This is a genomic window from Pseudomonas sp. C11 (assembly GCF_034683865.1).
In the GTDB taxonomy this organism is placed as follows: Bacteria; Pseudomonadota; Gammaproteobacteria; order Pseudomonadales; family Pseudomonadaceae; genus Aquipseudomonas.
The window spans coordinates 1-114,278 of sequence record NZ_JAWIIP010000014.1 but is presented as its reverse complement, the minus strand read 5'-3'; the positions used below and the strand labels follow the sequence as shown (position 1 = coordinate 114,278).

Below are 114,278 nucleotides of genomic sequence, written 5' to 3'. Positions count from 1 at the left end.
GAACACCGAACCGGCAATGGCACTGATGGCCTGCGTCGCCGCCACCCAGCCGAAGTCGGTCAGCCAGGGCAACAACAAGCAACTGCCGGTCACCACCAGCGCTGCGACAACCACCACCGCGCGCTTCGCCGTCGTCCTGTCGATCAGCGCGCCGGCCGGCGTTTGCGTCAGCAAGGCGCTGATACCGGTCAGGCTCATCACCAGGCCAATGCTGGCCGGCTCCCACTGGTGCACGGCCAGCAGGTAGATCGCCAGGTAAGGGCCCAGGCCATCGCGTACATCGGCGAGGAAAAAGTTGAGCCAGTCCAGAGAGAGGGCGTTACGCCGGTCGTAATGGCTGTTATCCAATTGAAGACGCTCGCAGGGCAGGAGTTTGGATGAAGCGATGATTCATAGAGTCGAATCGCCCGCTTCGGTGCCCTGCTCTCCGCGAATTTTGCGTGCTCTTCAGCAAGCGAGACGAACGGCACCGAATTTGCTCAGCAGCGGATATCCGACACGACCTGCCTAGGAGGCAACATGAAAGTCGAAACTGGAGTCACGAACCTCTTCAGTAGCCAACGTACGCAAACTCACGCCAACAAAAGTGACGGCCAATCGAACGCGTTCGCCAATATCCTCGCGGAAAAAATGCAGGCCGCCCCCGGCAAGTCAGCTTCCGCCACAACCGGCGACAACGACGTGAGCAAGCAGTACGACTTCACCCATATGTCACGCAACGAGTTGCTCGAAAAGGTGAATGGCCTGATCCAAAGCGGTGACCTCACGCTCGACGACACTACCTCGCTGCTGGGTTTCATGGGCTCATCGCCCTTGCTCAAGGTCAACTATGACGGGCTGCCGCTGGAAAACGGCGATGTGCCGATGAACGTCTTCGAGCAGATCAAGGCGAGCATGGAAGGCGCACGCTCACGCAACGAAACCGGTAGCGTCGAAGGCTTGCAACGTGCGCTCGACGCTCTGATGAAGTTCCAGAAGAGCAACATCGCAGTACAGGCCTGATCGACCACGCGGTGAGCACAACGGCATGGATTCGCCGCCCGACGGCAGCGATTGGCCAGTAGATGGGGAAGTTTTGCCGCCACAGTCAGCCACGGCTGACAGTCGCACTGACGAAAAAAGGGCCGCAACGCCAGGCGTTGCGGCCCTTTTTCATCCTACAGAGCGACTCAGTACTGCAATTGTCCCGGTACCCAGTTGGTGCCGGCCAGCGGTACGCGGGCCATGGCGGCGGCTTCCACGGTCAGGGCCACCAGATCCTCGGGGTCGAGGTTGTGCAGGTGCGACTTGCCGCAGGCGCGGGCCATGGTCTGCGCTTCCAGCACCAGCACGCGCAGGTAGTTGGCCAGGCGGCGACCGGCGGCGACCGGGTCGAGGCGCTTGGACAGCTCCGGATCCTGGGTGGTGATACCGGCCGGGTCTTTGCCGTTCTGCCAGTCGTCGTAGTAGCCGGCGGCCGAACCGATGGCTTTCAGTTCCTCGTCCAGACGTGGATGGTTGTCGCCGAGGGCGATCAACGCAGCGGTGCCGATTGCCACGGCGTCGGCCCCCAGGGCCATGGCCTTGGCCACGTCGGCGCCGGTGCGGATGCCGCCGGAGACGATCAGTTGCACCTTGCGGTGCATGTCCATCTCCTGCAGAGCCTGCACGGCCTGCGGGATGGCCGAGAGAATCGGGATGCCGACGTGTTCGATGAACACTTCCTGGGTCGCCGCAGTGCCGCCCTGCATACCGTCGAGCACGATCACGTCAGCGCCGGCCTTCACCGCCAGCTTGACGTCGTAGTACGGGCGGCTGGCGCCGATCTTCACGTAGATGGGTTTTTCCCAGTCGGTGATCTCACGGATCTCGGCGATCTTGATCGCCAGGTCGTCCGGGCCGGTCCAGTCCGGGTGACGGCAGGCGCTGCGCTGGTCGACGCCAATCGGCAGGGTGCGCATGCCCGCGACGCGCTCGGTGACCTTCATGCCCAGCAGCATGCCGCCGCCGCCCGGCTTGGCGCCCTGACCGAGGACGATCTCGATGGCATCGGCCTTGCGCAGATCGTCCGGGTTCATGCCGTAGCGCGACGGCAGGTACTGGTAAACCAGGTTCTGCGACTGGCCACGCTCTTCCGGGGTCATGCCACCGTCGCCGGTGGTAGTGCTGGTGCCGGCGATGGTGGCGCCACGGCCGAGGGCTTCCTTGGCCTGGGCCGACAGCGCACCGAAGCTCATGCCGGCAATGGTCACCGGGATCTTCAGGTGGATCGGCTGCTTGGCGAAGCGGTTGCCCAGCACCACGTCGGTGCCGCACTTCTCGCGGTAGCCTTCCAGCGGATAGCGCGACATGGAGGCGCCGAGCAGCAGCAGGTCGTCGAAGTGCGGCAGCTTGCGCTTGGTGCCGCCGCCGCGGATGTCATAGATGCCGGTCTCGGCGGCACGCTGGATTTCCTGGATGGACAGGCGGTCGAAGGTGGCGGACTCGCGCAGCACCGGGGTGATTTTTTCGCTCATTGCAAATTCCTCTTCGGGCAGGGGTGCGCGATCAGTACGCCGAGGCGTTGTCGACCTTGAAGTTGTACAGCTGACGGGCCGAGCCGTAGCGCTTGAAGCTGGCCGGGTCTTCGTCGAAGCCGGCGCGGTTGAGCAGTTCGGCCAGTTCTTCCAGGTGCTCGGGGCGCATGTCCTTCTCGATGCAGTCCGAGCCCAGCGACTTGACCGTGCCCTTGACGTAGATGCGCGTCTCGTAGAGCGAATCGCCCAGCGCGTCACCGGCATCGCCGCACACCACCAAGCGCCCGGCCTGGCCCATGAAGCAGCTCATGTGGCCGATGCTGCCGCCGACGACGATGTCGACACCCTTCATCGAGATGCCGCAACGCGCGCCGGCGTCGCCTTCGATCACCAGCAGGCCGCCATGGGCAGTGGCGCCGGCCGCCTGCGAGGCGCTGCCCTTGATGCGCACCATGCCGCTCATCATGTTCTCGGCCACGCCGACACCGACGTTGCCGTGGATGGTGACGCTGGCCTTCTGGTTCATGCCGGCGCAGTAATAGCCGGCGTGGCCGTCGATCTCCACGCTCAGTGCTTCGTTCAGTCCCACGGCGAGGTTGTGCTTGCCGCCCGGGTTGCTCACCACCCACTCGCGCTCGGTGAGGGTCTTGGCCTGCTCGTGCAGGGCCTGGTTCAGGTCGCGCACGGTGGCGCTGGAAAGGTCGATGGTTTTCATGATGTGGTCTCCAACTCGCGAAATCAGGCGCTGCGTTCCCAGATATACATGGTGGCCGGTTCCGGCTCCCACACCTTGGCCTTGTCGATGCCCGGCAGGGTCGACAGGGCCTGGTATTCGGAGGCCATGGCCACGTAGTCGTCGGTCTCGGCGAGGATCGCCGGCTTGCAGGCGATGGGGTCGCGGATCACCGCGAAACCGTCGCGGGTGCCGATGGCGAAGGTGAAGAAGCCATCGAGGTCTTCCAGCGAATGGTCGAGCGCTTCCTTCAGCGAATCGCCCTGGCGCAGGCGCCAGGTCAGGTAGCCGGCGGCGACCTCGGTGTCGTTCTCAGTCTCGAACTCGATGCCGTGGCGGCGCAGCTCCTGGCGCAGACGGAAGTGGTTGGACAGCGAGCCGTTATGCACCAGGCACAGATCCTGGCCGGTGGAAAACGGGTGGCTGCCCTCCATGGTCACCGCGCTCTCGGTGGCCATGCGGGTGTGGCCGATGATGTGGCTGCCCTTCATCTTGGCCAGCGAGAAGCGCTCGGAGATTTCCTTCGGCAGGCCCATGCCCTTGAGGATCTCGATGCTCTGGCCGACGCTCATCACGCGCACGGCCGGCGCCAGCTCGGCGAGCACGGCACGTACCGCCGCCTCGTCGGCATTGGTCTTGAGCACGGCGGCGCTGGCGTTCTGAAACCAGTCCAGCGAGCAGCCCAGGCGGCCTTCCAGCTCGCCCATCAGGGCCTTGAAGTCATAGCCGGCTACCGTGCTCTGCAGGGTCAGCTTGATCCAGCCGTCCTTCACCTCATCGCCGTAGATGGCGAAGCCGGCGCTGTCCGGGCCACGGTCGGTCATGGCCAGCAGCATGGGTTCGAAGAGCGCACCGAGCTGGTTTTCCAGCGCCGGGTTCTTCAGGTACAGACCTACGATTCCACACATAGAAAAGTCCTCATCACCTCCCTTTGGGGAGGCTCGTTCAGGGGCGTTGGCGTGTGCCCGCGCGGGCGGGCGTTCGGCTAGAAGAATTCGGTGTAGCGCTCGATTTCCCAGTCGGAGACATGGCGGCTGTACTCGACCCACTCCATGCGCTTGAGCTTGAGGAATTCGTCGACGATCTCGGCGCCGAGCACCTCGCGGAACAGCGGGTCGGCCTGCAGCGCATCACAGGCTTCCTTGAGCGATTGCGGCAGGGTGTCGATGCCGCGTGCGGCGATCTCCTCCAGGCTGAGCTTGTAGAGGTTCTCGTTGCAGGCCTTGCCCGGATCGAGCTGGCGATCGATGCCGTCGAGGCCGGCGGCGATGATCGCGGCAGTGACCAGATAGGGGTTGCAGCCAGCGTCCGGCAGGCGGAACTCGATGCGCCCGTAGGGGATGCGCAGCATCGCCGAGCGGTTGTTGTCGCCATAGGCAATGAAGGCCGGTGCCCAGGTCGCACCGGACAGCGAGCGGCCGACGACCAGGCGCTTGTAAGAGTTCACCGTTGGCGCGGCGAAGGCGCACAGCGCCGGGCCATGCGCCAGCAAGCCGCCAAGGAAGTGATAGGCCAGCTTGGACAGGCCCATGCCGCTCGGGTCGCTGGCGTCATGAAACAGGTTCTTGCTGGTGCCGTTGCCGATCGACAGGTGGAAGTGCATGCCGTTGCCGGCGCGGCGCGGATCCGGCTTGGGCATGAACGAGCAGATCATGCCCAGGTCGTTGGCGATCTCGCCGGCGGCCATGCGGAAGAAGGTGAAGCGATCCGCCGACTCCATGGCATCGCTGTAGGTGTAGTTGATCTCGAACTGGCCGCAGGCGTCCTCGTGGTCGATCTGATAGATGTCGAAGCCGACCGGCTGCAGCGCCTCGGTGAGCTTTTCCAGGAACACGCGCGAACGCGACAGGCCCTTGTAGTCGTAGCAGGGCTTCTCCAGCTTGTCGCTGGCATCGACCGGCACCAGCTTGCCCTCGGCGTCGCGGCGGAACAGGCTGAATTCCGGCTCCAGGCCGGTGTTCAGTGTCCAGCCCCGATCCGTCAGGCGCTGCACCTGCTGTTGCAATACATAGCGGGTGTCGTAGGGATGCGGCTGGCCGTTGACATGGCCGACGCACACCACGCGCCCATAACCTGGCTGCCAGGGCACCGGCATCAACGTGGACAGGTCGCCACGCGCCATGAAGTCAGGGCCGTGCGGCTCCATGCCCATGCCCCAGATGGCGAACCCGGCGAAACCGGCGCCCTCCTCGGCTACGGCCTTGAGCCCCGAGACCGGCACCGACTTGGTCTTGGCCGCGCCGTGGATGTCGACGAACTGGGCCAGCACGTACTTGATGCCGTGCTGGTCGATGATTTTCTGGGTTTCGCTGGGCAACATGGTTGGGGCCTCCGGTGGCGTCGCCATTATTCCGCTAGGGAATTTTAATTTCCCCAAAAGAAATGCAAGCAGCTTGCCAACTGAGTAACCCAGCCCCCCTCAAGGCGCAAACCCGCGTCTTTCTTCTATCTGAGGAGGAAAAATGCTTTCATACGAGGAAATTCCCACGGTGAAAATGCACCGAAGCAAGGCATCCCGCACATTCCTGGTGCGAATTTTTTATTCATAGGAAGACAAAAGCGCGCATGACGACCTCGACGGAAACTCCTCCCCGCCTCAAGCTCGAGCAGTACCTGGGCATGCAGATTCGCCGCCAGCGCCAGGCCCAGGAATTGAAGATCGCCGACGTGGCTCGCATTGCCGGGATTAGCCAAGGCATGCTGAGCAAGATCGAGAACGCCCAGGTTTCCACCAGCCTCGACACCCTCAGCCGTCTGTGCGACGTGCTCGGCATGCCCATGTCCAAGCTGTTCAGCCAGTACGATCAGCAAGGTGGCAGCGCCCTGCTGGTGAAAGCCGGCGAAGGCCTCGAAGTGGTGCGCCGTGGCACCGACAAGGGTCATACCTATCGTCTGCTCAACCACACCCGTGGGCCGAAGAAGAGCTTCGAGGCTTATATGGTCAGCATGGACGACGCCAGCGAGGAGTTCCCCACCTTCGCCCACCCCGGCACCGAGTTCCTCCATCTGCTCGAAGGTGAACTGGTGTACCGCCACGGCAACCAGCTCTACCCGATGCAGGCCGGCGACAGCCTGACCTTCGACGGCGAAGTGCCGCACGGGCCAGAGAAGCTGGTGAAAGTGCCGATCCGCCTGCTGTCGATCATGAACTACGGGGCGGATTGAGCCGGCCATGCAGTCGCCCCAAGCTTTAAGGCATGGGCTGTCTGTCCGCGATCACACTGGAAACGCTTGACTTAGAGCGCGCTCGAACCTCTAGGCTGCCCTCATGGAAACGCATCTGAGCATCGACGAAGTCGCCAAACGCACGGGCTTGACGGCCCACACCCTGCGCTATTACGAGCGCATCGGGCTAATCGCGCCAATCGGCCGGGCAGCCGGAGGGCAACGCCGTTATGCGGCATCGGACATGGCCTGGATCGAATTCCTGCTGCGCTTGCGAACCACGCGCATGCCTATCGGCAAGATGCAGACGTTCGCAAAGCTACGCGGCGCTGGGGACTCGACGGTCAAGGATCGTCGCCAGATGCTGGAAGGACATTTAACGCAAGTCCTTGCAGAAATCGAGGCGATGCAACAGGCCGCGAACGCACTGCAAAGCAAGATCGAGCACTACCGCTCGCTCGAGCAGCCCTCGGCGCCGGACTCAATCGACGAGGAAGGACATGCTGATGAACGCCAACGATGATCGCTACACCCGTGGACTCGCCAAACTACAGGAAATAGACGGCCACGCCGGTGAGGCCGTGCTGGATAGCCTGGCCGATATCGCCCCGGACTTCGCCCGCTACCTGATCGAATTCCCCTTCGGTGACATCTATTCCCGTCCCGGCCTGGATTTGAAAAGCCGGGAAATCGCCGTGGTCGCGGCGCTGACCGCGCTCGGCAATGCCGCCCCGCAACTCAAGGTGCATATCCAGGGAGCGCTCAATGTCGGCGTGAGCCGCAGCGAAGTCGTCGAGACCATCATGCAGATGGCGGTCTATGCCGGCTTCCCTGCAGCCCTCAATGGCCTGGCGGCGGCCAGGGAGGTCTTCGCGCTGGCAGAACCAGCGCGCTGATCGGCGCCATGCAGGGCCTCCGATCAACGCCAGCCTGAGATACCCCAGTTCTAGGCCCGCTCGGTTTCCCGCAGTTGCTGGCTCAGGCCGTCGCAACTGCTCGACCACTCCAGCAGCCACTGTGGCAAGGGTGGCGACCGCTCATCCAGGCCCAGTTCACGGGCGAATTCGGCGGGCGCCACATTGCCCTTCGGCCCACGGAACAGCCCGCGCATGACCACCACGGCGATGACCCGCTGATCCTTGACGAAGCGATGCTCGACGAAGCTCCACTTGTCGTCCCAGCCGAGCATGCGTGTGTGGATCTCGAAGCGCTCGAACAGCTTCAGTTCACGGCGGAACTTGCCACACACATCACCGACGACGGGCAGCGCACGGTGGCGCAGGGCCACGCGAAAGGCGCCGCTGCGCAGCACGTAATCCATACGCCCGACATCGGCCAGGGTGAAATAACGACCATTGGTGACGTGCCGGTTGAAGTCCAGATCCAGCGGCCAGACCCGCAGGCGCACCACGGTGGTGGCGAGCCCTGGCACCGGCCGCCGCCAGGGACGGCGCAGCAACATCAGCAAGAGGCGAAACCATAGGTTCATGCGGCGAACACCTGTTTGAATGACGAGGGCCGCACTCTAAGCAGCGAGCTTGCGCTAAGGTAGGTGCAGAAATGACCAATACCACGCTGATTACGCAACGGAGTGTCCATGCACGTCACCTTGCTGCTGGCCGAACACAGCTCACTGGCCAGCGCCGCCCTGGCCCTGGAGGTGCTGGATGCGGCCAATCGCTTCGCCCAGCCAGCCGCAGCCCCCTTCACCATCAGCGTGGCATCGCTGGACGGACAGCCGGTGGCCAACGCACTGGGTAGAGCGATGCCGGTGGACATGGCGCTGGACGCTGTGGCGAAAACCGATCTGGTGCTGATCCCCGGTTTTCTCTTCAGCCTGCGCGAGGCGCTGCCAGGGTTCGAGCGCCACGCCGGCTGGCTACGCCGTCAGCATGCCCAGGGAGCGGTCGTCACCTCGATGTGCACGGCCACCTTCATGCTGGCCGAGGCGGGCCTGCTCGACGGTGTCGAAGCCACCACCCATTGGGCCTTCGCTGACCTGCTGCGACGCCGCTACCCTGAAGCCCGCGTGGACGAGCGACGCATCCTCTGCGAGGACGGTCGGGTGATCACCAGTGCCGGGGCGAGTGCGGCGATGGACTTGCTGCTGCACCTGATTCGCCGCTTCGCCTCGCGCGAGCTGGCGCAGCAATGCAGCCGCTACCTGCTGATCGATAACGTGCGCAGCGAGCAGTCCGTCTACATCAGCTGGTCGCTGCCACGCGGCCATGGCGACGAAGCGATTCTGCGCGTGCAGGACTGGATGGAGGCGCACTTCACCGAGCCGTGCGGTATCGACGAGTTGGCCACGCGCTTCGGCTTCGGCGAGCGCAACTTCAAGCGCCGCTTCAAGGACGCCACCGGTCACGCGCCGTTGGCCTATCTGCAGGCCTTGCGCCTGGAGAAGGCCAAGGAATTGCTGGAAACCACCCGCCTGAGCATCGAGACGATCACCAGCCGGGTGGGCTACGAGGACAGCAACTCGTTCCGCCGCCTGTTCTGCCAGCGCGTCAGTATCTCACCGACAGCCTTTCGCAAGCGCTTCCAGCGAATACCAGACAGCTCTGAACATGGGGGAGAAGCGACGCGGTGAAGATCCCCCCACAGGCAACCGATCGCCCAGCACGCAACTGTGGGCACCGCGCGTGCTGATCATCATCGTGAGCCCAGATGGCGCTCTATATCAGTTGCCCCGCCGCCACCAATGGCCTGGCCATCACACGTTCAGGCTCCGAACGGCAGGAGAGGCCTGGCTCAGCCACTGCTGCAGCTCCTGCGCCGAAAGCGGTCTGGAAAACAGGTAGCCTTGCCCCACCGGATAACCCTGCTCGCGCAGTAGCTGGTGCTGCGCCTCGTTTTCCACGCCTTCGGCCACCACCGTCAGATGCAGGCTCTTGCCAATACCCAGAATGGCGTTACTCAAGGCACGAGTCGCTTCGTCATGCTCCAGGTCGCAGACGAAGCTGCGATCGAGCTTCAATTCCGATATGGGCAGTCGTCGCAGATAACTGAGGCTGGAGTAGCCGGTACCAAAATCGTCCATCGACAGGCGGATGCCCTGCCGATGCACCTCATCGAGGACTTTCATGGTGCTGGGGTTGTTGTCCACCAGCATGCTTTCGGTCAGTTCCAGAGTCAGATCCTCTGGCTGCAAGGCATTGGCCCGTAGGGTCGTAGCCAACAGGTTCGGCAAGTCGAGGTTGTGGAAACTGGTGGGCGACAGGTTTACCGACATGGCAGGTATACGCAGGCCTGCAGCGCGCCACTCGGCCAATTGCCGGCAAGCCTCCTGCACGGCCCAATGCCCCAGTTCAACGATCAGGCCGCAATCCTCGGCCAAGGCGATGAAGCGCACGGGCGGAATTTCACCCAACTCCGGGTGCGTCCAGCGCGCCAGCGCTTCGACACCATAGAGTTCGCCACTGGCCATATCGATCTGCGGTTGGTAATGCAGGCGCAATCCACCCTGCTTGATCGCCTGGCGCAAGGCGCTTTCCATCTGCAGGCGCTCCTGGGCCAGCCGGTTGATTTCGCTGCTGTAGAAATGAAAATGCCCTCGCCCGCTGCTTTTGGCCTGGTACATGGCCATGTCCGCGCGGCTCATCAGCGTCTCCATGTCTCGGCCGTCATTGGGATACATGGCGATACCGATGCTGCCGGAAATCTGCAGGCTGGTTCCGATCAGGCTGAACGGCTCCGCCAGCAATTGCAGCAGACGCTCGGCCACCGCGGTCGCGTCGTTGGCATCGCAACCCGGCAAGACCACGACGAACTCATCACCTGACTGCCGCCCGGCGATGTCCGATTCGCGCAGGACGCCCTGGATACGGGCAGCGACCTGACGCAGCAGATCGTCGCCGGCCGAATGCCCGAGCGAGTCATTGACGTGCTTGAAGCGGTCGAGGTCGATGAACAACACCGCCAGGTTCCCACCTTCGCGGGTGACGGTGGCAATGGCCTGATCCGCACGGGCCTGCAGCAGGCTGCGGTTGGGCAGGCCGGTGAGGGCATCGTAGAACGCCAACTGGCGTATGCGCCGACGGGTCTGTTCGCGCTCCAGCGCCAGTCCGCACAGATGCTGGCACGCCTCGACCAGGCGCCGGTAGAACTGCATCGAGCAATCCTGCGGTGTGCGCCGGAAGTAGAAGGCGAAGGTGCCAACGACCCTATCCTGCGCATTGAGCACTGGCGCCGACCAGCATCCGCGTAGGCCCAGTGGCAGAACCAGATCACGGTAATCGGCCCAGAGGGGATCGCTGGCGATGTCATCGACCCAAACGGGCTCCTTGCGCCAGGCGGCTGTCCCGCATGAGCCGACGGCCGGCCCGATCGCCACGCCATCAAGTTTCTGCTGGTACTCCAGCGCCAGGCTTGGCGCCGCCAGAGGGTGCAGCAGGCCATTCTCGTCCACCTCGAGAATCGAGGCGACCACCTCGGGCGCGATGCGCTCGACCTCTTCGCAGATCAGCTCCAGCACCTCGGTCAGCGGCCGCTCACGGGCCATGGCCTCCATGACGCTGTGCTGCAACACCTCGTGCATCTTGGCCTGGGTGATATTGGTGAGGATGGTCACCGTCATTTGCCACTGCCCGATATCGTCCATGATCGGGTTGCTGATGATATTGACCCAATAACGCTGCCCGTCCCTGCCCTCGACAATCTCCTCACGCTCCACCGGCAGGCCGGCTGCCAGCGTATCGCGATACTGCTGCGCATAAGCGGCGTCCTTTTCAGGAGCCAGCAGGCCAATGGGGCGACGCCCGAGCACTTCATCGGGCGCCCAGCCGAACATTCGACAGAACCCGGCATTGACATAGACGATGTACGGATTGGCATCGCTGATCATCACCGCCGAATCGCTGGCATCGGCCACCAGGGACAAGCGCCTGAGATGCTGTTGCTGCTCCTGCTCGTGCAGCAACCGCGTGGTGATATCGATGGCGATTTGCATGATCTGCCGCACCTGGCCGGCGTCATCCATGATCGGCATGTAGGTGGTCTGCAGCCAGCAACTGCGCCCTCCCTCGCGCAGACGCTCGACCTGCCCGCTGTAGGCCTCGCCCGCACACAAGGGCCGCCAGAAACGCTCGTGCGCCGCAGGCGCGGCGTCATCGGCACGGCAGAAGAATGCGTGGTGCTGCCCCGTCACTTGCTCCGCGCGATAACCGAACAGGGCCAGATAGTTGTCGTTGGCACGCATTAGCTGGCCGTCGAGGGCAAATTCGGCGATGGCCATGACCCGTTCCAATGCCGCCCATTGCGCATCAAGCAGTGTTTTCAAAATGAACGAACTCCACGGGTATACAAACGGTACGGTGACATAAACCCAGGGCCATGCAGAGCAACTGGTCACTCGCAACGCTGCAGGCTCTGCGGCCTGTCCACGCCTGTGCAGCGAGTCGGATCGGCGCCCGTCTTCTTGGCGCAATACTCATCGATTAAGCCTAGATCATCGCGTCAGGGTCGCGTGGTGGCGAAGTGCCGCGGCAACCTAACAGGCTGCACGTTAAGGTTCGCTTAAATCCCGCGCTGCCTCTTTCATCACTTGCGCCAATGCCTGGCGCCGGGCATCGGTCATGCGTGGTCGCGCCAGCGCGCAACTGAGGGCCCCCAGCGGCTGACCATCGCCATCGAGAATCGGCACTGCCAGGCCGGTGTAGCCCGGCAGGCGCTTGTCCACCAGGCCGCTGGCGTACCCCAGGCGCTTGACGCTGGGCAGGCTGGCGGCGATGTGCTGCACCTCCAGGCCGTAGTCCAGGCGCAGTGTGGCGGCGTTATGCGCGAGGATCTCGTTGCGCTGGCCGCGCCCGAGCCAGGCCAGCAGCACCTGCGAAGCCTGGCCAACCCCCATGGGGATGCGCCCACCTACGGCGCCGCTGTAACTCTGCACCGGCAGTTGCCCAGCCAGCATGTCCAGGCACAACACCTGATGACCGTCCGCCACCAATAAGAAGAAGGTATCGCCAAAGCGTTGCGCCAGACGCAGCAGCACCGGCCGCGCCCGTTCACGCAGGGCGCTGGCATTACCGGCCTGGGCACCAAGAGCGAAGAGTTCATAACCCAGCACGTAGCGCCCGCGCTGCGGAGCGCCACGCACGAAGCCCTGGCGACGCAGGTACTGCAGCAGGCGATAGGCGGTGGCCTGCGAACAGCCAAGCGCAGCACGCAGTTCATCCAGGCTGGCGCCCTGCTGACCGGTCGCGGCGATGAGGCGCAACAGCAGAAATGCCCGCTCCAGACTCTGGGTGCCATTCATGGCTTTTCTCACATGCTGATAAAGGAAGGCTGGCCAGTGCGATGCAAATTGCACGCCCCATCGCCCTGGGCATGCTCGTGGCTCCTTCCTTCGGTGCGCGTGGTGCACCCTATTCTGGAGCGCATGTATGTATCCGCAGATCGAGCAGGTAGCCAGTGACAAGCTGCCCGAGAACACCGAGGTCGCCATCATCGGCGGCGGCATCATCGGCGTTAGCACGGCTTATTGGCTGGCCCGCCGAGGTATTGCAGTGACGCTGCTGGAAAAGGGCCTGGTCGGTGCCGAGCAATCCTCGCGCAACTGGGGCTGGTGCCGCAGCATGGGCCGCGACCTGGCCGAAATCCCCCTGGCCATGGCCAGCCTGCACCTGTGGGATACCTGGCAAACGCACCTCGGTGAGGATCTGGGTTTTCGCCGCAGCGGCGTGCTCTACGCCTGCGAAAACCCACGCCAGCTGCAACAGCAGGCCGATTGGTTGCAGGCCGCCAGCGTCCATGGCGTGCACGCGCGACTGCTGGAAGGCAAAGAGCTGCTGCGGGTGATGCCCGAGGGCGCCGCCGCAGGCTGGAGCGGCGCGCTGCATACACCCAGCGATGGCCGCGCCGAGCCGCACCGCGCCAGTGCCGTGATCGCCCGCGCGGCACAACGCCTGGGCGCGCGCATCGTCACCGGCTGTGCGGTGCGCGGCCTGGATATCGCGGCGGGCAAGGTCACCGGCCTGTACAGCGAACGTGGCCGGCTGCGCTGCAGCAACGTGGTGCTGGCCGGCGGCGCCTGGTCGACGCTGTTCTGCGGCAACCTTGGCCTGCGCCTGCCGCAACTCAAGGTGGTGGCCTCGGTGCTGCGCACCGCACCGATGGCCGGTGGCCCGGAGCTGGCCGTGGGCGCCAGCCGCTACGCCTTTCGCAAGCGCGCCGACGGCGGCTATACGATTGCCCAGCGCAACGGCAACCTGGCGCCGATCACGCCGGACAGCTTCCGCTACCTGAGCGATTTTCTACCCGCGCTGAGCCAGCAGTTTCGCGAAGTGCGCCTGCACTTGGACGGTCGCTTTCTCGAAGAACTACGCCAGCCCAGGCGCTGGGCCATGGACAGTGAAAGCCCCTTCGAGCGTTGCCGCGTACTCGACCCGCAGCCCTCTACAGCCATTTTGAACGAAGCGCGCACAGCCCTGGCCGCCGCCTTTCCCTTCTTCCGTCAGATGCGTGTGGAGCAAAGCTGGGCCGGGGTGATGGACGTCACCCCGGACGCCATTCCGGTGATCGGCCCGGTCGAGCAACTGCCGGGGCTGTTTCTCTCCACCGGTTATTCCGGCCATGGCTTCGGCATCGCGCCCGGCGCCGGCCACCTGCTGGCTGACCTGATCGACGGCAGCACGCCGCTGGTCGATCCCAGCCCCTTTGCCTACGACAGGCTCTGAGCGGCAAGAGCAGCCGCCACGGTTTCGCTCAAAGGCGTGGTCGGGCGACCGATGAGCTGACTTAGCGTCTGGCCCGACTCGAACAACGAGCCCTTGGCTGCCTTGGCGTCACTTTCGGCCAGCAATGCGGCGAAGCCTTCGGGCAAACCGACACCGATCAGTGCAGCCTTGTAGTCAGCTTCGGACAGATCCTGATAGCGCACCGGCTTAGCGGATTGGCGAGCGATCTCAGCGGCGAAATCGGCCAGGGTATAGGCCTGGTCACCGGCCAGCTCGTAGACCTTGCCGGCATGCCGAGCCACATCATCGGCCATCACCACGGCAGCGGCCTCGGCGTAATCGCGGCGCGCGGCCAGCGATAGCGCCCCATCTGCCGCAGCGCCGAGCACAACACCATGCTCCCGCGCCGCCGCCACGCCCATGGCGTAGTTCTCGCTGTACCAGCCATTGCGCAACAGGGTGAATGGCAGGCCCGAGGCGCGGATCAGGGCTTCGGTTTCGCGATGCTCCAGTGCCAGCGCCATCGGACTGGTATCGGCGTGCAGCAAACTGGTGTAGCCGATCAAATTGACGCCAGCAGCCACGGCGGCCTCGATCACATTACGATGCTGAGCCGTGCGCTGCCCCACCTCACTGGAGGAGATCAGCAGCAGCTTGTCGACACCCACCAGCGCGCTGGCCAGTGCCAGGGGATCGGTGTAGTCCGCCACTCGCAGCTCGACGCCCTGCTCAGCCAAATCACACGCCTTGGCGGCATCCCGCACCAGACCGACGAGTTTGGCCGTCGGCGCCCGGCGCTGCAGGGCAGCGATCACCAAACGCCCCAGTTGCCCGGCAGCACCGGTGATCAGAATGGTTTCGGAGATTGTCATCGCACTCACCTCATGGACTAGAATTGAGACCTGGATCGATTGTGAGACCATCAGAGTAAATGCGGAAGGAGGCAGTTTTTCGTGACCAGGTTACCCGGCGATAACCCCAGCCAGGCGCGCCTTGAGCTGGCCGAACGTTTCCAGGCCTGGAGCGCCATGACCTTCGGCGATGGCCTTTGCCCGGTGCGTGACGTGCTCGACCACCTGGGCGACAAGTGGACGACGCTGATCCTCATCGCCCTTGCCCAGCACTCGATGCGCTTCAGCGATGTTCGCCGTGCGGTGCCGGACATCTCCAAGCGCATGCTGACGCAGACTCTGCGGGAGCTGGAACGCGATGGCCTGATCGACCGCACCGTCCACCCGACCAAGCCGCCCAGCGTCGAATACAGCCTGACCGCACTGGGAGAATCTCTGCTGGTGCCGCTGGCCAACCTGGTCAACTGGGCCGAACGCAGCCATGCCAGCATCAGCGCAGCCCGCGAACACTACGATTCGGCACAGCCGCAAAGCGCCTGATCAGGCCCGGCGTATCGCCCGATCCACCAGCACCTGCAAACGCCCGCGCGAGCAGCGCTCGACGCGCGCCTCGACGCCGTAGACCTCGGCCAGCAACGCCGGGGTCAGCACCTCTGCCGGTGCGCCGCTGGCATGCAGGCGCCCGCCATGCAGCACCACGATAAAGTCGGCGCAGGCAGCGGCCAGGTTGATGTCATGCAGCACCGCCACAGCCAACAGTTGGTGTTCACGCACCAGATCGCGCACGCAGTCCATCACCCGCAGTTGGTAATGCAGATCGAGCGCGCTGGTCGGCTCATCCAGCAGCAGCACTTGCGGTCGCCGTGCGATCAGTTGCGCCAGCGAGACCAGTTGCCGCTGCCCGCCGGACAGGCCGTCGAGCGAATGCTCGGCCAGATCCTCGATGCCGATGCGCGCCAGGGCATCGAACGCACGCGCCAGTACCTCGCCCTCCTCGCTCACCCGCAACGCCGCCAACACGCTTTCCAGCACGCCGAGGGCAATGCCCGGCGGCAACTGCTGCGGCATGTAGGCCAGGGTGCGGGCACGCTCGCCACTGCCGATACGCGTCAGATCCTGGCCATCGAGGGTGAGGCTGCCGTGCATGCGTTCCAGCCCGGCCAGCGCCCGCAGCAGGGTGGACTTGCCCGCCCCGTTGGGGCCGACCAGCGCCACCAGGCCGCCCGGTTGCAGCTCGGGCAGCGACAACTCGTGAAGAACCTGGCGGCGCCCATAGGCCACCGAGATGTTTTCCGCCCTGAGGGTCATAGGCGCCTCCCCCGGCGGAACACCAGCGCAACGAACACCGGCACGCCGACCAGCGCGGTGACGATGCCCACCGGCACGATCACCCCCGGCAGGATCAGCTTGCTGGCGATGGACGACAGCGACAGCAGCAAGGCGCCGACCAGTGCGCTGGCCGGCAGCAGGAAACGTTGATCCTCACCGACCAGCAGGCGCGCCATGTGCGGGCCGACCAGGCCGACGAAGCCGATGGTGCCGACGAAGGCCACCGCCGTGGCCGCCAGCAGGCTGATGCGCAGCAGCGAGGCATAGCGCAGGCGGCGCACATCGACGCCGAAGCTGCGTGCGCGATCCTCGCCCATGCGCAACAGGGTCATGCCCGGTGCGGCGCGCAAGGAGAACGGCAGCAGCACGGCGAGCACTGCAGCGAGAATGCCGAGCTTCTCCCAGTTGGCCCGCGCCAGACTGCCCAGCGTCCAGAACACCAGTTGCTGCAACACATCTTCGGTGGCCAGCAGTTGCAGCAGCGACACCAGCGCGTTGCAGCTGAACACCAGGGCGATGCCGAACAGCACCAGGCTCTCTACCCCAGCGCCGCGCAAACGCGACATAGCCTGCAAGAGCAGCACCGACAGGCAGGCGAAGACGAACGCCGCCACCGTCACCTGGCCGCTCGGCGCCAGCCAGTCGATGGCCAGCGGATAGGCGATGGCCAGCGAGGCGCCGAGCGCTGCGGCCGAGGACACACCGAGGGTGAAGGGGCTGGCCAGCGGGTTGTCGAGGATCGCCTGCATCTCGGCGCCGGCCAGTGACAGCGCCGCACCGACCAGCACCGCCATCAGCGCATAGGGTAGGCGCACGTTCCAGATGATCACCCGCTCGGTGGGGCTGAGCGCCCCCGGATCGAAAACGCCGGCCAGCAACTGGCCCAGGCCCATACCCGAGGCGCCGCTGGCCAGGTCGGCCAGCACACTGAGCAACAGCAGGCCGGCGAGCAACGCCACCAGCAAGGTACGGCGCCACAGCAGGCGCCGATAGCTCAGCGCAGCCGCCTCCAGCGCGGGCGCGCCGGCACTTTGCAGATAGGCACTCACGGCGTGGCATCGATCCAGTAGTGGCCATCCAGACCAACGGCAAGGAAGCGGTTGATCTCGGCCTGAGTCGCTTGCGGGTCGAGGTCGGCGAAACGCTCGGGATGAATCCAGCGCGCCATGCTCTCGATGGCGAGGATGTTGAACGGCGAGTTGTAGAAGTCATGCCACAGGCCATGGGCCTGGCCATCGCGGATCGGCCGCAGCGGCGCGAACTCGGGGCGCGCGGTGATCTTCGTCAGGCTGTCGCGGGCGGTCTTCTCGTCCACGCCGGCGCCGAGCAGCACGCCGGGATTGCGGTTGCCGGTGGCGATATACACGTCCGGGTCGGCGCTCAGCACGTACTCGACGCTGACGTCACCGATGGCGCCCGGCACCACGCCGGCGGCGATATTGCGCCCACCTACGGCTTCGACCACCCCACCCAGGCCGCTCTTGCCGGTGGTATGCCCCGGCGCCTGCCAGACGCCTGCCAGCAGTTCGAGAAAGACCTTGGGCCGCTGCGCATCCGGCAGGTCGGCCACGGCATCGGTGATGCGCGCCAGGTGGCGGTCATAGAAGCTCAGGTACTCCTGCGCCTCACGCTCACGCCCCAACACTTTGCCCAGCGCCTCCAGGCTGACGCGGGTGTTCTCGATCGGGTGCACGCGAAAATCGATGAACAGCACCGGCACGCCGGCCGCCGCCAGCAGGTCGGCGACCGGGCTGTGCTGGGTCGGGCCTTCGCCGGCAATGCTGAACAACGCCAGATCCGGCTTGAGGGCGAGAATCTGCTCGGCACTGACACTCTGCTCCGAGGCCTGGCCGATCAGCGGAATCTTGGCGATATCCGGGTATTTCTGCGCGTAGACCTCATAGGTGTGCGGGTCGAGCAGGCGCATGTCGTTCTGCCAACCGACCACACGCTGGAACGGCGCTTCACGGTCGAGCAGCGCCAGGGCGAAGAACAAGCGCCCTTCGCCCAACACCACGCGCTTGGGTTCGGCCGGCACCTCGACCTTACGGCCGAGCACGTCGGTGACTTCCACGGCATGAGCGGAACCTGCCAGGGACAACCAGGCACACAACAGCAACGGCAATGTCGCCAGACGACGCAAGAGCACAGGAGAGACTTGGGGCATCGAGATTCCTTAAATACAATCAGTCGCATTTGTATCCGCAGCATTCTAGCGATCCGCCCTCCCTGGCCCGCCGCCCAAGATGTATCGCCAGTGCGAAATCGGCGCTCGCAACACAATCCATTACATTTGCCCCTGGGCGTCGGTGTATGTTCCGCGCTCAGCCTTTGCAGGTACTGCCCATGTCCCGACCGGATCACATCCTCATCGTCGATGACGACCCTGAGATTCGTCAGTTGCTTTCCACCTACCTCAGCGATGCCGGCTACCAGACCAGCGTGGCCAGCCAGGGCGTGGAAATGCGCAAGCGCCTGGAGGAGCAGCTGATCGACCTGGTGGTGCTCGACCTGATGCTGCCCGGCGAAGACGGCCTGACCTTGTGCCGCGAGCTGCGCGTGCGCAGCAATATCCCGGTAATCATGCTCACCGCGCGCGGCACTCTGGTCGACCGCATCGTCGGCCTGGAGATGGGCGCCGACGACTACCTGGCCAAGCCCTTCGACCCGCGCGAGCTGCTGGCACGAATCAAGGTGGTGCTGCGCCGCACACAGAGCTTCCCGGATCGCGCGCGCCTCGACGAAGCCACCACCCTGCGTTTCGCCGGCTGGCGCCTGGACACTGCCACGCGGCAGTTGCGCTCGCCCGCCGGGCTGGTGATCAGCTTGGGTAATTCCGACTACCGCGTGCTGCGTCTGCTGCTGCAACACCCCAACCGCCCGCTGAGCCGCGACTTTCTGCTCGGCCACGCTTTCGACAAGGAACGCGCGCCGTTCGACCGCAGCATCGACGTATGCATCAGCCGTCTGCGTCAGCATCTGGAAGAGAACCCACGCTCACCGAAGCTGATCCGCACCGTGCGCAATGAAGGCTATGCGCTGACCGTCGAAGAGGTGCAACAGGCGTGAAGCGGCTCTGGCCCGATTCGTTGTTCGGCCGCCTGGTGCTGATCCTGGTGGCCGGCCTGTTCGCCGCGCAGATTCTCACCAGCAGCATCTGGTACGAGATGCGCCACGGCCAGGTACTGGAAATCCCCACGCGCCTGCTGGCCACGCGCCTGGCTGACCTGATCCTGCTCGACCGCCGTGATCCGGCCCAGGCGGTGACACTGATCGAGGCGCTGCAAGGGCCAGACTTGCGCCTGCTGGACGCAGCACCGCCCGCCAGGCAGTTGGACGAAGCCGACCACAATCGCGAGGCGCTGCTACGCAAGGTGATCGCCGAACGCACCGGCAGCACGCCAACCCTGCGCCTGCTGACGCTCGATGTACTCGACCCGGAAGGCCATCCCGCCAGCCTGCCGGTGCTGTTCGGCACGGCGCCGGCCAGTGGCCGTTTTCAGGTCGAACTGCAACTACCCAGCGGCCCCGTGCTGTATCTGGAAGCCATCGAGGAACAGGGCTGGACGAGCGCCTCGACAGTGTCGTTGCTGCTCGACTACCTGACCCGCATCTACCTGCTGCGCATCGTGGTGGTGGTGGTGATTGCCCTGCTCGCCGTGCGCCTGGTGTTGCGCCCACTGCAGCGCATGACCGGCGCGGCCGAAGCCCTTGGCCAGGATATTCACCGCCCGCCGCTGCCAGTCGACGGGCCGCGAGAAGTACGCCAGGCCGCGCAGGCATTCAATGCCATGCAGCGCCGGCTGATCGACAGCATCGCCGAGCGCACGCGCTTCTTCGCCGCCGTCTCGCATGATTTGCGCACGCCGATCACCCGCCTGCGCCTGCGTGCCGAGCTGCTCGCCGACGAAGCCACCCGCCAGCGCTTTCGCGACGACCTGCAACGGATGGAGGAGATGGTTTCGGCCAGCCTGGACTTCCTGCGCAGCGGCGAGCTGGATGACGCCCGCGAGCCGGTGGATATCGATGCATTGCTACAGGGCCTGCAGGCGGACTTTCACGACCTGGGGGCACAGGTCGAAATCCACGGCAACGCTCGGCCGCTGGTGGCGCATGCCAGCGGCCTGCACCGCTGCCTGCAGAACCTGCTGGAGAATGCCGTACGGCATGCCGGCGGGTTGATCGAAATCCAGCTCGAAGACAGTGCCGAACAGCTACGGATCGGCATTGCCGACCGTGGGCCGGGTATCGATGAGGCACTGCTGGAGCGCGTCATGGAGCCCTTCTACCGCCAGGACGAAGCGCGCAGCGAGAGTGCCGGTGGTTACGGCCTGGGTCTGAGCATCGCCCGGCAGATCGCCAGCGCCCACGGCGGCAGCCTCACCCTGCAAGCGCGCGCAGGCGGCGGGCTGCTGGCGATGCTCGACCTGCCCCGCCAGCGTTAAGACCTGCGGGTGCGCAAGGCGCACCCGCTACATCCTCTCGGATGGCGACCAACGCCATCCCCCTGGCAGCTCTTTTTTCCATCCCTTAGCGACCTTTGTCATAGGCGCGACTGCCGCTCGTCTTTATTTTCCTTTCAAGATAAAAAAATTCCTTACAGGCATGGACAGCGCATAGTCATTCACTTATAAAAATCACCATCACGAAAAATAGATTCGTCACAGTAATTTTTATTCACAGACGAACATCGCTTTTATCCCTGAAGATTTTCCTGCCGCCGACCCCAGCAGAGGATTCGCCATGCAGCACGCCAAGCACCCATACGTGATCAAGATCAGTTGCCCGGCCACATCCGGCATCGTCGCCGCCGTAACGTCCTTCCTCGCCGACCATGGTTGCTACATCAGCGAAATGGCGCAGTTCGACGACGAGGTCAGTGGTTCCTTTTTCATGCGCGCGGTATTCCGCTTCAACGAAGGTTTCCCCGGCAGCCTCCAGCAGATCGAGGACGGCTTCGCCGAGGTCGCCGAGCGCTTCACGATGAGCTGGGAGCTGCACGACACCACCGAGCCGATGCGCGTGCTGCTGATGGTCAGCAAGTACGACCATTGCCTGGCCGACCTGCTCTATCGCCACCAGAAAGGCGAGCTGCAGATGAAGATCACCGCCATCGTCTCCAACCACCTCGACCTGCGGCCGATGGCCGAGCGCGAGGGCATCCGCTTCATCTACCTGCCGGTGACCAAGGACACCAAGGCCCAGCAGGAAGCCGAGCTGCTGAAGATCGTCGACGAGACCAAGACCGATCTGGTGGTGCTGGCGCGCTACATGCAGATCCTCTCCGACGATCTGTGCAAGCAGCTCTCCGGCCGCGCCATCAACATCCACCACTCGTTCCTGCCCGGCTTCAAGGGCGCCAAGCCCTATCACCAGGCCTATGAGCGCGGCGTGAAGCTGATCGGCGCCACCGCGCACTACGTCACCTCGGATCTCGACGAAGGCCCGATCATCGAGCAGGAAGTGCAGCGCGTGGATCACAACTACACCCCAGACGCCCTGGTGGCGGTGGGTCGCGACACCGAAACAGTGGCCCTGTCCAAGGCGGTCAAGTACCACCTCGAACACCGCGTATTCCTCAACCACGACAAGACGGTGATCTTCCGATGAGCGCGCAACGGATCGATGGCAAGGCCACCGCAGCGCGCGTGCTCTCCGAGGTCGCCGCCGACGTGGCGGTGCTCAAGGCCCAGGGTATCGAACCGGCGCTGGCCGTGGTACTGGTCGGCAATGACCCGGCCAGCCACGTTTACGTGCGCAACAAGGTGCTGCGCGCGGGCGAAGTGGGCATCCGCTCGCTGGAATACCGCCTGAGTGCCGACACCAGCGCCGAAGCGGTGCTGGAAGTGGTGGCCGCGCTCAATGCCGACGCATCGGTCAACGGCATTCTGGTGCAACTGCCGCTGCCGGCACATATCGATGAAACCCGCGTGCTGCAGGCCATCGACCCGGCCAAGGATGTCGACGGTTTCCACTGCGAGAACGTCGGCGGCCTCAGCCAGGGCCGCCCGGTGCTCACGCCCTGCACTCCGGCCGGCTGCATGCGCCTGCTGCGCGACACCCTCGGCGACCTGTCCGGCAAGCATGCCGTGGTGGTCGGCCGCTCGAACATCGTCGGCAAGCCGATGGCGGCGCTGCTGCTGGCCGCCAACTGCAGCGTCACCATGCTGCATTCGCGCAGCGTCAAGCCGGAGAAGCTGTGCGGCCAAGCCGACATCGTCGTCGCTGCCGTCGGCCGCCCACGAATGATCGGCGCCGACTGGATCAAACCCGGCGCAGTGGTGATCGACGTCGGCATCAACCGCATCGACGAGGACGGCCGTTCGCGCCTGGTCGGCGATGTCGACTTCGACGCCGTGCTGCCGGTGGCCTCAGCCATCACCCCGGTGCCCGGTGGCGTCGGCCCCATGACCATCGCCCTGCTGATGCAGAACACTGTCACCGCCGCCCGCCAGCAACATGGCCTGACGGCCCAGGAGTAACCGCAATGCCCCTTGCCCTGCTCAAGTACGGCCTGTCCTCGGAATACCCCGTGGAGGTCGACCTGCCTGCGCCGAAGGAACTCAAACCGGCGTACGACGTGGTCATCATCGGTGGTGGCGGCCATGGCCTGGCCACCGCCTATTACCTGGCCAAGTACCACGGCGTGACCAACGTCGCGGTGCTGGAGAAGTCCTACCTCGGCGGTGGCAACACCGCGCGCAACACGGCGGTGATCCGCTCCAACTACCTCACCAGCGAAGGCGTGCGCTTTTATGCCGAGTCGGTGCGGATGTTCAAGGAGCTGTCCAACGAGTTCGACTTCAACATCATGTATTCCGAGCGTGGCCAGCTCACCCTGGCGCATACCGACGCCACCGTGCGCGCCTTCCGCCAGCGCGCCGAGGTGAACAAGCACTTCGGTGGCCGCACCGAGATGATCGACCGCCAGCAGATCCGTGAACTGGTGCCCTGCCTCAACCTCGACCCCGGCCATATTCCGGTGCTCGCCGGGCTCTGGCACATCGACGGCGCAACCGCGCGCCACGACGCCGTGGCCTGGGGCTACGCCAAACAGGCGGCCAAGCGTGGCGTGGAAATCCACCAGCTCACCGAGGTGCAGGATTTCATCGTCGAGAACGGTCGCGTCACCACCGTGCGCACCAACCGCGGTGACGTGCGCTGCGGCTGCGTGGTGCAAGCGGTGGCCGGCGCCAGCTCGTTGCTGATGAACAAGCTGAACATCAAGGCGCCGATCCACACCTACCCGCTGCAGGCCATGGTCACCCAGCCGTTCAAGCCCTTCCTCGACCCGCTGGTGAGTTCCTCGGCACTGCACTGCTACGTGCAGCAGACCAGCCGTGGCGAGATCGTCTTCGGCGGCGGCTCCGACCCTTACCCGCTGTACAACACGCGCTCCACCCTCGACCTCAAGGAAAGCCTGCTGGCCCACGCCATCGAGATGTTCCCCTTCATGGCCGGCGCCAAGCTGATGCGCCAGTGGGCCGGCAGCACCGACATGACCCCGGACTACAGCCCGATCATGGGTCAATCGCCGCTGGACAACTACTACCTCGACGCCGGCTGGGGCACCTGGGGCTTCAAGGCCACGCCGATCTGCGGCTGGACCATGGCCGAGCTGGTCGCCACCGGCAAGACCCCGGCGCTGATCAAACCCTTCGCCCTCGAGCGCTTCTCGACCTTCCGCCAGGTCAACGAGATGGGCGCCACGGCTGCCAGTCACTGAGGTTCGTACCATGAAGATCATGCCCTGCCCGCTCAACGGGCCTCGCAACATCAACGAATTCACCTACGGTGGCGAACTCAAGCGCATGCCCGATCCGAACAACTGCTCGGACGCCGAATGGGCCGACTACGTGTTCAACAGCGAAAACATCGCCGGCGTCGTCACCGAGTGGTGGATGCACAACGCCTCCAGCTACTGGTTCCTGGCCGAACGCCACACCGTCAGCGACGAGATCCTGCGCACCTTCGACCCGAAGGAACTGTTCGACCGCCGCGTCGATTTCGCCGCGCCTGCCAAACCCCAGGAGGTGAGCGCATGAGCGCCGCTGCCCGCCTACCGGCCCCGCTGGGCCTGCTGATCGACCGCAACCGCCCCGTCAGTTTCGACTTCGAGGGCACCACCTACCAGGGCCTGGCCGGCGACAGCATCGCCAGCGCCCTGCTGGCCAACCAGCGCTGGCTGCTGTCGCGCTCGTTCAAGTACCACCGCCCGCGCGGCCCGCTGTCGATGGCCGGGCAGGACGCCAACACCCTGGTGCAACTGCCGGACGAGCCCAACGTGCTGGCCGATATGCAGCCGCTGACCGCCGGCCTCGACGTCTCCGCGCAGAACTACAACGGCAGCCTGGACAAGGATCGCGACGCCCTGCTCGGGCACTTCTCCAAGTTCATGCCGGTGGGCTTCTACTACCGCTCCTTCTATAAGCCCAAGGGCATGTGGAAGGTCTGGGAACCGCTAATCCGCAAGAAAGCCGGCCTCGGCGTGCTCAACCTCAAGCTGCAGCCGCAGTACCACGACAAGGCCTTCCTGTTCACCGACCTCGCAGTGATCGGCGCCGGCCCAGCCGGCCTGTGCGCGGCGCTGACCGCTGCCAACGCCGGGGCCAAGGTGCTGCTGATCGAACAGCAGAATTATCTGGGCGGCGCGCTGGCCTGGGCACGTTTCGACATCGTAGGCAAACGTGCCGCCGAGCTGCGCACCGAGCTGTTGGCCGCCGTCGAAGGCCACGCCAATATCCGCATCCTCAAGGAAGCCACCTGCAACGCCTGGTTCACCGATCACTACCTGCCGGTGATCCAGGGCAATCGCATGTACAAGGTGCGCGCCCGCCAGTGCATCAATGCCGCTGGCGCCTTCGACCAGCCGGTGGTGTTTCGCAACAACGACCTGCCCGGCGTGCTGCTGACCAGCGCCGCACAGCGCCTGATCAAGCTCTACGCGGTCAAGCCGGGCCAGCGCGCCGTGGTACTGACCGGCAACGACGACGGCTACCTGGCCGCCCTCGACCTGCTCGATGCCGGTGTCGAGGTCGCAGCCCTGGTGGACATGCGCGAGCGCGCCGATGAAGGCAGCCTGGCCACCGCCCTGCAAACCCGTGGCGTCACCTGCCATGCCGGCAGCACGGTGTACGAAGCGCTGGGCGACAAGCACCTGCACGCGGTGGACGTGCGCCGCATCAGCGGCCAGGGCAAGGTCGCCGACAGCAGCCTGCGCATCGACTGCGACCTGCTGTGCATGTCCGCCGGCTATATGCCGGTCTACCAGTTGCTGTGCCAGGCCGGCGGCAAGTTGGCCTACGACGACGCCAGCGCCTGCTTCAGCCTGTCCGGCCTGCCGAGCGGGTTGCAGGTGGTCGGTTCGGTCAATGGCCGCAACGCCCTCGACGCGCTGCTTATCGATGCCGCCAACGGCGCCCTGCGCGCACTCGCCGGCCTTGGCCTGGAAGCCAGTCAGCCACTGCGCGAGCTGCCAAGCGAGCCGCGGGTCAACTTCCCCTGGCCAATCTTTCCCCATCCGAAAGGCAAGGATTTCGTCGACTTCGACGAAGACCTGCAGGTGCGTGACATCGTCAACGCCACCCGCATCGGCTACCGCGACGTACAACTGGTCAAGCGCTTCTCCACCGTCGGCATGGGCCCGTCGCAGGGCCGACACTCGGCATTGCCCACCGCGCGCCTGGTGGCCCAGGCGACGGGGCGCAGCGTCAGCGAAACCGGGGTGACCACCGCGCGCCCGCCATTCAGCCCGGAAACCCTGGCGCAGGTCGCTGGCCGTGGCTTCGATCCGTATCGGCAAACCGCCATGCACGCACGCCACTTGGAGCTGGGGGCGAAGATGATGCCCGCCGGCATCTGGCAGCGCCCGGCCTACTACGGCAAGCCGGAAGAACGCGAAGCCTGCATGCAGGCCGAAGCGCGCCAGGTGCGCGAGAAGGTCGGCCTGATCGACGTCTCCACCCTGGGCGGCCTCGACGTGCGCGGCCCGGACGCCGCCGAGCTGCTCAACCGCCTCTACACCTTCGCCTTCGCCAAGCAGCCGGTGGGCCGTTCACGCTATGCGCTGATGACCAACGAGCACGGCGTGGTGATCGACGACGGTGTATGCGCGCGCTTCGCCGACGAGCACTTCTACGTCAGCGCCACCACCAGCGGTGTGGATCGCGTCTACCAGCAGATGCTCAAGTGGAACGCACAGTGGCGCCTGAACGTCGACATCACCAACGTCACCGCAGCGCTGGCTGCCGTCAATCTGGCCGGGCCGGACTCGCGCAAGGTGCTGGCCAAACTGTGCGGCGATGTCGACCTGTCCGCTGAGGGCTTCCCCTACCTGGCGGTGCGCCTGGGCACGGTTGCGGGTATTCCGGCCCGCCTGCTGCGGGTCGGTTTCGTCGGTGAACTGGGCTACGAAATCCACGTCCCGGCGCGCTACGGCGAAGCCCTGTGGGACGCGCTGATGGAAGCCGGTCGGGAGTTCGACATTCGCCCCTTCGGTGTCGAGACGCAGCGCCTGCTGCGCCTGGAAAAGGGCCACGTGATCATCAGCCAGGACACCGACGGCATGACCAGCCCGGCCGAGATCGACATGAGCTGGGCCATCGCCCGCAGCAAGCCGTTCTTCGTCGGCAAGCGCTCGGTGGAAATCCTCGAAGCGCAGCCGCCGATCCGCAAGCTGGTCGGCTTCACCTTGCCCAAGGGTAGCAGCCAGCCGCTGGAAGGCCATCTGGTGCTCAAGGGGCCGGACATCAGCGGCAACGTCACCTCCTGCGAATACTCGCAGACCCTAGGCCAGATCATCGGCCTGGCCTACTGCGCGCCCGACCAGGCCACGCCGGGCCAGCGCCTGCCGATCCGCGTCGAAGGCGGCGAGATGGTGCAGGCCACCGTGGTGAAGCTGCCCTTCTATGACCCTGAAAGCCAACGCCAGGAGCTGTGAGATGACCCTCCACGCCAATCAATTCGCAGCGCGCAACCCGCTCTACCGCCTGCAGACCGGTGCCACCCTCGCGCACTTCGGCGAGAGCTGCATCGTCACCGACTACGGCCAGGGCGACGAAAGCGCCCTACTGGGCCACTGTGCCCTGCTCGACCTGACCAACCTCGCGCGCTACGGCCTGCGCGGCCCGGCGGCGGCTGACTACCTGGGCGCCCTGGGCTACCAGTTGCCGCAGGCGCCCAACCAGGCGCTGAGCCAGGCCGATGGCAGCCACGTACTGCGCCTGTCGCAAACCGAGTACCTGCTGCTCGGCAGCCTGCACGATGCCGGCAGCAAAGCGCAGCGCGAGGAAAGCCAGTGGCAGGCCAGCGCCGGCCAGTACCTGCTGCCACGCCAGGACAGCCACGCCTGGCTGGTGCTGACCGGCACCTGCCAGGCCGAGGTGATGGCCAAGCTCTGCGGAGTCGACCTCAGCGCGCAGGCCTTCGCCGTCGGCCAGGTGGCGCAGACCTCGGCGGCGCGGATCAACGTCATCGTCGCCAACCTGCCGCTGGGCGACGTGCCGTGCCTGCACATCCTTTGCGACCGCGCCTCAGTGCATTACTTCTGGGGCGCGCTACTCGATGCCATGCAGGAATTCGGCGGACAACCGGTAGGGATCGACGCCCTGCCCTGAGCCCCTAGATCCCCCTCTCCCATTCATGGGAGAGGGGTTGGGGGAGAGGGCAACACAGCCACGAGGGCAGCACCATGGGCATCCAAGAAGACGAACTGGACTACCGCGTCCCCGCACTGCAACGCGGCCTGAGCATCCTGCAGATGTTCAACGCCAGCGAGCGCAGCCTGAGCAGCAACGCCATCGCCGAGCGCCTCGGCGTCAGCGTCTCGGCCATCTACCGCATCCTGGTCACGCTCACCGACATGGGCTACCTGCGTAAGCTCGGCAAGAACAGCTACGAACTCGGCCCGCAGGTGCTCTGCGACGGCTTCGCCTACCTGGCCAGCCGCGACCTGGTGGACATCGCCATGCCGCACCTCAATGCCCTGCGCGACCGCACCTCGCTGTCGTGCCACCTGTCCATCCGCGAGCAGACCGACAGCCTCTACATCGCCCGCGCCTTCGCCGCCCAGCGGCTGTCGGTGAACATCCCCATCGGCACGCGCATTCCCTGCCACTGCACGGCCATGGGGCGCATGCTGCTCAGCGGCCTGACGCCCATGGCGCTGGACACGCTCTACCAGCACGTACGCCTGGACGACTACCCGCCGCCCGCACCGAAGACCCTGCCCGAGCTGCAACAACTGCTCGAACGCGACCGCGAACGCGGCTGGGTGATGCACCGTTCCGACTACTCCACCGCCATCGCCTGCGCCGTGCGTGACCACCGTGGCGACGTGGTGGCGGCGATCAACCTGTCCGGCCCGGAAGCGGTGATGGATAGCCCCGTGGCACGCGAACGTTACCGGGAAAGCCTGCAACAGTGCGCGGACGCCATTTCCGCTGAACTGGGTGCCAAGCTCGGCCGCTGAGGCTTCAGTATTCGGCGCGGCGCTTGTGCGCGATCGTGGCTGCAAACATCGCGGCAGTGGGCAGTAGCGGTACCGTCACGCCGCTTCGCCAGAAACGCCTCATCGACCTGGTAATCCGGAGCACTCGATGGATCGCCGCCAACTCCTCTGCCGCTACACACCCTCGGGCAGTGGCAACTTGACCGTCAGTCACAAAAAATTGACGCCATATTGCCAGCGAATCTGAGGCTGTTAGTCTGCCTCGGACGCCGCGCTGCAGCCCCCTTTGAACGGTATGCCTCAGCGGTTCCCCTCCATCTCAGCCCTGGCATCAATGTCCGGTCGGCGAAAATCGCCGCCACTGCACGCCACGCCTTGCGACACGACGCACCTTCACAACGACACCCCGAACACAGCGACATGGCCCATCCGGCCGAGTCAGCTATGGTGTTTCAAGAGTTGTCCGACAATCAAAAAGCACAAGGAATCGTCATGAACATCGTCAATCGCATGCTTCTGGATCTGAGTGTCCGCAAAAAACTACTCGGCGGCTTCGGCTTGATCCTCCTGATAACCCTGGCGACTGCCTGGATCGGCAACAGCAGTCTGAACAGCACCCTCGACCGTATCGATAACCTGTTGGGGGTCAGTGAAATCGACACCCAATTGATGCGCGCACGTCAGCAGGAGAAGAACTACCTGCTGCGTGACGATGACAAGGCCATGCAGCAGGCACTGACGCTATCCCAGCAGATTCAGGATCAAGCCGCCGAGAAGGTGACGCTACTGGATCGCCCGGAAAACAAGGCGCTGATGCGTCAGATCCAGGAAGATGCGACAGGCTATCGCAACGAACTGGAGCAATTGCAGGCCGCAGGCAAGGCCAGTAACGACGCACAGAAAGCCATGGAGGACTCCGCCCGCGCAGCGCTCAAACGCTTCACTGATCTGCAAAGTGAACTGAGCAAGCTGGCGCTCGAGCAGATCCGCATGAACGGCGATCAGGCCAGCATCGATACACTGGGGCGAGCCAACCAGGCCAGCGAGTTGGCCATGGAGTTGCTCGAAGCGCGACGGCGCGAAAAGGACTTTCTGCTGCGGCATGACGACCAGTACGCACAGTTGCTCGACGCTCACTTCAACTCGCTCGACAGCAAAGGTCGTGAACTGCTCGGCACCCTGCAAGACAGCAACGCACGCTCGGCAATGGAAGATGCCTTGCAGCAGTTGGCCAACTACCGCAACAACTTTGGTCAGCTCAAGACCAGCATCGGTGAGCTGAATCAGAGCGAAAAGGACATGACCGACCGCGCTCGTGAGGTCGCGTCTGCTTCGAGCGAGTCGCTGAAACTGCAACGCGAGCTGCTGGCCAGCGACTCCAGCCAGGCCAAGCAAACTCTTTTGATCGCTGCTGTAATCGCATTCGTGCTGGGCGTGCTCTGCTCGCTATTCATCACCCAGGCCATCGTCGGCCCGCTGCAGCGCGTGGTCGGCATTGCCCGCAAGGTCGCCGATGGCGATCTGACCGAGGACATCGCCAGCGACCGACGCGACGAACTGGGCCAATTGATGCAAGCCATGCAGGCCATGACCTTGAGCCTGCGCGACCTGATCAGCAGGCTCGGCTCCGGCATCACCCAGCTGGCCACCGCCGCCGAGGAACTGTCGGCCGTGACCGCGCAGACCAGTGCCGGCGTCACCGAGCAGCGCATGGAAACCGAGCAAGTGGCGACTGCCATGAACCAGATGGCCGCCACCGTGCTGGATGTCGCGCGCAATGCCGAAAATGCGGCAGGCTCGGCTACCGAGGCGGAAGATCAGACCCGTGAAGGCGGCAAGATCGTGCAGTTGGCCATCACCCAGATCGAGCAACTGGCCCGCACGGTAGAGACCTCGGCCGAAGCCATCGGTCGGCTCAAGGGCGACAGTGCCAACATCGGCACCGTATTGGACGTGATCAAGAGCATCGCCGAGCAGACCAACCTGCTGGCGCTCAACGCCGCCATCGAAGCGGCGCGTGCAGGCGAGGCCGGGCGCGGCTTCGCCGTGGTCGCCGATGAGGTGCGCGCACTGGCCAGGCGCACCCAGGAGTCCACGCAGCAGATCGAGCAACTGGTCGCCACCTTGCAGAACGGTGCCGAAAGCGCCGTTGGCGTGATGGCGCAGAGCCGCAGCATGGCCGGTGACACCGTCGAGGCCGCGCGCCACGCCGGCACCGCGCTGACGCGGATCGACGAGGCGGTTTCACGCATCCAGCAGATGAACCAGCAGATCGCCACGGCATCGGAAGAGCAAAGCTCGGTCGCCGAGGAGATCAACCGCAGCATCTCCAATATCCGCGATATCGCCGAGCAATCGGCCGCCGCCAGCGAGGAAACCTCGGCAGCCAGCGTCGACCTGGCGCGCCTGGGCAGCGACCTGCAACTGCAGGTCAGCCGCTTCAAGGTCAGCTGAACGACCACCTGACCGCGCCGCCATGCTGCGCGGTCAGGCCTCGCCCGCAACAATCCGGCATCATCGCGACGCCTGAATCCCTACGGATAAGTGAACGCTTGGCCACGAGCCAGGCAAGCGCGACCTTTTGCCTCAACAGCTAACGCTAATTGATCTTATTTAAATTATCTTAGCCTGCTAATCTTGGCGCCCCGCCCGCCCCGGATAGCTCTACCGATGTCGCCGTATCAGCGCTGCATGCTCCCTTTTCTGGCCCTGTTCCTGGCCGCTTGCGATCAACAACCGCATTTCAGCGCAGCCGAACCGGGCGAAGCGCTGTCGGCTGGCGCCGCCACGGTACGCAAGTTCGACCACAACGCCTTCTCCCAGCCTTCGGCCAACCTGGCGCCGAGCCGCCGCCTGGACTTCTCGGTGGGCAACAGTTTCTTCCGCAACCCCTGGGTGCCGGCCCCCGCCTCCACCACCGCGCGCGATGGCCTGGGCCCGCTGTTCAACACCAATGCCTGCCAGAACTGCCACATCAAGGACGGTCGTGGCCATCCGCCGGAAGCCGATGCCGCCAGCGCCGCCTCGATGCTGGTGCGCCTGTCCATTCCCGCCGGGGCCGATGACGCCGAGCGTCTGATCCATCAGGGCGTGATACCCGAACCCACCTACGGCGCCCAGCTGCAGGACATGGCCAACCCCGGCATCGCCCCGGAAGGCAAGGTGCGCCTGCGTTACAGCAGCGTGCTGGTGCGCTTTGCCGATGGCACCGAGGTGCAACTGCGCAAGCCGCAACTGGACATCAGCCAGCTCGGCTACGGCCCGATGCACCCGGACGTACGCGTCTCGGCACGCGTAGCACCGCCGATGATCGGTCTGGGCCTGCTCGAAGCCATCCCCGAGGCCGACATCCTGGCCCAAGCCGACCCCGACGATGCCAACGGCGATGGTATTTCCGGACGCGCCAACCAGGTCTGGGATCGTGCCGAGCAGCGCACCGTGCTCGGCCGTTTCGGCTGGAAAGCCGGTCAGCCCAGCCTCAACCAGCAGAACGCCGAAGCCTTCGCCAACGACATGGGCCTGACCACCACGCTGATCGCCCATGACAACTGCACCGACGCGCAAAGCGATTGCCTGGCCGCCGTCAATGGCGGCGTGCCCGAGGTGAGCGACAACATCCTCGCCAGCGTACTGTTCTACAGCCGCAACCTGGGCGTGCCGGCGCGCCGCGATGTCGACTCGCCCGAGGTACTCAAGGGCAAGGGCCTGTTCCACCAGGCCGGCTGCCAGCAGTGCCATACACCGCGCTTCACCACCGCCGCCGATGCCGCCGAGCCGGAGCTGGCCAACCAGGTGATCCGCCCTTACACCGACCTGCTCCTGCATGACATGGGCGAAGGCCTGGCCGATGGCCGCGACGAGTTTCTCGCCACGGGCCGCGAATGGCGCACGCCACCGCTGTGGGGCATCGGCCTGACCCAGACGGTCAATGGCCATACCCAATTGCTGCATGACGGTCGCGCCCGCAATCTGCTGGAAGCCATACTCTGGCACGGCGGCGAGGCCGAAGCGGCCAAGCAGCAGGTGCTGAAATTCGATGCTGATGAACGAGCAGCCCTGCTCGCCTTCCTCAATTCCCTATAAGGAGTCCGAGATGTTGCACAAGAGCCTGATCGCCTCCCTGCTTGGCCTGGCCCTGGTCGGCTGCGGCCAGCAGGATCCGGCCGCCAAGGTCACCGGCGCCCTCACCGACGGCGTGCTGCTGCCGGCCTACAGCAGTTGGCAGGAAGCCGATCGCCAGTTGGCCGAGCGCGCAGCAGCCTTCTGTGCCGGTAGCGCCGATCTGCCCGCCGCACGCCAGGCCTTCCTCGGCGCCATGAGCGCCTGGTCGGCGCTGCAACCGCTGATGCTCGGCCCCCTGGCAGAAGGCAACCGCGCCTGGCAGGTACAGTTCTGGCCGGACAAGAAGAACCTGGTGCAGCGCCAGGTCGAAGCACTGCTCAAGAGCAAACCGCAACTGACCCAGGCCGATCTGGCCAGCGCCAGCGTCGTGGTACAGGGCCTGACCGCCTCCGAATACGTGCTGTTCGATGCCGACATCGACCTGACCCAGGCCGAACAGAAAGCCCGCTACTGCCCCTTGCTGCAAGCCATCGGTCAGCATCAGCAGGCCCTGGCCGCCGACATCGTCGGCCAATGGCAAGCCGACAAGAGTGGCATGGCCGCGCAGCTCAAGAGCTTCCCCAACGAGCGCTACGCCGACTCCAAGGAAGCGGTGGCGGAATTGCTGCGCGTACAGGTCAGCGGCATCGACGGCCTGAAGAAGAAACTCGGTGCGCCGCTCGGCCGCCAGAGCAAGGGCATCCCGCAGCCGTACCAGGCCGAAGCCTGGCGCAGCAACGCCAGCCTGGCGAACCTAGGCTCTGCCCTGGCCAGCGCCGAACTGCTCTGGCACGGCAGTAACAAGGATGGCCTGCAGGCCCTGCTCGGCAGCGACCAGGCCGACCTGGCCAAGCGTATCGACGCCGCCTACCTCGACACCCGCCAGCGTCTGGCCGCCCTCGACCTGCCGCTGACCGAACTGCTGGCCAGCGAAGCCGGCCGCAGTCAGTTGAACGAACTGTACGACAGCCTCAACCGCCTGCACCGCCTGCAGGAAGGTGACCTGGCCAAGGCCCTCGGCGTACAGATCGGCTTCAACGCTCACGACGGGGACTAAGCCATGCAACGTAGAACCTTCCTCGGCCTCAGCGCCTTGCTCGGCATTGGCGCCACCGCAGGTGCCTTCGGCGGCTGGACGCTGTTCGGCCCCGGTGGGCAACCGCTGCTGTTGTCCGCCCGTGATGGCGGCGACGGCCGCCACTACGCCGTGGGCTACCGCCTCGACGGCGAGCGCGCCTTCGCCACCCCAGTGACCGAGCGCTGCCATGACGTGGTGCCGCACCCGAGCCAGCCGATGGCACTGTTCGTCGGTCGCCGCCCGAGCACCGAAAGCTACCTGATCGACACCCGCGACGGCCGCCTGCTGCACACCCTGGTGTCGCCACAGGGCCGCCATTTCAACGGCCATGCGGTGTTCCACAAGGAGGGTGAATGGCTGTACGCCACCGAAAACGACACCACCGAACCCGGTCGTGGCGTGCTCGGCACCTATCGCCTCAATGGCGAGCATTTGGAGCGTACTGGCGAGCACAGCACCCATGGCGTCGGCCCGCATCAATTGCTGTGGATGCCCGATGGCGAAACCCTGGTGGTGGCCAACGGCGGCATTCGCACCGAGGCGGAAAGCCGCGTCGAGATGAACCTCAATGCCATGGAAGCCAGCCTGGTGCTGATGCAGCGCGACGGCAGCCTGATCAGCCAGGAACGCCTGGCCGACCAGCAGAACAGCATCCGCCACCTCGCCGTGGCCCGCGACGGCACCGTGGTCAGCGGCCAGCAATACATGGGCGATATGCACGACAAGGTGCCGCTGCTGGCGATCAAACGCCCCGGCCAACCCTTCCAGCCCTTCGCCCTCGGCGAAGCGCAACGCGTGGCCATGAACCAGTACACCGCCAGCGTCGCCATCCACGACGACCTGCGCCTGCTGGCAATGACCGCCCCGCGCGGCAACCGTTTCTTCATCTGGGATCTGGACAGCGCCGCAGTACGCCTCGACGTGCCCCTGGCCGACTGCGCCGGTGTTGGCGCCGTCCACGACGGCTTCGTCGTCACCTCCGGCCAGGGCCGCTGCCGCCTCTACGACTGCCGCAGCGAACGCATCACTGCCAGCGCCCTGGAACTGCCGGCCGGCCTGTGGGACAACCATCTGCGTTTGGCCTGAGGCCCAAAGCCGGGAGCTCCCGGCTTTTCGTAGGAGCAGATTTATCCGCGAACGGGCTGGCACCGATGATCGCGGCTGAAGCCGCTCCTACCGGCTGTGTACACCGTGTGGTGTCAGACGAGTGCAGCGAAACCCGACATGCGTCCTGGGTATCACTGCGCTCAACCCAGGCTACTTGCTACTCGCCGCGGATACGCTGCCCAGGTGCCGATCGACCTCGCTGGCGATACGCCCCAGCGTCAGCCAAACGGTGCGCTCTCGCTCGAAAGGCATGGGGGACAGCACAGGGATGCTCACCGGCTCCAACCCCGCCAGGATGCTCCTGTGCTCATCCTTGGGCAGGATCGCAACATGTGCGAAGGGCCGGGAGAGACCTTGCGACAGCACCAGGGTCTTGTCGTCGCCGCTGATCTGTCCGGGTATATCGGCTGGCGACTTGCTGCGCCAAGGCATGATGGAAAAGACCGGATCGATGCTCTGTTCCAGCTCGGCGAAGCCCACGAGCACCAGCCATGCCGTGCCCTGGCTGGGTAGTTCAAGCGCGAAGACGGAGCCAATCGGCGCGCTGGTACGGATCTTCTTCGGCTTTGGCGGCACCACCTCGATCGCCCTTGCCGGCGGCTGTGGCGCTGTCAACCGCGTCTCCAGCGTTGCCAACATCCGGCGCCTTGCCGCGACATCCCCAGGCGCATCGCGCTCCCAGACGAACAGATCGCCACCGGCGTGCAGAAGCGAAAGGGCACTGTCCTTCAAAGCTGCGTCGAGGCGACCGTACTGCCAGGCCGTGTCGGCCAAGGCAAAACGGACGAGGCAAGCGATGGCCTTATCACCAAGAAGCCCACCGTAGCGCTCCAGAACTTTCTGGCAGGCGTCCTCATGAGATAACCCGCACTTGAGATGGCGAACGTAGTCATCCCGTACGTCGCACGTCGTGTCATCGCTGTACAGCCCGGTGCCCCATGCGCTCATCTCAACTCCTGATGCGTTGCAATCTGTTGTGGCCAGTACAGGGTCAGTTCATTTCGGCGTCAGGCTCAGGCGCTACGGGTTCGATCACCCACTCGCCACCGACATGAGTGCGCGTCGCTTGCCAACCGGGTTCGAGCCCAGCGAGTTCAGCCATCGACGGATCCACGTCGAGAATATGCCCCAGCCCGACGATGCACAGGTCGTCCAGCGCCTCGCTCTGGTTGTCGAGGAACTGCCAGCCATGATCATCCTCATCATGGGTGACCTGGAGTATGGGTTTGCGCTTTTCGATAACGCTTTTGGAGACGATGGTCGCGCAATTAGGCGGTTGGTCAAATGGCCACATAGAAACCTGAGCGGGTATGAGATGGTTAGGCTTCATTCAAGATTTCGACACCCGTCGTCGCCCCCCTAGCGCGCGGCCAGAGCCTCGAATGCTCGCGAAAGAGACATCATGCTTTGCGCAATGAGCTGACAACCGTGACGTTACCAGTGCAAGGCATGGGGTCGAACGAAGTGGTCAAAGGCCGTCATCTCGGCAGCCAATGCAGTAGCGTGATCCCCACTACGGCCAACAGTTCGGCAAATAGGGGCATCTCGGTTCACCTGGCAGCGGTTGCGTGTGACAACGGCAATGGGCCGATGCTAGATGCTCCTCATGACACCCGCCATCTCGACTAACGCCATGCAAACGATTCGTCACAGGACGGCAGCAATATGACGAGGGTCAGGCATGCTGAGGGCCAGCGGCAACCCGTCTGCAACATTTATGTCATCAAACTGTTATCCAATGCGGCAAGCGGCCATTAGTCCGGCTAAGACCTATACTTCCATGACCGGCACAAGTGCGTGCAGCAGTCGGCTCGGTGAAATGGATATCCACAACACGGACACCGTCCTTTCCTCCATTTCCATGGGTGCTTGCCATGTTGCAGAAATCGTTGCGCGCGCAAATCCTTTCCCTGCTCGGCGGCAGCCTTGCCCTGATCCTGATCACGGCCCTGGCCTGCTTCAGTTTTCTCTCCAGTGGACTCCAGTCCTACCGTGGCCTGCTCGACGGCCCGGTGCAGGCAACGCGGCTGATCGACGCGGCCAATCTCGAATTCAAGATCCAGGTTCAGGAGTGGAAGAACGTGCTGCTGCGTGGCAAGGACGACGCCAACCTGCAGCGTTACTGGAGCCAGTTCGAAGCGCAGGAGCAAAAGGTACAGGCCATCCTTGGCGAGCTGGCGCAGGCCGGCGGCGATGCGACGCTCAACGCTCAGGTCGAGCGCCTGCGCAGCGAACACCGTGACCTTGGCCAACGCTATCGCCAGGGACGTGACGCCTTCATCAAGGCCGGTGCCGATGCCCAGGCCGGTGATGAAGCGGTCAAGGGTATCGACCGCGCTGCCAGCGAGCAGATGACGGCGCTGGTCGAACAGCTTCGCCAGCAAAGCCTGGATCAGGCCCAGCAGATCAACGCCAGCGCACAGCGAACCGTCATTACCGGCTCGCTGTTGATGCTTGCCGCCGCGCTGGTGATCGGCGTCTTCAGCCTGTGGCTGGTCAACCGCCACCTGATCATTCCCATCCGCCACCTGATCGGCCACGTCGACCAACTCAGCCACGGCCAGTTCGGCCAGCGCGTGGACAGCAGCAGGCAAGACGAACTGGGCTTGCTCGCACGCGCGGCCAATACCCTGCGTGACTTCCTCGCCAGCACCACGGAGCGCCTGCATCGCAGCACGCATGACCTCGACGGCGCCAGCGGTGAACTCAACGCCATCGCTTCACGCATGACCGAAGGCGTCAGCGAGCAGTTCGAGCGCACCGATCAGGTTGCCACCGCCATGCACGAGATGTCCGCGACCGCCCAGGAGGTTGCACGGCACGCCGCCGATGCGGCCCATGCCGCCACCGACGCCGATGACTCGGCGCGTCAGGGCAGCGCGGTGATGCAATCGACCATCGCCACCATCACCGACATCCGTGGCGAAATCGCCAACACGGCCGAAGTGATCCGCCGCCTGGAAAGCGACAGCGGACGTATCGGCAAGGTGCTGGAGGTGATCCGTGGCATCGCCGAACAGACCAATCTGCTGGCGCTCAACGCCGCCATCGAGGCCGCGCGTGCCGGCGATCAGGGACGGGGCTTCGCCGTGGTCGCGGATGAGGTGCGCCACCTGGCGCAACGCACCGCCCAGTCGACGGCCGAAATCAACCAGATCATCGACACCGTGCAGACCGGCGCGCTGAATGCCGTGCGCGCCATCGAGAGCGGCCAGCAACGCAGCGAACAAGGCGTGACTCAGGTGACCGAAGCTGGCGCCATGCTGCAGCGTATTACCGCGGCAGTGGAAGCGATTCGCGACATGAATCAGCAGATCGCCACCGCCGCCGAGGAGCAGACGTCGGTGGCCGAGGACATCTCGCGCAACCTGACCGAGCTGACGGCCATCGCCAGCGCCAACCAGGAGAACGTCGAACGTACCCAGGCCGCCAGTCTGAACCTGCGCGGGCTCTCCGGCGAACTAGGTGAAGTCACCCGCCGTCTCGGTTCGTGAAACACGCGACCGGCACGCCAACGTGCCGGTTTCATGGGGAAAATACCTTGTAAATGAGGAGTTTTGACTTCATCTGCGAGTAGCACTATCGTGCCCGATCCTGCCTATTCCAGGCTCGACCCCGCTCTGCCAAGGAACCGGAATATGTTGCTCCGCCGCATGCTGATCATGCTGGGTGCCGTCGTGCTCGTGGTACTCGCCCTCGCCGCCTACAAAGGCTTCTCCATCTATAAGCAGATTCAAATGTTCTCGGCGCCACAGCCGGCCATCAATATCTCGGCGGCCACTGCGGTCGAGCAGCCCTGGCAGGGGCGCCTGCCGGCCATCGGTACGCTCAAGGCCTATCAGGGCGTGGATCTGTCCGCCGAGGTCGAGGGCATCGTGCGTGAGGTGCTGTTCGAATCCGGGCAGAAGGTCGAGCGTGGCCAGCCGCTGATCCAGCTCGACAGCGAAGTGGAGCGTGCCAGCCTGGCCACCGCCGAGGCCGAGCGCAGCCTGGCGCAGATCGAGTACGAGCGCGGGCGCAGCCTGGTCAGCCGTTCGAACATTTCCAAGAGCGAGTTCGACCGCCTGGCCTCGACCCTGCAGAAGGCCACCGCCAGCGTCGCCCAGCTCAAGGCGCAACTGGACAAGAAGCGCATCAACGCGCCCTTCTCCGGCACCATCGGCATTCGCCAGGTCGACCCGGGCACCTACCTGTCGCCCGGCGCAGCCATCGCCACCCTGCAGGATCTATCGCGGCTGAACGTGGACTTTTTCCTGCCCGAGCAGCAAGCGCCGCAACTGACCGTCGGCCAACGCGTGCAGATCAGCGTCGCCGCCTACCCTGGCGAGGCCTTCGAAGGGCGTATCAGCGCGATCAACCCCAAGGTGGAAAACGAGACCCGCAACCTGCAGGTACGCGCCACCCTGGCCAACCCCGATGAGAAGCTGCTGCCGGGCATGTTCGCCAACCTGCAGGTCTTGCTACCGGGCGACAACGCGCTGATCACCGTGCCGGAAACCGCCATCACCTACACCCTGTACGGCAATTCGGTGTACCTGATCACCGAGAAAAAGGACGACAAGGGCGAGCTGGTCAAGGATGGCGACGGCAAAGCGCAACTGGTGGTGGAACGGCATTTCGTCACCACTGGCGAACGCCGTGACGGCCGCGTGGTGATCCTCAAGGGCCTGCAAGCCGGCCAGCAAGTGGTCACTTCCGGCCAGTTGAAGCTGGACAACGGCTCCCACGTGGCCATCGTCGACGATCCCGTGCAGCCCGACAGCACCTCGCCGAGCACCAACTGACCAGTCCCCCGGCCGCCGCCAGAGCGGCGGCCGGGGGTGGCAACAGCCAAGGAAATCATCATGGCTTTCACCGATCCGTTCATCCGTCGCCCCGTGCTGGCCACCGTGGTCAGCCTGCTGATCGTCCTGCTCGGCATCCAGGCGTTCGGCAAGCTGGTCATCCGCCAGTACCCGCAGATGGAAAACGCCCTGATCACGGTCACCACCGCCTATCCGGGCGCCAACGCCGAGACCATCCAGGGTTACATCACCCAGCCGCTGCAGCAGAGCCTGGCCAGCGCCGAAGGCATCGACTACATGACTTCGTCGAGCCAACAAAATCTGTCCACCATCTCCATCTATGCGCGCATCGGCGCCAACAGCGACCGCTTGTTCACCGAGCTGCTGGCCAAGGCCAACGAGGTGAAGAACCAGTTGCCGCAGGACGCCGAAGACCCAGTGCTGAGCAAGGAAGCGGCCGACGCTTCGGCGCTGATGTACGTCAGCTTCTACAGCGACGAGCTGTCCAACCCGCAGATCACCGACTACCTGTCGCGCGTCATCCAGCCCAAGCTGGCCACCCTGCCCGGTATGGCCGAGGCGCAGATCCTCGGTAACCAGGTGTTCGCCATGCGCCTGTGGCTGGATCCGGTGAAGATGGCCGCCTACGGCGTAACCGCCAGCGACCTCAACGACGCGGTGCGCAAGTACAACTTCCTCTCCGCCGCCGGCGAGGTGAAGGGCGAGTACGTGGTCACCAGCATCAACGCCAGCACCGACCTGAAATCCGCCGATGCCTTCGCCGCCATCCCGGTGAAGACCATGGGTGACAGCCGCGTGCTGGTGCGCGACATCGCCCGCGTGGAAATGGGCGCGGCCAACTACGACTCGATCAGTTCCTTCGATGGCGTGCCCTCGGTGTACATCGCCATCAAGGGTACGCCCAGCGCCAACCCGCTGGACGTGATCAAGAACGTGCGCGCGGCCCTGCCGGAACTGGAGGCGCAACTGCCGCCGAACCTCAAGGTGGCCATCGCCTACGACGCCACCGAGTTCATCCAGGCGTCCATCGACGAAGTGGTGAAAACCCTCGGCGAAGCGGTGCTGATCGTCATCGTCGTGGTCTTCCTGTTCCTCGGCGCGTTCCGCTCGGTGTTGATCCCCGTGGTCACCATTCCGCTGTCGATGGTCGGCGTGCTGTTCTTCATGCAGTTGATGGGCTATTCGATCAACCTGCTGACTCTACTGGCGATGGTGCTGGCCATCGGCCTGGTGGTGGACGACGCCATCGTCGTGGTGGAAAACATCCACCGCCATATCGAAGAGGGCAAGACGCCGTTCGACGCGGCCATCGAAGGCGCGCGCGAGATCGCCGTGCCGGTGATCTCGATGACCATCACCCTGGCCGCCGTGTACGCCCCCATCGGCTTCCTCGAAGGCCTTACCGGCGCGCTGTTCAAGGAGTTCGCCCTGACCCTGGCCGGCGCGGTGATCATTTCCGGCATCGTCGCGCTGACCCTGTCACCGATGATGTGCGCCAAGCTGCTGCGCCATGAGGAAAACCCCTCGGGCCTGGCCCATCGCCTGGATCAGATCTTCGACACGCTCAAGCGGCGCTACCAGAAGGCGCTGCACAGCACCCTCGACACCCGTCCGGTGGTGGTGGTGTTCGGCCTGATCGTGATGGCATTGCTCCCGGCCCTGCTGTCGTTCTCCAAGAACGAGCTGGCACCGGATGAAGACCAGGGCATCGTGTTCATGATGACCCAGTCGCCACAGCCGACCAACCTGGACTACATCAACGCCTATACCGACCAGTTCGTGGAGATCTTCAAGAGCTTTCCCGAGTACTACTCGTCGTTCCAGATCAACGGTTTCAACGGTGTGCAGTCGGGCATCGGCGGCTTCCTGCTGACGCCGTGGAACGAGCGCGAGCGTACGCAGATGGCGATCCTTCCCGAGGTGCAGGCCAAGCTCAACCAGATTCCGGGCCTGCAGGTCTTCGGCTTCAACCTGCCGTCGCTGCCGGGCACTGGCGAGGGTCTGCCCTTCCAGTTCGTGATCAACACGCCGAACGACTACGAGTCGCTGCTGCAGGTGGCCCAGCGGGTCAAGGCGCGCGCGCAGGAGTCGGGCAAGTTCGCCTTCCTCGACATCGACCTGGCCTTCGACAAGCCGGAGGTCGTGGTGGACATCGACCGCGAGAAAGCCGCGCAGATGGGCGTATCGATGCAGGATCTGGGCACCACGCTGGCCAGCCTGCTCGGTGAGGGCGAAATCAACCGTTTCACCATCGACGGGCGCAGCTACAAGGTGATCGCCCAGGTGGAGCGCGCCTACCGCGACAACCCGGGCTGGCTCGACAGCTACTACGTGCGCAGCGAGAACGGTCAGATGGTGCCGCTGGGTACGCTGATCCGCGTCAGCGACCGCGCACGCCCGACCAAGCTCAATCAGTTCCAGCAGCTCAACTCGGTGATCATCCAGGGCGTGCCCATCGTCAGCATGGGCGAGGCGGTGGACACCATCACCCAGATCACCCGCGAGGAAGCGCCGCGCGGCTACAGCTACGACTACGCCGGCGCCTCGCGCCAGTACGTGCAGGAAGGTAGTGCGCTGTTCCTCACCTTCGGTCTGGCACTGGCGATCATCTTTCTGGTGCTGGCGGCACAGTTCGAGAGCTTCCGTGATCCGCTGGTGATCCTGGTCACCGTGCCGCTGTCGATCTGCGGCGCGCTGATACCGATCTTCCTCGGCTTCTCGAGCATGAACATCTACACCCAGGTGGGCCTGGTGACGCTGATCGGCCTGATCAGCAAGCACGGCATCCTCATCGTCGAGTTCGCCAACCAGTTGCGTCGCGAGAAGGGGCTGAGCGTGCGCGAAGCCATCGAGGAAGCCGCTTCCATCCGCTTGCGCCCGGTGCTGATGACCACTGCTGCGATGGTATTCGGCATGGTGCCGTTGATCCTCGCCACGGGTGCCGGTGCGGTGAGCCGTTTCGACATCGGCCTGGTGATCGCCACCGGCATGAGCGTCGGCACCGCCTTCACCCTGTTCGTCCTGCCCTGCGTGTACAGCTTGCTGGCCAAGCCGGATGCCGAAGCGCAACAACAGGCGCAGGTCACCCCCGCGCACTGACCGATCCTGTGGGAGGCGCTTCAGCGGCGGCTGTCGCGGCTGAAGCCCCTCACACAGTCCGCCTTATCGCCCGCCTCGATTCACGGAAACGACAGAAGGTCGCAATTAACTCTTGCTATTTATGTAATAGGAATTATTCTCAGTTACGTAATGACGGCCAAGGAGAACTGCCATGACCTACCTGATCGATGCCTGGCTGGATCGGCCACATCCCTACCTGCGCATCCTCAACCGTCAGACCGGCGAAGTCTGCGCCGTGCTGGAAGAAGACGCTCTGGACGAGCTGCGCGACCAGGGCGACCTGGATCTGCACGAACTCAGCTCAAGCGAACCCAGCGTGCTCAAGGAGCTGGTGCGCAGCCTGTTCCTGTTCTGCTATGCCCGGGCCTTGCGCCCGTCCTGAAACGCAACGGCCCCCTGCCATGGCAGAGGGCCGCTCGATCGTAGGGTGGACGACGCTTCACCCGTCCACCGTCGCCGTGGTGGACAAAAACAGCGTTGTCCACCCTACGACTCACCTACGGATTTTGCTTACAGGATGTCCAGCAGCTCGACATCGAACACCAGCACACTGTGCGGCGGGATGCTGCCGACGCCCTGGGCGCCGTAGGCCAGCTCGCTCGGCACGTGCAGGCGCCACTTGCTGCCGGTACCCATCAGCTGCAGAGCCTCGACCCAGCCCGGAATCACGCCGCCAACCGGGAATTCTGCCGGCTGACCGCGCTCGTAGGAGCTGTCGAATACAGTGCCGTCGATCAGGGTGCCGTGGTAGTGGGTACGCACTTGGTCGTCAGCCGATGGCTTGGCGCCCTCGCCTGCTACCAGCACTTCGTACTGCAGGCCGGAGGCCAACACGGTGACGCCTTCGCGCTTGGCATTCTCGGCCAGGTAGGCACGACCTTCGCCGGCAGCAGCTTCCGCCTTGGCAGCGGCCTCGGCCTGCATGATCTCGCGGATGACCTTGAAGCTGGCGCCCAGCTCAGCCTCGGAAACGCGGCTGGCCTGGCCGGTGAAGGCATCGGTCAGACCGGCGAGGATGGCGGTCAGATCGACACCCGGCGGCGGGTTGTCGCGCAGTTGACCACCGAGTTGGCGGCCAATGCCGTAGCTGACGCGGCCCTCGTCGGAGGACAGATCGGGGCTGAAGGTGAATTCGGACATGAAAAGGCTCCGCTAGGGGCTGCAAAAAGGCCGGCCAGACTAGCACAGAAGCCGGGCGCGAGGTCACGGCAAGGTGCCAAGCCTGTCGCGGCTAAAGCCCCTCCCACAGCCGCAGGAGATGCACGCTCCGTGGCAGGCGCTTCAGCGGCGACAGTCTGGATCTATAGGGCGTTACGCCCTCGCCGACAACGCTCGGAGCAGTAGCGCACCTCCTCCCAACAGCGCGCCCACTTCTTGCGCCAAGTGAAGGGCAGGCCACAGACCAGGCAGGTCTTCACCGGCAACTGGCTCTTCTTCACAGTCTCTCCCCGGCATCGAGCCGTGCCAGCAAACGCTCGCCCCAATCCCACAACGCCTGCTGCTTGGCCTCGCTCATGCGCGCCAGGTTGCGGTAGACCATGCCGATACGCGGGTTGCGCTCCAGGCGCTCGCGGTGGCGCATCAGAAAATGCCAATACAGTGAGTTGAACGGACAGGCCGACTCGCCGGTGCTTTCACTCACCTTGTAACTGCAACCCTGGCAATGGTTGGACATGCGCTTGATGTACTGACCGCTGGCGCAGTAGGGCTTGGAGCCCAGGTAACCGCCATCGGCGTGCATCACCATGCCCAGGGTATTGGGCAGCTCCACCCAGTCGAAGGCATCCATGTACACGGCCAAGTACCAGTCGCAGATGGCCTTGGGCGCAATACCGGCAAGCAGGGCGAAGTTGCCGGTGACCATCAGCCGCTGGATATGGTGCGCGTAGGCGTGCTCCAGAGTCTGGCCGATGGCCTGGCGCATGCAGTTCATGCGCGTCTGCCCCGTCCAGTAGAACGACGGCAGCACCCGCGAATTGCCGAAGGTATTGCCCTCGGCGTACTCCGGCATGCGCAGCCAGTAGATGCCGCGTACGTACTCGCGCCAGCCGATCAACTGGCGGATGAAGCCCTCGGCCGCATTCAGCGGCACCTCGCCCTTGCGATAGGCCGCCTCCACGTCGCTGCACAGCCGGCGCATGTCGAGCAGGCCGATGTTCAGCGCGGCGCTGATGCGTGAATGAAAAAGAAACGGCTCGTCATCGGCCATGGCGTCCTGGTAATCACCGAAATCGGCCAGGCCGTGAGCGAGGAAATGCTGCCAGAGGCGCTCGGCCTGTGCAGCGGTCACCGGGTAATCGAAGCCGTCCAGACGGCCGTAATGATCGGCGAAACGCTGCGCGACCAACGCCAGCACCTCGGCAGTGATGGCGTCCGGCTCGGTGCGCAGCGCTGCAGGCGGCCGTACGCCCTTGGGCAAGGCCTTGCGGTTGTCGGCATCGAAGTTCCAGGCCCCACCTTCGGGGCTGCCATCCGGGTTCAGCAGCAGGCCGCTGGCGCGGCGCATCTCGCGGTAGAAGAACTCCATGCGCAATTGCTTGCGCCCCTGCGCCCAGGCAGCGAAGGCTTCGCGCGAGCAGAGAAAGCGCGTGTCCGGGTGCCACTGGATCGCCACGCCGCAATGGCGCAGCGCCTGCTCCAGGCGCCAGTCGCCACACTCGGTCAGGTGCACCTCGGCCGGGTTCAACTGCTGCGTCCAGCGCTGCAGCTCACCCGGCAGCGAGCCGCTGTTGGCAGGATCGTCCAGCTTCACGTAGTGCACCTGCAGACCCTGCTCACGCAGAGCCTCGGCGAAATGGCGCATGGCGCTGAAAATCAGGGCGATCTTCTTCGGATGATGCGGCACATGGCTGGCCTCCTCCATCACCTCGGCCAGCAGCAGGTGATCGCGCGCGGGGTCGACATCAGCCAGGGCGCCGAGGCCCAGGCTGAGTTGGTCACCGAGAATCAGAATCAGACGGCGTACGTTCACAGCAGAGCGACCTCCATGTGCGGATGACGGCGCAGGTGGCCGAGCAGGATGTGGTAAGTGTCGCGGTCGAAACCGCCCCGGCCTTCGGCCAGCAAGGCATTGGCCTGATCGAGGCATTCCACGCTGCCCAGGTAGCGCCACTGGTCGAGCACATGCCACTGCACGAGATCGTGCCGCGCGTCGCGCTCGACCAGGGCAACCGGCCCACGCCAGGGCCAGGCCTGGGTCTGCAGCCGTTCGGCACCTTGGAGCAAACGCGCATCGTGCGCCTGACGCGACTCCATGCCACAACAGGCGCCAGCGCAGCGACCCAGCTGGTAGGCGAAGCAGGCACCGTCGCCCTCCTCAAGCCCCAGCACCCGCAGGCACAGACGGCGCTCACGTGCCTGCTCCAGCAACCATTGCCGTGCGTGATGACGCGAGCGGAACAACCCCACATGCCGGGTACCAGGCAGCAACGCGCGATGCGGCAGCAGCTCATTGCGCCATTCACCGCCCGCCTCGCTCAGCGCCCAGGTCAGCAGTTCGCGCTGCTTGCGCAGGCGCCGGTTGTACAACGGCTGCAGGCGTTTGATTTCCGCCGACTCGAGCAACAGCGCGCCCAACTCGCCAGCGGTGGGTTGCACCTGCACATCGCGGATCTGCTGCACCATATGCAGGCTGCGCCGGTCACGGTGGTCGTTCTGGAAGTGCGACGTCACCCGCTGGCGCAGGTTGCGGCTCTTGCCCACGTACAGGTGGGCGCCGCTGTCACCGAGGAAGTAATAGACGCCGGGCCTCTCAGGCAGGCCGGCGAAACGCTCGCTGGGTAGCAAGGGTGGCCGAGCGGCGCTACGCAGCTGACTGCTCAGCGCACTGGCCGGCACCCGTGCGAGCAGATGCTGGGCCAGGAGCAGGGTCGCCTCGGCATCGGGTACGGCGCGATGACGGAAGAAGCGGACGATGCCGAAATGCTCACAGAGCGCATCGAAGCCTTGGTCGGCGATATCGGGCAATGCCGTTCTGGCCAGACGCAGGGTACAGAGCTGTACCGGACGCAGTGCCTTCCAGTCGGCCAAGGCACGGCGCAGGAAAGCCAGTGAGAAACGCAGGTTGTGCCCGACCAGCACGCGTCCTTTCAGCGCGGCGGCAATCGCCTCACCTGCAGCGTCGATGCCTGGCAGACCGCGCAACTCCAGAGGATGCAGCCCGGTCAGCGCCAGCAACTTGCTCGGCAAGGCCACGGGGGGCTCGAACAGCCAGTGCAGGCGCGCCTCGACGCCACCCTGCGCGTCGACCTGGATGATCGCCAGTTCCCAGACGGCATCACGCAGCGGATGCGCCCCCGTGGTTTTCACCTCGACAACGGCCAGGGTACGACCTTGCAGCGCCCCGCCCGGAATGAACGCTGCCGTCACCAGCCGGAACGAAAGGCGATGGGCACGCGCAGGCTGTTGTCAGCCGAGGGCATGCCACACATTTCATCATGCACCGAGCTGTGCACCAGGAAGAACGGCAGCGTCGGCATTTCCTGCAGCACGTCGCGGGCGTGTTCGACCGAGCGTAGGTGCAAGGTACTGCCCTGCTCGTCGCGCACCGGGTGGGCACGGCCTTCCATCCGCGCCTCGAGCAGGTAGATGCCACCCTCCAGGGAAATCAGGTTGAGTTCGTCGATGCGCCCAGCCAGGGCGTGCACGGAAAGATCGTACAGATTCATGGGTTCTCCTCGTCTCGCGCAAAATTATACAAAAACCTCTACAAAGACAATTTTTGTACAAGATAGAGAAAGCACAAGGCCCAAATGAAAACCGCCCGTCCGTTTTCCAACGGCCGGGCGGTTCGGCAACACGGTGAGCGGATCAGTGATCGTGCTTGGTCAGCTTGTCCAGGTAACCCATGGCAAAAGCCGATCCAACGAAGGTCAGGTGGATGATGACGTACCACTGGAGGTACTTGAGGTCATAGTTCTTGGCATCCATGAACACTTTCAGCAGGTGGATGGAGGAAATCGCCACGATGGACGCCGCCACCTTCATTTTCAGCGAGCTGGAATCCATCTTGCCCAGCCAACTGAGCTTCTCAGTGTCATCATGGATATCCAGGCGCGAAACGAAGTTCTCGTAGCCCGAGAGCATCACCATCACCAACAAGCCGCCAACTAAGGCCATGTCGATCAACGACAGCAGCTTGAGGATTACATCCGCTTCAGCAAGGGAAAATATCTGCGGCAGGATGTGGTAAAGCTCCTGAAAGAATTTCAGAGAAAGCGCCAGAACCGCCAGCGACAGGCCGAAGTAGATGGGTGCCAGCAACCAGCGCGAGGCATACATCGCATTTTCGATAAAGCGTTCCATGAAGGTCTCACTGAGGGATCGGAAATGGCGGCGAGTATACCCAGCCACACCGGCCGCACAAAGCGCTGCACGGATTGTGGATAACCCCAGTGAAAACAGCCCGTATGCGCCAGACCAGGCGCGCCCTCAGCTTTGCCCGTCGGTATCGGGGCGGAAGCGGTACTGGCCCGGATGGCGCCGCTGCGAGTCGTTCAGGCGGCGCAGCTCGGCCTGCAGGTGCAGGCTCCAGATCGGCGGCTCGGTGCATTCGGCATAGCCCTGCAACGCCAGGCTCTGGACGATGGCAGCCAGCACTTCTTCAGCGACGAGAGGCCCGAAGAACGGGCCTTGTGCCTTGATGGCCGAGGGCTGCGCGCCGGCCATGCCGGCTGCACAGATCAATGTCCAAAGCCCGCGATCACCTGCCAATGGCCTGATCACGCATTCGATACGGGTGACAAGCCCCAGACAGTGTCGGGTAAGGCAGAGGCTGCGCGACATGGCGGCGACCCTCGCGAAATTCAGCATCCAGCCTACACCCCGAGCGGCTGAGCTGGGAAGCCAAAGTTATCCACGAAAGCTGTGGATAACTCTGTTGATGACAGGTGAGCAAGCTGTCCGGTGCGCCTACCGCAGTGCCTGCACGGCGGTCGCGCAAGAACTGATCAGCTCGCCTCGCCGTCAGTCTTCTTGCGACGTGGCGCACGAGCCGCCTTGCTCGCCTCGGCGGGGGGCGTTTCCTTTGGCTCAGCCGGCTTGCTCTCCTCTTCCAGGCCGATCGCGGCGATATCGCGCAGGCGCTCGACCACCCGAGCGTTGACGCTGCCCTTGGGGAAGCGCCCCTTCTCGTCCGGATGCCCAGCCGGCTCGCCGACCAGCAGGCTCAGCGCCTCGTCAACATGACGCACGGCATAGACGTTGAACTGGCCGGCACGCACTGCCTGCAGGACACGCTCGTCGAGCATCAGGTTGGCGACATTGGAGTGCGGGATGATCACCCCCTGCTCGCCGCTCAGGCCACGCGCCTCGCACAGGCGGAAGAAGCCTTCGATCTTCTCGTTGACCCCGCCGACCGCCTGCACCTCGCCGAACTGGTTGATCGAGCCGGTGATGGCGAAGCACTGCTTGAGCGGCGTGCGCGACAGTGCCGAGATCAGCGTGCACACCTCACCCAGCGAGGCGCTGTCGCCATCGACATAACCGTAGGACTGCTCCAGTGCGATGCTCGCGGAAATCTCCAGGGGGAATTCCTGGGCGTAGCGGCTGCCGAGGAAGCCGGTGAGGATCATCACGCCCTTGGAGTGGATCGACTGGCCGAGGCTGACCTCGCGCTCGATGTCGACGATGCCGCTGCCGCCTGGGTAGACAGTGGCGGAAATCCGCGCCGGCACGCCAAAGGCCGAATCGCCCACTTCCAGCACGGTCAGCCCGTTGCACTTGCCGACGGCAGCGCCACTGGTGTCGATGAGGATGATGCCAGCCAGCATGTCGTCGATGATGCGCGCCGAGACACGCCCGGTGCGGGTCGCCTTGGCCTTGAGCGCACGCTCGATATGACCGACATCAGTGAGGGTCTCACCCGCCAGCTGACGGATGAAGTCCGCTTCGCTGACCAGTTGGAACAGGTCGCCGATACGTGCCGACAAGCGCCCCTGATGTTCGGCAAGGCGTGCGCTGTAGGTAGCCAGGCGCGCCACGGCGGCACCGGTGAGCGGCGCCATGCCCTCTTCCGAGGTGCGCGTCTTCATCAACTGAGCGAATTGCTCCAGGCTCTCGTCAGCGAGCGGGATGTCCTCGTCGAAGTCGACCAGCACACGGAACATTTCCTGGAAGTCCGGATCGGCATCCTGCAGCGCGTAGTAGAGCTGACGCGAGCCGATGATGATGACCTTCAGTTGAAGCGGGATGACCTGCGGGTTGAGGGTCACCGTGGCGATGCGGCCGAGATCGCCCAATGGCGACTCCATCTTCAACTGGCGCGAATGCAGGGCGCGTTTGAGCGCTTCCCAGACGAAGGGTTCGCTGAGCAGTTTTTCCGCTTCGACCACCAGATAACCGCCATTGGCACGGTGCAGCGCACCCGGGCGCAGTTGGCGATAGCTGGTGTACAGCGCGCCCTGGTCGGAGTTGTACTCGATGCGGCCGAACAGGTTGTCATAGGTCGGGTGCGACTCGAACACCACCGGCGCGCCGCCGTTGGCATGGTGACCGACCACCAGGCTCGGGCAGTAGATTTCCTCAAGCAGCTTACGCAGTTGCGGATCGGCCTTGTCGACGTCCACCAGTTGCTCGACTGCTGTTTTCAGCAGGTTGACCTGCATGGCTTGCAGGTAGGCGCAGACTCCGGCGTTCTCCGCGTATTTTTCCGACAGCGGCGCCAGCAGCGGCTGCAGAGCGACGGTGATGGTTTCCTCGTTGAGCTGACGCAGCTGGTTGCTCGATTCGCGCTTCCACAGCGGCAGGCTGGCCAGTTCCTCGTTGAGGCGCTCTTCCAGCGCGGCGATATCGGCATGGAAGCGTTCGCGCTCGGCCTCCGGCAACTGGGCGAACTCGGCTTCATCCAGCGCCTTGCCGTCGGCCATCGGAGTGAAGGCGATGTTGGTACTGTCGCGGTACAGGGCAATGCCCTTCTCCAGCGACAGACGCTCGATCACATCCAGCGCCTGGTCATAGCGCTTGTTGAAGGTGCGGTCGATGGCGCTCTTCTTCTGCTGGTAGGTCGGCGTCTCGAACACCGCCGGGAAGGTGGCCAGCAGGTTGTCGATCAACTGGCTGACATCGGCGATGAAGGCCGTTGCCGTGCCGGCCGGCAGCTCCAGCGCGCGCGGCTCGCGCGGCTCGTCGAAGTGATTGACGTAGACACGGTCGGCCGGCGTCTCCATGCGCTTGGCTTCGGCCTTGAGGTAACGCTGCACGAAGGAGAAACGCCCGGTGCCGGGCTCGCCCATGACGAATACGTTGTAACCGGGGCGCGGCATGGCCACGCCGAACTGCAGCGCCTCGACGGCGCGCGACTGGCCCAGCACGCCGCGGAAGGGTTCGAGTTCATCGGTGCTGGTGAAGTTGAACTGCTCGGGAGCGAAGGGGCGGGTCAGTGACTCGGGGGCAAGGCGCAAAGCATCGAGGCTACGCTTGGACATTGGCAATCCTTATAGCGAGCGGAAAATTCCGCAAAAACATGGGGTGATTCTGGGCCTGTGGCGCAATGGCGATCAAGGTTTGATTCACGGCAATGCACAAAAACGGGGCTGGGATAATCTGCCAGACGATCCGCCATCGAGCCTGCACCCACGACAGGCAGCCCCAGCGCCAGGAGACTTGCCTATGAGTGCCTTTCAGGAAATCGCCGCCCTGCTCAGCCTGTCGGCCGTGCTGGGCATGCTCGCCGTGAGGTTGCGCCAGCCTCTGATCATCGCCTACATCCTGGTGGGCATTCTCGCCGGGCCGGCGGTAATGAATCTGGCCGGTGATCACAGCTCGATCAGCCTGCTGGCGGAAATCGGCATCACCGTGCTGCTGTTCGTCGTCGGCCTCAAGCTGGACATGCACCTGGTGCGCACCCTGGGCGCCGTTGCCCTGGCCACTGGCCTCGGCCAGTTGAGCTTCACCATCCTCGCCGGGCTGGCGTTGTGCCGCCTGCTGGGCCTGGACTGGATGAGCGCCGGCTATGTAGCCGTGGCCCTGACCTTTTCCAGCACCATCATCATCGTCAAGCTGCTGTCGGACAAAGGCGAGATCGACTCCCTGCATGGGCGCATCGCCATGGGTTTTCTCATCGTGCAGGACATCGCCGTGGTGCTGGCGATGCTGATGATCAGCCTGTACCAGCCGGCCAATGGCAAGCCCGGGTTGTCACCTCTAACGCTGATTGGCGCCCTGCTGGCCAGCTTGGCGCTGCTCTACCTGCTGGTACGCTTCGCCCTGCCCCGCCTGCTGGCGCCGATGGCCCGCTCGCCGGAGTTGCTGATGCTGGTGGCGGTGGCCTGGGGCACGCTGCTGGCCGGCGGCGCCGAGGCGCTGGGCCTGTCCAAGGAGCTGGGGGCCTTCATCGCCGGCTTCTGCCTGGCTTCCACGCCGCTGCGCGAGGCCATCGCCAGCCGCCTGAGCAGCCTGCGCGACTTTCTCCTGCTGTTCTTCTTCCTGCACCTGGGCATTCAACTGGATTTCTCCTATCTGCATCAGCAGATCGGTAGCGCCGTGCTGCTGTCGCTGTTCGTGCTGATCGGCAATCCGTTGATCGTCATGGCCATCATGGGTGCGATGGGTTACCGCAAACGCACCGGCTTCATGGCCGGGCTGACGGTAGCGCAGATCAGCGAGTTCTCCATCATCTTCGTCGCCATGGGCATCAGCCTGGGCCACGTTGGCGGCGCAGCACTGGGGCTGACCACCCTGGTGGGGATCATCACCATCACCCTGTCCACCTACATGATTCTCTACTCGCAGCCACTGTTCGAGCGCCTTTCGCCCTGGCTCAGCATCTTCGAGCGGCGCGTCGCCCACCGCGAGAATGCCGAGGACAATGCACCCGACCAGACCCAGCCGGAAGTCATCGTCTATGGCCTGGGGCGCTATGGCCGCCAGTTGGCCCATCGCCTGCAAGACGGCGGCCTGCGCGTTCTCGGTGTGGACTTCGACCCACAGGCGCTGGCCAACGCTCGCCAGGCGGGGCTGAGCGTGTGCTACGGGGATGCCGAGGATGGCGACTTCATCGCCCACCTGCCTCTGCAGCAGGCCCGCGCCCTGGTCAGCACCATTCCGCAACGCGAAGTGAATGCCTTGCTGCTACGCGCCGCGCGCCATGCCGGTTTCCGTGGCAGCGTGACCCTCAGCGCGTTCCGCGAAGGCGACCTGGAGGCCTTCACTCGGGCGGGCGCCGCCAGCGTTCTGCAGCCATACATCGATGCCGCCGATTCCGCAGCGCGCCGCCTGCTGGAAGAAGTCGAGCAACCGCTCAGTTGAACTCGGCACACCCCAGGCAGTACTCGGCAGCCGGCATGGCGGCCAGGCGCGCCGCCTCGATCGGCTCGCCGCAGCACAGGCACTCGCCATAGCGCCCCTCGGCCAGGCGCTGCTGCGCCTGGCGTACCAGCAGCAGGCCATGTTCGGCCTCGGCCAGCAGAGCCTGCAGCACTTCGTCGTTCTGCCGCTGCTGCGCCTGCTCGGCGAAGTCCGCCGAGTGACTGCGCGCCAGGTCACGGCGAATCGCCTCGGCACGGGTCGCGTAATCATCCAGCATGGCATCCAGCACATCACGGTGGCTCATGAACAATCTCACTGAGTACGAAGAACCCGCAGTGTGCGACGCCCAACATTAGCCATCACTGACACCCGTCAGTACTTGCACGAAAGGCTTTTCTCTGCTGCCTTGACACTCATCGCACACCTGGCCAAAGCTCGGCCATCGCCCGCATCAAGAAGAGCCGCGTCCTTGAATCGGATAGTCGCCATCCTCGCCCTGTGCTGCAGCCTTCCCCTTCATGCCGCCTCGCCCCAGCGCCTGGCCGAACTGGCCCTCGATCCCTACTGGATCGCCCTCGGCCACTACGAAACCGGCAAGCTCGGCGGTTGGCGCAGCTATGTCGACGACGATGACTTCTTCCTCGCCGAGAACGGCGCTCACGATCCCGCGGCCGAACTCGCCGCCACGGTAAAAGCGCTGTACCAGCCTGCCGACCTGGGTGACCGCCATCCCCAATGTATCTATCCGGCGCGCACCCGCTGGCTCAAGGCGCAACTGCAACTGACCGATCTGCCCACGCCGGACTGCGCCGAGTACCGGGCGTGGATGGCCGACGTCAACCCGAACAGCGCCGTGCTGGTGTTCCCGGCCGCCTACCTGAACAGCCCGTCGTCGATGTTCGGCCACACCCTGCTGCGCATCGACCAAGCCGACATCGACAGCCACAACACCGCCCTGCTCAGCTACGCGCTGAACTTCGGCGCCTTCATCGAAGGCGACGACAACAGCATCCTCTACGCCTGGCGTGGCCTGATGGGCGGCTACCCCGGCCTGTTCGCGCTGGTGCCCTACCACGACAAGCTCAGCGAATACAGCCGCCTGGAAAACCGTGACCTGTGGGAGTACCGGCTGAACCTGACGCCCGAGGAAACCCGGCGCATGGTCGAGCATGTCTGGGAGCTCAAGCAGATCCGCTTCGACTACTTCTTCTTCGATGAGAACTGCTCCTACCGCCTGCTGGAGCTGCTGGAGATTGCCCACCCCGGCGTCGAGCTGACCGAACACTTCCCGCTCACCGCCATCCCCACCGACACCGTGCGTGCGGTCAAGGATGCCGGGCTGATCGAGCGCATCGACTATCGCCCCTCCCGTGAGCGCGAGCTGCTGGCCCGCGCCGAGCCGCTGGATGCCGACGAACAGGCCTGGGTATTGCGCCTGAGCGAAGATCCGGCGCAGTTGCAGGGTGCCGCTTTCACCGCCCTGCCCAGCGAGCGCCGCGCGCTGATCCAGGACGCCGCCTTCCGCCTGGTGCGCTACCAGGCCAACGACAACGAACGCAGCGTCACGGCGCAACGCAGCTTCCAACTGCTCGGCGCGATCAGTCGCAACCCGCCGCCGTCACTGGATATCGAGCGCCCGCCTTTGCCCGAGGAAGGCCATCAATCGCGCACCTGGCAACTGGCCGGTGGCAGCCGTGACGACCGTGCCTTCGCCGAGTACAGCCTGCGTATGGCGTACCACGACCTCAACGACAACCTCGACGGTTTCCCGCTGGGTGCGCAGATCGAAATCCTCCAGCTCAAGCTGCGCCAGTACGAGAACAACCACTGGCAAGTGCAACGCCTGGACTTGGCCAACATCCGCTCGCTGACGCCGCGCAACGCTCTATTGCAGCCGTTGTCCTGGCAAGTCGGCGGCGGGCTGGAACGGGTACTCGGCAAGGATGGAGACACCCCGCTGGTCGCGCATATCAGCGGTGGCGCCGGTGCCAGTTGGCAACTCGACGACGAACTGCTCGGCTTCGCCCTCGGCACCACACGCCTGGAGTACAACGAAGACTTCGCCTCCGTGATCTCCCCCGCCCTGGGCTTCAACACTGGACTACTTTGGCGCAACCCGGTGGGCAACCTGACCCTGGAAGCCGCAGGCGACTACTTCCACAACGGCGAAGTCCGCCGGCGCTTGTCGCTCAACCAGCAATGGGAAGTGTCACGCAACCTCGGCCTGCGCCTGAGCGCCCAGCGCGAATTCAGCCAACTGGCCAGCCCGGTCAACGAGGTGAAGCTGGAGCTGCGCTGGTATCACTACTGACGTAGCGCCTGCCAACGCAGGCCCGCTGGCATGAGGACGTGTCACGGCGCTCGCCGCGCAGAAGCCCTCCTATACTGCAATCTCCACCGTCCGTTCGGAGAACCGTCATGCGCCGTCTATTCGTGTTTCTCGCTGCCGCACTGATCAGTCTGCCGCTATGGGCCATGCACTGCCCGCAGGACATGGCCAAGATCGATGAGATGCTGCAGAACGATCCGCCCAGCGATCCCGAGGTCGTGGCCAAGGTCAAGGAATTGCGTGCCGAAGGCGAGGCCCTGCACAAGGCTGGCGATCATGCCGAATCGGCCCGCGTGCTGGGCGAGGCGCTCGACCTGCTGTCCGCCAGCGAGTAACGCCGGCGGTTCAGAAGCCGCTGTAGATCAATCCCAGGGCCGCCTGGCGCAACGCCTGCAGATCCACGGGTTTGCTCAGGCAGACGTCTGCGCCACGCGCCCGGGCTTCCTCGAACAGGCGGGTATCGGCCACGGCACTGATCACCATGACCGGCACGTCGCGCAAGCGCGGCTCGTTGCGCATGGCATCCAGCACATCCAGGCCGCTGCCATCGGGCAGGTCGATATCCAGCAGCACCAGCGCTGGCGTCTGCAGGTGCAGCTCAGCCAGGGCACTCTGCCTCGAACTGACGCCACGCACGTCGGCGAACTCACGCAGCGATTCCTGCAACACCCGCATGCACGCCGGGTGATCCTCCACGCACAGCACCGGCACCAGGCTACGAGCCGGCTGCACCTCTTCCAGAGCCTCGTTCGGCCGGTCGTCCTCTGGGCTGGCAGCACTGGGCAGGTCGAGCCAGAAACGGCTGCCCACACCCTCTTCGCTGCGCACGCCAATCTCGCCTTCCATCAGGCTGGCCAACTCGCGGCACAGCACCAGCCCGATCCCCGTGCCGGGAATGTTGGAACTCTCCCGCCCCAGACGCTGGAAGGGCTGGAACAGCTGGGCCTGCTGCTCGGCAGATAGGCCAGGGCCGGTATCGTCAACCCACAGCCGCACGCAGTCGGCACGAACCTCATAGCCCATGCGGATCATGCCCTGCGGGCTGTTGTACTTGATAGCGTTGGACAGCAGGTTGAGCAGGATCTGCCGCACCCGGCGCGGGTCGCCCTGCACGTAGAGAGATGGCTCGGCCGCGGCCATCACCTGCAGCTGCAGCCGGCGTTGCTGGACTTCAGGTTGCACCAGCTCGGCACAGCCATTGAGCAGCGCCCCAATCTCGATGGCTTGCAGTTGCAATTGCTGACGCCGGCTCTCGATGCTGGAAAGGTCGAGGATGTCGTCCACCAGTGACGTCAGGTGGCGACTGGCATGAACGATCTCGCGGGCATAATCGGCTTCCTGATGGGCGTCGGCCTTGTCCTGCGTTTCCAGTTCGATCAGTTGGGCGAAACCATGGATGGCATTGAGCGGTGTGCGCAGCTCATGGCTCATGCTCGACAGGAAGCGGCTCTTGGCCTGGCTCGCCGCGTGCGCTTCGAGGCTGGCATGGCGCAACTCCTCCTGCACCTGCTTGAGCCGGGTGATATCCACGTGCGTACCGGCGATCCGCCGTGGCCAGCCAGTGGCATCGCGCTCCAGCAGACGTCCGCGGCTGAGCAACCAGACATACTCGCCATGACGGTCGAGGTAACGGTACTCGGCGTCGAAATACTCCTCGCCTTGCTCGGCGAACAGCTTGCGCAGATGACGCAGACGCTCGACATCGTCCGGATGCACGCGCTGGTTGAACTCGCTCAGGGTAATCAGGCTGGCGCCGAGGCCGAAGCGCCGCACGAAGCGCTCGCTCAGCTCGATGGTCAGGGCTTGAGCGTCGATCTGCCAGAGACTTTCGGTGGTGTTGTCCAGCACCAGTTGCAGCAGATCGTAAGTGTCCTGGCGCTGGCGCTCGCTGGTCTGCAACTGCAAAGCGGCCTGCTGCACGGCTTCGGCCAACTCGCTGACCTCGCGAATGTGGCTCTGCGGCGCATTCGGTGGATACTCGCCCTGACCGAGACTGCCGGCCATGTCGACGACGCCATTGATCGGCCGCGCCAACTGCTCGCTGAGCTGACGCGAACGCCACCACATGCCGGCGAAAAACAGCAGATAGAAGAACAACAGGCCGGCAATCAGCAAGTAGCCAATCTGCTGGTAGCGCGCGGCCAACTGATTGGTGTCACGGAATATCTGTTCCTCGTCCACCACCAGCATCAGCCGCCAGCCGGTCTGCGGGATGACGCTCCAGGCAACCAATTGCTTGCGGCCACCCAACAGCACCTCTTGTACGGTACCTGTACCCTCGTTCATCGTTGCCAGCAGAGGCTCCATCCCCTTGCGCTGCAACAGGCTGAAATCCTCTGGCTTGAGCACCTCACGGCGCACGGCCTCTTCATAGGAATACTGCGTCAGCTCGCGCAGGCCGAAATCCAGCTCACCCGCCGCCGGCAGCGCCATGATCCGGTTGTCGTGGCTGACCAGCATGGCGTAGCCGTGCCAGGGCACGTTCAGCTCGTCGATCTCGCCCAGTACCTGATCGACGGTAATATCGAAACCCACCACGCCTTCGAGAAAATCCTTGCGGTACACCGGGGCAATGGCCGACATCATCCAGCCCTGCCCGGCGGGGTCGAGGTAGACATCGGTCCAGACCAGCTTGCGCTGCGGGTTGTGCTTGGCATCGGCCAGGTAATAGAAGTTGTAATCCGGTATCACCATGTCATGGGGATACTGCGCCGGCGTTTCGAACCAGGGATAAATCCGGTTGTAGCTGTCCCAACTGTTGAAATAGAGCGCCGCCACCAACGGGTTGGCCTGATGGATCGAACGCATCAAGGGGTCGACCTGCGAGAGCCGCATCACCTTGGCGTGATCCTGCTTATCCAATGGCGTGGTATTGGCATAGAAAGACGCCGCACGGCCATCATCACTGCGCGAATAAAAGACGCCCGAAGACGTGGTGGCGTAGCGCTGCAACTCCGTGTCATCCGGGCGGAAACGGGTATCGAGCAACGCGCGCTGCACAGCATCGCGAAAGACCTGAACCTGCACCTCGATGGAACGCAGACGCCCGTCGATGATCTGCGCCTCACGCTGCGCGGCGCTGGCCAGATCACGCACGGCGGTTTGCTGCAGATGCGCCACCTGCTCGTCACGAATCGCCTGGTTGCTCAGCAGGTACACCGCGATCAACACCGACTCCACCAGAACCAGCGGGATCAACGCACTCTGCACGAAAGCTCGCCAAATCCACTGACGCAGGGGATAACGGCTACTCGGCATGACGACTCCTATCCAATGGCCCATCCCGGGCAGGCGGGGCCATCATAGCCTCACTGAACCGAATACGCAGTCGACGCGATGGAACCTTTGCCGTAAACTCCGTGTCCTAGCTTTACGCCAAGGTTTTGGGGTCGATTAGGATTCGACGCCGGTAGCGAAGCTCGAGGTGCATGCCGACTTGGTAACAGAAGTCGTAAATCAACTGTTGCAACTTTCTATAGTTGCCAATGACGAAAACTACGAGGGCTACGCTCTCGCTGCGTAAGCGGCGCGACTAGTCCTTCTGGTAGCTTCGGCTCCAGCGATCACTAGGGGATGCCTGTAAACCTGAAGTGATTGTCATGCAGAACAGGATCGCCGCGTAGTACGTTGTGGACGAAGTGGCTAAAACTTACACAACTCGCCCAATGCACCCTGCCCGTCGGGCGGCTGAGGGTTAACTCAATAGACACGGCTAAGCATGTAGTACCAACAGTGGAGAACTGGCGGACGGGGGTTCAAATCCCCCCGGCTCCACCAAATAACCATCTAAAGACGTCCTCGGACGTCTTTTTTTGTGCCTGAAATCCAGCAAGTACGGGGCTTTCAGCGTTATCACGATCCGATAGCGTCCGACTGGATCCGCGAAACCCGGTATTCCAAATGGTATTCCAAGCATGTAGGTGGTAATTTTTGGAATACCAAAACCTCTCATGGAATACCAATGTGCGCTCAAGCCTCTCGCCTTTCTGAGCTCAAGCTCAAAGCCGCCAAGCCCAAGGAAAAGGATTACATCCTGGTCGATGGCGACGGATTACAAATGCGAGTGAGAAGCAATGGCTCTAAGCTATGGAATTTCAACTATTACCACCCAGTAACCAAGAAGCGCATCAACATGGGGCTTGGTGCATACCCTGAGCTATCACTTGCCCAGGCAAGGAAAATGACCGTTGAAGCAAGGGAGCTTCTTGCCACCGGCATCGACCCCAAAGAAGAGCGGGACAATCTTAAGCAAGCCAAGAGGGCTGCAACCGAACACACGTTTCAGAACGTAGCTACCGCCTGGTATGAGCTGAAAAAAGACTCCGTGACACAGGCCTACGCCGAGGACATCTGGCGCTCACTGACGCTGCACGTTTTCCCGGACTTAGGTACGACCCCGATCTCAGCCATCAATGCACCACAGGTCATCAACCTGCTTCGCCCGCTCGAAACCAAGGGCAGCCTGGAGACCGTTAAACGGCTGACGCAACGGCTCAACGAGATCATGACCTACGGGGTCAACTCGGGACTGATCCATGCCAACCCGCTTAGCGGCATCCGCTCTGTCTTCAAGAAACCGAAAAAGAAAAACATGGCAGCACTGCCTCCCGATGAGCTCAGCGAGCTCATGGTGGCAGTTGCCAATGCCAGCATCAAAAGAACGACTCGCTGCCTGATCGAATGGCAGCTTCACACCATGACCCGACCAGCAGAGGCGGCGACTACTCGCTGGGCAGACATCGACTTCGAAAAGAAAATCTGGACGATCCCAGCTGAGCGGATGAAGAAACGCCGCACGCACATGATTCCGCTCACAGAACAGGCTCTCGCATTGCTGGAAGCAATCAAGCCCTACAGCGGCCACCGTGAATACGTTTTCCCTGCAGACAGGAACCCTCGCACCCACTGCAACAGTCAGACCGCCAACATGGCGCTGAAGCGCATGGGTTTCGAAGGCCGCTTGGTCAGCCACGGCATGCGCTCAATAGCCAGCACCATTCTCAACGAGCATGGCTGGGACTCTGAACTGATCGAAGTAGCGCTTGCTCACGTCGACAAGGATGAGGTCCGCAGCGCCTACAACCGTGCAGACTACATCGAGCGCAGGCGCCCAATGATGGCCTGGTGGAGCGAGCACATCCAAAAGGCAGCTATCGGAAATCTGTCGATATCGGCGATCAAGGAAAATCGAGACAGCAAGGTTGTTTCGATACGCTGACGATCAGACGACCTGGGCAACCCTCCGCCAAAACGAGCAGCAATGGGCCGACATGCAAGATTGTTCGAAAAGCCCTCTCGCGGATCACCGAGCGATGAGGGCCTCGCTGGGTGAACATTCCCAGAGAGCTGCTACCGGCAGCTCACCGTTAGACTCACACCCTAGGTGCCGCAACGCGTACCGTCTGTTGAATCCTGGCGCGAACCTGTAGGTAGATCGGAATGTCTTCCTTCGCCTCCAACGTGACAGCTAAGCCGTAAGGAATTGCAGCATCTAGGTGAGTTGTCGCGTCTTTCTTGCAAACAACGCGTATCCTGAGGTTTTCGCCATCCTGAAAAGCATCTAGCTGACTTTTACCCTCAAGCACCTCATGCTGCACGGTGCCTCGCTCGACCTGATTATGATCACTGTCTTGGCGCTCAAGTCTGAGAGTTTGGCTGGACCAGTTGCCGCCACCAGGCTCCAACGTCAACTTGGCTTCCCGAAGGTTACGATGATCTGGATTGATGGGCGTCAGCCACGCCAGAGTAACGACCAAACGCCGCCAAACCTTCTGCGCCGATAATGCCAAGGGAATGGGGAACACATACTCATGCACCTCGCCCTCATGGATCTCCCCACAGCCCAGTACCGTGGCTCTCTGTGCTGTACATGTCAGCACACGCTCAATGTCCACCGAACCATAGCCGAGATAGCGTGCAACTACCTGTTTGAACTGGCGAGAATTCTTCGAATCTTTTAGCGCCAACTCGATTTGCTGCTTAGCGCTGTTATCCTGCTTTGCGCCGTGGACCAACAATGCCTTTATCAAAACCGACATTAAAGACTCAGGGATATCTTCTTTTCCTTCGATACGGAGCCTATCCAGCATGTCATAAATACGGATAGCGCTACGAGTCGCAAGAGCAGTCGCATTACTCGTGCCACGAGTAAATCTCTCCCGCGACAGATCACCCTGTTGCTTGCTGTCGCAAGCTACTTTTTGCCCAGGCCCCAGGGCCGAATTATCAATTCGATATACATGCGAACTATCCAGCATCGGCGCGCTGTATAGCTGCCGCCCACCAGGCATTAATATTTCCGGCTTAATGGAACGCCTGAAACCAAACCCCAGCCGCATGATAGGACTAAACAACGTTTGGGAGGGCAGTATATCTACCCTCTGCCCAAACACTCGATAATCACCCGAGTCATCCGCGTGCACGGCACCGACTGTAATTGCATTCAATGATTCAGCCGGAGAAAACAGCCGCCTTGAAGACAAATTCCCCGCCACCGCTTTTAGCGTAACGTTGATTTTTTCCTCATCAGGAAGCGCCGAGAACTGCTGCTGATTAAGCCCAAGATTAATATCTTCGCAATAATTCCCAGAGCTGACACAGAACAAGACTCTATATTTGTAAGAGAGCCAATCTAACAACCGAGCCCACGGACTTGGGGTATGAATGAAGACACGCGCCGTATCCCCAATAGAAAGATTAATTACCTTTACCAAGGGGGCCTGAGGAGCACTGCTATCAGACACCTCGAACATTCGCCGAACTGCAATATGAATACGATCTTCGAAAAAAACATCCTCCGGCATGTGCTCATCATGCTCAGGTGTTTGGTGGTCAGGCTGCATTACTGGGACGCAGTACAACCTCCTGCCTAATGGCTCAGCATTCGGATCGCTGCGGTCACCATGTAGGATCAGTGAAGCCATGGCTGTACCATGCTTGCGCTCGCCTGGTTGGTAGCTGGCCTCTAAATCAAAAACATCATCCACAAGCAGTCTATTCTGCAAGGCCTCATGCAACTGCAGCGGCGCACCATCGAGAAGAGCTGCTACTGGCTCAAGCTCGCTTGTACCCTGAGGGAAGACACCTGGCTCCCCCTCACCATCGTCAGATACAGCGAGGCATTGCCCAGTCGGGCGGAAGTACATGATGCTGGGAAACTTAAAGAGGGCAATATCGATACTCGCCTCAGGGGAATCAATCTGCCTCAGCAAAGCTTGGATTGCTCCTGCTGGAAGCTCAGCCTTTACGGCATGGAATGCAATTTCGGGTATATCCAGAAAGCGCGCCAACACTTTCCCGCCCAACTCTTCGAGCAGCCGCCCTAGTAGCAGCTCGTTCTGCCGGCGCTTTTCCTCGCTTTTCCGGTAAAAAAACTCTATCTGAAAGGTAATTGCCTTATCAGGCTGTATAGGATCGACAAGATCCCGCCACAGGTCGATCATTCCTGTTTCAAAAAGCGTTTCTTCGACACCCCATCTGCGAAGTACATTCAGTTGCTCAAATACAGTCTTCCACTTTCCCTTTCCATAGGGCACCTGGCCTGTCGATTTCCATTGTTCCCACAGCGAGAGAATTTCACGCAACCCAGCCATATTGCTCATAGCCAGAAACATGCGCCCACTCAAAGATTTTTCGATTCGGTTACCCGCCGCATCCAGCTCATAGAAGCCGTCATCCTCGGCTTTCAGTTCATCAAGATCGGTTTCGCCCAGCCACTCCAGTCCAGCTGCCTCGACGGCCTGTTTGAACTCGTCGATACGCCCAACGATCTCCACGACTAGAACCATCTCAGGCTCAAGCCCAGCAAGCGCACCACTCAGACTCGCTTGATATCGCGCAAAATCTTCCCCGACTTTTTCAAGTTGCAGGCCGACACGTGGAACTTGGATGCTACGGCCTGGTACTTTTGGCAAGCCAACCGGAAAGCCTTTTCCTTTGTCAGGGGCAAGTATCCGTTTCTCAGGAAAAACCAGTAGCGGCAAGTACTCAGGCATAATCCCCCTCCTTGGGTTTTAGTCAGCTAATTCTTTTTTAACTGCCGGGGTCAAACGACTTTTCCATTGCTCAAGTTTTGAAAGAGTAATGACTTTAGCGTTCTCTGTTTTTTGATCCAGCACAGCCTTGCGCATTACCCCCACGCAGAACTCTTCAACCTCAGAAAAGCTTAAGCCCAGCAGTCGCTTAGCAATGGTCTCGGCAGCCAGACCAAAATTGACCTTACTGCGCTGGCTAAAGCTGGAAACAAATGCCGTAAGCTGAGAGCGAGTGGGTACAGGAAGTTCAAGGCGCAATTGAAACCGACGCCATACCGCGCGATCTAATAACTCTGGATGGTTACTGGCTGCCACAACAACCACATAGTCAGGCAAATCATCAAGCTGTAGGAGTAGCGAACTGACAACCCGCTTGATCTCACCAGTCTCATGGGTATCGCCACGCTCCTTTCCTAAGGTTTCAAACTCATCGAAGAACAGCACACAACGCCTTGTTCTAGCGTAATCAAGCATCGCCTTCAATCTGCCTGATGTTTCTCCTAGATAGCTACCAATTAATGATTCATAACGCACCACGATTAAGGGCACCATCAATTCAAAAGCTAGCGCTTCGGCGAGTGATGTCTTGCCATTTCCGGGCGGCCCAGCCAACAGAATGCGGTGCCTCGGGCTCAACCCATGAGCGTGCAGAAGCTCAGAGCGCAGGTGTTCCTCAATCAATTCCCGCAACTGCTGATAGATGTTCTCGGAGAGCATTAAGCTACCCAAAGGACGTTCGGGCGTGGTTTCAGTAACCAAATCCTTTTGCGTCGCTCCATTGACGGAGAGGTGCTTAGCGACCTGCGTATTCGACTGAAAGAAGGAACCTGGACCAGGAGTAGCCTGCAAGGCTTTTGCCAGTCGATCAGCCAGAATGCGATGTCCTTTGCTCCGCTCCTCCTGAATCAGCACCTCGGCCGATCTACGGAACGACTGATGGTCACCGCTGCTGGCTGCTTTCATCAGTGCAACCAACGTATCAGCTTGCGCCATTTTTCTTCACCTTGTCCTCAATGGGGCAATCATACCTCTGAAATGGAGCTTATTTCATTGTAAGAACCCCATTACCACACTCAACATTGAACCTCGGCTAGGCCTTATGAGAGCGGGAGATGTTTGCCCATTTTGCTCAGACGCCAACCCTGGTCACCTTGCGGAAAATCATGTAAGCACTCCGCCTCTAGCCGGCCCAGCCAGGCAACCTATTCGAATCAAAAAAATCTCAACCATATATCACTGCACTGAACCTACCCACCATGGAGCTCAAACCATGTCATTGCAGTGTCCTAGCTGTCAGTCCAGACGTATTGCGTCACTTCATTCTGCCCTCAGGGTCGGAGCTACGGTTGGTACGGTTGGCGGCGCTCTTCGCGGCGCCTGCGGCGCTCTGGCAGGTGGCCAAGCAGGAGCTTCGGTTGGCCTGGTTGCCGGGCCTGCCGGTTCAATTCTCGGGGCCATCTCGGGTGCTGTACTCGGGGGCCTAGCCGGTGGCGTGGGTGGCTGCGCACTCGGTGCCGAACTCGGCCGCTGCCTGGATCGCCACGTCCTGGCTAACAACCTCTGCCTCGATTGCGGCTACCGCTTCAACCAGCGCTTTACTCAGGGCTAACGCCCACTTCCCTTACCACCTCAATACATCTCAGGCCCGCCGCGCATCTGCGTGGCGCTTATGCCTGCATCCCTGAAAAGGAGAACATTCATGGCTCATCTCGTCGAAACCATGGCCTACGCTGGCGCTACCCCGTGGCACGGCCTGGGCAATCAGCTCACTCAGAAACAACCCATCGAAGTCTGGCAACGTGAAGCCGGCATGGACTGGCAGATCCTCGAAAGCCCCGTGCATTTCAAATCGGACTCTGTTGGCCATCTGGGCGCCATCCACTCCTTCCCCGAACAGAAGGTGCTGTTCCGCTCCGACACCAAAGCTCCGCTGTCTGTGGTCTCCAATCGCTATCACACAGTGCAACCTCGCGAGGTGCTGGAGTTCTACCGTGATCTGACCGAGGTCTCCGGCTACGAGCTGGAAACAGCTGGTGTGCTCAAGGGCGGACGCAAGTTCTGGGCGCTGGCGCGTACCGGACAAGGCGCCGCGCTCAAGGGCAATGACCAGGTGAACGGGTACCTGCTGCTTGCTACCTCCTGCGACGGCACCCTGGCCACCACGGCCACGCCAACCACTGTAAGGGTGGTCTGCAACAACACCCTGACTATCGCCCTGGACGGCAGCAGCCGGGCGATCAAGGTGCCGCACAACACCCGCTTCGATCCGAAGGCGGTGAAGAAGCAGCTCGGCCTCGCCGTCTCGCAATGGGACGACTTTATGTACCGCATGCGCGTGCTGGCCGAGCGCAAAGTGCAGTGGCATGAGGCGCTGGGCTTCTTCATGAACGTGCTGTGCGAAACCAGCCCGACCGGTGCGCTGCCGGAGCAACTGCCCAACGAGCGCGCCCTGCGCAAGGTTCAGGAGCTGTACGAAGGCCGTGGTCGCGGTAGCCAGCTGGACTCGGCACGCGGCACCGCCTGGGGCCTGCTCAACGCCGTGACCGAGTATGTCGACCACGAGCGCCGTGCGCGCAGCAACGAGTACCGCATGGACTCTGCCTGGTTCGGCCAGGGCGCGCAGATCAAGCAACGCGCCCTGGATGCCGCGCTGCAGCTCGCCGCTTAACCCTCACTCAAATCAACCCTCGCGCCCGGTCAGCCTTGTGCTGGCCGGGCGTTTTTATGTCTGCAGGTGAACAGCATGAAAGCAACGTCATTGAACGGCAGCACCAGCAAGAAACGCCCTGCCCTGCGCCTGGTCAGCACCAAGGAGCTGCCGCGCGAAGACTGGCTGCAGATCCGCAAGCAGGGCATCGGCAGTTCGGATGCCGCGTCTGCCGTGGGATTGAATCCGTACAAGTCGCAGCTCGAACTTTGGCTGGAGAAGACCGGCCGCGATTCCGGCATGCCCAAGGCCGATCCGCACGATGAGAAAAGCCCGATGTACTGGGGCAATGTGCTGGAGCCCATCGTGGCCTGGCACTACAGCAAGCGCACCAAGCACAAGGTACGGCGCATCAACGCCGTGCTGCAGCACCCGGATCCGGAACTACCCTGGATGCTGGCCAACATCGACCGCGAGGTGATCGGCGCAGATGATGTTCAGGTGCTGGAGTGCAAAACGGCCGGTCTGACTGGCGCACGCCTATGGAAGGAAGGCGTACCGGAGTACGTGCAGCTGCAGGTGATGCATCAGCTCGCCGTTACCGGCAAGCAGGCCGCAGATGTAGCCGTGTTGCTCGGTGGCCAGACACTGGAGATTCACCGTATCGAACGGGACGAGCAGATGATTGCTCGCCTGATCGAACTGGAGCGCAAGTTCTGGCACTACGTGGAGACCGACACGCCACCGCCGGCCGATGGCACAACCTCTGCTGAAGCGGCATTGCGCTGCCTCTACCCGGAGGACAACGGTCAGGTTGTCGACTTCCGCAGTCATGCAGGACTGACCGCGGCCTTCATCGAGCTCAAGGCCGTGCGTCAGTCGATTGCCGACAAAGAGAAGCGCGAGGCTGAACTGAAGCAGATGCTGCAGCAGGCCATGGGCGATGCCAGTCGGGCGGAGTTCTCCAGCGGCTACGTCAGTTGGCGCAAGGCCAAGGATAGCTTCGGTCTCGATGTCGCTCAGTTGCTCCAGGACAAGCCCTACCTGCAAGCCAAGTACCCACTGCTGAAGCCAGGGGCACGACGTTTCCTGGTCGGCTGACCTCTATCTCTTTCACCCATCCCTCCCCTTGGCCAGCCCATGCAGTTCGCGCTGCGTGGCTGGCCTTTTTTTTATTTCCAGGAGAACCAACATGCTCAAAGGGCTCGCGATAACTCCCCCGGTGCTCGGGCGTATTTCCATCGGCAAGGTCATCGAGAAGAACGGTAAGCGCCTGCCGGAGAAGGATGACCAGTTCACCATCACCTCGCAGGTTCAAGGCAAGGACGGCTGGCTGCTGCACCCACTTAATGACGAGCTGCGCCAGGGTAAGGACGACAAGTTGCGCAGCATTCCGGTACGCCTTCTTTTCAACGAGCCGGAGCTGAATTTTAGGGCCGACTACACGCTGTTCGACCGGCAGTCCGGGCGGCCCATCTGCGTAGGCAATGGCGAGACCTGCAAACGGGTTACCCAGGATGGCATGCAGACACTGCCCTGCCCGTCACCGGATGCCTGCCCTCTGGCCAAGGGCGGTGCCTGCAAACCCTATGGCCGACTGAACGTGGTCATTGGCGATGAGGATCCGCTGGGCAGCTTCGTGTTCCGCACCACCGGCTTCAACAGCATCCGCACCCTCGCCGCTCGACTGCATTACTTCCAGGCTATCTCGGGCAACCGACTGGCGTGTCTGCCTCTGGAGCTGCGTCTGCGCGGCAAGTCGACTCGGCAGAGTCATGGCACGCCGATCTTCTACGTCGATCTGACCGTCCGAAACGGTCTGAGTATGGAAGAAGCCCTGCAAGCGGCCCAGCAGTTGGATCAGACCCGACAGGAGGCGGGCTTTGACCAAATAGCGCTGGACACCGCAGCACAGGGTGGCTTTAGCAACGGCGCCTTTGAGGATAGTGACGAAGATGCCGGCGCGATGGCCGAGGAGTTCTATCCCGAGGAGAGACAGCTGACCACAGCCACATCTACCGGAGAATCACCATCCTCACTAGCTAACAAGCTTGAAGCACTCGCTGGAAGTGAGAGCTAGAGGCCCGCATCGAGCAATAGGTCGGATGGCTTGCACTGAAGTGCTTTGGCAATCCGCGCAATGTTCAGGAAGGTAACGTTGCGCTCCCCCCTCTCGATCTTCCCCATGTGGGATCGGTCAATCTCAGCCGCATCAGCCAAGGCTTCCTGCGAGAGGCCTTGGCCAGCACGACGCGCACGCACAGCCGTACCCAGCTGCACCAGGTTTAGGTCTTTGTCGTGACTCGCGGAGATTCTTGGCATGCCGTGAATCGTTTAGATATGCTGCCAAAACGACCACGGTATTTACGACCCATTCAGCCAAGAACCCACCCACAGAAGGGAATCGCATGAAAAAGATCACTTACGAAGAACTGAACACCGAAGCACTGACTTCGCTGCTCCGCAACAAGGAGTCCTTTGAAGTTGTTGGCCTCAGCGGACGCATGGGCAGTGCTGTCACCACCCTAGAGAACAAGATCGAGTCAGCCGGCATGAAGTGCCGCATCTACACCTTCGGCCGCATCGCCGCTGCCGGTGGCAGCTTCTTCGGTGGCATCACCGGTGTAGTCGGCTTGGCCTCTGCCGTAGGGATTGCCGCCCACAACCTGGCCACCTTCAACCCTGACTACGAAATCGCCAAGTACCCCATCGATAACCGCATCGTCGTCAAATACAAGAAGTAACACGAGCCCTCAGATCAAAGGAATGCTCACATGAAACCAATAGCAATTGGAATAGCCGCAGTTGTGGCAGCCCTAGTCAATCCCGCATGGGCTGGTGCCGACCAGTATCCGTGCTCCGACCTCAAACAAACCTCACTCGGCATGAAGTACCGCACCTGCGGTGAGACGGAAGACATCGGCGCCAAGCGCATGCAAAAGTTCCGCGACAACGAGACCGGTAAGATCTTCGCAGAACAGGCTTCGGTGCTGATTCATGCCTACTGCAAAGATGGCATCTGCGTCGAAATCGTAGGTCTCAACTACGGAGAAGTGGTCGGCGAGGGCGCCGCTGATGGCCACTACTACATCCAGCGCGGCTATCAACTGGTCGCCGATCAAAGTGGCAACGCTGCGGCCATACATCCCGAAGCGCTGGCAGAGCAACAGCAGATCCAGCAGCAAGCACAAGCCAGCAATGGCTCCGCAAATACCGAGCTGTACTGCTCCAACATGAGTGACACCTGCACCCTGACCGTCAACGGCCAGGAGCTAGAACTCACCCGTGATCAACTACCCAAGCACGTGGGGTTCTATCAAGGCGACCGCAGCAACTGCATCGCCGAATCCTGCCTGGGTAGTAAGGGGGAGTTTCTCGGTTTGAATCCTGACTACTATCAGCGGTAAACCTATCCAGCCCCTCCAGCGCTACAAGGCGCTGGAGGGGCTTACGCTTAATACTTTTTTGGCGACTTTGGCCCGATACCACTGGCTCAAACCGACCAATAGCAGCCATTAGCCAACAAAACCTTCAGGTGCCTTGCTGCTCCTGAATTGATGTGCATTTCATGATTGTCACTCCATGACTTCCAGGCCCAACTTTCTGACGCAGATCAAAGCAGCGCCCTTGTCTGCTTCCGAGCTGCACTACCACACCAAACTATCTGCTATGGTCGTGTTTGAACCCCCATGTGATGGATTGCCGTGCGCCGAATCGGATTGGTTCTGCTACTGATTGTCAGCCTTGTGCTGCCGAGTTTCGGCGGCATGGCTTTCAGCATGCCGGTGCAACCCTGCCCGATGCAGAGCGGTGATCATCAGGGGCATGCGATGGTCGACGCTCCCTGCTGTGACTACACAGACCAGACGGATGGGCTGGCAGACAAGTCTCCCTGCAAATCCGGCCAGGAATGCAAAACCGCCAGCCTATTGCAGACAGTCGTGATCAAGACCTTCACCCCGCGCCTTTCCCGCCCCGAGGCATTGCCGAGCCAGTCGGTGATCGAGCGCGCGCCCTCCGAACTCTGGCGCCCTCCCCGTTTCGCCTGATGCACTGATCCATCGCGCCTGATTGCAGGCGCACCGTTGCCACCTTGCACGGCATGGTGGCGACTTCGATCAATCGCATTGGAGGCGAAAGCATGTCTGCTTTCCTTTTCGCACGCCGTGGCTGCATGGGCGTGCTGGCGGCCGCGTTCTGTGCGGCACCTTGGGTTGACGCACAGGCGCAACCGCTGACCTTCGAACGGGCCCAGGCACTGGCCGAACATAGTGCACCCGAGAACCTCGCGCGGCAGGCACAGGTGGCATCGGCCCAGCAGGCGGTGGTGCCCGCGGATGCCCTGCCCGATCCCAAGCTGATCCTCGGCATCGACAACCTGCCAGTCGAAGGCCCCGACCGTTACACCCTGAATCGGGACTTTATGACCATGCGCCGCATCGGGCTCATGCAGGAGGTGCCCAACGGCGACAAGCGCCTAGCCCGGCGCCACCTGGCCGAGGCCAGTGTGGTGCGGGCCGAGGCCGAGCAGCGCGCCATGCAGCTGGAGATCCGGCGCCAGACGGCAGCGAGCTGGCTGGATGTCTACTACGCCGAACGCAGCGTCGGCCTGTTCGACCGACTGGCCCAGCAGCTCGACATGCTGCGCTCGACCGTGCAGGCCCGGATCGCCGGCGGTAATGCCCAGCCGGGCGAGTTGCTGCAGGCCGATCAGCAAGCCCTGGCCTTGCAGGATAGGCGCGACGAACTGAGCCGCGACGTGGCAATCGCCCGCGCCAAACTGCGGCGCTGGATCGGCAACGAGGCAGATCAGCCTCTAACCGGGGACGCACCTGACCTCAGCCTGGAGGCTGCGCATCTGCAGCAGCGCATGGCATCACATCCCGAGCTGCGCGCCGCCTCGGCACGGGTCGGCGAGGCCAGTGCCGAGCTGGACGAAGCCATCGCCGAGAAGACCCCCGACTGGGGCGTCGAGTTTGCTTACAACAATCGCGACAACCAGTTCGGCGACATGGTGATGCTGCAGTTCACCTTCGACCTGCCGATGTTCGTTGGCACCCGCCAAGGCCCAAGGATCAACGCCAAGCAGCAGAGCTTGGCGCAGATGGAAGCCGAGCAGGAGGTGCTGCTGCGCGCCCATCGGGCCGAGCTGGAAAGCGGCCTGGCCGAACTTGAGCAACTGCGCAAGACCCTGGCACGCACCGAAAGCAGCCTGATCCCACTGGCAAGCCAGCGGGCCGATCTGGAACTGGCCGCCTATAAGGCCGGCAGCAGCCAGTTGAGCGCCGTCATCACCGCCCAGAGCGAGCTGATCGAGGCGCAACTGCGCCAGATCGAGCAACAGCGCAAGCTGAGCCTGCTCTCCGCCAGCCTGCATTACACCTATGTGGAGGGTCTGAAATGAAAGTCTCGGTAGCAGGATTCACCTTCGCCTTGCTGGCCGTCGGCATAGGCGCGGTCGCTGGCGGCTACTGGCTGGCCCAGCGGCAGGCCGGGCATGGCGCCAAGCCAGATGTGGCAATGGCCCCGGAACGCCCGGTGCTCTACTGGTACGACCCGATGCAACCGGAGCAGCGCTTCGACAAGCCGGGCAAATCGCCTTTCATGGACATGCAGCTGGTACCCAAGTATGCGGGCGCCGGACAGGATACCTCCGCCCTGAGCGTGCCGGCCCAGGCCGTGCAGAGCCTGGGCATGCGCACCTCGAACGTGGTGCGCGGAGTGCTGCCCTCGGGCATCGAAGCCGTAGGCTCCCTGGCCTACAACCAGCGCGAGGTGGCGAACCTGCAGGCCCGCGCCGGTGGCTTCGTCGAGCAGGTCTATGGGCACGCTCCGGGCGATGTGCTGCCCGCCGGCACGCCCCTGGTAGACCTGCTGATTCCCGAGTGGTCCGCCGCACAGCTGGAGTACCTCGCCGTGCTGGCGACCGAAGACGCCCGCCTGATCGCCGCGGCCCAGGAGCGCCTGCGCCTGCTCGGCATGCCACGCGCGCTGATCGAGCAGGTTCGCCGCAGCGGTAAGTCTCGGGCGCTGCAGACCCTCACCACGCCCATCGCCGGCGAGCTGCAGACATTGGAGGTGCGTGCCGGGATGACCGTGAGCGCTGGCCAGGATCTGGCGCGGATCAACGGGCTGTCCACGGTCTGGCTCGATGCGGCGATACCCGAGGCCATGGCCGGAACGGTTCAGGTCGGGGGCGAGATCAACGCCAACCTGACGGCCTTTCCCGGGCAGCCGCTGCAAGGCCGCATCATCGCGCTGTTGCCGAGTGCGGACCCGCAGACACGCACGGTCACCGTGCGCAGTGAACTACCCAACCCCACAGGCAAGCTGCGCCCCGGCATGTTCGCCGCCGTGCGTCTGAACAGCGAGGTTGAGCTACCCACGCTGCAGGTGCCCAGCGAGGCGGTGATCCGCACCGGCAAGCGCGCGCTGGTGATGCTGGCAGAAGACGACGGACGCTACCGTCCTCAGGAAATCACCCTGGGCCGCGAGGCCGATGGGCGCCTGGAGGTGTTGTCCGGCCTGGAGGAAGGGCAAGCAGTAGTCACCTCCGGCCAGTTCCTGATTGATTCGGAGGCCAGCCTGCAGGGCGTCATGGCCAGCAAGGCGGAACAGAAGCTCCCCCCGGGGCTGCATGAGTCCCACGGCGTGATTCGGGCGCTGGACGCCCGGCAGGTCACCCTGGAGCACGGACCGTTCGAGAGCCTGAATATGCCCGGCATGACCATGCCCTTTGCCCTGGCCAGCCCCTCGGTGGCCGCCGGCCTCAAGCCCGGCGACCACGTGCGCATCGGCGCCCGGCAGACGGACAGCGGCCTGCTGATCGAGCGGCTCGACAAGCAAGGGGAGCAGCCATGATCGCGCGCCTGATTCACTGGTCGATCGGCAACCGCTTCCTGGTGCTGCTGGCGACCCTGTTCATTACCGCGCTGGGCTTCTGGTCGCTGCGCAACACGCCGCTGGATGCGCTGCCGGATCTGTCCGACACCCAGGTCATCATCCGCACCAGCTTCCCCGGCCAGGCGCCGCAGATCGTCGAAAACCAGGTGACCTATCCGCTGGCCACCACCATGCTCTCGGTGCCGGGGGCGAAGACGGTGCGCGGCTACTCGTTCTTCGGCGACTCCTTCGTCTACGTGCTGTTCGAGGACGATACCGACCTTTACTGGGCCCGCTCGCGGGTGCTGGAGTACCTCAACCAGGCACAAGAGCGCCTGCCCGAGGGCGTCACCACCACCCTCGGCCCGGATGCCACGGGCGTCGGCTGGATCTACCAGTACGCCCTAGTCGACCGCAGCGGCCGGCATGACCTGGCCCAGTTGCGGGCGCTGCAGGACTGGTTTCTCAAGTACGAGTTGAAGAGCCTGCCCAACGTGGCCGAGGTGGCCACCCTCGGCGGCATGGTCAAGCAGTACCAGGTGCTACTCGATCCGCAGAAGCTGGTGGCCTACGGTGTGACCCAGCAGGAGGTCGAGGCAGCACTGAAGAGCTCCAACCAGGAGACCGGCGGCGCCATCCTGGAACTGGCCGAGCGCGAGTACATGGTGCGGGCCTCCGGCTATCTGCAGAGCCTGGACGACTTTCGCCAGGTGCCGCTGCGGGCCTCGACCAGCGGCGTGCCGGTGCTGCTGGGCCAGGTGGCCACCATTCAGCTAGGGCCGGAGATGCGCCGTGGCATTGCCGAGCTGGACGGCCAGGGCGAAGTGGTCGGCGGCGTGGTCATCCTGCGCTCGGGCAAGAACGCCCGCGACGCCATCGCCGCGGTGAAAGCCAAGCTGGACAGCCTGAAGGCCAGTCTGCCGGCCGGCGTCGAGGTGGTCACCACCTACGACCGCGCGCAGCTGATCGACCGCGCCATCGACAACCTCAGCCACAAGCTGCTGGAGGAGTTCGCGGTGGTCGCCCTGGTCTGCCTGATCTTCCTCTGGCACCTGCGCTCGTCGCTGGTGGCGATCATCACCCTGCCCCTGGGCATCCTCATGGCCTTCATCGTCATGCGCCAGCAGGGCATCAACGCCAACATCATGTCGCTCGGCGGCATCGCCATCGCCATCGGCGCCATGGTCGATGCCGCCGTGGTGATGATCGAGAACGCGCACAAGCACATCGAGGCCTGGAAGACCCGGCACCCCGGCGAGCGGCTGCAGGGCGAGGCGCACTGGCGGGTGATCGGCGAAGCCGCGGCCGAGGTCGGCCCGGCGCTGTTCTTCAGCCTGCTGATCATCACCCTGTCGTTCCTCCCGGTGTTCACCCTGGAGGCCCAGGAGGGCCGGCTGTTCGGCCCGCTGGCCTTCACCAAGACCTATGCCATGGCGGCTGCCGCCGGACTCTCGGTCACCCTGGTGCCGGTGCTGATGGGCTACTGGATTCGCGGGCACATCCCCAACGAACGGCAGAACCCGCTCAACCGCTGGCTGATCGAGGCCTACCGGCCGGTGCTGGAGTGGGTGCTGGCCTGGCCCAGGACCACCCTGGCCCTGGCCCTGCTGGTGTTCCTCTCCAGCCTCTGGCCGCTGAGCCGGCTCGGCGGTGAATTCCTGCCGCCCATGGACGAGGGCGATCTGCTGTACATGCCCTCGGCCCTGCCCGGCCTGCCGGCCAGCAAGGCCAGCCAGTTGCTGCAGCAGACCAACCGCATGATCCTCGGCGTGCCGGAAGTGGCACTGGTATTCGGCAAGGCCGGGCGGGCGGAGACGGCGACCGACCCGGCGCCGCTGGAAATGTTCGAGACCACGGTGCAGTTCAAGCCGCGCGAGCAGTGGCGCGACGGGATGACGCCGGAGAAGCTCATCGAGGAGCTGGATCGCGCGGTGAAGGTCCCCGGGCTGTCCAATATCTGGGTTCCGCCGATCCGCAACCGCATCGACATGCTGGCCACCGGGATCAAGAGCCCGATCGGGGTCAAGGTCGCCGGCACCTCGCTGGCCGACATCGAACGCATCAGCCGCGATATCGAGGCCGTGGCCAAGGAGGTTCCCGGGGTCAGTTCGGCGCTGGCCGAGCGCCTCACCGGCGGGCGCTACGTGGACATCCAGATCGACCGTCTGGCCGCCGCGCGCTATGGCCTGAGCATCGCCGATGTGCAGGCGGTGGTGTCCGGTGCCATCGGCGGCAGCAACATCGGCGAGACGGTCGAGGGGCTGGCCCGCTTCCCCATCAGCCTGCGCTATCCTAGGGAGTGGCGTGACAGCCCGGAGGCGCTGCGACGCTTGCCGATCCTCACCGCCGCCGGCCAGCAGATCACCCTGGGAACCGTCGCCCAGATCAGCCTGACAGAAGGGCCGCCGATGCTGCGCAGCGAGAACGGGCGGCTGTCCGGCTGGGTCTATGTCGATGTCCGAGGGCGTGACCTGGCTTCGACCGTGCACGAGCTGCAGCAGCGCGTCGCCGAGCGCGTGCCACTGGAGGCGGGTATAACCGTGTCCTACTCCGGCCAGTTCGAGTTCCTCGAACGCGCCAATGCCAGGCTGTCCTGGGTGGTGCCGGCGACCCTGCTGATCATCTTCGTACTGCTCTACCTGACCTTCAGCCGTGTCGGTGAGGCATCGCTGATCATGGCCACCCTGCCTTTCGCCCTGTCGGGCGGCATCTGGCTGCTGTACTGGTTCGGCTTCAATCTGTCGGTGGCTACCGGCGTGGGCTTCATCGCCCTGGCCGGGGTCTCAGCCGAGTTCGGCGTGATCATGCTGCTGTACCTGAAGAACGCCTGGCAGGCGCGACTGGATGCGGGGCGCGGCGACGATCCGGCGCTGCTCGATGCCATCCGCGAAGGCGCGGTGCTGCGCGTGCGGCCCAAGGTAATGACGGTGGCCGTGATCATCGCTGGCCTGATACCGATCCTCTGGGGCGGCGGAGCCGGCTCAGAGGTGATGAAGCGCATCGCCGCGCCCATGGTCGGCGGCATGATCACCGCACCGCTGATGTCCATGCTGGTGTTGCCTGCAGCCTATTGGCTTATGAGGAGAAAGGGGAACGACACAAAAAGCACACTGTAATAAAGCTGCTCGCCAATCATCTGATTGATGAACACATCAATCGAGGATTGCCATCATGAAATCATTTTTGACCAAAACAGCAGCCCTGATACTGGTGCTCTCCAGTAGCGTAATCACGGCCCATGCGGAGGACGGCAGCGAGCGCCTCGCGAATTTCAAACTGAAAAATGAAGCGATGATTGCTGAGCGTTCTGCGGCATCAATAGAGGAGCGTGTGGCGCAGATTATGGAAACGGAGCCAACCGCATCTGGTCCGCTGGATAGCCTGCAGTGGTCCGTTGACCAAGGGGAAATGAACCAAAATCGCGCCACCCAACTAAAAATCCGCGACCTTCACCGCAGCCAGAAGTGATGGCAACTCTCTGGCGTTTTCGGGTATGGTCCTGCGAGCCGACCCCCTCGGCTTCCCCTGTACACAAGGATGTGTACTTCCTAGCACGTACCCGTCATTAGCCTGAAGATTGTCGTCTCAAGCCCTATATCGGCCTGGAGACTTTCCCAATGCTGTCATTCGCTGCTAGCTGGTTTGGCAAGAACTCAACCTCGTCAACGGTTGCTACAGGAGCGGCTGCTCAAGCCCTACTCAGCAGCCTTCTGACAATGGCCTGGTTTGTGGAGGCTCGTGATCCCTATACGGGAGGCCATCTTTGGCGAGTCTCACGCTACGCCCACCTGCTCGCCACGGCTGCCGGCCTCTCTGCGCCTGAAGCCGCACGAGTAAGCCTGGGTGGATTTCTTCACGACCTCGGCAAGATCGGTATAACCGATGCGATCCTTCGCAAAACCACGTCTCTGACTGATGACGAATATGCGGTCGTGAAGACACACCCAGAGCAAGGCCTGCGCATGCTTGCCGGTCACCCGCTGGCGAACTTGGTACGCGAGGCCGTTTACAGCCATCACGAGCGTCCAGATGGCAAGGGCTATCCGCGCGGTATTAGCGGTAACGAACTTCATGTCGATGCGCGAATTGTCGGGCTTTGCGATGCCTTTGATGCCATGACCAGCAGCCGTCCGTATCGGGCAGGCATGAGCAGGGGCCAGGCACTGGCGATTATTCAGGGCCAGAGCGGCAGTCAGTTTGATCCGCAGCTGAGCGAGCATTTTCTTGAACTGGGGCGCCAAGGCGTACTGGATCATGTGATGGGCCACTCAGATGAAGGCATCCCTCTGCAGAGCTGCCCCATGTGTGGTCCAACGCTGGTATTGACCCGCGAAAATCATGCAGGAGAACACATTTACTGCCGCAATTGCGCAGGAGAGTTCAAGCTGAAGAGTACGGAGAATAAGCTGGTCGCTGAGCCCACAGGACGTCAGGGTTCCCCCCGTGATCTGGAACCCGAGGCTGATCATGGGCTGATTCGCCGGGTGGTAGCTGAGGCCGCTGCCAACATGTCGCTAGAGCTGATGCTCAGGACAAGCCAACAGGGGGAATGACCATGCATTTCCCCCCGATTACTCCAGCAAAGTCTCGGCTACTGTATCGCTCAGGCAAAGTTGCCTTGGTGGTTGGCACCCTACTGAACCTGATCAACCAAGGTGATGCTCTGCTCGGCTCTGCTGAACTTTCGCTGCACCACTTGCTGCTGAACTACCTGGTGCCATTTACGGTATCAGCCTACAGCGGCCTCAAGGCTGTGCATCAGAATACCTGACGCTCGCCTTGCCACCAGCGCCAGGTATCGAGCAGATCGAAGATCAGGCTGATGCCGTTTACCAGCAACACGAGACAGATAAACAGCACTTCCCCTGAATCAGGGGCCGGGGTCTGCAACACGCGCATCAGTAGCAGAATCTGCAGCGGCCCCCAGAAAACCAAGTGCGGTAGCGCCATCGCGCGACTGAAACCCTCGTACCGGTAGAGCAGGAGCATATTGCTGCCCAAGGCCAGGACTGCCGCGAGAGCGACCATCTGCGCGGCCTGATATTCGAGCACAAGGAAACTGAGCAGATTGACAGGCACTAGCACCAGCGCCATCCAAACCTGCACCCACAGGGGAAGACGGCGAAAGGACAGCCAGAGCTGGCGGTTAATCTCCACAAATCGATTCATGACTTTACTCTTCATTTTTTTGGGGGCGAGCTGAGCGCCACGTATTTATGTCAGGCCTACAAAAGCGTCACTTCTGCTCGTTCAACGACCAGTCGTAATCAAGAAATTCGATGCCTGACTCAGGCTCAATCGGCAAACTCGCCCCCCCAGCTACCAGCCACCGTACATGCTTCAGGAAGTACGTCTGCAGCGAGCCATTGCGCTTGATAAAGTCGTCGCCATACCAGTCGAAGATCATCGAGACCTCGAAGCGCTCCTGCTCTGGATTAAATCGATTGCGCCGATGATCACTGAGGAAGCGGCGCTGACTATCTTCCAGCTGGATATCTAGCCGCTTCGCGATAAAGGCCTCCGGGCGCAGCGCCGGGCAGCCAATCGAGGCGCAGTTGACGGCAAAATGAATGCGCGGCTCATCAAACACCCCAGGCTTGCGGATCACTCCATGCTCGATCTGATCGAGACTCATCTTCTGCCCAAGCAAGGGAATGAATTCCAGCTTCCAGGGGCTGCTGAACAAGCCACCGATTTCCCTAATCGACTGCAACGGGTAATGCTCGATTATCAGTTTGACGGTGAAGGCGTTGTAGCTGTTGATCAAGAAAGCCAGCTGTTGCGGCCTGCTCCAGCTGTCGTATTGATCGCGCGAAACAGCCGAAAGCACTGCTAGATAGCGATCCAACTGGGCCTGATCCCGCTTGAAGCCACGGTAGTCGACTGCGCTAGCAAACCCGACCTCATCCCAGGCAACATGGCGGGCAAGCAAGTCGGTCCATTGCTCATGGTTCTGATCAAACATGGCAGCCTGGGTCCATCCGCTAAGAGTGAGCAGCAGGCTAAAGAGCAGGTTACGCATCAGTTCTCCTAAGGTTTTGCCGTGTTATTGCTGGGCCTGCCCGAGCTGTAGAGCCGCGCCAGGCGCTGAGGCGAAACGCCGCAGGCATAGCCCAACGCCAGCCAGCGATTGCGTAGCGAGCGACGCCACCAACCATCCCGCTGCCAACGCCTGGCATCAACCAGCAAGCCGCCAGACAGCACGACGAGACGCCCCATCAAGCGGGCGCGTTTGACCAGTTCGACCTCCTCGAACAACGGCCAGGGACTGTGCTGACCGGACAGTTCATAAGTGCTGCGGTCAAAGAACAATCCCTGGTCGCCATAGGGCACACCGAAAGCGTTGCGTAGGGCAATCAACCGCTCAAGCATTCGGCTTTGCCAGCAGGGCTGACCGGCAAAGCGGAAAGCGAAATAACCACCTACTGCGCCAGCACCGAGAGCCCCTGTGATCGACACCAGAGGGTTGCCCTGCAGTTTGGCGTCGGCATGCAGAAACCACAGAATCTGATGTTTCGCATGGCTGGCCCCCAGACGCAGCTGCTCCCCTCTGCAGGGCCGAGCCGGCAGCCACTGCGCACCATGCTGCTGGCAGATGTCACGACAGAGAGAGCTCTGTGCCGCATCGACTACCAGCACCTGCAAGGTTTGCAGCGTGCTCTGCGTAAGTTCTTGCAATTGAGTCAGCAATTCATTCAGTGCCGACTCATCGCGCCAGCAGGGAATGATCACACTGACAGGCGAAAGCCCCATCACTCCGTCTCCCCCAGCTGCTCAAGCGCTTGACGCAGCGCTACCCGCGCCGGACGAGCGTCCGCGGCCAAGAACACATAGAGAGGCCGCAGATCTTGCTGGTGGTCGATATCGAACAGCTGACCAGCCACCGCGACACGCTGACCAGCCTGACGACAACACTCACTGAGCGCCTCACCCAATTGCGGGGTGCTCCAGGGCAAGGCACGCAGATCGGGCCAGGACCGATTGGAGGCCATGAGCACAACTCCGCCATCCTCAGCCAGGAGCAGTACGCTGTCGTTTTCCTGCAGCAGGTACGACACACGCTTGTAATCGTCGAAACACAGTGCTGGGCAATCACTGCCGATATAGATCAAGCTTTGCTGCCCCTGTTGGCGCAACCGTCCATCAAGCTGATTGATCCGCTCACCCAGATTGCCTTCCCCCTGTGCCAAGCACTCACTCGCCTGCGCCAGGCCAAGTGCCCAGGCAAGATGTTGCTGATGGTCAGGTGCCAGAACCGTATGACCTGGCCACAGGCGGACATCCTCCAACGCGCACGCCAACAAGTGCTGGGCAATGATGAAGGCACGCTCGGTACCTATCTGCTCAGCCAGCCGCTGCTTGGAATATCCCAGCGCCGGGCGCTTGCACAGTAGAACCAGACCGGGCCAGAGCTCACCAGACAATAAGTTTCCACTCACCAACACAGGTCTCTCCGAAGCTATGAATGGCAATGCTGGCATGCCAACCCGCGCAGATAAGAGCAACGACCTGTGCGTTTGTTACAGTCAGTTCAGAACGTCTAGTGATCTCGTTTATTTAGCTTGCTGGCGATGCTGTGGGCATCCACATCGCCCATTTCCAACGGAAGCTGCTGCAGCACCTGGGCAGTGAGTTTGAGTTGCTTGATATACAGCTTGCAGCGCGTGCACATGCGCAAATGCATCATCACTTGCATGCGGCTACGCAAGGTGAGATGACCATCGACAATCTCGGAGCCCAGCTCCGACATCTCCCGACAACTCAGCATGTTCCCACCTCCTCGAAGTGATTGAGCATGGCGTGCATGCGCTGACGCCCCCTATGCAACAAGACACGGATATTGCCCTCAGCCAAACCAAGCGCCTGGGCTATTTCCGGAAAATCCAACCCTCCCAACTCGCGCATCATCACCACGCTCTGCTGGTCTCCGGGTAGCTTGTGCATGTGCTTACGGATGCACTCATGCAACTCCGCCTCGGTCAGCAAGGCTTCGGGAGTGTCGTGATGCCACTGAGTTGGCGGCGAGCTCCAGGCGCCCTGCTCGGTGAAACGCTCGCTGATTGGCGAGCCGGGATCCGATCCCCACGCCTCCAAAGACACCTCTCGGCGCCCCTTACGCATAATCGCGTAGGCCTCATTGAGCGCGATCCTGGCAAGCCAGGTCCTGAGCTGGGCACGCCCCTCGAATTTGCCGATGGCGGCAAAGGCCTTCATCCAGGTTTCCTGAGCAACGTCATCGGCCAACTCTTGACCGACCAGCGGCGTCGCCATGGCCACCAGAAAACCGTGGTGCAGTTTGATCGCCGCCTCAAAGGCATTGCTGTCACCTGCTCGCAACCGGCTGATCAGCGCCTGTTCATCGTCCATCGATTGTCCTCTTTGCAAGAGCCTTCCCAGTTGCATTCGAGCTTGGATGCTTAGTGGGGCTGATTGTTACAGCCACATGCCACCAATTCCGATACAGAGCCGAACCTGAGGTATGCGCTTGGGAGTTACCAAGTACCTCACGCTATTACTCTCGGGACAGTGCCTCGATTATCGGACAGGATGATCCTCCACCTTCAACATCGCATTGCTGCACCAGCCCTTCTAACAACTGCTGCATCACGACCAGATCGATCATTTTCTGCCTGATCAAATCGAGCTTTCGTTCAGCCAGGGCTCGCGTCTCGGCACAGGCGCACAACTCGTCCAACGTCAGCAGTCCCCCCACATCAGACAGGGTGAAACCCAGAGCCTGAGCCCGCTTGATGAAGCGCAGGCGCTGCAGCATTTCGACCGGATAGCATCGATGACCGCCCTGGGGTTTGACTGGTTCATCCAGCAATCCACGCCGTTGGTAATAGCGGATCGTTTCGACGTTCACCCCAGCAGCATTAGCGAGCTTGCCAATGGTCAACCCTGCGGCCATCACTCCCCCTTGACTCCGTACTTTGATACGGAATTTAGAGTAGCACTCAGGCAATCGGCTTAAAGGAGAAAACCATGTACCTCACCGGAAAAGGTGCTCTAGTCGCGAGCACGCTGACCGCCATCGGAGCATCGCTGTGCTGTGTCGGGCCACTGCTACTGTTGGTACTCGGTGTCGGCGGTACCTGGGCAGGTACTCTGACCATGATGGAACCGCTGCGCCCGTTCTTTATCGGGTTGACGCTGCTCTTCCTGGGACTGGCATTGCGCAAGCTCTATTTAGTGCCACAGGCCTGTTCACCAGGTATCCCCTGCGCTGATCCGCGCGCACTCGCGCGACAGCGAATTGTGTTCTGGATCGTGAGCGTACTGCTGCTCGGCCTATTAGCCTTGCCGCTGCTCGTCCCGCTGTTTTACTGAAGGAGAACAACCATGCGAAAACTGCTGATCGCCTCGCTATTAACCTTACCTTTTGTGGCGGAAGCGGCGCCCCCGAAAACTGTTGCGCTTGTCGTGCAGAACATGACATGTGGGATCTGTCCGATCACGGTCAAGAAGTCGCTGGAGAAGGTGCCCGGAGTGAGTGACATCCAGATCAATTTCACCAAGAGGACGGCCACCGTTACCTATGATCCCGACAATACCAAGCCCGAGGCGCTGACTGCTGCGACTACGAGCGCGGGTTACCCCTCCACAGTGCAGAAGTGAAGACACGATGAGCGCCATAGTCCTTGAGTCCGTGCTCACCTGCCCGCGCTGCGGCTTCGCTAAGCAGGAAACCATGCCCACGAACGCCTGCCAGTTCTATTACGAATGCAGCAACTGCAAGGCCCTGCTTCAACCCCATCCTGGGGACTGCTGCGTGTTCTGTTCGTTCGGTTCGGTTAAGTGCCCGCCGATTCAGCAGCTTGGCTCTTGTCGATAAAGTCCAAGGAGAGAGCCCCCCATATCATCGGAGGGGGCATCTAGTCGAAGGCGATCTCTCCTGCCCCCACCTTTTTACGAGCACCTGCGTAACAACAAGGGGAGAAGTTCATCAGAAAAGCAGCGGGCGCCTGAATCAGTCAATTGACCTCCAGGCTGCATGGCGGCCATGGGAATTCCAGCCGCCATGTTAAGCCGAATGGCAACCGCCGCCCCTGCTGCTGCATTGGACAGGGTTACAAGAACAACTGTCTGACGAGGATTACCCCATGCGCCATTTCTGTCCCGATCAACCCTTACCGCACCAACTACGGCCGCTTGCCAGCATGGTGTCCGCTACTGTGCTGACCATGGCACTGGCAGGCCCTGCTCTGGCGGCCACCCCATGCGCGCCCTGTGCAGCCCGCTGCGCCCCGGCAGCGTTGAACCCATGCGCCGCAAAAAATCCGTGTGCTGGAAAAAAGCCATGCGCACCCAACCCCTGCGCGGCAAAGAATCCCTGCGCCAGTAAAAACCCCTGCGCCGCCAAGAACCCATGTGCGGCCAAAATGAATCCGTGCGCGATCAAATCGGTTAAGCGCCCAGCGAATTACCGCCCCTACCAGGGCAATCAGGCCGAGCTGATGGCTTATGGCGAGAAGCTCTATAAAGACACCAGGTTGAGCAGCAATGGCCTGTCCTGCGCCACCTGCCACCAAGGTGGCAATCTGTTCCAAGCCAGCTTTGCAAAGGCGTATCCGCACGAAGTCGCCATGGCCAAAAACCAGTTCGGGATGTCCCAGGTTTTCCTCGACGAGATGGTACAGATCTGCATGGTCGCGCCCATGGCAACCAAAGCACTCGGCTGGGAGTCGAAAGAGCTCGCCGCCATCACCACCTATGTCGCCAGTCTGCAGACTGGATTTAGCCCCAACCCCTGCGCGGCCAAGAATCCGTGCGCAGCCAAGAATCCCTGCGCCGCGAAAAATCCGTGTGCTGCCAAAAATCCGTGTGCGGCAAAAGCTGCGCCTTGCGCCGCCAAGTAACGCTGTCCCCTTGACCGGGGTAGCTCCTCCTTCTGCCCCGGTTCTTTTTTGAGGCCATACATGCCAGAAAAGTCCCCCGTCTTCAGTGCCTTGTCCTCATGCCGACTCACCGAGCCCCAGGCCATAGGGCTTAGTGCCGAAGAACGTCGGCAACTGCTCGCAGCCGCACAGGAGGCACAGCGATGTGAGGCCGCCCTGTCCAAAGTCGAGCGCAATGTTGTTGGCGAGCTGCTCAAAGGACACGACGGTTTCTACGAGATGAACCATTACCCGGAAGGGGATGTGTACGACCGTGACAGTCATGCCCAGTACTACTATCACGCGCATCGCGAAGGCGCGGTCGAACATGGTCATTTCCACACCTTCATCCGCGGTCAGGGCATTGCGCCCCACCTGCTGCCCCTCACGGCGGCAACAGGGAGTGACGCCTGGCCACGTGGGGAAGACGCCATCGCGCATCTGATCGCTGTGTCCATGGATGCCTGGGGTCAGCCCATCGGGCTGTTCGCCTGCAACCGCTGGGTTACGGGTGAAACCTGGTACCCAGCATCGTCAGTAAAACAACTATTACCGGTTTTCAGCGTCGACCATGCATTTCCATCCTGGCCAACCAACCTCTGGCTTACAGCCCTGCTGCGCCTGTTCCGCCCGCACATCGAGGCTTTACTGGACCATCGCGATCAGGTCATTACGGCATGGCAGGCAGCACACCCGCAGCAAGACGTTTTCGAGGACCGGGCGCTGGAAATAACCGGCTACCTGCCTATATCGATCACTGACTGGAACCAGCAGGTGCTGCTCGCCCAGCAAAACCACGAAGTAACGACCTAGGCACTAACCTAACCTTGGGGAGAGAAAATCATGAATATCCTGTTTCTGTGTACCGCGAACAGCTGTCGCAGCATTCTGGCCGAAGCCATTTTCAACCATCTCGCCCCAGAGGGCATGCGGGCATACAGTGCCGGCAGCAAGCCCAAGGGGACGATACACCCACAGAGTCTGCGAGCCTTGCAGCGCGCAGGTATCGGCATCGAAGGCCTGCACAGCAAGGCACATGCCGTGCATGAGCAATTGCGCCCAGACCTGGTCATCACTCTGTGCGACAGCGCCGCGACCGAGCCTTGCCCGGCTTACTTTGGCGATGCCATAAGAGCGCACTGGGGCTTGCCGGACCCGGACGGACTGGGTTCAACGCCCAGTGAGGTGAATGCGGTTTTCGATAGCACCGTTACTCGCATCAAGGAGCGAGTCGAGGCCTTCCTCGCCCTGACTGCCTGCCCATTAGATCACCAGACCTTCAGCAATGCCGTCAGGGCCCTTGGCGAACACGCTGTCGACTAGAAGGAGAAGCCTTCACCTTGCATTTTGCGCAGCAAATCCTGCCAGCGTGACAACCGTTTGGCATCGCTGGTGCGTTCCAACCCCTGCTGTTTTACCAGATAGACGCCTTCGGCATTGAAGGCATAGACAGGCAAAAGGTCGTCACGCTGCCGGGCAGGCCGGATCTCGTTGATCAGATTATCCAGCACCAAAGGTTCTGCCTTCGGCGAGGAATAATAGGTCAACACCATGTGGGCCTGATTCAAGCGCAACGCCTTGACGTAGGTGATACGCAACTTGCTGGCAGGCACACCCAGTTGGCGCAGACTGAAGTACTTGGCCAGTGCGTAGTCTTCGCAATCCGCGGCACCCTTGACCAGCGCTTCAACAGGCGTTGCCCAATAGTCCCGTTGCCCCCAGATTCGAATGTCGTCGGAAAATCGCAACTGTCGGTTGAAGTGCAGATTGACCATGCGCAGCTTTTCAAGCTCTGGCATTCGCTGGTCGCTGCCGAGCAAGTCCCGCCACTCCATAAGGCGCTCCAAGGCAGAGCCGAGGTTGCCATAGCGCAATTCAGCCTTGCGCATGATCAACTCAAAGTCCCAGGCCGCCCAGGTAAGCGCCAGTCCACCGAAAGCGCCCACCAGCAAGCAAGAGACCATTAGCCGGGAAAATATCCGTCCTACCCAGAGCATTGGGCTGCACCTCCCGGCCAGCGCCAGGACTTCAGCGTCTCAGCACAACAAGCCGTTGAGATAGCGCTGCGCCAGTGGGTCGCAGGTGCCTTCGAATAGCCTGCCGGCCGGACCGCTGTCGAGCACGCAACCGCAACCGTCCCGCACCCAGCACACGGCCACATGGTCAGCCAGCCGTCGAGCCTGGGCCAGGTTATGAGTGACCATCAGCAGGGTATAGCGGCCCTTGAGGCTATCGATCAGGCTCTCGACCGTGGCGCTGGCGATGGGGTCCAGGGCACTGCAGGGCTCGTCCAGCAACAACACGCGAGGTTCCAGTGCTAGGGCGCGAGCAAAGCAGAGACGCTGCTGCTGTCCTCCGGACAGGCTCAACGCCGGACGATCAAGGCGAGCGTGTACCTCTTCCCATAGGCCGGTCGCTTGTAGGGCTTGCTGCATGCGTTCGTACAGTTCCTGTTTGCCACGCACGCCATGCTCACGCAGGGCGAACAGGATGTTTTCGGCAATGCTCAGCGGGAACGGGTTGGGCTGTTGAAAGACCATGCCGACCTGACGGCGCAACTGCTGCAGGTCAACCTGAGCATCGAGCACGTCCCCCCCATCGATGAGGATCCGCCCCTCGACACGGGCACCAGGCACCAGATCACTCATGCGGTTGACCGCCGACAGCAGACTGCTCTTGCCACATCCACTCGGGCCGACCACCGCCATCAGCTCGCCGGGCGCCACCTCAAGGCAGGCACCGAGCAGCGCGCCCTGCCCGCCATAGTGAACGCTGAGATTTTCGATACGCAGGGACGGAGGCTGAGCCATGGAATTATCTCGCGAATACGGCAGGACGCCGGCCCAAACGCCAGGCCAGCAATTGAATGAACAGAGCGAAACCGAGCAAAACCAGCGCAGTAGCCGCCGACGCCGGACTGCCACCGGATACATTCATGGCCAGGTCGTAAATGTGCACAGCCAGGGTTCGCCCCGAGTCAAAGACACTTTCAGGCCACCGCATCACATACCCGGCGGTGAATAGCAGCACCGCCGTCTCAGCAAGCGCCCGTCCGGCACTGAGCACCAGAGCAGCCGCGATACCCGGTGCGGCGAATGGCAGAAGAATCCGGCGAAGGTAGCCAACCCGGGAGATAGCCAGTCCAGCTGCGGCCTGGCGGTAACTGTGCGGACAATCGCGTAACGCCTGCTCACAACCGCGAATAAATAATGGCAAAACCATACAGGCCAGAGTGCAGCCACCTGCCAGCAGCGAATACCCCCAGCCCAGTTCAACCACGAACACCCGGTGACCAAACAAGCCAAACACCACCGAAGGCACCGCCCCCAGCCCATCCAACGCCCACTGCAGGCCGAGGTTCAGCCGACCATCCGGCCTTAGCTGCTCGACCAGAAACAGCGCTGTCCCCAGTCCCAAGGGCACCGCAATGGCAAGACACAACAGCAACACCGCAGCGGTCGAGAGGATAATCGGGCCTATCCCCCCGGTACGCCCTGCCTGCTCGGGCGTACCGGTTAGGAAAGCCCAGTTGAGCAGGCCAAAGCCATCACCGAATACCGTCAGCAGAAGGCTCAGCGGTGCCAGAGCCACCAACAGCGCCAGCAGTGCCAGCACCCGGCCGCGCCAATGCTCCGCGCGGCTCATGTGCGACTCCCGAACACGCGCGCCAACCCCATCAGCAACAACGCCAGCACCAGCAGCAGCCAGCCGCTGAGGTACAACGACTGCAGATGTCCTCCCGAGGCATAACTCATTTCCAGAGCAATGTTGGCGGTCAGGGTACGCACCGGCTCAAAGATCGACCCCGGCCACTGCACCACATTGCCGGCCACCATCAGCACCGCCATGGTTTCGCCCAGGGCGCGCCCCAGTTGCAGCAGAATCGACGGCCACAGCCGCGGCCAGGCCGCAGGCAGCAGCACCCGTCGAATAGCAGCCCAACGTGATACGCCCAGGCACAGGGCCGCTGGCAAGTGACGGCGAGCACTCTCGCGTAGCACCACATCCGCCTGCACCATCAGCAGCGGCAGGATCATCAGACCGAGAACAATGCCGGCGGCGAGCAGGCTCGCACCGGGTGCCACCCAAGCATTCAGCAATGGCACCAGTACCACCAAGCCCCACAGCCCGTAGACCACCGAGGGTATGCTGGCCATCAGACTGACAAGACCCGCGTAGGCCCTGGCCACAGAAGTCGGGGCATAGAAAATCAGCCAGATGCTGACCAGCAGCCCGGCCGGCACGGCCAGTAACAGTGCCAACAGACTGCTGAGCAAGCTGGCGCCGAGCATCGCCTGCAGCCCGAACAGCCCCTTGCTTGGCTGCCAGGTAGTGCCGAGCAAATCGTTCGGTGCCTGCAAGAGCGGCCAACTGGCCTGAGTCAGGAACAGCAGAATCAACAACAGAATGACCGCAGCCGTCAGCGCGCAGAGCAGGCTGGCGGCGCGCAACAGGCGATCAGCGCTGTGGCGCAGGTACAAAGGCGTGCTGCTGGACAAGGTCGGCCACCTCGCGGGATTGGGCAAAGGCCAGCAGTGCCTGGGTGTTGGCATCCGGCTCACCGAACACCACCAGATTCAACTCACGACTCAGTGGATAGCTGCCATCCAGAAGCGTCTCGGTGGAGGCCTCATGGCCATCCAGGGCAAGCAACTTGATCGGCACGCCATGCCGCGCCTCATACTCGGCACTGCCGATGGAGACGTAGCCAATAGCCTGTGGGTTGCCGGCCACGGACTTGATGCCTTGCTGGTTGTCACCAATCACCAGATCCGGCCGTACGGCGCCGTTATCCAGCTTGAAATGCTGAAGGAACAGCTCCAGGGTCGAGCGTCCCTCGGCCTTGTGCACCTTGACCACGCGACCTGGCTGACCACCAAGAGCCTGCCAGTCGTCGAGCCGTCCGGTGTAGAGATCAACCACTTGGCTGCTACTGATTTCCTTTAATGGGTTGCTGGCATGCACGATCAGGGCAATGCCGTCCTCGGCGATGTAGTACGCCTTCAGATCCTGCTCATCGGTCTTCAATGCCCGAGAGGCCATACCGATGTTTGCCAGGCCGCTACGGGCATCCTGGATGCCGCGCGAAGTCCCCCCGGACTGTACGTCGACATGGATGCCGGGGTGACGCTCCTCGAAACGTTTACCAATGTCAGCCATCAACGGCGCGATAGTACTGGAGCCGGAAACAGTGATGGTTTGCGCTTTTTCTGGTGAACAGGCTGTCAGCAACAGCGTGCTGCACGCCAGCACCAGCAGGTTGGCTATACGCATCGCATAGCCCCTCAGCAGCAGCTGGCAGCGGCTGTCGCCGTCGCTTGCCGATCAAATGGAAGACCGCCACCACAGCCTTCGAACAGGCCGAAGTGTCGACTGAAATCACCGATGAACTGGAAATGCGGTGCGAAACGCGTGTCCTGCAACATGCGCCAGGTATTACCGCACACCGGGAACACCCGACCGGTTTCGATACGGTGATGCTTATCGAGCACAAACGCGTGCGCCGCACCGGGAATGCTGCCGCGATAGATCACCGCTTGACCGTAGTCCTCACAGGCCGGTTCGAGCCCATCGAGCTTGAACAACCGGTAGGTGGCCGAGTAGAAGCGTGCATCGCCAAGTTTTTCCGCCAACGCCGAATCGGTAACGCTGATGGGTTGATCCTCGACCAACCGTGGGTCGGTGAAACCATGGCGGCGCGCCAGATGCTCAAAGTCATTCCAGTACAGAGCCCCTCCCAGGCACTCGCCGTACAACACCTCGTCCTGGCGCAATTCATCGGCCAGACGGCGGTCGGCATAGACATCGGAGAAATACAGTTCGCCACCCGGTTTCAGCAGGCGATAGGCCTCGCGCAGTACACTGTCCTTGTCCGGCGACAGATTGATTACGCAGTTGGACACGATCACATCGAAGCTGCCGTCGGCCAGGTTCAGCGCAGCCAGATCCTCGATATAGCCATGGCGGAAGCTGACATTGGCAAAGCCGAAGCGCTCGGCGTGATAGTCGAGATGAGCATTCGCTACGGCAAGCTGCTCTGCCGTCATATCCACTCCCAGTACGCTGCCGCTGGCACCTACCAACTGCGCCAACACATAACAGTCACGACCGGAACCACTGCCCAGATCCAGCACCTGGCAGCCATCCAGTAAGGCCGGGGCCACCAGACCGCAACCGTAGTAGCGTGCACTCACTTCAGGGTGCACCTGGCTCAATAGCGGCTTGAGCCAAGCTGGCATGCTGGAGGCATCGCAGCAGGCACTGGTTTTGAGGTCCGAGGAGTTCTGCAGGACCTTGCCGTAGTAGTTCTGTACCGATTCGTGCATGGGTTACTTACCTGTGAAAAAGCCACTGTTCTATAGATGCCTACATCCCATGCTTGTTACAGCAAGGGTTGATCGCGAGTGAAATGCTGCGCTAGGGCCGCAGTCGGCGATGACTCATCATGGATGCGCCAGATGCCGGCGAATAAAGCGACGGTCGAGGTAGTCCTTCCATTTGCCACACCAGGTGCCTTCGGCGGTGAGCCCTGCCCAACTCAGCAGGGCACCACCCTGGCCATCCGCTAGCAAAGCCAACGCCTCGCGCTGCGGCTCGAATGTGCGGAGCGGTTGATTAGTCAGCGCGGCAAATAGATTCGCGGCCAGCGTCGGCCCCTGCCGCACGGCATACACACCGTTGCGCGGGGTATTGGCCAGGCTGGCACAATCACCTGCGGCAAAAATTCGCGGGTGCGCACGACACTGCAAGGTACGGCCCACCTGAATGAATCCCTGCTCATCACAAGCCAGTCCAACCCCGCCAAGCCAGGTCAACGGGCTGGCACCCGTCGCCAGTATGACCCGCTGGCCACGCCAGACGATTTGAGCACCAGCCTTCAGGCTGTCGAAGTGCACACAGTCAACAGCAACCCCTTCCTGCACCTGCACCCCTGCTCGGGCCAGGTGTCGCAGTGCCCGCTCGCGCAAGGCCTGCGGATGCCCGGCCAACAAAGGCGCCGCACTGATCAGCGTCAAGGCCGGCACCTGTGCTGCCAAAGCCAGGGCCAACTCCACCCCGGCGGCACCGCCACCGAGTATGGCCAGTGGCTGGGGCCTCTCGCGCCACTGATTCCAGGTATCCAGGAACGCCTCGAAAGGCTTAACCGGTAGCAGGTGCATGCCACAGTCAGCAGTGCGCATAGGCTTTGGCCTGGAGCCAAGATTGAGCGACAGCCAAGCGCCAGTGAAGAAACGCCCATCCCCGAGCATCAGCCTCTGAGCCGAAGAATCCAGATCGACTGCACGGCCCTGAATCAGCTCCACTCCGCAGGCCTGACACAGCAACGACAATGGCACGCGGCACTGATTTGGTCGGTAGCGCCCAGCCAGGAGGCCCGGCAACATGCCGGAATACCAGGCATATTCGCCCTCACTGATCAGGCCAATACGCCCTGGTGGAGGCGCATGCTCCATCCACTGGCGTAGCACACCCAAATGGGCATGTCCGGCCCCCACCAGTAACAAGTCAAAGTCATGTGTCACGACAAGGACTCGGGCGCATCCGAAGTCTGCCTGTTTGCGCTCCCGGCTAACCGCCAATGGTGAAACCGCTGCAACCAGCGCAATGCCGCCGCCGGCGCATGAGCTCGTTTCCATTCACCCGCGGCATACTTGTTGGCCTCGGCCAGAGTCGGGTAAATGTGGATGGTGCCGAGAATCTTGTTCAGGCCATAACCGTGCTTCATGGCCGCCACATACTCGGTGATCAGATCGCCCGCATGCTCGCCGACAATGGTCACGCCGAGAATTCGGTCCTTACCAGGCTCGGTCAGGACCTTGATGAAGCCATGCGCCGCGTCGTCGGCGATGGCACGATCCAGATCATCGATGCCAAAACGGGTGACTTCGTAGGCGATCCCCTGAGCATTGGCCTCCTGCTCATTGAGGCCGACCCGTGCCACCTCAGGATCGGTAAAAGTGGCCCAGGGAATGACCCGGTAATCGACCTTGAAGCGCTTGAAGCCTCCGAACAAGCCATTCACCGCCGCATACCAGGCCTGATGAGCCGAGGTATGAGTGAACTGATAAGGTCCCGTCACATCCCCCACGGCAAAGATATTGGGAAAACGGGTGGCCATGAACTCATTGGTCAGCAGCGTACCGTTCGGGCGCCGCTCAAGCCCCAGCTCTTCGGCACCGAAACCGCTCACATTGGCCACTCGCCCCAATGCCAGCAGTACCTGGTCGAAGACGATGGTCACCTCGGAGCCCTTGGCCAGATCGGCACAGACCAGCTGCCGCTGCCCCGCCACCACTTCGAAACGCAAAGCCTTGTGCTGCAGGCGCAACTCCACACCATCGGCCCGCAGACTGGCCATCACCGCTTCACTGGCCTCGGGGTCTTCTCGAATCAACAGACGCTCGGCCATTTCGACCTGGATCACCGAGCTGCCCAAACGCTGAAAGGATTGCGCCAGCTCACAACCAATCGGCCCTCCGCCCAGCACCAAGAGGCGACGAGGCTGTTCGCGCAGGGCCCAGATGTTGTCCGACGTGAGCGCTTCGACCTCCTCGATGCCCGGAATCGCCGGCACCAGTGGACGTGCGCCAGTGGCAATGACAATGGCACGACTGGTCAGCGTCTGGCCATTGACCTCTACGCTCCAGGGGGATGTGATACGCGCCTGCCCCTCGATGACCTCTACACCAAGGCCGGTGTAACGCTCCACCGAGTCATGCGGCTCAACGTCACTGACCACCCGCTGCACCCGTTCCATCACCGCAGAGAAATCCACTTCGGCGCTGACATTTCTGAATCCCAGCTGCGTGGCTCTTTTCAGCTCGTGAGCAGTCTTCGCCGAGCGGATCAGCGCCTTGGATGGCACACAACCGGTATTCAGGCAATCGCCGCCCATTTTGTGCTTCTCGATGAGTGTCACTCTGGCCTTCACCGCGGCAGCAATGTAGGCACTCACCAAGCCGCCTGAGCCAGCCCCGATGACCACCATGTTGCGGTCAAAGTGCTTCGGCTTGCTCCAGCCCCGATAAACCTTTCGCGCCTTGCCCCACTCCAGCGCCTTGCGCGAGAGGATTGGCAACAACCCGAGCAGGACAAAAGCCCCCAGCAGGCCGGGGGAGAGAATGCCGCTCAGAGAGTCCAACTGGGCCAGCTCTCGGCCAGCATTCACGTACACCAGGGTGCCAGGCAACATACCCACTTGGCTGATCCACCAGAAAGTGCGCGCCGGTAGCCGGGTCAGCCCCATGGCCAGGTTGATCAGGAAGAACGGAAAGACCGGAACCAGACGCAAGGCGAACAGGTAGGACGCGCCTTCCTGTGCGATGCCCTGATCGATTGTCGCCAGTCGCTGACCAAAACTAGCCTGTACCCAATCGCGCAGCAGGAAGCGGCTGATCAGCATGGCCAGCGTGGCGCCGAGCGTCGAAGCGAATGACACCAGGACCGTGCCGCCCAACAGGCCAAACAGTGCCCCGGCCACCAGCGTCATCAGCGCCGCTCCGGGCAGCGATAACGCGGTCACCGCCACATAGGCGAGGAAGAAGAGCCCACCAATCAGCCAGGGGTTCGCCGCTACTTGGGCATTGAGTGCCGCCTGCTGGGCTTTGAGAGCGTCCAGGCTGAGGTACTGGCCCAGATCAAAAAAGAAGAAGCCGGCAACCAGCAAGAGGATGAGGCTCAACAAACCTGCCTTGCGCTTGTCCATTTCAACGATTCCTTAATGGTTTTCCAGCGCGCCAGCGCAGCTCGAACCCTGCCCAGCGGTGCAGGCATAGCAGTGGTCACGGGTCACAATGGGATTACTCTCCAGCCCCGCAGAATGAAGCAGATCGCGTAGGTGGGGCCGGGCACGACCGATAATCTCGGGCATGGCCATTGGCAGATCGAGCATCTGATTGAAGTCGCAGTCATACAGGTAGCCCTGCCAGTCGACACTGACCAGGCTGCGGCACATAACCGCGTCGAGATTCTCGGCCCGGTAGCTATCACGCAGCAGCTGCATGTAGCTATTGAACTGCCCCTTACTCACCAGGGTGCTGCCAAAACGGGCTATCGGCTGATTGGTAATGGTCAGCAGATGGCTGAAGTGAATGCCAAAATCCTCGACCAGGTGCGCCTTATAGTCGGCCTCAAGTTTTGTCTGGTCAGGCGGCAAACTGGGCCCCTGCGGGTTGTACACCAGATTCAGGAGCAGACCACTGCCGTCGATGCCATAACCGAGACGGTTGAGTTGCTGCAGCCCCCGGATACTGGCGTCGAATACGCCATCGCCACGCTGCTTGTCGACGTTCTCGCGCGAATAGCAGGGTAATGAGGCGCTGATTTCAACGCCTTGATCGGCCAGAAAGTCGGCAAGATCCTCATAACCTGGCTCGCTGAGGATAGTCAGGTTACAGCGGTCGATTACCCGCAAACCCTCACGCCTGGCGTGAGTCACGACCTCCCGGAACCGGGGGTGCATCTCCGGAGCTCCACCGGTCAGATCCAGGGTGGTAACCGAATGCGTGTCGATCACCTGGTGCAACAACGCCAGGCTCTCGTCGGTCATGGCCTCAGTTCTGGTTGGCCCTGCATTCACATGACAATGAAGGCAGCGCTGGTTGCACTGGTAGGTGAGATTGACCTGCAGCGCCTCAAGACGGGTACGTCGCAGCGGAGGGAAATCGAGGGCATTGAGCAGAGGTAACATTGCGTGCATAGCGTGATTGCTCCTTGAATCTGTGCTTTAGAGTCACTTCCGCCTCCAGCGTTACAAGCAAAGAACGATGTTGCCCCATTGACCAGGAAATGGTCACGACAGTGCCTTGACCTTGAAGACCTCTCCCTGAACCCAGTGGGTCAGCAAGCCCATGAGAGTCTCGTCCTGAGCCACGTTCTACTCCCTCCTGTAACAACCCGCCCTCACTCACATCTGAGTTGAGCAACCCGTGACAGCGCATTGCCAGTCTGTCCGTGTCCGCACACTACCTCAGCCCCTCCTCGCATCCTGCGGCCGGGAAAGCCGAGATCCGAAACAGCCAGCACAACTAGCAAGGACCCGTCATGCTTAGCGAATATCAACTGACACTTCCCGCAATCAATCTCGACAACGCCGATGGCCCAGCCAAAGCCATTCTGGAAGGCGCCAAGGCGCAAGTGGGTTTTATCCCCAACATGTACGCCAACATGGTCAACTCCCCTGGCCTGCTGAAAACCTATCTCGATGGCTACGCAGCCTTCCGTAAGGAATCGGGATTTACTCCTGCGGAGCAAGAAGTCATCTTCCTGGTCATCAGTCGCGAAAATGGCTGTGAATACTGCGTATCGGCGCACAGCACCTTGGCCGACAAGATGTCCGGCTTGGCGCCCGAGATAACCAATGCCATTCGCGAGGGCTCACCTATCGCTGATGAGAAACTGGCAGCTCTTGCCGAGTTCGCTCGCGTCCTGTTTCACACTAGGGGCCTTCCATCGACTGCCGCGGTGCAGGCTTTCCTTGCCGCGGGGTATGGCGAACGTCAGGTGCTGGAAATTGTGTTGGCACTGGCTGTCAAAACGTTGAGCAACTATGCCAACCACCTTTTCCACACCCCGCTGGACGAGATGTTTGCAGACCGTGCATGGCAACAGAACTGACGATCTAGCTTGATTACATGCTCGTAAACGACCGGTGACGGTCCAAGTGCGTCACTGGTCGCAATCAACCCTAAAGAGGTAATGAACATGCTGGCCAAGTTAGCCATCACAATAGGCGCGCTGCTTTACGGCCTCGGGGTTCCGCTGCTGGAGCTCAATCAAACGCATGTATTCAATCCCGCTTGGGAAGCCCATGCCAGGCTTCATGAAGTATGGCAACTGGCAACCAATACATCACTGGCAGTGCTTTCGCTCTGGCTGACCTGGGGTCGCAACCAAACCCGACTTCCGAATCTCCTTGCCACTCTGGTTACGGGCGGGTTCCTGCTGGCTTATGTCATCCGGGATTGGTACGGCGGATCCATGGTCTTGTCGGACGGTAGCGAGAAGCTGTTGCTTGGACTAAACCTAGGCGCTTTTGTATTCGGGGTTATCTTCATTCTTTCGTTGATCGGTATGTTGTTGCCGAGCAAAACACAGTAAGCCCTGACCCCTGACGGTTACCTCCCAGGTCGTCCTCAACCATAAGGACTAAAACGCCATAGGCTTTGTAGGCAACCAATGACTGCTTTTGGCCGCTTTGCGCCTGGCGCATCAGGCGGGAGTAGGCCGATCTTGTTGAAAAAGTAGCTGCCCCCATGCCTTCGGTAGAATTTGGCCCAATACTGGGAGTAGTTCGTGGACACCCTACCGCCCTTGGACCTTTCCAAGCTAGGGAACCAATGGGTAACAGGATGGAGGTTACCCAGCGGCTCCCGGCTCCTGACTCAAACTCGGCACCTGAGCTAGGGATGTATCCGGCTTGTGAGATGAGCGCATCCGCGCCTGCGCACTGCCCAGATAGTCCTGGGTAAAACTCGTGGCCTTGAACGGCCCCGTGCTGGCGCAATACCCACAGGTCTCTGTGTCCGACTCGCTGATCAGATAGCAGCGCTGGCACTCGCTCCCAACTCCGCCCCACGACTCAATCGCCCTGCGAATGGTCGCGACAATAGCTTCAGCCCGCCGACTACTCTCCTGCTTCAGCGACTCGCGCCTGGCCTTTTCAGCCAGCGCCTCCGGTGACTTCTGCTGCGCCTCAAAAGCAGCGACTCGGGCGGCCTGGCTTGCGACACGCAAGGCTTCATTGCGAGCCCGCGCCATCTCAAGCTCAGCATCCATCTGCTCACGCTCCAGTCGGCGCTGCTCAAGCTCCTTCAGCTTCTGCTTCTTCTCAAGCTCATTGCGCTGATCGATCTCCACCTGAATGGCTTGCCGGGCTCGCTCGACCATCACCGCGCCGCGCACCGTATGCAGCCATCGGCGCACCTTCAAATCGAAGAGCACAACCTGGCGAAAAGCGTCCTTGTCGAGGATGGTGTCGAGCCCTAAATGGCTGAGATCCAGCTCCAGGACAGACACGCCAAGCGCGAGCAATGCGGACTCCTTCTGGCGATCCTGCCGCTTGGCTGCCCGCACATACACCAAGAGTTGGTGCTCCCCTGCAGTAAGCACTACATCCGCGGTGACACCAGAGAGCTTAACGCCAGCATCCGCACGCTCAGCCTGTAGCAATGAGGACTCAAAACTGACCGCTTTCCGGATGACAAAACCGTTCATGGTTTTCGCGGAAATCGCCTGCGAGAAAGGGGGTAACTGCAACTGCAGCTCCGCCACTATCAGCTCTATGGCTTTGCGTCTCACGCCAGCCGCATGTCCGCCCTCACAGGCCCGTTGCTGGTGGCGAAAGTACGGCAGCACTTTAGTGCCCTCGTTCGCCGCCACCAAAGCCCGCTGGCACTCCGGGCATACGCACCCGCACCCCAGTCCATTGGCAACTTCGTCAGCCTGAAATAGCTGCCCGTCACGCTCGCCAAAGGGAATCATGTTGCCAGACATCCACGATCATCCTTCTTCGCAGCCTGCGCTGATGGCCACGATTGAACCGCGAAATGATGATGCAGGCCAGCAGGAGCAGATCACTTCACTGTCAGCGAGAGGCATTCACGCTGATGAAGCCAGGCCATCCTCAGGGACAAAGATCCAGCCTTCGCGGCGTGGAACATCCACGCATGGCTGTGCCAGTTGCTCAGGCTGGAAATGGAACAGCCAGGCAATCAACGCACAGGTCAGCGCATCCACTTGATCCACATGCTCCAGCCCCCAATCACACCCGCTGCTTTTGTCAGCCCCCTGGAAGACGCTCGCCCGGAGGCGTTCCAGAGTCGAGGAGCGCTTGCAGGAGGCCGGATAGGCCTCGATGGCGCGTAGCAAGCGATTGTCTGTCCACACTCCGCATTGCTCGATATCAGGAGCAAAGCGGGCAAGCGCGTGCATACCCTTGGTCGCCTGACTGCCGATCATGTCTTTGACTGCCGAGAGAGGGCTGAGCCCCCTTTCAAACAGGAAGCGTTCGGTCTGCCGGAACAGGTAGGGATTGCTTGAGGAGCCCTCGATTGCCTCTGCAGCCCGCCCATTCACTAGCAGCTCAATGAAGGCGGTGGAAAATCCAAGCGGTGTATCGATCGCCAGCACTACGGGAGCAGCGCTGAAGCCTGACGCATCAAGTGCGCAGTATTCGAGTAGCCGTGAGATAAAATCTGCGCTGTCTGATGCCTGGTTGATGCACCTGCGCAAGTTTCCGCGCCAGGGCTTGCCTATGATCTGGCGCTGGACATCGAGCACCACCAAGGCATCCCGACTGGCAGGATTCTTGTCGCAGTTCCAGCCGCCCACATCCCACCCAATGAATATCGGTGACGATGTTGGCGACATCATTTCTCGCCTTTGAACAGCTTGAAGCTGACCCGGTAACGATAGAACTCGATATTGCTCGTCACGCTCAGCGCACGCCGCAAGCGCAGGTCATCTTCGAGGGCAATGATGACACCACGCACCTGCTGATGAGGTTCGGCCAACTCGTCTTTGACATAGCCCATGTAGCGCTGGATCTGCCCGACCACCGTATCACTAGCACGACCGCGCTTGAGCTCAACGACTAGTAGGGTCTGGCCATCCTTGCTGATCGCCAGAATGTCGATTGGGCCGGTATCAGATGGATACTGGCGACCGACAGGATCTCCTTCTTCGCTAAAGATATCGAAGTCTTTACCCAGATCGGTAAGTGCCCAGTTGGCCACCAGGAACTCTTCCAGGTGCTTCTCCAAAGCAAAGGTTGTCGGATCCTCTACCGAGGCGTCGCTATGCATCAGCGCAGGCGGTTGCTTGCCTGCCAGCAAGCTTTCAAGCTCTTCCGCGTGCTTGCTGATGTCACTCACGGTGCCGATGGAGCCAGTCGAGTTTTTCAGCGGCTGGCTCATCTCATCGCGGGCTATGCCCTGGTCAAACCATCGAATCTTCCGGCGGTGAGAAAGGTCACCCGCCGGGACGTAGTAGTAGTCCGAGACGACCTCTCCAACGTAATACTGCCCGGTGCCATTTGGGCAAAGGACAATGTCGCCTTTGCGCATCCCCTTGCACACGGTGTGCAACATCCCGCAGGCAAGCCCCGCTGCAATCTTCGACTTACCGGGGTTAGCCTGCAGATAGACAGGAATGAACTGGTGATTAAAGTCTCGCCAGCTCTCCGGCAAGCTGGCAGACAAGTCCTGATCGATGCTCCAGTTGGCGGCGATAAAACCGCCCTGGAAGCACTCGGAGGCGTACACCGACTTGGCGCCAGCCATGATGCGGTAGTAACTACGGTTCGGGGTCATTGGGCGTCCATGTCGGGGTGGTTGATCAGACTGCACATAGCCGAGCAGCTACGTTGATCAGTCGTCCTCTTCAGCCTGCTGGAAACGCATGGCACTGACCATTTCCACGCCGGCCGGCTGCTTCACCAGTTCATAGGTATCCAGGCTGACACCCTCGCCGCCCAAGGAGTAGGAAACAAGCCAGGTAAACTCACCAAGTGCGTGAGCGGCGGTGAAGGACACTGACCAATCTTCAGTATCGCCCTTAAACAGGCCGCTGCTGTTCTTCACCAAGTCATGCTGCTTCAGTTCACTTGCCGCGATACGGTAAGTCTGCCCGGCCGCCTCGAATACGGCCTCGCCAATTGGTTTTACTGCCATGGGATCCCCCTGTCACAAGAGGGATCCACTATACCTCAGGCCTATCGACGACGACTGCTACCGCGCCGCTCAGTGCATAGCACTGCTGGCCCGCTGGTGCGATAGCTGCCCTTCTCTTGATCAAGCTGAAACGAATAGGCTAGGTAGGACAATCCAAGACGATCACAACTGCCCTGTTGCGATGGTCCTCGCCCCACACGGCTTAACCTGCAGATACTGGTCATTCTTGGCCAGGTAGCGCATTGCCTGGATCACGTACTGGCAAGCCACTGGGTCGTTGCGGTGGATCGTTCCGACACCAGGCTCCGAGTAGTCCTCTCTTCTGCAGATATGAGCGTACCCACCACCCCAGGTGATCTGCTCCCATAGCTTTTCAATCTGCAAGCCTTTATCCCAATAGCTCTGAACGTGGGCGCTGTTGAAGAAGAACGCTGCATGGATGTGAAAGCTGCCGGATTTCCCCCCCTGCTCCACCGACCAGGCATAGCCAGTTTCGTGGGCGAAAATAGAATTACGCTCACGTGCCCGAATCAGCACTCTTAGGTCTTCGTAGACCTGCTCGATGCGAAGCCGCTGTTGGGCCAAGAGGTTGTAGTACAGGTCAATTCGCAGCACTTCGGTGCGCGAGTACTTAGCCAGCACGCTTCGCGCGTATTCCTCCAATCGCATTGTATTTATCTTTGACTGGTAGAGCCGATCAGCATGCCTACGCTTGAAAGCTTCAGTCTGGGTCAGCTCCCGAATCCGGCCCACCAATCGATTCATCGTCCGGGGGAAGTCCAGGTAGTAGGTGCCTGTTTCGTCCAGGCATGTAGCACCCTGGAATCCCCGCTCTAATCCGATGTCCTGACAGGCCTGCAGGAATGCCTTTAGTTGCTCGCTGTAATCGTAGCGGTCGGCGAAGACGTTGAGCAGGCTGTTGAGGTTGAGCAGGAGCGAGCCAATGCGCGTTGGCTCAGTATGCTCGCCAGAAAGTGGCACCGCTTTGATGTGGAAGGCTGGTTGCTTGTAGCGAGCAATGGCTTCCACCAAACGGTGGATCTGCAGCGATGCTTGAGATTGAGGAAGAGTGCTGAAGGGATTGGGTGAAGTGAACATGATTGGTCCTGGTATGGGTGAACTCATACCAGTGACCTGTAGGTAAGACTTTATTGACCATCAGTATCAAAACAGAATCATTGATAGCTATTATCAATCTAATATAAATAAAACCAACCACTCATAAGCAGCCAATCCCTGACATTGCCTGTGGACGACATGCTGATTCCCCAGGAAATCCGAGGGTTTGGGTTGAGGCCAACCTGAGGGAGTTAGCTGAGGGATACCGAGCACAGCGTCGAGGCAAATAGGCAGTTAGCGGTCGGCGATATCCTAGGATATTCGTCATAGGAAACCGGGTTTCAACCCCCGATCTCCTATGACTTCACGCAGCGCTCTTACCCTCATCTCGCTCTTCGATCCGGGCCAAGACCCAATCGTGTACCTCGCTTTCGACCCAGCCGACGCAACGGTCACCCAGCGAGACGGGCTTCGGGAACGAGCCCTCGGCGATGTACTTGTAGATGGTGGAACGGGACAGACCGGTGGTGTCGATGACGTCTTTCAGGCGAATGATTTTCACGGTGCAGCACCTCTGAGTATTGGTTCAGAGGATTCGCAAGCCATGTGGAAATTTACCCAGATGCCATATGGGTACTCTGCGGGGCACTCCGTCCGTATCGAGCCAAAGACTTGGGCACGGATAGAAGCGGGCTGCCCTTCCAGGGATATTTTTCAAGCTCAAACTTGATGTACCGTTGCTTAGCACCCTCACGGCCAGCAAAAATCACAGGCATAGGTTTTCGCCTCCTGGGCTGGATCAGGACACAGCGCACGCCTCCATCCCTCCCCACCGGAACGTTGGCGACTGGAAGAAGCTGGTAGTCGCAATCGAAGTCGTAGTCGCTGAGGAATAGCCAGTGAAGCGGCTCCAACCTGCGCTTGACCTTGCATGCCTGGGCAACTGCTACCCGAGCAAGCATCATCTCGACCTCCCCCATTGGCACCTCATGTCCTTTTGCAACCTGCAACAGCCCGCGCACTGACTGCTGAAGCTCAGAATCCACCTCTAGCTGCTCAAGCGAATGCCAGCGAGTGGACAACAACTGGGAGGAGAGCTGATCTAGGACAAACTGCAGCGCCGCAGTCACCATCACCTGCCCCCCTGGACGCTGCAGCACGAAGTATCTGGCCAGGCCATTCTCGCTATCGTGCGCATCGGCCGGCAGCCCTAAAAAAATTCGCTCAGTCCGACCCAAACCGAAGCCGGCCGCCGGCTCGACTACGGCATGTCCGACAATAATGCCCGCCTCTGTCCGATTGCGCACATTCCGCTTGTCCTGCGAGTCCATCACCACAATGGTGCTCACCGCATGCGCTTGCCGCAGATCCGGATGGTGCAGATTCAGGAAGTACACCGTCCCCCATTTGCTCAGTAGCGGCCATCCACTGAATCCAGGCAGTTGATGACTGATAAAACCCAGCTCGCGGAGCTTAAACAGGTGAGCTTTCAAGCGCTCCTGGTTCAGGCCTGTAAGCTCCGTCAATTTGGTACTGCCAAGCCCTCTCACAATGCCCCAGCGATCCGCATGGGCCAATAGCACGGCCAACAGCCAGCGAGTCGCACCGGCAGCCTTCTCTTTCAGCTGGAACGCATCCTGCCATCAGAGCACTGAGCTCGTTAAATGAAAGTCTGATCATAAACAGGCTGGGGCAGCAGAGTGATAGAAAGCCATATGCCAAGTTACGGAAGAGACCCCAGAGCCTTGTTAACCAAGCCGGGCTCCGGCTACCTGACGCCAGCCTTGAAGAGTTAGATCGTAATGCTCAACGCGGCATTAACCTCGGCCAACTGGACGCTTTAGCACCATGCACCTGGATCCAGCATGGTGAACAGGTCGCGATTATCGGCGCGCCTGGCCGCGGAAAGACTTGGCTAGCATGCGCAATCGGTCGTGCGGCGTGTCTGAAAGGCTTCCGAGTCCGCTACTACCCTATGCGGGTGCTACTAAATGAGCTGGCCAAGGATGCCGAAAGCCGTCACGCAGGTGCACTCAGGACAGAATTGCTGCGACAGGACCTACTCATCATTGATGAGTTTGACCCCAAGGGACTAAGCGACCAGCAGTACCTATGGCTACTTGAGGTTATTGATGATCGCCAAGCGCGACGCTCAACATTGGCCGCCAGCCTGAAAACACCCAAGGAGTGGGCGGAGAGAGTCCCAGACAACCAATACGCGCACATGCTGGTAGACCGGCTTAGCAAGACCCGATGCGTCTTCCATCTACAGGGAGAATCGAGGCGCATCCCACCTGCGACGGAGAATGATCCACAGGAGCCTGCGGCTAGGCCAGACCTCTGATCATCCAGGCAAGAGTAGGTCTCGAACCGTCTACGAGCTCCAGGGTCATGCTCTATCGATTTCCACAGAGGGTTTCGAGTTCAAATCCAGCAGACCGGTATTCCAAAAGGTATTCCAAGGAAAAACTTAACCGGAATTTTTCTTTATTTTTCATAGCAATAAGAGATCATTTCAGATTACCCCGGCCCACCAATCATGAAGCTAAGTCTTTGATTTTAAAGACTTAATCGAAATGGGGTTCAAACCGAGTCTGGAAATTTCTCAGAAATTTCCACTGACGACGAGGTTGAACCCCATGCAACACCTAGCCCATTACCTGTACCGCGACAGCAACGACCAGTTGGTTTTCCGGCTGATCCTCCCTCGCCTGCTTCAGCAGCGCTTCCCATACGTCCCTCGCGAAATTCGCTGGCCGCTCGATAGCATGTCCGTCGAGGACGCCCGTGAACTGGCCTTGGATCTGGCCGAACGCATCCGCCAACTCCGCTTTCGCCTTGGCGAAATCAAGACGGGGGAAGGCCTGCAGCACGAACTGGCCGCCATTCGGGCGTCCATCCGCCCGCTCGGCCCGCAGACAGCTCCGCGCAAAACAGCGCCACCACATAGCTCGCAGATTGCTTGCCCGGTGCAGGATCTCACCCTGACCATTGGCCGCCAGCGCTACGAACAACTGCGCCACATGCCCACCTTCATGCTGCGCGAAGCACAGCAATTCACCCTGCAAGTGCCGCTCCCCGACCTCCTGGGCGCCGCCTATCCCCTGATGCTGAAAACCCAGGTATTCGAGCTACACACACTGGATTCGGCAGAAGCACAGCAACGCGCCCAATTCATTCTGCAGGGCATGGCTGAGTTGAAGGAACTACTGGAACAGCACCTACAGCGCGGCGAATGGTTTCCGCTCTATCACGCCAGCTTCCAACTGGAAGCGCTGCGTCGCTATCTCCTGCCTGAGCACGGCCTGCATTTCCGGCATAACCCGCGCTGGCTGGCACTGCGCCCTGTGGACCTGCGTGAGCGCGACCACGAGTTCCTGCGCAAACTCGATAACCCGGCAGGCGCCAGTAATGCGGCCCACTGCCTGCACCCCGCGACCGGCTCACCTCATCTGCTAGATATCGACATGCCGGAGCCCCTGCACAGCAACTATCCCCAGCTTCCAGCTCGGCTGACATTCGACCTGCACACCCACGACCTGCATGAAGCCGTGCTCAAGTCTGGCTTTGCACTGGAACGCTTCGACTGGCTGTCGGGGCTGGTGCTTCAGGGCCAGCAGTTTGGCGGTGGCATCCCCACACTCAACGAATTGCGCATTCATGTCGAGGCCATACGTGCGCGCCTGCGCCCTGACAGCGATTTGCCAATCCCTCCGGGACAAACGCCGCCGACAACACCAACTCCGGATCACAACGACGGCTGGGCCATACCGAATTCTCACCTGGACTCGGCGCCGGCAAACCCACTCGGCGCACTGTTCGCTGGAGGCTTGGTGCCTCAAAACGAGCAATCACCCGATGCCCGTATGACCATTCAGCAATTGATGGAGCGCTACCGCCGTGACCAAGAGCTGACCGGGCAATGGTCGCATCAGGGAACGCGCTTTCTGAACTGCGCAAGGCTCGAAGCCGCCTGCGAGCTGCTGGGCCCTTTGCGCCCGATCCAGTCAGTAACGACGGAGGACTTTCGTAACCTACGCACGGTGCTGATGATGTATCCCCGCAATCGACGCCAGATTCGCGAACTCAACGACACGCCTATCCATTTCCTGATCGAGCAAGGTAGGTACGAAGTCGTGCATCCCAAGACCGCGAAGAAATACTTCGACCTAGCCCGAGCCATGTTTCGCTTCGCATACGAGAACGAATGGATCGCCCGCGACATTGCCGGGCCCGTCCGACTCAAGGAGAAGGCCCGCAAGCGCAGCGCTCGAGTACGGCGTGCGTACACTCCGCAAGAGCTTGAACAACTGCTCAACGGGCCGGTGTACGTCTGCCCCAAAGTACCGCGCTGGCGCATGGATGACTTCAAATTCTGGTTGCCGCTGCTAGGTCTGTTCACCGGGTCTCGGTTGAATGAGCTTTGCCAACTGACAATCGAGGATATCCACCAGACGCCTTGCGGTGTCTGGGTGATTAGCCACAACCTGAACCTTCCTCACAAGCTGCTGAAAAATAGCAGCAGTGCTCGCGATATCCCGTTGCATTCCGTGCTGCTGGAGAAAGGCTTTCTCGATTTCGTCGCACAGCGACGTGCCGCTGCGAAATCCAGCAAAGAGCTACTGTTTCCGGAAATGCGTGCCGATACCCGTCGAGCGCACAGCCATATCGCTTCGCGCTGGTTCTGTGGCGATCCCCAGCGAGCCGGCTACTTACAGCAGTGCGGATTTCCGCGCCTCAATGGCCTTAGCTTCCATTCACTACGACACACCTTCATCAATCAGCTCCGACAGACAGGAGTCGATCAAGCGCGGATTCAGGCCCTTACGGGGCATAGCAATGACTCCACTACCGCGGAGTACGGCGATGATTACAGCATCGAGATCAAGCAACAGACCATCGAAATGCTGCGTTTCAAGGTCGACCTCAGCCAGATCGACTATGCGCATTACCAACGGCTGCAAAAACATTCACATCAGCCTGGTCGCCCAGGACGCAGGCACGAACAACCGCACAGACCACGTAAATCCCTTGGGATCGACGGTAGCGACAACAGGCCATTGGTGAATTGGCTCAAGGATCCGCGACCAGGCTTATCTCTGACGTAGACCGCCCAACCAAGAGTAAGGAGCAGCCGAGCTAGCCATAGCTCAGCTGCTTTTACTTGCCTTGATCGCCCCTAACGTATCCAACCTAAAGCCATCGAAAAAAGACCTCCCGCCTGGATGTATGAGTCGAGTCAAACTCATAGCTCCACTGTGGCTAGAACTCTCACTGGATCATTCAAAAGATTGCTGACAAGCTCAACCTTAGTAATTTTCATCACCACATACTTGGTCCGGTAGTCATCCAGCTTGTTCTCTGCAACAGAATGCACAAACCCATAGAATCGGAAGTTTACGTTATAAGAATAACCGCCATTATATTTACTGATTTCCCGAGCAGCGTCTTCTGGAATCCTGATGAGGTCAAGCTCACCAGCATTTACAAAGGAAAGTTTATAACCGACCACATCCGAATACCGTATCGAATCGCGCTTATAAGGAACCGCATTATCAGCACCCGGCTCGCCCCTCAATGAGTTATTGGTGACAAATCCCTGCCGATCAAAATCATATTGACCCAAACTTATACCGTTTGGCATGTCCACCATCACATACGATACACCAGAGAACCGCGAAGCGTTTTCTCGTAGAAGAGGAGCTATTTGCTTTACCAGATCTCGCTTCGTGAACTGATCGCCTCGCCTATATGCATCCATCAGATCTACAAGCTCTTTATCTCTTTGCACACTGTTCGATGGGTAAATTTTCTCAATCGCCGCCTCTGCGTCGAAATCGTCGACCGTTTTACTGGCAAATAGATACAATAGATCCATTCCGGTGCTTATTTTATAATATTCATCCGCGGCACCACTTGGTTCGGAAAGCACGGTAACGCCCTGCTCTCTCAAAGTTGGCGGAGCAGGCCTTTCATTCTCCAAGTGACTCTTAGACTTCGTCTCCACATTAAGCTTTTCCTCATTGCTAACACTGGCCTCATCGGAGCACCCAGAGACCACAGCGCTAAAGAAAACCATAACACCGATAAATCTTGCCAGACTAAACAAGCTTGAGTTCATACCCACCAACCTCAAAAATTCTGTTACATCATTACGAGACCTGGAAGTCTTACTGGCACAATGCTGCATTTACCTGGTCAAATCCGGCTAACGCATAGACATAACCAACAGCAGACTTATTACCAAGGACACCACTTGTAGTCACTGTCAGCTGCTGCCCACCACTCAACTCGTCAATCAGATTGCTACCTTCAGGGGCCTCAAGCTCCGCACGACTCCAATTCAAAGCCCAACGCTCACTAAACGCGGCGCCGCCATCGACTTTAAATGTAAGACTGAAAGAGTCATTTCTTCCGTTAGCGAGTCCAAGCATATAGGGCAGTGCTTGAATCCGCAGACCTCGGCTGCCAGCAAAGCAATCGATCGTCATTCGAAATCGCCCTTGCCCCTGAATGCCGAATATCCTAGAAGCAGGAATAGTGGCCGAAGAAAACGCCCCCCTCTTTCCAGTACCTGCCTGGAGGGCAATTTCCGGTTTCGTCTTAAGCCAATTGCCAATAATCGTAGCCCCCATGCCATTGGCGTTGGCTCTACAAGAAGCTGCTGCACCTCCATACATGAGTTCACAGAAGTCCGCAAAGGCCAGCGTCGGCAATATTGCTAACATAACCGCCATTAAGCGAGATTTCAAAGCTATAAATAACGACATACATCCACCTTCAGACAGATGTTATCCACGCCAACATGCTTTCAGCTCTGCGACTGCCCTAGCATATATTCGCTGCTCAGCACGTACCTTCACCACCTGGCCAATCACTGTTACTAAAAGTAGAGCTAGCGCCAAGAGAACATAGTTGCTCACCAACTGATTCCAATTTCGGTACATAGGCGGAGCGAAAGCAATTAGGCTGACCAACAGTACAAATGCGCTGTAGATACGATTACCACGCATGCGCTTGTAACTACCCAGCAAATTCTCTCCATTGACCAAATGCAGCCCGCCGAGCACAATTCCTCCGACATAGCCCACAAAGGGAATACTTAGCATCAGCGAACTAATGATCGCCCTGACTAACTCCATAGCCATTGAATTGTTTTTGAATGGCGACTCAATGGGAATTTCCGCTGACCGCTTAAACGCGATAATTTCACCATTGAAAAATGCAATGGCAATTCTTGCCCCTGGCACTAAAGGCATCGATAGATTCACTGTCGACACATGGCTTACATGCTGTGTTTTCAGATCCTTAATCCATCCCTGCTTAGTGTGAGCAGTTTCTATACCCTCATAATTTCCATAAACAGTGCTGGCCTCATCAGCAGACAAAACCTCATACAGCGCAGTCTTCAAACCCATGTGTCCACCGCAGTCATGCCATTTCTTGGAGGCGTGTGCCCCCACCCACCCCTCTCCATAGTGAGAGATCACCGGCACGGATACCGGCCGATCGCCAGCAAGCATCGCACAAACCCAAAACAGGTTAAACCCTTTTTGGGATAATCCCAAAATAGGCTTACTAAAGCTGTCGTCCTCCCCAACGGCGACGCAGCCTTGACCTCTACCTACTCGGATTCATACCAGCATTTGCTCGAGCTACTCCTCGACGCGCGTAAAAGCGCAGAGCTCACACAGGAGCAGCTCGCCAAGCGTCTAGGCAAACCACAGTCGTTCGTATCAAAGTACGAACGAGGAGAACGCAGGCTAGATGTGATTGAGCTACTTCAGGTTTGCAAGCAGGTCGGCATTGACCCGCACAGCATTATCCAGGCGCTTGAGCAGTCTTCACTGCCCGCACGCTGAGCAGTCATGCTGTGGCTACTACCCCTCCTCGCCTGCCAGTCATAGCGCACGTTTTTACCTTGGAAGTCCACTGCTCCAGCCTGACGTTGCTCCCCGGAGAGTCTTTGGATCAAGAGCGCGGGGATGGAGCGGCGTGAGGTACAGCAGGTGTTGGCCGATTGCAGCTGGTGATGACGGGCAGCTTTCGGCCAGGAGCGGTCACTCAAAGACACCTTATAGTTGTGTTCATGCAGTCTTGGATTAAGCAGTTGGAAGCTGGGTGAGCCACCAGGCGGTAGAAGGTGCTACTGGCACGATGCCCTCAAGCGAGCCGTAGATCAGGTAAAACGAGCGGCTGAAATTGCCGTACGCCAAGAACGGCACAGATTCACTCTCGAGCTCCTTTGGAACGCAGATAGTTAGCCACGCTGACGTTACCAAAAACCTCTGCAGCACGAAGAGGCGTATCACCGTCCTTGTTTTTCAGTTGCATGTTCGCGCCTTTCTCGACAAGCATCTGTACCACCTCCAGATGACCACCGTATGCAGCCATGATCAGTGCCGTGTCGCCCCCAGGCTCGGTCCTCACATCAAGCCGCACCTTCTTGGCCAGAAGTGACTTTACGCACGCGCTAGCACCTGCTTGCGCAGCAAGGCTCAATGGGGTGAAACCGAACTGTATAGATTTAGGGTCTGCCTGAGCACCAGCGACAAGTAACTCATCCAATACCTGGCACTTGCCGGCGGCAGCTGCTGTGTCGATCGCTGGGCTCCCGGGAATACCGATTGCAGGCACTTCCTTGTCCTTCGAGTTCACATCAAAGCCAGATGCGATGTATTGACGAACGATTGCAATATTGCCTGCTTCGACTGCTTTCTTTAACGCTTCTACCGTCATCGGAGCCGCTAAGTCTTGAGGGTCTTGCTGTTGGAGCGGGTCATCGCGCTTAGCAATTTCTGGGGCTGGAGCACCATCGCAGCGAGACAAACCTTCCTCAGTTAGACGAAGGAGCTCCGATGGTTCGTAGACTGTCTTGCCATCGATCCAGCCACGGCTTTCTGCTCGGGCACGAGCAGAGCCATTTAAGGCCACTACCCCCTTCTCAGTAACCACCGTTACAAGCTTTACCTGCAGATCACCAGGGCCCATAACCTCACATACGGGTGAATCAGTGGTCTTCAGCTCAGCTAGCATCTCAGGCCCCACCATCTTGGCGCTATCCTCACTCCTGGCAGCCAGACGTTCACGCTCTAATTGCTGCTCACTTTTAGGCAAGGCATTGATATAGAGATAGGCAAAAAATAACGCGCCTATACAGCCAACGATGTTAGAGAGCAGGGCTTTGCGACGTAGAAAGTAATACAGAAAACCAGCCGCGAGAGCCCAACCAAGCGCAAGCGTGGTGAGCATGCCAAAGAAGACGATGGCTCCGATCATATTACCTCCATGTATAAACTCAACTGACCTATCGAGATTAGGTTCTTTTACAGAAAGCACGGCTACGAATTTAGCCTCAGAGCACTAGCGAGACCAGGCAGTCCATCAGCGCGGTGTCACTATGCAATCACAAGTGTTCCATTTATCTTTGAGCTGGGTTTGCTCACGCCAAGGATTGCCGCATGATCGAAAAAATTCTGCTTCGCAACGTATCCAGCTACTCTCCAGACTCAGCGGTGTCCATTGCCACGCTCAAGCGCGTGAGTTTGTTCTACGGCCATAACGGGACGGGCAAGACAACTATCAGCAACTTCCTTCAGGCCCCTGCTGAGGCCTGCTACAGCTCTTGCGGCGTGGAGCCAGCAAAGGTTGGCCGGGAGATCCTAGTCTACAACCATGCATTCATGGAGAAAAATTTCCATGAGGCCGCATCCCAACCAGGGGTCTTCACCCTCAATGAGGGCAACATTGAGGCGGAAGCAGCCCTCGCAGCGGCAGAGGCAGCAATCGCTGAGCTGACGATCGCCCATGATACTGAAATGGAGAAGGGCGTTACCTGCAAGAAGGCCCAGGAGCAAGCTCATGAGGCGCTGCTGGACAGTGTATGGAAGCCTAAGCGTGACTTCGATAACACTGCTTTGGCTTACTGCTTCAGGTCGCTCAACACCAAAGAGCGTTTACTTGACGCAGTCCGACGCGTCCAGCTTGTGGCAATCACTGACACCGCTCAGGGGCTGCTCAGCGAGGCGGCAGAACTTAACGAGGCCAGTGATCAGGAGCTGCCCGGAATCGCGTCAATCACCTTCCAGGCGGGCAAGCTAGAAACCGACCCGATCATGCAGGAAGTCATCACTGGGTCAGGCGATTCCTACCTTTCTGCGTTCATTCAGCAACTGGGAAATTCGGATTGGGTCAAGCAGGCACTGCGCTATGAGGTCGAGGCAAAAGACCAGTGCCCACTATGCCAGCAGCCCTTGCCGCAGGATTTCTATGCTGAAATTCGTAAAGTCTTCGATAAGACCTATGAGCAGCGCCTTGGTTTGCTGCAGCAACTCGAAAGCCAATACCGAGACGCGGTGGATCAATTCCTGCGACGGTGCGAGGCTCCGGAATATCAGCTGCAAGCTATAAAGCTCCGTGTCACCAGGCTTCACGCTGTGTTCCAGAAAAACCTGCAATCCATCGCTACGAAGCTCGCCAGTCCATCCCTCACGATTACGCTGGAGTCCACTGCAACATTGGTCGCCGAGTTGAACAGTGAGATCGCGGCTGAGCAACTGAAAATCGACGCTATCAATGCGAGGATAAAAAACAGGAAGCAGCATGAGGAGGACATCAAACGACGCTTCTGGAGCTGGTACAGAGCTTCGTGCGACGCGGCTTTCGTGGCATTCGAAAAGGTCGACAAGGAGCAGGGGCGCCAACGCCAGGCCGCCAAGGATGAGGTTCAGTCTCTGCGGGATCGCATTCAGGCACAACGCGATATCATTGCCCAATCCAGAGCGGCCATCACGAATATCGACCAGTCGGTCGAGAGTATCAATAATTGGTTGCGGGTGCTGGGTCTGAAGGGCTTCGCGCTGATTAAAGAAGAGGGCCCGGTGCCGCAATATCGTCTCGAGCGCCCTGGCCAGACTGAAGGGGTGTTCAGAACGCTAAGTGAGGGCGAGAAAACGCTGATCTCGTTTCTCTACTTCCTTGAGGTCTGCAATGGCGAGCTGGACACAGCTAGTGGGAAGCTGAAACGTGATCGCATCATCGTCATTGATGACCCAATATCGAGCCTCTCCCATAACTATGTCTACGATATTGCGTCGCTGATCAGGCGGCAGGTGCTCATCCCGAGAGACCGGTTCAAGCAGGTGATCATCCTGACGCACAACCTTTTCTTCTTCCACGAAATGGTCAAGCTCTTGAAGGATGACGGAGAAAAATCCTTGGCAATGTTCCGGATCACCAAGTCTGAATACAGTTCGGTCGTGACCATGGAAGAGCGCGAAATCCAGAACGACTACCAAGCCTTCTGGCAAACCATCAAGGATGCGTTGCAAGGCCGAACTTCCCCTAACGTGATTCCGAACATGATGCGCAATATCTTGGAGTACTACTTCAGCTTCGTGCATCAGTCGCACAGCTTGCGCCAGGCGTTGACTGATCTTAGCGAGGAGAATCCAGAGTTCAGAGCGTTTTACCGATACATCAACCGTGAATCACATGCTGACTCGGTTAACCTCACTGATTTCGGCGAGATCGATCCGGCGATCTTCGTCGCACGGTTTAAGGATGTGTTCATCAGAACCAATTTCGAATCTCACTTCGACAAGATGATGGCATAGCAAGCCATGTATTCTGGGAGGGCTGCGTCAAGGCGTATGTGATCGCTCCTTCTACCAGGAACGACCGGATAATCTGGAATTGCACGAGGGCTGATCTTTCCATGTTCGGCATCCACTGATAGCATTTGGCCTGCAGCTACCACCAAAGGGATCTCCTTCCTGCCTGGCACTCATCTGCTCGCTTTGCACGTGGTGTGTAAAGGCTATCAGCGGCCCGCTGAGATCAGATGGAGAATACGCCATGACCGATCATGGGAAAGTTGTCCTGGTTCGCCAGTACAACCGTTTCCGGTTTGGGCAATGGGAAACCGTGTGCATGCACATGCGCTCCCTACCGCGCCGGTAATTGAACGTACCTAGGTGGTAGCTGCACTTCTTTTTCTAGAGCTTCTTCGCTACCTAATCAGCGTTCCTTTCGATTTGCCTCCAACGCGCTACAGGCAGGAAATCGAATGACTGCTTCTGGCCGATTGCAGCCGGTGAAGACGGGCAGCTATCGGGCCACAAGTGGACATTCTAACTAATGCAGCCTCCCAGGACGACTCACAGACGCCTTGAGGGGACTTTCTCATATGTCTTCAATTGCCCAGATTGTGATGTCTTTTTCAAACTGCCCCAGTCCAAAGCTATCGATATGGGGTGCAAGCATTCGCACCTTGCCAAGCATCTCGTTCAGGTTGCCTGAAGGCAAAATGGCCCATTTGAATTTCGATGAAATCTGGACCGGAATGCCGTATTCATCCAGTGCGGTCAGTAGAGGATCGTGGAAGAGATTTTCCAGTTGCTCTGCGAAAAGAGCAAAGTCTCCATGCTCGAGGCCGAGCATGCTAAAGACGTCCGCCTGAATTCGGCTGATAGCCATGAAATCCCGGGGCAGCTTGTAGCACATGATGTTTCTGATGAATTTGAGTCTTTGTCCGATGGACTCGCTCGGGGTTCGGCCTTGGCGGTCGTCGCCTATGGCCTGTTGTAGATATTCAGGAAAGTTTTTCTGCCCGACCCGCAGTGCGTTAATGTGCCAGTGCAACTGTGAGCCCGAATGAATGTCGTAGTCTGCAAGTTTATGCGGAAGGTGGTCGTAAAACAGATTACAGAGATACTCCTGCTGATGGGGCTCTGGAATTGCGTTCCAGTTCAGCCGCACCAAGCTAATGGGTAACTCCCGGAGGATTCTCTCGGCAACCTCTATCTGTCGCTCGATCGGAATGTATCGATTCTCAACCAAAGTTGCCTGAGAAAGACCTGGGGCGGAATGGCCGCCGACTCGCTGAAGCGAGAGGTCGGTCAGGTACTCCTTCTCAAGCTTCAACAGCATTCCTATTGGGGAATTTTCATCTTGCAGGCCGACTGGGTATTCGACGGTCTGATCCGTTTCCACAGGTGGGCTCTCAAGCATGTACACCTTGCCGATGAAGTATTGGTTCATGCGGCCGGCTCGCCCCGAGATGTTCTTAAACGTGAAATGGTCAAAGGGCGTGTTGCTGACCCGGCGATCGTAGATAATGACGTTCTCTGCTGAAGTATTTACGCCCTCGATCATCGTCGAGGTGCAGATGATGTGCCGGATTACGCCCTCATTGAACAGCTTGACGAAGTACTGTTGTAGGGCACGTGGAACGCCCCCATGATGGATTCCTATCCCCACAGAGATAGCCTTGGCCACATTCCACAAGGGGTGATAGTGCTCGGATATCCATTGAGCGATGGTGGCAGTTGCCCCCACTGGAGCAAACTTTCCCTCATCGATCAGGAACTGCGCGACCCGATTGGCACTGGCAGGTGACTGGCAGTAGATCAGGGTCGGACTGGTGATCTGAGCGCACAACTCAAGCAGCTTTTCCTTCCGGACACTTCCATTGAAAGGAAGATTGAAGTAGTGCACGTCTACGGCAACGGTCGCAAATGTAGACGGAATGAAGTTGTACTCGTAGGCGTCTAGCTGTGATCTCTCAGTAGGTTGTTCATCCGGGGCATTCCCGGAATTCTGGAAGCGCGACCAACACAGCCTTCCA

General features: G+C 61.2%; 108 protein-coding genes, 1 other RNA gene and 1 pseudogene (1 of these 110 running past the window's edge). 55 read left to right on the top strand and 55 right to left on the bottom strand.

Annotated elements, in window-relative coordinates; translation table 11 throughout:
* Positions 1–348 carry the 5' portion of an MFS transporter gene (locus VC352_RS20660; RefSeq protein ID WP_322981385.1) on the bottom strand. 897 nt of this gene lie to the left of the window's left edge, so only the first 348 of its 1,245 coding nucleotides appear in the window; its start codon is at positions 346–348; its stop codon lies beyond the left edge, outside the window.
* Between the two features lie 171 nt (positions 349–519).
* Here VC352_RS20660 and VC352_RS20655 point away from each other — a divergent pair, with 171 nt between their 5' ends.
* Positions 520–1,002 (top strand): hypothetical protein, encoded by a 483-nt coding sequence (locus tag VC352_RS20655; RefSeq protein ID WP_322981384.1) that lies wholly within the window; start codon positions 520–522, stop codon positions 1,000–1,002.
* Positions 1,003–1,169: 167 nt separating this feature from the next.
* On the opposite strand, the gene VC352_RS20650 is transcribed toward VC352_RS20655, so the two are convergent.
* The 4 genes from VC352_RS20650 to glnT all read right to left on the bottom strand — a co-directional run bounded on the left by VC352_RS20650 (position 1,170) and on the right by glnT (position 5,548).
* Complete coding sequence (locus tag VC352_RS20650; RefSeq protein WP_322981383.1) at positions 1,170–2,495, bottom strand: FMN-binding glutamate synthase family protein; 1,326 nt, start codon at positions 2,493–2,495, stop codon at positions 1,170–1,172.
* 31 nt (positions 2,496–2,526) lie between these two features.
* Entirely contained in the window at positions 2,527–3,210 is a 684-nt protein-coding gene (locus tag VC352_RS20645; RefSeq protein ID WP_119693163.1) for a protein glxC, read from the bottom strand.
* Positions 3,211–3,233: 23 nt separating this feature from the next.
* Entirely contained in the window at positions 3,234–4,136 is a 903-nt protein-coding gene (locus VC352_RS20640) for a glutamine amidotransferase family protein (RefSeq protein ID WP_322981382.1), read from the bottom strand.
* A 77-nt stretch (positions 4,137–4,213) separates the two neighbouring features.
* Entirely contained in the window at positions 4,214–5,548 is a 1,335-nt protein-coding gene (gene glnT, locus VC352_RS20635; protein WP_037003220.1) for a type III glutamate--ammonia ligase, read from the bottom strand.
* Between the two features lie 245 nt (positions 5,549–5,793).
* Between glnT and VC352_RS20630 the strand changes: the two genes are divergently transcribed.
* From VC352_RS20630 to VC352_RS20620, 3 genes are all read left to right on the top strand, one after another.
* The gene (locus VC352_RS20630; protein WP_322981381.1) at positions 5,794–6,393 is read left to right on the top strand and encodes a helix-turn-helix domain-containing protein; all 600 of its coding nucleotides are present in this window, start codon (positions 5,794–5,796) and stop codon (positions 6,391–6,393) included.
* Positions 6,394–6,496: 103 nt separating this feature from the next.
* A complete protein-coding gene (locus VC352_RS20625; RefSeq protein ID WP_322981380.1) occupies positions 6,497–6,916 on the top strand; it encodes a MerR family transcriptional regulator in 420 nt (139 codons plus the stop codon).
* A complete protein-coding gene (locus VC352_RS20620) occupies positions 6,900–7,289 on the top strand; it encodes a carboxymuconolactone decarboxylase family protein (RefSeq protein WP_322981379.1) in 390 nt (129 codons plus the stop codon). The genes VC352_RS20625 and VC352_RS20620 overlap by 17 nt, the downstream gene beginning before the upstream one ends.
* A 50-nt stretch (positions 7,290–7,339) precedes the next feature.
* Here VC352_RS20620 and VC352_RS20615 read toward each other — a convergent pair whose 3' ends face one another.
* Positions 7,340–7,882: a thioesterase family protein gene (locus tag VC352_RS20615; protein ID WP_322981378.1), complete on the bottom strand. Its 543-nt coding sequence runs from the start codon at positions 7,880–7,882 to the stop codon at positions 7,340–7,342.
* Positions 7,883–7,990: 108 nt separating this feature from the next.
* On the opposite strand from VC352_RS20615, the gene VC352_RS20610 reads away from it, so the two are divergent.
* Positions 7,991–8,986: a GlxA family transcriptional regulator gene (locus VC352_RS20610; protein ID WP_322981377.1), complete on the top strand. Its 996-nt coding sequence runs from the start codon at positions 7,991–7,993 to the stop codon at positions 8,984–8,986.
* A 123-nt stretch (positions 8,987–9,109) separates the two neighbouring features.
* Here VC352_RS20610 and VC352_RS20605 read toward each other — a convergent pair whose 3' ends face one another.
* Positions 9,110–11,674, bottom strand: coding sequence for a GGDEF and EAL domain-containing protein (locus VC352_RS20605; protein WP_322981376.1), 2,565 nt, complete (start codon positions 11,672–11,674; stop codon positions 9,110–9,112).
* A gap of 225 nt (positions 11,675–11,899) precedes the next feature.
* Entirely contained in the window at positions 11,900–12,649 is a 750-nt protein-coding gene (locus VC352_RS20600) for an IclR family transcriptional regulator (RefSeq protein WP_322981375.1), read from the bottom strand.
* 127 nt (positions 12,650–12,776) lie between these two features.
* On the opposite strand from VC352_RS20600, the gene VC352_RS20595 reads away from it, so the two are divergent.
* Complete coding sequence (locus tag VC352_RS20595) at positions 12,777–14,069, top strand: FAD-binding oxidoreductase (protein ID WP_322981374.1); 1,293 nt, start codon at positions 12,777–12,779, stop codon at positions 14,067–14,069.
* On the opposite strand, the gene VC352_RS20590 is transcribed toward VC352_RS20595, so the two are convergent.
* Positions 14,054–14,941, bottom strand: coding sequence for an SDR family oxidoreductase (locus VC352_RS20590; protein WP_322981373.1), 888 nt, complete (start codon positions 14,939–14,941; stop codon positions 14,054–14,056). The two genes, VC352_RS20595 and VC352_RS20590, sit on opposite strands and share 16 nt — an antisense overlap.
* 81 nt (positions 14,942–15,022) lie before the next feature.
* Here VC352_RS20590 and VC352_RS20585 point away from each other — a divergent pair, with 81 nt between their 5' ends.
* Positions 15,023–15,460 carry a helix-turn-helix domain-containing protein gene (locus VC352_RS20585; RefSeq protein ID WP_322981372.1) on the top strand — a complete coding sequence of 146 codons (438 nt, stop codon included), beginning with the start codon at positions 15,023–15,025 and terminating at the stop codon, positions 15,458–15,460.
* Here the strand turns inward: VC352_RS20585 and VC352_RS20580 are convergent, their stop codons facing one another.
* Genes VC352_RS20580 through VC352_RS20570 form a run of 3 tightly spaced genes read right to left on the bottom strand, consistent with a single transcriptional unit; the run spans position 15,461 to position 18,416 of the window.
* Entirely contained in the window at positions 15,461–16,228 is a 768-nt protein-coding gene (locus VC352_RS20580; protein WP_322981371.1) for an ABC transporter ATP-binding protein, read from the bottom strand.
* Positions 16,225–17,298, bottom strand: coding sequence for an iron ABC transporter permease (locus VC352_RS20575; protein WP_322981370.1), 1,074 nt, complete (start codon positions 17,296–17,298; stop codon positions 16,225–16,227). The genes VC352_RS20580 and VC352_RS20575 overlap by 4 nt, the downstream gene beginning before the upstream one ends.
* Positions 17,295–18,416, bottom strand: a complete 1,122-nt coding sequence (locus VC352_RS20570) for an ABC transporter substrate-binding protein (RefSeq protein ID WP_322981369.1) — start codon at positions 18,414–18,416, stop codon at positions 17,295–17,297. Before VC352_RS20570 ends, VC352_RS20575 begins: the two co-directional genes overlap by 4 nt.
* Positions 18,417–18,595: 179 nt before the next feature.
* Here VC352_RS20570 and VC352_RS20565 point away from each other — a divergent pair, with 179 nt between their 5' ends.
* The 14 genes and pseudogenes from VC352_RS20565 to VC352_RS20505 all read left to right on the top strand — a co-directional run bounded on the left by VC352_RS20565 (position 18,596) and on the right by VC352_RS20505 (position 34,962).
* Positions 18,596–19,318 (top strand): response regulator, encoded by a 723-nt coding sequence (locus tag VC352_RS20565; RefSeq protein WP_322981368.1) that lies wholly within the window; start codon positions 18,596–18,598, stop codon positions 19,316–19,318.
* On the top strand, positions 19,315–20,694 hold the full coding sequence (locus tag VC352_RS20560; RefSeq protein WP_322981367.1) for an ATP-binding protein: 1,380 nt from the start codon (positions 19,315–19,317) through the stop codon (positions 20,692–20,694). Before VC352_RS20565 ends, VC352_RS20560 begins: the two co-directional genes overlap by 4 nt.
* Before the next feature lie 298 nt (positions 20,695–20,992).
* Complete coding sequence (purU, locus tag VC352_RS20555; RefSeq protein ID WP_322981366.1) at positions 20,993–21,859, top strand: formyltetrahydrofolate deformylase; 867 nt, start codon at positions 20,993–20,995, stop codon at positions 21,857–21,859.
* Complete coding sequence (gene folD / locus VC352_RS20550) at positions 21,856–22,731, top strand: bifunctional methylenetetrahydrofolate dehydrogenase/methenyltetrahydrofolate cyclohydrolase FolD (RefSeq protein ID WP_322981365.1); 876 nt, start codon at positions 21,856–21,858, stop codon at positions 22,729–22,731. The genes purU and folD overlap by 4 nt, the downstream gene beginning before the upstream one ends.
* A gap of 5 nt (positions 22,732–22,736) precedes the next feature.
* Positions 22,737–23,975: an FAD-dependent oxidoreductase gene (locus VC352_RS20545; protein ID WP_322981364.1), complete on the top strand. Its 1,239-nt coding sequence runs from the start codon at positions 22,737–22,739 to the stop codon at positions 23,973–23,975.
* Between the two features lie 10 nt (positions 23,976–23,985).
* Positions 23,986–24,294, top strand: a complete 309-nt coding sequence (locus VC352_RS20540) for a sarcosine oxidase subunit delta (protein ID WP_322981363.1) — start codon at positions 23,986–23,988, stop codon at positions 24,292–24,294.
* Positions 24,291–27,188 carry a 2Fe-2S iron-sulfur cluster-binding protein gene (locus VC352_RS20535; protein WP_322981362.1) on the top strand — a complete coding sequence of 966 codons (2,898 nt, stop codon included), beginning with the start codon at positions 24,291–24,293 and terminating at the stop codon, positions 27,186–27,188. Before VC352_RS20540 ends, VC352_RS20535 begins: the two co-directional genes overlap by 4 nt.
* 1 nt (position 27,189) lies before the next feature.
* Positions 27,190–27,864: a sarcosine oxidase gene (locus VC352_RS20530; protein ID WP_322981361.1), complete on the top strand. Its 675-nt coding sequence runs from the start codon at positions 27,190–27,192 to the stop codon at positions 27,862–27,864.
* A 74-nt stretch (positions 27,865–27,938) separates the two neighbouring features.
* A complete protein-coding gene (locus VC352_RS20525; protein WP_322981360.1) occupies positions 27,939–28,718 on the top strand; it encodes an IclR family transcriptional regulator in 780 nt (259 codons plus the stop codon).
* Between the two features lie 399 nt (positions 28,719–29,117).
* Positions 29,118–30,293: pseudogene (locus VC352_RS25555) on the top strand (methyl-accepting chemotaxis protein); the annotation flags it as partial.
* Positions 30,267–31,151 (top strand): methyl-accepting chemotaxis protein, encoded by an 885-nt coding sequence (locus tag VC352_RS25550; protein WP_416340217.1) that lies wholly within the window; start codon positions 30,267–30,269, stop codon positions 31,149–31,151. The pseudogene VC352_RS25555 and the gene VC352_RS25550, both read left to right, overlap by 27 nt.
* Positions 31,152–31,367: 216 nt before the next feature.
* Complete coding sequence (locus tag VC352_RS20515; protein WP_416340215.1) at positions 31,368–32,780, top strand: di-heme oxidoredictase family protein; 1,413 nt, start codon at positions 31,368–31,370, stop codon at positions 32,778–32,780.
* A gap of 10 nt (positions 32,781–32,790) precedes the next feature.
* Positions 32,791–33,855, top strand: a complete 1,065-nt coding sequence (locus VC352_RS20510) for an imelysin family protein (protein ID WP_322981357.1) — start codon at positions 32,791–32,793, stop codon at positions 33,853–33,855.
* A gap of 3 nt (positions 33,856–33,858) precedes the next feature.
* Positions 33,859–34,962, top strand: coding sequence for a DUF1513 domain-containing protein (locus VC352_RS20505; protein WP_322981356.1), 1,104 nt, complete (start codon positions 33,859–33,861; stop codon positions 34,960–34,962).
* A gap of 171 nt (positions 34,963–35,133) precedes the next feature.
* Here the strand turns inward: VC352_RS20505 and VC352_RS20500 are convergent, their stop codons facing one another.
* Positions 35,134–35,931, bottom strand: a complete 798-nt coding sequence (locus tag VC352_RS20500) for a hypothetical protein (protein ID WP_322981355.1) — start codon at positions 35,929–35,931, stop codon at positions 35,134–35,136.
* A gap of 43 nt (positions 35,932–35,974) precedes the next feature.
* Positions 35,975–36,277 (bottom strand): hypothetical protein, encoded by a 303-nt coding sequence (locus tag VC352_RS20495; RefSeq protein WP_322981354.1) that lies wholly within the window; start codon positions 36,275–36,277, stop codon positions 35,975–35,977.
* A gap of 580 nt (positions 36,278–36,857) precedes the next feature.
* On the opposite strand from VC352_RS20495, the gene VC352_RS20490 reads away from it, so the two are divergent.
* The 4 genes from VC352_RS20490 to VC352_RS20475 all read left to right on the top strand — a co-directional run bounded on the left by VC352_RS20490 (position 36,858) and on the right by VC352_RS20475 (position 43,290).
* Entirely contained in the window at positions 36,858–38,477 is a 1,620-nt protein-coding gene (locus VC352_RS20490) for a methyl-accepting chemotaxis protein (RefSeq protein WP_322981353.1), read from the top strand.
* 144 nt (positions 38,478–38,621) lie between these two features.
* The gene (locus tag VC352_RS20485) at positions 38,622–39,767 is read left to right on the top strand and encodes an efflux RND transporter periplasmic adaptor subunit (protein ID WP_322981352.1); all 1,146 of its coding nucleotides are present in this window, start codon (positions 38,622–38,624) and stop codon (positions 39,765–39,767) included.
* A gap of 60 nt (positions 39,768–39,827) precedes the next feature.
* The gene (locus VC352_RS20480) at positions 39,828–42,887 is read left to right on the top strand and encodes a multidrug efflux RND transporter permease subunit (protein ID WP_322981351.1); all 3,060 of its coding nucleotides are present in this window, start codon (positions 39,828–39,830) and stop codon (positions 42,885–42,887) included.
* A 172-nt stretch (positions 42,888–43,059) separates the two neighbouring features.
* On the top strand, positions 43,060–43,290 hold the full coding sequence (locus VC352_RS20475; RefSeq protein ID WP_322981350.1) for a hypothetical protein: 231 nt from the start codon (positions 43,060–43,062) through the stop codon (positions 43,288–43,290).
* A gap of 128 nt (positions 43,291–43,418) precedes the next feature.
* Here VC352_RS20475 and VC352_RS20470 read toward each other — a convergent pair whose 3' ends face one another.
* The 8 genes from VC352_RS20470 to VC352_RS20435 all read right to left on the bottom strand — a co-directional run bounded on the left by VC352_RS20470 (position 43,419) and on the right by VC352_RS20435 (position 51,331).
* Complete coding sequence (locus VC352_RS20470; protein WP_322981349.1) at positions 43,419–44,048, bottom strand: FKBP-type peptidyl-prolyl cis-trans isomerase; 630 nt, start codon at positions 44,046–44,048, stop codon at positions 43,419–43,421.
* A gap of 161 nt (positions 44,049–44,209) precedes the next feature.
* Positions 44,210–44,347 carry a DUF2256 domain-containing protein gene (locus tag VC352_RS20465; protein WP_268181897.1) on the bottom strand — a complete coding sequence of 46 codons (138 nt, stop codon included), beginning with the start codon at positions 44,345–44,347 and terminating at the stop codon, positions 44,210–44,212.
* The gene (locus tag VC352_RS20460; RefSeq protein WP_322981348.1) at positions 44,344–45,879 is read right to left on the bottom strand and encodes a cryptochrome/photolyase family protein; all 1,536 of its coding nucleotides are present in this window, start codon (positions 45,877–45,879) and stop codon (positions 44,344–44,346) included. Before VC352_RS20460 ends, VC352_RS20465 begins: the two co-directional genes overlap by 4 nt.
* Positions 45,876–47,276, bottom strand: coding sequence for a 3'-5' exonuclease family protein (locus VC352_RS20455; RefSeq protein WP_322981347.1), 1,401 nt, complete (start codon positions 47,274–47,276; stop codon positions 45,876–45,878). Before VC352_RS20455 ends, VC352_RS20460 begins: the two co-directional genes overlap by 4 nt.
* Positions 47,273–47,575: a DUF6482 family protein gene (locus VC352_RS20450; RefSeq protein WP_322981346.1), complete on the bottom strand. Its 303-nt coding sequence runs from the start codon at positions 47,573–47,575 to the stop codon at positions 47,273–47,275. Before VC352_RS20450 ends, VC352_RS20455 begins: the two co-directional genes overlap by 4 nt.
* A gap of 142 nt (positions 47,576–47,717) precedes the next feature.
* Positions 47,718–48,212: a TIGR00645 family protein gene (locus tag VC352_RS20445; protein WP_322981345.1), complete on the bottom strand. Its 495-nt coding sequence runs from the start codon at positions 48,210–48,212 to the stop codon at positions 47,718–47,720.
* A gap of 126 nt (positions 48,213–48,338) precedes the next feature.
* Positions 48,339–48,692: a hypothetical protein gene (locus VC352_RS20440; RefSeq protein WP_322981344.1), complete on the bottom strand. Its 354-nt coding sequence runs from the start codon at positions 48,690–48,692 to the stop codon at positions 48,339–48,341.
* A 164-nt stretch (positions 48,693–48,856) separates the two neighbouring features.
* Complete coding sequence (locus VC352_RS20435) at positions 48,857–51,331, bottom strand: Lon protease family protein (protein ID WP_322981343.1); 2,475 nt, start codon at positions 51,329–51,331, stop codon at positions 48,857–48,859.
* A 184-nt stretch (positions 51,332–51,515) separates the two neighbouring features.
* Here VC352_RS20435 and VC352_RS20430 point away from each other — a divergent pair, with 184 nt between their 5' ends.
* Positions 51,516–53,153, top strand: a complete 1,638-nt coding sequence (locus VC352_RS20430) for a cation:proton antiporter family protein (RefSeq protein WP_322981342.1) — start codon at positions 51,516–51,518, stop codon at positions 53,151–53,153.
* Here VC352_RS20430 and VC352_RS20425 read toward each other — a convergent pair.
* Entirely contained in the window at positions 53,146–53,457 is a 312-nt protein-coding gene (locus tag VC352_RS20425) for a TraR/DksA C4-type zinc finger protein (RefSeq protein WP_322981341.1), read from the bottom strand. The two genes, VC352_RS20430 and VC352_RS20425, sit on opposite strands and share 8 nt — an antisense overlap.
* 165 nt (positions 53,458–53,622) lie before the next feature.
* Here VC352_RS20425 and VC352_RS20420 point away from each other — a divergent pair, with 165 nt between their 5' ends.
* Both VC352_RS20420 and VC352_RS20415 read left to right on the top strand, forming a co-directional pair.
* Positions 53,623–55,464, top strand: coding sequence for a DUF4105 domain-containing protein (locus VC352_RS20420; protein WP_322981340.1), 1,842 nt, complete (start codon positions 53,623–53,625; stop codon positions 55,462–55,464).
* A gap of 107 nt (positions 55,465–55,571) precedes the next feature.
* On the top strand, positions 55,572–55,817 hold the full coding sequence (locus tag VC352_RS20415) for a hypothetical protein (protein ID WP_322981339.1): 246 nt from the start codon (positions 55,572–55,574) through the stop codon (positions 55,815–55,817).
* A 10-nt stretch (positions 55,818–55,827) separates the two neighbouring features.
* On the opposite strand, the gene VC352_RS20410 is transcribed toward VC352_RS20415, so the two are convergent.
* Entirely contained in the window at positions 55,828–58,740 is a 2,913-nt protein-coding gene (locus VC352_RS20410; RefSeq protein ID WP_322981338.1) for an ATP-binding protein, read from the bottom strand.
* A 127-nt stretch (positions 58,741–58,867) separates the two neighbouring features.
* Here VC352_RS20410 and ssrA point away from each other — a divergent pair.
* Both ssrA and VC352_RS20400 read left to right on the top strand, forming a co-directional pair.
* Positions 58,868–59,259: a transfer-messenger RNA gene (ssrA, locus tag VC352_RS20405) on the top strand.
* A gap of 184 nt (positions 59,260–59,443) precedes the next feature.
* On the top strand, positions 59,444–60,700 hold the full coding sequence (locus tag VC352_RS20400; protein WP_322981405.1) for an integrase domain-containing protein: 1,257 nt from the start codon (positions 59,444–59,446) through the stop codon (positions 60,698–60,700).
* Positions 60,701–60,854: 154 nt separating this feature from the next.
* On the opposite strand, the gene VC352_RS20395 is transcribed toward VC352_RS20400, so the two are convergent.
* Positions 60,855–63,476 (bottom strand): S8 family peptidase, encoded by a 2,622-nt coding sequence (locus VC352_RS20395; protein WP_322981337.1) that lies wholly within the window; start codon positions 63,474–63,476, stop codon positions 60,855–60,857.
* An 18-nt stretch (positions 63,477–63,494) separates the two neighbouring features.
* A complete protein-coding gene (locus VC352_RS20390) occupies positions 63,495–64,508 on the bottom strand; it encodes an ATP-binding protein (RefSeq protein WP_322981336.1) in 1,014 nt (337 codons plus the stop codon).
* Positions 64,509–64,785: 277 nt separating this feature from the next.
* Here VC352_RS20390 and VC352_RS20385 point away from each other — a divergent pair, with 277 nt between their 5' ends.
* The 4 genes from VC352_RS20385 to VC352_RS20370 all read left to right on the top strand — a co-directional run bounded on the left by VC352_RS20385 (position 64,786) and on the right by VC352_RS20370 (position 68,242).
* Complete coding sequence (locus tag VC352_RS20385) at positions 64,786–65,124, top strand: hypothetical protein (protein ID WP_322981335.1); 339 nt, start codon at positions 64,786–64,788, stop codon at positions 65,122–65,124.
* A gap of 90 nt (positions 65,125–65,214) precedes the next feature.
* Positions 65,215–66,183 (top strand): DUF932 domain-containing protein, encoded by a 969-nt coding sequence (locus VC352_RS20380; protein ID WP_322981334.1) that lies wholly within the window; start codon positions 65,215–65,217, stop codon positions 66,181–66,183.
* 75 nt (positions 66,184–66,258) lie between these two features.
* Positions 66,259–67,263, top strand: a complete 1,005-nt coding sequence (locus tag VC352_RS20375) for a lambda-exonuclease family protein (protein ID WP_322981333.1) — start codon at positions 66,259–66,261, stop codon at positions 67,261–67,263.
* A gap of 91 nt (positions 67,264–67,354) precedes the next feature.
* Positions 67,355–68,242 carry a hydrolase or metal-binding protein gene (locus tag VC352_RS20370; protein ID WP_322981332.1) on the top strand — a complete coding sequence of 296 codons (888 nt, stop codon included), beginning with the start codon at positions 67,355–67,357 and terminating at the stop codon, positions 68,240–68,242.
* Here the strand turns inward: VC352_RS20370 and VC352_RS20365 are convergent.
* The gene (locus tag VC352_RS20365; protein WP_322981331.1) at positions 68,239–68,484 is read right to left on the bottom strand and encodes a helix-turn-helix transcriptional regulator; all 246 of its coding nucleotides are present in this window, start codon (positions 68,482–68,484) and stop codon (positions 68,239–68,241) included. The two genes, VC352_RS20370 and VC352_RS20365, sit on opposite strands and share 4 nt — an antisense overlap.
* An 86-nt stretch (positions 68,485–68,570) precedes the next feature.
* Here VC352_RS20365 and VC352_RS20360 point away from each other — a divergent pair, with 86 nt between their 5' ends.
* From VC352_RS20360 to nrtS, 9 genes are all read left to right on the top strand, one after another.
* A complete protein-coding gene (locus VC352_RS20360; protein WP_322981330.1) occupies positions 68,571–68,906 on the top strand; it encodes a hypothetical protein in 336 nt (111 codons plus the stop codon).
* 30 nt (positions 68,907–68,936) lie between these two features.
* Positions 68,937–69,569 carry a hypothetical protein gene (locus tag VC352_RS20355; RefSeq protein WP_322981329.1) on the top strand — a complete coding sequence of 211 codons (633 nt, stop codon included), beginning with the start codon at positions 68,937–68,939 and terminating at the stop codon, positions 69,567–69,569.
* Positions 69,570–69,866: 297 nt separating this feature from the next.
* The gene (locus tag VC352_RS20350) at positions 69,867–70,211 is read left to right on the top strand and encodes a hypothetical protein (protein WP_322981328.1); all 345 of its coding nucleotides are present in this window, start codon (positions 69,867–69,869) and stop codon (positions 70,209–70,211) included.
* Positions 70,212–70,303: 92 nt separating this feature from the next.
* On the top strand, positions 70,304–71,566 hold the full coding sequence (locus VC352_RS20345) for a TolC family protein (RefSeq protein WP_322981327.1): 1,263 nt from the start codon (positions 70,304–70,306) through the stop codon (positions 71,564–71,566).
* On the top strand, positions 71,563–73,023 hold the full coding sequence (locus tag VC352_RS20340) for an efflux RND transporter periplasmic adaptor subunit (RefSeq protein ID WP_322981326.1): 1,461 nt from the start codon (positions 71,563–71,565) through the stop codon (positions 73,021–73,023). The genes VC352_RS20345 and VC352_RS20340 overlap by 4 nt, the downstream gene beginning before the upstream one ends.
* The gene (locus VC352_RS20335; RefSeq protein WP_322981325.1) at positions 73,020–76,160 is read left to right on the top strand and encodes an efflux RND transporter permease subunit; all 3,141 of its coding nucleotides are present in this window, start codon (positions 73,020–73,022) and stop codon (positions 76,158–76,160) included. The genes VC352_RS20340 and VC352_RS20335 overlap by 4 nt, the downstream gene beginning before the upstream one ends.
* 55 nt (positions 76,161–76,215) lie before the next feature.
* A complete protein-coding gene (locus VC352_RS20330) occupies positions 76,216–76,512 on the top strand; it encodes a hypothetical protein (protein WP_322981324.1) in 297 nt (98 codons plus the stop codon).
* A 149-nt stretch (positions 76,513–76,661) separates the two neighbouring features.
* Positions 76,662–77,597: an HD-GYP domain-containing protein gene (locus VC352_RS20325; RefSeq protein ID WP_322981323.1), complete on the top strand. Its 936-nt coding sequence runs from the start codon at positions 76,662–76,664 to the stop codon at positions 77,595–77,597.
* A 2-nt stretch (positions 77,598–77,599) separates the two neighbouring features.
* Positions 77,600–77,815, top strand: coding sequence for a nitrate/nitrite transporter NrtS (gene nrtS / locus VC352_RS20320; RefSeq protein ID WP_322981322.1), 216 nt, complete (start codon positions 77,600–77,602; stop codon positions 77,813–77,815).
* On the opposite strand, the gene VC352_RS20315 is transcribed toward nrtS, so the two are convergent.
* The 7 genes from VC352_RS20315 to merR all read right to left on the bottom strand — a co-directional run bounded on the left by VC352_RS20315 (position 77,803) and on the right by merR (position 81,955).
* A complete protein-coding gene (locus VC352_RS20315) occupies positions 77,803–78,213 on the bottom strand; it encodes a hypothetical protein (protein WP_322981321.1) in 411 nt (136 codons plus the stop codon). The two genes, nrtS and VC352_RS20315, sit on opposite strands and share 13 nt — an antisense overlap.
* A 67-nt stretch (positions 78,214–78,280) precedes the next feature.
* Positions 78,281–79,066, bottom strand: coding sequence for a DUF547 domain-containing protein (locus VC352_RS20310; protein WP_322981320.1), 786 nt, complete (start codon positions 79,064–79,066; stop codon positions 78,281–78,283).
* An 8-nt stretch (positions 79,067–79,074) separates the two neighbouring features.
* On the bottom strand, positions 79,075–79,797 hold the full coding sequence (locus VC352_RS20305; protein WP_322981319.1) for a TIGR04283 family arsenosugar biosynthesis glycosyltransferase: 723 nt from the start codon (positions 79,795–79,797) through the stop codon (positions 79,075–79,077).
* Complete coding sequence (locus VC352_RS20300; RefSeq protein ID WP_322981318.1) at positions 79,797–80,468, bottom strand: TIGR04282 family arsenosugar biosynthesis glycosyltransferase; 672 nt, start codon at positions 80,466–80,468, stop codon at positions 79,797–79,799. The genes VC352_RS20305 and VC352_RS20300 overlap by 1 nt, the downstream gene beginning before the upstream one ends.
* 116 nt (positions 80,469–80,584) lie before the next feature.
* Positions 80,585–80,812 (bottom strand): zf-HC2 domain-containing protein, encoded by a 228-nt coding sequence (locus VC352_RS20295; RefSeq protein ID WP_322981317.1) that lies wholly within the window; start codon positions 80,810–80,812, stop codon positions 80,585–80,587.
* Complete coding sequence (locus VC352_RS20290; protein ID WP_322981316.1) at positions 80,806–81,411, bottom strand: RNA polymerase sigma factor; 606 nt, start codon at positions 81,409–81,411, stop codon at positions 80,806–80,808. Before VC352_RS20290 ends, VC352_RS20295 begins: the two co-directional genes overlap by 7 nt.
* A gap of 145 nt (positions 81,412–81,556) precedes the next feature.
* A complete protein-coding gene (merR, locus tag VC352_RS20285; protein ID WP_322981315.1) occupies positions 81,557–81,955 on the bottom strand; it encodes an Hg(II)-responsive transcriptional regulator in 399 nt (132 codons plus the stop codon).
* A gap of 74 nt (positions 81,956–82,029) precedes the next feature.
* Here merR and VC352_RS20280 point away from each other — a divergent pair, with 74 nt between their 5' ends.
* The 6 genes from VC352_RS20280 (at position 82,030) to VC352_RS20255 (ending at position 85,244) form a co-directional block, all read left to right on the top strand.
* Positions 82,030–82,374, top strand: coding sequence for a mercuric transporter MerT family protein (locus VC352_RS20280; protein WP_322981314.1), 345 nt, complete (start codon positions 82,030–82,032; stop codon positions 82,372–82,374).
* A 12-nt stretch (positions 82,375–82,386) separates the two neighbouring features.
* Positions 82,387–82,662, top strand: a complete 276-nt coding sequence (merP, locus tag VC352_RS20275) for a mercury resistance system periplasmic binding protein MerP (RefSeq protein WP_322981313.1) — start codon at positions 82,387–82,389, stop codon at positions 82,660–82,662.
* 7 nt (positions 82,663–82,669) lie between these two features.
* A complete protein-coding gene (locus VC352_RS20270; protein ID WP_322981312.1) occupies positions 82,670–82,879 on the top strand; it encodes a GDCCVxC domain-containing (seleno)protein in 210 nt (69 codons plus the stop codon).
* 268 nt (positions 82,880–83,147) lie between these two features.
* Positions 83,148–83,903: a c-type cytochrome gene (locus VC352_RS20265; protein WP_322981311.1), complete on the top strand. Its 756-nt coding sequence runs from the start codon at positions 83,148–83,150 to the stop codon at positions 83,901–83,903.
* A 60-nt stretch (positions 83,904–83,963) separates the two neighbouring features.
* On the top strand, positions 83,964–84,734 hold the full coding sequence (locus VC352_RS20260) for a DUF6969 family protein (RefSeq protein WP_322981310.1): 771 nt from the start codon (positions 83,964–83,966) through the stop codon (positions 84,732–84,734).
* A gap of 30 nt (positions 84,735–84,764) precedes the next feature.
* Positions 84,765–85,244 carry an arsenate reductase ArsC gene (locus VC352_RS20255; protein ID WP_322981309.1) on the top strand — a complete coding sequence of 160 codons (480 nt, stop codon included), beginning with the start codon at positions 84,765–84,767 and terminating at the stop codon, positions 85,242–85,244.
* Here VC352_RS20255 and lapG read toward each other — a convergent pair.
* From lapG to arsS, 9 genes are all read right to left on the bottom strand, one after another.
* Positions 85,241–85,918, bottom strand: a complete 678-nt coding sequence (lapG, locus tag VC352_RS20250; RefSeq protein WP_416340214.1) for a cysteine protease LapG — start codon at positions 85,916–85,918, stop codon at positions 85,241–85,243. The two genes, VC352_RS20255 and lapG, sit on opposite strands and share 4 nt — an antisense overlap.
* Positions 85,919–85,957: 39 nt before the next feature.
* Entirely contained in the window at positions 85,958–86,731 is a 774-nt protein-coding gene (locus VC352_RS20245; RefSeq protein WP_322981308.1) for a phosphate ABC transporter ATP-binding protein, read from the bottom strand.
* Positions 86,732–86,735: 4 nt separating this feature from the next.
* Entirely contained in the window at positions 86,736–87,566 is an 831-nt protein-coding gene (gene pstA, locus VC352_RS20240; protein WP_322981307.1) for a phosphate ABC transporter permease PstA, read from the bottom strand.
* The gene (pstC, locus tag VC352_RS20235) at positions 87,563–88,420 is read right to left on the bottom strand and encodes a phosphate ABC transporter permease subunit PstC (RefSeq protein WP_322981306.1); all 858 of its coding nucleotides are present in this window, start codon (positions 88,418–88,420) and stop codon (positions 87,563–87,565) included. The genes pstA and pstC overlap by 4 nt, the downstream gene beginning before the upstream one ends.
* On the bottom strand, positions 88,380–89,195 hold the full coding sequence (locus VC352_RS20230) for a phosphate ABC transporter substrate-binding protein (RefSeq protein ID WP_322981305.1): 816 nt from the start codon (positions 89,193–89,195) through the stop codon (positions 88,380–88,382). Before VC352_RS20230 ends, pstC begins: the two co-directional genes overlap by 41 nt.
* 11 nt (positions 89,196–89,206) lie before the next feature.
* Complete coding sequence (gene arsM / locus VC352_RS20225) at positions 89,207–90,247, bottom strand: arsenite methyltransferase (protein ID WP_322981304.1); 1,041 nt, start codon at positions 90,245–90,247, stop codon at positions 89,207–89,209.
* Between the two features lie 117 nt (positions 90,248–90,364).
* A complete protein-coding gene (locus tag VC352_RS20220) occupies positions 90,365–91,558 on the bottom strand; it encodes an FAD-dependent oxidoreductase (RefSeq protein WP_322981303.1) in 1,194 nt (397 codons plus the stop codon).
* Positions 91,441–93,627, bottom strand: a complete 2,187-nt coding sequence (locus tag VC352_RS20215) for an FAD-dependent oxidoreductase (RefSeq protein WP_322981302.1) — start codon at positions 93,625–93,627, stop codon at positions 91,441–91,443. The genes VC352_RS20220 and VC352_RS20215 overlap by 118 nt, the downstream gene beginning before the upstream one ends.
* 12 nt (positions 93,628–93,639) lie before the next feature.
* Positions 93,640–94,620: an arsenosugar biosynthesis radical SAM (seleno)protein ArsS gene (gene arsS / locus VC352_RS20210; protein WP_322981301.1), complete on the bottom strand. Its 981-nt coding sequence runs from the start codon at positions 94,618–94,620 to the stop codon at positions 93,640–93,642.
* Between the two features lie 344 nt (positions 94,621–94,964).
* Here arsS and VC352_RS20205 point away from each other — a divergent pair, with 344 nt between their 5' ends.
* Together VC352_RS20205 and VC352_RS20200 are read left to right on the top strand one after the other, a co-directional pair.
* The gene (locus VC352_RS20205) at positions 94,965–95,537 is read left to right on the top strand and encodes a carboxymuconolactone decarboxylase family protein (RefSeq protein WP_322981300.1); all 573 of its coding nucleotides are present in this window, start codon (positions 94,965–94,967) and stop codon (positions 95,535–95,537) included.
* 87 nt (positions 95,538–95,624) lie between these two features.
* The gene (locus tag VC352_RS20200; protein ID WP_322981299.1) at positions 95,625–96,020 is read left to right on the top strand and encodes a hypothetical protein; all 396 of its coding nucleotides are present in this window, start codon (positions 95,625–95,627) and stop codon (positions 96,018–96,020) included.
* Between the two features lie 258 nt (positions 96,021–96,278).
* Here VC352_RS20200 and VC352_RS20195 read toward each other — a convergent pair whose 3' ends face one another.
* From VC352_RS20195 to VC352_RS20165, 7 genes are all read right to left on the bottom strand, one after another.
* Positions 96,279–97,415 carry a hypothetical protein gene (locus tag VC352_RS20195; RefSeq protein WP_322981298.1) on the bottom strand — a complete coding sequence of 379 codons (1,137 nt, stop codon included), beginning with the start codon at positions 97,413–97,415 and terminating at the stop codon, positions 96,279–96,281.
* 105 nt (positions 97,416–97,520) lie between these two features.
* Positions 97,521–98,291: a hypothetical protein gene (locus VC352_RS20190; RefSeq protein WP_322981297.1), complete on the bottom strand. Its 771-nt coding sequence runs from the start codon at positions 98,289–98,291 to the stop codon at positions 97,521–97,523.
* Complete coding sequence (locus VC352_RS20185) at positions 98,291–99,232, bottom strand: endonuclease NucS domain-containing protein (RefSeq protein WP_322981296.1); 942 nt, start codon at positions 99,230–99,232, stop codon at positions 98,291–98,293. Before VC352_RS20185 ends, VC352_RS20190 begins: the two co-directional genes overlap by 1 nt.
* Positions 99,233–99,289: 57 nt before the next feature.
* Positions 99,290–99,592: a hypothetical protein gene (locus VC352_RS20180; protein WP_322981295.1), complete on the bottom strand. Its 303-nt coding sequence runs from the start codon at positions 99,590–99,592 to the stop codon at positions 99,290–99,292.
* Between the two features lie 162 nt (positions 99,593–99,754).
* Positions 99,755–100,690, bottom strand: a complete 936-nt coding sequence (locus VC352_RS20175; protein WP_322981294.1) for a YagK/YfjJ domain-containing protein — start codon at positions 100,688–100,690, stop codon at positions 99,755–99,757.
* A 325-nt stretch (positions 100,691–101,015) separates the two neighbouring features.
* On the bottom strand, positions 101,016–101,213 hold the full coding sequence (locus tag VC352_RS20170) for an AlpA family transcriptional regulator (protein ID WP_322981293.1): 198 nt from the start codon (positions 101,211–101,213) through the stop codon (positions 101,016–101,018).
* Between the two features lie 52 nt (positions 101,214–101,265).
* Positions 101,266–102,144, bottom strand: a complete 879-nt coding sequence (locus tag VC352_RS20165) for a hypothetical protein (protein ID WP_322981292.1) — start codon at positions 102,142–102,144, stop codon at positions 101,266–101,268.
* Between the two features lie 32 nt (positions 102,145–102,176).
* Between VC352_RS20165 and VC352_RS25545 the strand changes: the two genes are divergently transcribed.
* Complete coding sequence (locus VC352_RS25545; RefSeq protein WP_416340216.1) at positions 102,177–102,995, top strand: ATP-binding protein; 819 nt, start codon at positions 102,177–102,179, stop codon at positions 102,993–102,995.
* Between the two features lie 295 nt (positions 102,996–103,290).
* The gene (locus tag VC352_RS20160) at positions 103,291–105,759 is read left to right on the top strand and encodes a site-specific integrase (RefSeq protein WP_322981291.1); all 2,469 of its coding nucleotides are present in this window, start codon (positions 103,291–103,293) and stop codon (positions 105,757–105,759) included.
* A 137-nt stretch (positions 105,760–105,896) separates the two neighbouring features.
* Here VC352_RS20160 and VC352_RS20155 read toward each other — a convergent pair whose 3' ends face one another.
* The 3 genes from VC352_RS20155 to VC352_RS20145 are packed head-to-tail and all read right to left on the bottom strand — an operon-like array spanning position 105,897 to position 108,069.
* Complete coding sequence (locus tag VC352_RS20155) at positions 105,897–106,772, bottom strand: hypothetical protein (RefSeq protein WP_322981290.1); 876 nt, start codon at positions 106,770–106,772, stop codon at positions 105,897–105,899.
* 49 nt (positions 106,773–106,821) lie between these two features.
* Positions 106,822–107,421, bottom strand: a complete 600-nt coding sequence (locus VC352_RS20150) for a hypothetical protein (RefSeq protein WP_322981289.1) — start codon at positions 107,419–107,421, stop codon at positions 106,822–106,824.
* A gap of 21 nt (positions 107,422–107,442) precedes the next feature.
* The gene (locus VC352_RS20145; RefSeq protein WP_322981288.1) at positions 107,443–108,069 is read right to left on the bottom strand and encodes a hypothetical protein; all 627 of its coding nucleotides are present in this window, start codon (positions 108,067–108,069) and stop codon (positions 107,443–107,445) included.
* 195 nt (positions 108,070–108,264) lie between these two features.
* Between VC352_RS20145 and VC352_RS20140 the strand changes: the two genes are divergently transcribed.
* Positions 108,265–108,513, top strand: a complete 249-nt coding sequence (locus VC352_RS20140; protein WP_322981287.1) for a helix-turn-helix transcriptional regulator — start codon at positions 108,265–108,267, stop codon at positions 108,511–108,513.
* 367 nt (positions 108,514–108,880) lie between these two features.
* On the opposite strand, the gene VC352_RS20135 is transcribed toward VC352_RS20140, so the two are convergent.
* Positions 108,881–109,930: an ankyrin repeat domain-containing protein gene (locus tag VC352_RS20135; protein WP_322981286.1), complete on the bottom strand. Its 1,050-nt coding sequence runs from the start codon at positions 109,928–109,930 to the stop codon at positions 108,881–108,883.
* A gap of 182 nt (positions 109,931–110,112) precedes the next feature.
* Between VC352_RS20135 and VC352_RS20130 the strand changes: the two genes are divergently transcribed.
* Positions 110,113–112,266: an AAA family ATPase gene (locus tag VC352_RS20130; protein ID WP_322981285.1), complete on the top strand. Its 2,154-nt coding sequence runs from the start codon at positions 110,113–110,115 to the stop codon at positions 112,264–112,266.
* A gap of 568 nt (positions 112,267–112,834) precedes the next feature.
* Here the strand turns inward: VC352_RS20130 and VC352_RS20125 are convergent.
* Positions 112,835–114,278 (bottom strand): helicase-related protein (locus VC352_RS20125; protein ID WP_322981284.1); only part of this gene is annotated, 1,444 nt, incomplete at its 5' end.

What these genes read in the sequence shown, in the direction of transcription:
- VC352_RS20655 (WP_322981384.1), top strand. Translation starts at nt 520, where the DNA reads ATGAAAGTCGAAACTGGAGTCACGAACCTCTTCAGTAGCCAACGTACG.
- VC352_RS20650 (WP_322981383.1), bottom strand. Translation starts at nt 2,495, where the DNA reads ATGAGCGAAAAAATCACCCCGGTGCTGCGCGAGTCCGCCACCTTCGAC.
- VC352_RS20645 (WP_119693163.1), bottom strand. Translation starts at nt 3,210, where the DNA reads ATGAAAACCATCGACCTTTCCAGCGCCACCGTGCGCGACCTGAACCAG.
- VC352_RS20640 (WP_322981382.1), bottom strand. Translation starts at nt 4,136, where the DNA reads ATGTGTGGAATCGTAGGTCTGTACCTGAAGAACCCGGCGCTGGAAAAC.
- glnT (WP_037003220.1), bottom strand. Translation starts at nt 5,548, where the DNA reads ATGTTGCCCAGCGAAACCCAGAAAATCATCGACCAGCACGGCATCAAG.
- VC352_RS20630 (WP_322981381.1), top strand. Translation starts at nt 5,794, where the DNA reads ATGACGACCTCGACGGAAACTCCTCCCCGCCTCAAGCTCGAGCAGTAC.
- VC352_RS20625 (WP_322981380.1), top strand. Translation starts at nt 6,497, where the DNA reads ATGGAAACGCATCTGAGCATCGACGAAGTCGCCAAACGCACGGGCTTG.
- VC352_RS20620 (WP_322981379.1), top strand. Translation starts at nt 6,900, where the DNA reads ATGAACGCCAACGATGATCGCTACACCCGTGGACTCGCCAAACTACAG.
- VC352_RS20615 (WP_322981378.1), bottom strand. Translation starts at nt 7,882, where the DNA reads ATGAACCTATGGTTTCGCCTCTTGCTGATGTTGCTGCGCCGTCCCTGG.
- VC352_RS20610 (WP_322981377.1), top strand. Translation starts at nt 7,991, where the DNA reads ATGCACGTCACCTTGCTGCTGGCCGAACACAGCTCACTGGCCAGCGCC.
- VC352_RS20600 (WP_322981375.1), bottom strand. Translation starts at nt 12,649, where the DNA reads ATGAATGGCACCCAGAGTCTGGAGCGGGCATTTCTGCTGTTGCGCCTC.
- VC352_RS20595 (WP_322981374.1), top strand. Translation starts at nt 12,777, where the DNA reads ATGTATCCGCAGATCGAGCAGGTAGCCAGTGACAAGCTGCCCGAGAAC.
- VC352_RS20590 (WP_322981373.1), bottom strand. Translation starts at nt 14,941, where the DNA reads ATGACAATCTCCGAAACCATTCTGATCACCGGTGCTGCCGGGCAACTG.
- VC352_RS20580 (WP_322981371.1), bottom strand. Translation starts at nt 16,228, where the DNA reads ATGACCCTCAGGGCGGAAAACATCTCGGTGGCCTATGGGCGCCGCCAG.
- VC352_RS20570 (WP_322981369.1), bottom strand. Translation starts at nt 18,416, where the DNA reads ATGCCCCAAGTCTCTCCTGTGCTCTTGCGTCGTCTGGCGACATTGCCG.
- VC352_RS20565 (WP_322981368.1), top strand. Translation starts at nt 18,596, where the DNA reads ATGTCCCGACCGGATCACATCCTCATCGTCGATGACGACCCTGAGATT.
- purU (WP_322981366.1), top strand. Translation starts at nt 20,993, where the DNA reads ATGCAGCACGCCAAGCACCCATACGTGATCAAGATCAGTTGCCCGGCC.
- folD (WP_322981365.1), top strand. Translation starts at nt 21,856, where the DNA reads ATGAGCGCGCAACGGATCGATGGCAAGGCCACCGCAGCGCGCGTGCTC.
- VC352_RS20545 (WP_322981364.1), top strand. Translation starts at nt 22,737, where the DNA reads ATGCCCCTTGCCCTGCTCAAGTACGGCCTGTCCTCGGAATACCCCGTG.
- VC352_RS20540 (WP_322981363.1), top strand. Translation starts at nt 23,986, where the DNA reads ATGAAGATCATGCCCTGCCCGCTCAACGGGCCTCGCAACATCAACGAA.
- VC352_RS20535 (WP_322981362.1), top strand. Translation starts at nt 24,291, where the DNA reads ATGAGCGCCGCTGCCCGCCTACCGGCCCCGCTGGGCCTGCTGATCGAC.
- VC352_RS20530 (WP_322981361.1), top strand. Translation starts at nt 27,190, where the DNA reads ATGACCCTCCACGCCAATCAATTCGCAGCGCGCAACCCGCTCTACCGC.
- VC352_RS20525 (WP_322981360.1), top strand. Translation starts at nt 27,939, where the DNA reads ATGGGCATCCAAGAAGACGAACTGGACTACCGCGTCCCCGCACTGCAA.
- VC352_RS25550 (WP_416340217.1), top strand. Translation starts at nt 30,267, where the DNA reads ATGCAAGCCATGCAGGCCATGACCTTGAGCCTGCGCGACCTGATCAGC.
- VC352_RS20515 (WP_416340215.1), top strand. Translation starts at nt 31,368, where the DNA reads ATGTCGCCGTATCAGCGCTGCATGCTCCCTTTTCTGGCCCTGTTCCTG.
- VC352_RS20510 (WP_322981357.1), top strand. Translation starts at nt 32,791, where the DNA reads ATGTTGCACAAGAGCCTGATCGCCTCCCTGCTTGGCCTGGCCCTGGTC.
- VC352_RS20505 (WP_322981356.1), top strand. Translation starts at nt 33,859, where the DNA reads ATGCAACGTAGAACCTTCCTCGGCCTCAGCGCCTTGCTCGGCATTGGC.
- VC352_RS20500 (WP_322981355.1), bottom strand. Translation starts at nt 35,931, where the DNA reads ATGAGCGCATGGGGCACCGGGCTGTACAGCGATGACACGACGTGCGAC.
- VC352_RS20495 (WP_322981354.1), bottom strand. Translation starts at nt 36,277, where the DNA reads ATGTGGCCATTTGACCAACCGCCTAATTGCGCGACCATCGTCTCCAAA.
- VC352_RS20490 (WP_322981353.1), top strand. Translation starts at nt 36,858, where the DNA reads ATGTTGCAGAAATCGTTGCGCGCGCAAATCCTTTCCCTGCTCGGCGGC.
- VC352_RS20485 (WP_322981352.1), top strand. Translation starts at nt 38,622, where the DNA reads ATGTTGCTCCGCCGCATGCTGATCATGCTGGGTGCCGTCGTGCTCGTG.
- VC352_RS20480 (WP_322981351.1), top strand. Translation starts at nt 39,828, where the DNA reads ATGGCTTTCACCGATCCGTTCATCCGTCGCCCCGTGCTGGCCACCGTG.
- VC352_RS20475 (WP_322981350.1), top strand. Translation starts at nt 43,060, where the DNA reads ATGACCTACCTGATCGATGCCTGGCTGGATCGGCCACATCCCTACCTG.
- VC352_RS20470 (WP_322981349.1), bottom strand. Translation starts at nt 44,048, where the DNA reads ATGTCCGAATTCACCTTCAGCCCCGATCTGTCCTCCGACGAGGGCCGC.
- VC352_RS20450 (WP_322981346.1), bottom strand. Translation starts at nt 47,575, where the DNA reads ATGAATCTGTACGATCTTTCCGTGCACGCCCTGGCTGGGCGCATCGAC.
- VC352_RS20445 (WP_322981345.1), bottom strand. Translation starts at nt 48,212, where the DNA reads ATGGAACGCTTTATCGAAAATGCGATGTATGCCTCGCGCTGGTTGCTG.
- VC352_RS20440 (WP_322981344.1), bottom strand. Translation starts at nt 48,692, where the DNA reads ATGTCGCGCAGCCTCTGCCTTACCCGACACTGTCTGGGGCTTGTCACC.
- VC352_RS20435 (WP_322981343.1), bottom strand. Translation starts at nt 51,331, where the DNA reads ATGTCCAAGCGTAGCCTCGATGCTTTGCGCCTTGCCCCCGAGTCACTG.
- VC352_RS20430 (WP_322981342.1), top strand. Translation starts at nt 51,516, where the DNA reads ATGAGTGCCTTTCAGGAAATCGCCGCCCTGCTCAGCCTGTCGGCCGTG.
- VC352_RS20425 (WP_322981341.1), bottom strand. Translation starts at nt 53,457, where the DNA reads ATGAGCCACCGTGATGTGCTGGATGCCATGCTGGATGATTACGCGACC.
- VC352_RS20415 (WP_322981339.1), top strand. Translation starts at nt 55,572, where the DNA reads ATGCGCCGTCTATTCGTGTTTCTCGCTGCCGCACTGATCAGTCTGCCG.
- VC352_RS20410 (WP_322981338.1), bottom strand. Translation starts at nt 58,740, where the DNA reads ATGCCGAGTAGCCGTTATCCCCTGCGTCAGTGGATTTGGCGAGCTTTC.
- VC352_RS20400 (WP_322981405.1), top strand. Translation starts at nt 59,444, where the DNA reads ATGTGCGCTCAAGCCTCTCGCCTTTCTGAGCTCAAGCTCAAAGCCGCC.
- VC352_RS20395 (WP_322981337.1), bottom strand. Translation starts at nt 63,476, where the DNA reads ATGCCTGAGTACTTGCCGCTACTGGTTTTTCCTGAGAAACGGATACTT.
- VC352_RS20390 (WP_322981336.1), bottom strand. Translation starts at nt 64,508, where the DNA reads ATGGCGCAAGCTGATACGTTGGTTGCACTGATGAAAGCAGCCAGCAGC.
- VC352_RS20385 (WP_322981335.1), top strand. Translation starts at nt 64,786, where the DNA reads ATGTCATTGCAGTGTCCTAGCTGTCAGTCCAGACGTATTGCGTCACTT.
- VC352_RS20380 (WP_322981334.1), top strand. Translation starts at nt 65,215, where the DNA reads ATGGCTCATCTCGTCGAAACCATGGCCTACGCTGGCGCTACCCCGTGG.
- VC352_RS20375 (WP_322981333.1), top strand. Translation starts at nt 66,259, where the DNA reads ATGAAAGCAACGTCATTGAACGGCAGCACCAGCAAGAAACGCCCTGCC.
- VC352_RS20370 (WP_322981332.1), top strand. Translation starts at nt 67,355, where the DNA reads ATGCTCAAAGGGCTCGCGATAACTCCCCCGGTGCTCGGGCGTATTTCC.
- VC352_RS20365 (WP_322981331.1), bottom strand. Translation starts at nt 68,484, where the DNA reads ATGCCAAGAATCTCCGCGAGTCACGACAAAGACCTAAACCTGGTGCAG.
- VC352_RS20360 (WP_322981330.1), top strand. Translation starts at nt 68,571, where the DNA reads ATGAAAAAGATCACTTACGAAGAACTGAACACCGAAGCACTGACTTCG.
- VC352_RS20355 (WP_322981329.1), top strand. Translation starts at nt 68,937, where the DNA reads ATGAAACCAATAGCAATTGGAATAGCCGCAGTTGTGGCAGCCCTAGTC.
- VC352_RS20345 (WP_322981327.1), top strand. Translation starts at nt 70,304, where the DNA reads ATGTCTGCTTTCCTTTTCGCACGCCGTGGCTGCATGGGCGTGCTGGCG.
- VC352_RS20340 (WP_322981326.1), top strand. Translation starts at nt 71,563, where the DNA reads ATGAAAGTCTCGGTAGCAGGATTCACCTTCGCCTTGCTGGCCGTCGGC.
- VC352_RS20335 (WP_322981325.1), top strand. Translation starts at nt 73,020, where the DNA reads ATGATCGCGCGCCTGATTCACTGGTCGATCGGCAACCGCTTCCTGGTG.
- VC352_RS20330 (WP_322981324.1), top strand. Translation starts at nt 76,216, where the DNA reads ATGAAATCATTTTTGACCAAAACAGCAGCCCTGATACTGGTGCTCTCC.
- VC352_RS20325 (WP_322981323.1), top strand. Translation starts at nt 76,662, where the DNA reads ATGCTGTCATTCGCTGCTAGCTGGTTTGGCAAGAACTCAACCTCGTCA.
- nrtS (WP_322981322.1), top strand. Translation starts at nt 77,600, where the DNA reads ATGCATTTCCCCCCGATTACTCCAGCAAAGTCTCGGCTACTGTATCGC.
- VC352_RS20315 (WP_322981321.1), bottom strand. Translation starts at nt 78,213, where the DNA reads ATGAATCGATTTGTGGAGATTAACCGCCAGCTCTGGCTGTCCTTTCGC.
- VC352_RS20310 (WP_322981320.1), bottom strand. Translation starts at nt 79,066, where the DNA reads ATGCGTAACCTGCTCTTTAGCCTGCTGCTCACTCTTAGCGGATGGACC.
- VC352_RS20305 (WP_322981319.1), bottom strand. Translation starts at nt 79,797, where the DNA reads ATGGGGCTTTCGCCTGTCAGTGTGATCATTCCCTGCTGGCGCGATGAG.
- VC352_RS20295 (WP_322981317.1), bottom strand. Translation starts at nt 80,812, where the DNA reads ATGCTGAGTTGTCGGGAGATGTCGGAGCTGGGCTCCGAGATTGTCGAT.
- VC352_RS20290 (WP_322981316.1), bottom strand. Translation starts at nt 81,411, where the DNA reads ATGGACGATGAACAGGCGCTGATCAGCCGGTTGCGAGCAGGTGACAGC.
- merR (WP_322981315.1), bottom strand. Translation starts at nt 81,955, where the DNA reads ATGGCCGCAGGGTTGACCATTGGCAAGCTCGCTAATGCTGCTGGGGTG.
- VC352_RS20280 (WP_322981314.1), top strand. Translation starts at nt 82,030, where the DNA reads ATGTACCTCACCGGAAAAGGTGCTCTAGTCGCGAGCACGCTGACCGCC.
- merP (WP_322981313.1), top strand. Translation starts at nt 82,387, where the DNA reads ATGCGAAAACTGCTGATCGCCTCGCTATTAACCTTACCTTTTGTGGCG.
- VC352_RS20270 (WP_322981312.1), top strand. Translation starts at nt 82,670, where the DNA reads ATGAGCGCCATAGTCCTTGAGTCCGTGCTCACCTGCCCGCGCTGCGGC.
- VC352_RS20265 (WP_322981311.1), top strand. Translation starts at nt 83,148, where the DNA reads ATGCGCCATTTCTGTCCCGATCAACCCTTACCGCACCAACTACGGCCG.
- VC352_RS20260 (WP_322981310.1), top strand. Translation starts at nt 83,964, where the DNA reads ATGCCAGAAAAGTCCCCCGTCTTCAGTGCCTTGTCCTCATGCCGACTC.
- VC352_RS20255 (WP_322981309.1), top strand. Translation starts at nt 84,765, where the DNA reads ATGAATATCCTGTTTCTGTGTACCGCGAACAGCTGTCGCAGCATTCTG.
- lapG (WP_416340214.1), bottom strand. Translation starts at nt 85,918, where the DNA reads ATGCTCTGGGTAGGACGGATATTTTCCCGGCTAATGGTCTCTTGCTTG.
- VC352_RS20245 (WP_322981308.1), bottom strand. Translation starts at nt 86,731, where the DNA reads ATGGCTCAGCCTCCGTCCCTGCGTATCGAAAATCTCAGCGTTCACTAT.
- pstA (WP_322981307.1), bottom strand. Translation starts at nt 87,566, where the DNA reads ATGAGCCGCGCGGAGCATTGGCGCGGCCGGGTGCTGGCACTGCTGGCG.
- VC352_RS20230 (WP_322981305.1), bottom strand. Translation starts at nt 89,195, where the DNA reads ATGCGTATAGCCAACCTGCTGGTGCTGGCGTGCAGCACGCTGTTGCTG.
- arsM (WP_322981304.1), bottom strand. Translation starts at nt 90,247, where the DNA reads ATGCACGAATCGGTACAGAACTACTACGGCAAGGTCCTGCAGAACTCC.
- VC352_RS20220 (WP_322981303.1), bottom strand. Translation starts at nt 91,558, where the DNA reads ATGGAAACGAGCTCATGCGCCGGCGGCGGCATTGCGCTGGTTGCAGCG.
- VC352_RS20215 (WP_322981302.1), bottom strand. Translation starts at nt 93,627, where the DNA reads ATGGACAAGCGCAAGGCAGGTTTGTTGAGCCTCATCCTCTTGCTGGTT.
- arsS (WP_322981301.1), bottom strand. Translation starts at nt 94,620, where the DNA reads ATGCACGCAATGTTACCTCTGCTCAATGCCCTCGATTTCCCTCCGCTG.
- VC352_RS20205 (WP_322981300.1), top strand. Translation starts at nt 94,965, where the DNA reads ATGCTTAGCGAATATCAACTGACACTTCCCGCAATCAATCTCGACAAC.
- VC352_RS20200 (WP_322981299.1), top strand. Translation starts at nt 95,625, where the DNA reads ATGCTGGCCAAGTTAGCCATCACAATAGGCGCGCTGCTTTACGGCCTC.
- VC352_RS20195 (WP_322981298.1), bottom strand. Translation starts at nt 97,415, where the DNA reads ATGTCTGGCAACATGATTCCCTTTGGCGAGCGTGACGGGCAGCTATTT.
- VC352_RS20190 (WP_322981297.1), bottom strand. Translation starts at nt 98,291, where the DNA reads ATGTCGCCAACATCGTCACCGATATTCATTGGGTGGGATGTGGGCGGC.
- VC352_RS20185 (WP_322981296.1), bottom strand. Translation starts at nt 99,232, where the DNA reads ATGACCCCGAACCGTAGTTACTACCGCATCATGGCTGGCGCCAAGTCG.
- VC352_RS20180 (WP_322981295.1), bottom strand. Translation starts at nt 99,592, where the DNA reads ATGGCAGTAAAACCAATTGGCGAGGCCGTATTCGAGGCGGCCGGGCAG.
- VC352_RS20175 (WP_322981294.1), bottom strand. Translation starts at nt 100,690, where the DNA reads ATGTTCACTTCACCCAATCCCTTCAGCACTCTTCCTCAATCTCAAGCA.
- VC352_RS20160 (WP_322981291.1), top strand. Translation starts at nt 103,291, where the DNA reads ATGCAACACCTAGCCCATTACCTGTACCGCGACAGCAACGACCAGTTG.
- VC352_RS20155 (WP_322981290.1), bottom strand. Translation starts at nt 106,772, where the DNA reads ATGAACTCAAGCTTGTTTAGTCTGGCAAGATTTATCGGTGTTATGGTT.
- VC352_RS20150 (WP_322981289.1), bottom strand. Translation starts at nt 107,421, where the DNA reads ATGTCGTTATTTATAGCTTTGAAATCTCGCTTAATGGCGGTTATGTTA.
- VC352_RS20145 (WP_322981288.1), bottom strand. Translation starts at nt 108,069, where the DNA reads ATGGGTTTGAAGACTGCGCTGTATGAGGTTTTGTCTGCTGATGAGGCC.
- VC352_RS20135 (WP_322981286.1), bottom strand. Translation starts at nt 109,930, where the DNA reads ATGATCGGAGCCATCGTCTTCTTTGGCATGCTCACCACGCTTGCGCTT.
- VC352_RS20130 (WP_322981285.1), top strand. Translation starts at nt 110,113, where the DNA reads ATGATCGAAAAAATTCTGCTTCGCAACGTATCCAGCTACTCTCCAGAC.